78 protein-coding genes, 1 tRNA gene and 1 pseudogene (1 of these 80 cut by a window edge) are annotated in these 84,952 nt (G+C 64.7%); 31 read left to right on the forward strand and 49 right to left on the reverse strand.

What is annotated here, in order from left to right:
- Positions 1-47, reverse strand: partial view of an ABC transporter ATP-binding protein gene (locus tag A9K71_RS28125; protein ID WP_067003579.1) — the 5' end (the start) only. Its footprint begins 1,708 nt before the window's first position; the window shows 47 of its 1,755 coding nt (coding positions 1-47); the start codon lies at positions 45-47; its stop codon lies off the left edge, out of view.
- A 166-nt stretch (positions 48-213) separates the two neighbouring features.
- On the opposite strand from A9K71_RS28125, the gene A9K71_RS28130 reads away from it, so the two are divergent.
- Positions 214-1,494, forward strand: a complete 1,281-nt coding sequence (locus A9K71_RS28130) for an amidohydrolase family protein (RefSeq protein ID WP_067003581.1) — start codon at positions 214-216, stop codon at positions 1,492-1,494.
- Between the two features lie 83 nt (positions 1,495-1,577).
- The gene (locus tag A9K71_RS28135; RefSeq protein WP_067003583.1) at positions 1,578-2,501 is read left to right on the forward strand and encodes a DMT family transporter; all 924 of its coding nucleotides are present in this window, start codon (positions 1,578-1,580) and stop codon (positions 2,499-2,501) included.
- 15 nt (positions 2,502-2,516) lie between these two features.
- On the opposite strand, the gene A9K71_RS28140 is transcribed toward A9K71_RS28135, so the two are convergent.
- The gene (locus A9K71_RS28140) at positions 2,517-3,419 is read right to left on the reverse strand and encodes a phosphotransferase family protein (protein ID WP_156752776.1); all 903 of its coding nucleotides are present in this window, start codon (positions 3,417-3,419) and stop codon (positions 2,517-2,519) included.
- Positions 3,420-3,514: 95 nt separating this feature from the next.
- Here A9K71_RS28140 and A9K71_RS28145 point away from each other — a divergent pair, with 95 nt between their 5' ends.
- Positions 3,515-4,147, forward strand: a complete 633-nt coding sequence (locus A9K71_RS28145) for a class I SAM-dependent methyltransferase (RefSeq protein ID WP_067003587.1) — start codon at positions 3,515-3,517, stop codon at positions 4,145-4,147.
- Positions 4,148-4,159: 12 nt separating this feature from the next.
- On the opposite strand, the gene A9K71_RS28150 is transcribed toward A9K71_RS28145, so the two are convergent.
- From A9K71_RS28150 to A9K71_RS31825, 3 genes are all read right to left on the reverse strand, one after another.
- Positions 4,160-6,613, reverse strand: coding sequence for an FAD-dependent oxidoreductase (locus A9K71_RS28150; RefSeq protein ID WP_067003589.1), 2,454 nt, complete (start codon positions 6,611-6,613; stop codon positions 4,160-4,162).
- Complete coding sequence (locus A9K71_RS28155; protein WP_067003745.1) at positions 6,610-7,506, reverse strand: phosphotransferase family protein; 897 nt, start codon at positions 7,504-7,506, stop codon at positions 6,610-6,612. The genes A9K71_RS28150 and A9K71_RS28155 overlap by 4 nt, the downstream gene beginning before the upstream one ends.
- A 207-nt stretch (positions 7,507-7,713) precedes the next feature.
- Positions 7,714-7,902 (reverse strand): hypothetical protein, encoded by a 189-nt coding sequence (locus tag A9K71_RS31825; protein ID WP_127214944.1) that lies wholly within the window; start codon positions 7,900-7,902, stop codon positions 7,714-7,716.
- A gap of 4 nt (positions 7,903-7,906) precedes the next feature.
- Here A9K71_RS31825 and A9K71_RS28160 point away from each other — a divergent pair, with 4 nt between their 5' ends.
- The 7 genes from A9K71_RS28160 (at position 7,907) to A9K71_RS28195 (ending at position 15,802) form a co-directional block, all read left to right on the forward strand.
- Positions 7,907-8,671: a DeoR/GlpR family DNA-binding transcription regulator gene (locus A9K71_RS28160; protein ID WP_067003591.1), complete on the forward strand. Its 765-nt coding sequence runs from the start codon at positions 7,907-7,909 to the stop codon at positions 8,669-8,671.
- A 53-nt stretch (positions 8,672-8,724) separates the two neighbouring features.
- Positions 8,725-9,636: a LysR substrate-binding domain-containing protein gene (locus tag A9K71_RS28165; RefSeq protein WP_067003593.1), complete on the forward strand. Its 912-nt coding sequence runs from the start codon at positions 8,725-8,727 to the stop codon at positions 9,634-9,636.
- Between the two features lie 281 nt (positions 9,637-9,917).
- Positions 9,918-11,072, forward strand: coding sequence for an ABC transporter substrate-binding protein (locus A9K71_RS28170; protein WP_067003747.1), 1,155 nt, complete (start codon positions 9,918-9,920; stop codon positions 11,070-11,072).
- A 190-nt stretch (positions 11,073-11,262) separates the two neighbouring features.
- Positions 11,263-12,261 (forward strand): ABC transporter ATP-binding protein, encoded by a 999-nt coding sequence (locus A9K71_RS28175; protein ID WP_067003595.1) that lies wholly within the window; start codon positions 11,263-11,265, stop codon positions 12,259-12,261.
- A 283-nt stretch (positions 12,262-12,544) separates the two neighbouring features.
- Positions 12,545-13,450: an ABC transporter permease gene (locus A9K71_RS28185; protein WP_197504285.1), complete on the forward strand. Its 906-nt coding sequence runs from the start codon at positions 12,545-12,547 to the stop codon at positions 13,448-13,450.
- Positions 13,440-14,255: an ABC transporter permease gene (locus tag A9K71_RS28190; protein WP_067003601.1), complete on the forward strand. Its 816-nt coding sequence runs from the start codon at positions 13,440-13,442 to the stop codon at positions 14,253-14,255. Before A9K71_RS28185 ends, A9K71_RS28190 begins: the two co-directional genes overlap by 11 nt.
- Before the next feature lie 119 nt (positions 14,256-14,374).
- Entirely contained in the window at positions 14,375-15,802 is a 1,428-nt protein-coding gene (locus A9K71_RS28195) for a gamma-aminobutyraldehyde dehydrogenase (protein ID WP_067003603.1), read from the forward strand.
- 45 nt (positions 15,803-15,847) lie between these two features.
- Here the strand turns inward: A9K71_RS28195 and A9K71_RS28200 are convergent, their stop codons facing one another.
- From A9K71_RS28200 to A9K71_RS28240, 9 genes are all read right to left on the reverse strand, one after another.
- The gene (locus A9K71_RS28200) at positions 15,848-16,162 is read right to left on the reverse strand and encodes a hypothetical protein (RefSeq protein ID WP_067003605.1); all 315 of its coding nucleotides are present in this window, start codon (positions 16,160-16,162) and stop codon (positions 15,848-15,850) included.
- 42 nt (positions 16,163-16,204) lie between these two features.
- A complete protein-coding gene (locus tag A9K71_RS28205) occupies positions 16,205-16,561 on the reverse strand; it encodes a nuclear transport factor 2 family protein (protein WP_067003749.1) in 357 nt (118 codons plus the stop codon).
- A 218-nt stretch (positions 16,562-16,779) separates the two neighbouring features.
- Positions 16,780-18,333 carry an alpha/beta fold hydrolase gene (locus A9K71_RS28210; RefSeq protein ID WP_067003607.1) on the reverse strand — a complete coding sequence of 518 codons (1,554 nt, stop codon included), beginning with the start codon at positions 18,331-18,333 and terminating at the stop codon, positions 16,780-16,782.
- Between the two features lie 123 nt (positions 18,334-18,456).
- Positions 18,457-18,771 carry a formate dehydrogenase subunit delta gene (locus A9K71_RS28215; RefSeq protein WP_067003609.1) on the reverse strand — a complete coding sequence of 105 codons (315 nt, stop codon included), beginning with the start codon at positions 18,769-18,771 and terminating at the stop codon, positions 18,457-18,459.
- Positions 18,761-19,591 (reverse strand): formate dehydrogenase accessory sulfurtransferase FdhD, encoded by an 831-nt coding sequence (gene fdhD / locus A9K71_RS28220; RefSeq protein ID WP_067003611.1) that lies wholly within the window; start codon positions 19,589-19,591, stop codon positions 18,761-18,763. The genes A9K71_RS28215 and fdhD overlap by 11 nt, the downstream gene beginning before the upstream one ends.
- A gap of 2 nt (positions 19,592-19,593) precedes the next feature.
- Positions 19,594-22,506, reverse strand: a complete 2,913-nt coding sequence (gene fdhF / locus A9K71_RS28225) for a formate dehydrogenase subunit alpha (protein ID WP_067003612.1) — start codon at positions 22,504-22,506, stop codon at positions 19,594-19,596.
- Positions 22,507-22,516: 10 nt separating this feature from the next.
- Positions 22,517-24,073 carry an NADH-quinone oxidoreductase subunit NuoF gene (locus A9K71_RS28230; protein WP_067003614.1) on the reverse strand — a complete coding sequence of 519 codons (1,557 nt, stop codon included), beginning with the start codon at positions 24,071-24,073 and terminating at the stop codon, positions 22,517-22,519.
- A complete protein-coding gene (locus A9K71_RS28235; protein WP_067003616.1) occupies positions 24,070-24,549 on the reverse strand; it encodes a formate dehydrogenase subunit gamma in 480 nt (159 codons plus the stop codon). The genes A9K71_RS28230 and A9K71_RS28235 overlap by 4 nt, the downstream gene beginning before the upstream one ends.
- Before the next feature lie 194 nt (positions 24,550-24,743).
- Positions 24,744-25,643, reverse strand: coding sequence for a LysR family transcriptional regulator (locus A9K71_RS28240; protein ID WP_067003618.1), 900 nt, complete (start codon positions 25,641-25,643; stop codon positions 24,744-24,746).
- A gap of 156 nt (positions 25,644-25,799) precedes the next feature.
- Here A9K71_RS28240 and A9K71_RS28245 point away from each other — a divergent pair, with 156 nt between their 5' ends.
- Positions 25,800-26,441: a DUF47 domain-containing protein gene (locus A9K71_RS28245; RefSeq protein WP_067003620.1), complete on the forward strand. Its 642-nt coding sequence runs from the start codon at positions 25,800-25,802 to the stop codon at positions 26,439-26,441.
- 3 nt (positions 26,442-26,444) lie between these two features.
- Positions 26,445-27,449: an inorganic phosphate transporter gene (locus A9K71_RS28250; RefSeq protein WP_067003622.1), complete on the forward strand. Its 1,005-nt coding sequence runs from the start codon at positions 26,445-26,447 to the stop codon at positions 27,447-27,449.
- Between the two features lie 9 nt (positions 27,450-27,458).
- Here the strand turns inward: A9K71_RS28250 and A9K71_RS28255 are convergent, their stop codons facing one another.
- A complete protein-coding gene (locus A9K71_RS28255) occupies positions 27,459-27,836 on the reverse strand; it encodes a VOC family protein (RefSeq protein WP_067003624.1) in 378 nt (125 codons plus the stop codon).
- Between the two features lie 199 nt (positions 27,837-28,035).
- On the opposite strand from A9K71_RS28255, the gene A9K71_RS28260 reads away from it, so the two are divergent.
- Entirely contained in the window at positions 28,036-29,214 is a 1,179-nt protein-coding gene (locus A9K71_RS28260; protein ID WP_067003626.1) for an Mrp/NBP35 family ATP-binding protein, read from the forward strand.
- Between the two features lie 15 nt (positions 29,215-29,229).
- Here the strand turns inward: A9K71_RS28260 and A9K71_RS32750 are convergent.
- Positions 29,230-29,362, reverse strand: a pseudogene (locus tag A9K71_RS32750) (SRPBCC domain-containing protein); the annotation flags it as partial.
- A gap of 150 nt (positions 29,363-29,512) precedes the next feature.
- Here A9K71_RS32750 and A9K71_RS28265 point away from each other — a divergent pair.
- Both A9K71_RS28265 and A9K71_RS28270 read left to right on the forward strand, forming a co-directional pair.
- A complete protein-coding gene (locus A9K71_RS28265) occupies positions 29,513-31,318 on the forward strand; it encodes an IlvD/Edd family dehydratase (protein ID WP_067003627.1) in 1,806 nt (601 codons plus the stop codon).
- Positions 31,319-31,449: 131 nt separating this feature from the next.
- Positions 31,450-31,848 (forward strand): hypothetical protein, encoded by a 399-nt coding sequence (locus A9K71_RS28270; RefSeq protein WP_082980750.1) that lies wholly within the window; start codon positions 31,450-31,452, stop codon positions 31,846-31,848.
- Between the two features lie 8 nt (positions 31,849-31,856).
- Here A9K71_RS28270 and A9K71_RS28275 read toward each other — a convergent pair whose 3' ends face one another.
- Positions 31,857-33,446, reverse strand: a complete 1,590-nt coding sequence (locus A9K71_RS28275) for a trimethylamine methyltransferase family protein (protein WP_067003629.1) — start codon at positions 33,444-33,446, stop codon at positions 31,857-31,859.
- 221 nt (positions 33,447-33,667) lie between these two features.
- Positions 33,668-35,161, reverse strand: coding sequence for a PLP-dependent aminotransferase family protein (locus tag A9K71_RS28280; protein WP_067003631.1), 1,494 nt, complete (start codon positions 35,159-35,161; stop codon positions 33,668-33,670).
- A 304-nt stretch (positions 35,162-35,465) separates the two neighbouring features.
- On the opposite strand from A9K71_RS28280, the gene pgi reads away from it, so the two are divergent.
- Together pgi and A9K71_RS28290 are read left to right on the forward strand one after the other, a co-directional pair.
- Positions 35,466-37,109 carry a glucose-6-phosphate isomerase gene (pgi, locus tag A9K71_RS28285; protein WP_067003632.1) on the forward strand — a complete coding sequence of 548 codons (1,644 nt, stop codon included), beginning with the start codon at positions 35,466-35,468 and terminating at the stop codon, positions 37,107-37,109.
- 5 nt (positions 37,110-37,114) lie between these two features.
- Positions 37,115-37,840, forward strand: coding sequence for an HAD family hydrolase (locus A9K71_RS28290; RefSeq protein ID WP_067003634.1), 726 nt, complete (start codon positions 37,115-37,117; stop codon positions 37,838-37,840).
- On the opposite strand, the gene A9K71_RS28295 is transcribed toward A9K71_RS28290, so the two are convergent.
- Positions 37,841-38,551: a 50S ribosomal protein L11 methyltransferase gene (locus A9K71_RS28295; RefSeq protein ID WP_067003636.1), complete on the reverse strand. Its 711-nt coding sequence runs from the start codon at positions 38,549-38,551 to the stop codon at positions 37,841-37,843.
- On the reverse strand, positions 38,548-40,257 hold the full coding sequence (locus tag A9K71_RS28300; protein ID WP_280940583.1) for a long-chain fatty acid--CoA ligase: 1,710 nt from the start codon (positions 40,255-40,257) through the stop codon (positions 38,548-38,550). The genes A9K71_RS28295 and A9K71_RS28300 overlap by 4 nt, the downstream gene beginning before the upstream one ends.
- Between A9K71_RS28300 and A9K71_RS32755 the strand changes: the two genes are divergently transcribed.
- The 6 genes from A9K71_RS32755 to A9K71_RS28325 all read left to right on the forward strand — a co-directional run bounded on the left by A9K71_RS32755 (position 40,241) and on the right by A9K71_RS28325 (position 46,258).
- A complete protein-coding gene (locus A9K71_RS32755; RefSeq protein ID WP_245299812.1) occupies positions 40,241-40,633 on the forward strand; it encodes a hypothetical protein in 393 nt (130 codons plus the stop codon). The genes A9K71_RS28300 and A9K71_RS32755 overlap by 17 nt on opposite strands.
- 368 nt (positions 40,634-41,001) lie before the next feature.
- Complete coding sequence (locus A9K71_RS28305) at positions 41,002-42,600, forward strand: ABC transporter substrate-binding protein (protein WP_067003638.1); 1,599 nt, start codon at positions 41,002-41,004, stop codon at positions 42,598-42,600.
- A 50-nt stretch (positions 42,601-42,650) separates the two neighbouring features.
- Entirely contained in the window at positions 42,651-43,658 is a 1,008-nt protein-coding gene (locus A9K71_RS28310) for an ABC transporter permease subunit (RefSeq protein ID WP_067003640.1), read from the forward strand.
- A gap of 26 nt (positions 43,659-43,684) precedes the next feature.
- On the forward strand, positions 43,685-44,569 hold the full coding sequence (locus tag A9K71_RS28315) for an ABC transporter permease subunit (protein ID WP_067003755.1): 885 nt from the start codon (positions 43,685-43,687) through the stop codon (positions 44,567-44,569).
- Complete coding sequence (locus A9K71_RS28320) at positions 44,569-45,420, forward strand: ABC transporter ATP-binding protein (protein WP_082953860.1); 852 nt, start codon at positions 44,569-44,571, stop codon at positions 45,418-45,420. Before A9K71_RS28315 ends, A9K71_RS28320 begins: the two co-directional genes overlap by 1 nt.
- 13 nt (positions 45,421-45,433) lie before the next feature.
- Positions 45,434-46,258 carry a dipeptide ABC transporter ATP-binding protein gene (locus A9K71_RS28325; RefSeq protein ID WP_067003757.1) on the forward strand — a complete coding sequence of 275 codons (825 nt, stop codon included), beginning with the start codon at positions 45,434-45,436 and terminating at the stop codon, positions 46,256-46,258.
- Between the two features lie 22 nt (positions 46,259-46,280).
- On the opposite strand, the gene A9K71_RS28330 is transcribed toward A9K71_RS28325, so the two are convergent.
- From A9K71_RS28330 to A9K71_RS28415, 18 genes are all read right to left on the reverse strand, one after another.
- Positions 46,281-47,561 carry a cysteine desulfurase-like protein gene (locus A9K71_RS28330; RefSeq protein ID WP_067003643.1) on the reverse strand — a complete coding sequence of 427 codons (1,281 nt, stop codon included), beginning with the start codon at positions 47,559-47,561 and terminating at the stop codon, positions 46,281-46,283.
- Between the two features lie 38 nt (positions 47,562-47,599).
- Positions 47,600-48,274, reverse strand: a complete 675-nt coding sequence (locus A9K71_RS28335; protein ID WP_067003645.1) for an amino acid ABC transporter permease — start codon at positions 48,272-48,274, stop codon at positions 47,600-47,602.
- 108 nt (positions 48,275-48,382) lie between these two features.
- A complete protein-coding gene (locus A9K71_RS28340) occupies positions 48,383-49,168 on the reverse strand; it encodes an ABC transporter substrate-binding protein (RefSeq protein ID WP_067003647.1) in 786 nt (261 codons plus the stop codon).
- An 83-nt stretch (positions 49,169-49,251) separates the two neighbouring features.
- On the reverse strand, positions 49,252-50,391 hold the full coding sequence (locus A9K71_RS28345; RefSeq protein ID WP_067003649.1) for an aminotransferase class V-fold PLP-dependent enzyme: 1,140 nt from the start codon (positions 50,389-50,391) through the stop codon (positions 49,252-49,254).
- A 159-nt stretch (positions 50,392-50,550) separates the two neighbouring features.
- Positions 50,551-51,279: a GntR family transcriptional regulator gene (locus tag A9K71_RS28350; protein ID WP_067003759.1), complete on the reverse strand. Its 729-nt coding sequence runs from the start codon at positions 51,277-51,279 to the stop codon at positions 50,551-50,553.
- 231 nt (positions 51,280-51,510) lie between these two features.
- Positions 51,511-51,906 (reverse strand): RidA family protein, encoded by a 396-nt coding sequence (locus A9K71_RS28355; RefSeq protein WP_067003651.1) that lies wholly within the window; start codon positions 51,904-51,906, stop codon positions 51,511-51,513.
- 42 nt (positions 51,907-51,948) lie between these two features.
- Positions 51,949-53,097 carry an acyl-CoA dehydrogenase family protein gene (locus A9K71_RS28360; RefSeq protein WP_067003653.1) on the reverse strand — a complete coding sequence of 383 codons (1,149 nt, stop codon included), beginning with the start codon at positions 53,095-53,097 and terminating at the stop codon, positions 51,949-51,951.
- A gap of 227 nt (positions 53,098-53,324) precedes the next feature.
- Positions 53,325-54,137 (reverse strand): enoyl-CoA hydratase family protein, encoded by an 813-nt coding sequence (locus A9K71_RS28365; protein ID WP_067003655.1) that lies wholly within the window; start codon positions 54,135-54,137, stop codon positions 53,325-53,327.
- The gene (locus A9K71_RS28370; RefSeq protein ID WP_067003657.1) at positions 54,134-54,598 is read right to left on the reverse strand and encodes a MarR family transcriptional regulator; all 465 of its coding nucleotides are present in this window, start codon (positions 54,596-54,598) and stop codon (positions 54,134-54,136) included. Before A9K71_RS28370 ends, A9K71_RS28365 begins: the two co-directional genes overlap by 4 nt.
- A complete protein-coding gene (locus A9K71_RS28375; RefSeq protein ID WP_067003659.1) occupies positions 54,592-55,350 on the reverse strand; it encodes an SDR family NAD(P)-dependent oxidoreductase in 759 nt (252 codons plus the stop codon). Before A9K71_RS28375 ends, A9K71_RS28370 begins: the two co-directional genes overlap by 7 nt.
- A gap of 169 nt (positions 55,351-55,519) precedes the next feature.
- Positions 55,520-57,814 carry a bifunctional salicylyl-CoA 5-hydroxylase/oxidoreductase gene (locus A9K71_RS28380; protein ID WP_067003662.1) on the reverse strand — a complete coding sequence of 765 codons (2,295 nt, stop codon included), beginning with the start codon at positions 57,812-57,814 and terminating at the stop codon, positions 55,520-55,522.
- A 187-nt stretch (positions 57,815-58,001) separates the two neighbouring features.
- The gene (locus tag A9K71_RS28385; RefSeq protein WP_067003761.1) at positions 58,002-58,601 is read right to left on the reverse strand and encodes a VOC family protein; all 600 of its coding nucleotides are present in this window, start codon (positions 58,599-58,601) and stop codon (positions 58,002-58,004) included.
- Between the two features lie 82 nt (positions 58,602-58,683).
- Positions 58,684-59,514 (reverse strand): ATP-binding cassette domain-containing protein, encoded by an 831-nt coding sequence (locus A9K71_RS28390; protein WP_067003663.1) that lies wholly within the window; start codon positions 59,512-59,514, stop codon positions 58,684-58,686.
- Entirely contained in the window at positions 59,507-60,385 is an 879-nt protein-coding gene (locus A9K71_RS28395) for an ABC transporter ATP-binding protein (RefSeq protein ID WP_067003762.1), read from the reverse strand. The genes A9K71_RS28390 and A9K71_RS28395 overlap by 8 nt, the downstream gene beginning before the upstream one ends.
- Positions 60,386-60,393: 8 nt before the next feature.
- On the reverse strand, positions 60,394-61,242 hold the full coding sequence (locus tag A9K71_RS28400) for an ABC transporter permease (RefSeq protein ID WP_067003665.1): 849 nt from the start codon (positions 61,240-61,242) through the stop codon (positions 60,394-60,396).
- Entirely contained in the window at positions 61,235-62,242 is a 1,008-nt protein-coding gene (locus A9K71_RS28405) for an ABC transporter permease (RefSeq protein ID WP_067003667.1), read from the reverse strand. The genes A9K71_RS28400 and A9K71_RS28405 overlap by 8 nt, the downstream gene beginning before the upstream one ends.
- Before the next feature lie 101 nt (positions 62,243-62,343).
- Complete coding sequence (locus A9K71_RS28410) at positions 62,344-63,870, reverse strand: ABC transporter substrate-binding protein (protein ID WP_067003669.1); 1,527 nt, start codon at positions 63,868-63,870, stop codon at positions 62,344-62,346.
- Between the two features lie 108 nt (positions 63,871-63,978).
- The gene (locus A9K71_RS28415) at positions 63,979-65,553 is read right to left on the reverse strand and encodes an NAD(P)/FAD-dependent oxidoreductase (protein ID WP_067003671.1); all 1,575 of its coding nucleotides are present in this window, start codon (positions 65,551-65,553) and stop codon (positions 63,979-63,981) included.
- 118 nt (positions 65,554-65,671) lie between these two features.
- Between A9K71_RS28415 and A9K71_RS28420 the strand changes: the two genes are divergently transcribed.
- From A9K71_RS28420 to A9K71_RS28445, 6 genes are all read left to right on the forward strand, one after another.
- Entirely contained in the window at positions 65,672-66,463 is a 792-nt protein-coding gene (locus tag A9K71_RS28420; RefSeq protein ID WP_067003674.1) for a cyclase family protein, read from the forward strand.
- Between the two features lie 306 nt (positions 66,464-66,769).
- On the forward strand, positions 66,770-68,341 hold the full coding sequence (locus A9K71_RS28425; protein WP_067003676.1) for an NAD(P)/FAD-dependent oxidoreductase: 1,572 nt from the start codon (positions 66,770-66,772) through the stop codon (positions 68,339-68,341).
- Complete coding sequence (locus A9K71_RS28430; protein ID WP_067003678.1) at positions 68,341-68,823, forward strand: MarR family transcriptional regulator; 483 nt, start codon at positions 68,341-68,343, stop codon at positions 68,821-68,823. Before A9K71_RS28425 ends, A9K71_RS28430 begins: the two co-directional genes overlap by 1 nt.
- 50 nt (positions 68,824-68,873) lie before the next feature.
- A complete protein-coding gene (locus A9K71_RS28435; protein ID WP_067003681.1) occupies positions 68,874-71,027 on the forward strand; it encodes an indolepyruvate ferredoxin oxidoreductase subunit alpha in 2,154 nt (717 codons plus the stop codon).
- The gene (locus A9K71_RS28440; protein WP_067003683.1) at positions 71,020-72,603 is read left to right on the forward strand and encodes an indolepyruvate oxidoreductase subunit beta family protein; all 1,584 of its coding nucleotides are present in this window, start codon (positions 71,020-71,022) and stop codon (positions 72,601-72,603) included. Before A9K71_RS28435 ends, A9K71_RS28440 begins: the two co-directional genes overlap by 8 nt.
- A gap of 86 nt (positions 72,604-72,689) precedes the next feature.
- On the forward strand, positions 72,690-72,953 hold the full coding sequence (locus A9K71_RS28445) for a hypothetical protein (RefSeq protein ID WP_067003684.1): 264 nt from the start codon (positions 72,690-72,692) through the stop codon (positions 72,951-72,953).
- A gap of 343 nt (positions 72,954-73,296) precedes the next feature.
- Here A9K71_RS28445 and A9K71_RS28450 read toward each other — a convergent pair whose 3' ends face one another.
- The 10 genes from A9K71_RS28450 to A9K71_RS28495 form a co-directional block, all read right to left on the reverse strand.
- Positions 73,297-74,535, reverse strand: coding sequence for a DUF1501 domain-containing protein (locus A9K71_RS28450; protein WP_067003686.1), 1,239 nt, complete (start codon positions 74,533-74,535; stop codon positions 73,297-73,299).
- Between the two features lie 16 nt (positions 74,536-74,551).
- Positions 74,552-76,003, reverse strand: coding sequence for a DUF1800 family protein (locus A9K71_RS28455; protein ID WP_067003689.1), 1,452 nt, complete (start codon positions 76,001-76,003; stop codon positions 74,552-74,554).
- A 101-nt stretch (positions 76,004-76,104) separates the two neighbouring features.
- Positions 76,105-76,389: a hypothetical protein gene (locus A9K71_RS28460; protein WP_067003691.1), complete on the reverse strand. Its 285-nt coding sequence runs from the start codon at positions 76,387-76,389 to the stop codon at positions 76,105-76,107.
- A 109-nt stretch (positions 76,390-76,498) separates the two neighbouring features.
- Positions 76,499-76,945 (reverse strand): periplasmic heavy metal sensor, encoded by a 447-nt coding sequence (locus A9K71_RS28465; RefSeq protein ID WP_067003693.1) that lies wholly within the window; start codon positions 76,943-76,945, stop codon positions 76,499-76,501.
- Positions 76,942-77,391 (reverse strand): hypothetical protein, encoded by a 450-nt coding sequence (locus tag A9K71_RS28470; protein ID WP_067003695.1) that lies wholly within the window; start codon positions 77,389-77,391, stop codon positions 76,942-76,944. Before A9K71_RS28470 ends, A9K71_RS28465 begins: the two co-directional genes overlap by 4 nt.
- Before the next feature lie 59 nt (positions 77,392-77,450).
- Complete coding sequence (locus A9K71_RS28475) at positions 77,451-77,984, reverse strand: RNA polymerase sigma factor (RefSeq protein WP_067003697.1); 534 nt, start codon at positions 77,982-77,984, stop codon at positions 77,451-77,453.
- Between the two features lie 45 nt (positions 77,985-78,029).
- Positions 78,030-78,455, reverse strand: coding sequence for an acid-shock protein (locus A9K71_RS28480; protein WP_067003699.1), 426 nt, complete (start codon positions 78,453-78,455; stop codon positions 78,030-78,032).
- A gap of 156 nt (positions 78,456-78,611) precedes the next feature.
- Positions 78,612-78,800 (reverse strand): DUF2158 domain-containing protein, encoded by a 189-nt coding sequence (locus tag A9K71_RS28485; protein ID WP_067003764.1) that lies wholly within the window; start codon positions 78,798-78,800, stop codon positions 78,612-78,614.
- A 128-nt stretch (positions 78,801-78,928) separates the two neighbouring features.
- On the reverse strand, positions 78,929-80,761 hold the full coding sequence (locus A9K71_RS28490) for an adenylate/guanylate cyclase domain-containing protein (RefSeq protein ID WP_245299814.1): 1,833 nt from the start codon (positions 80,759-80,761) through the stop codon (positions 78,929-78,931).
- 389 nt (positions 80,762-81,150) lie between these two features.
- Positions 81,151-81,226, reverse strand: a tRNA-Thr gene (locus A9K71_RS28495).
- A gap of 347 nt (positions 81,227-81,573) precedes the next feature.
- Here A9K71_RS28495 and A9K71_RS28500 point away from each other — a divergent pair.
- Positions 81,574-82,776, forward strand: coding sequence for a hypothetical protein (locus A9K71_RS28500; protein WP_067003701.1), 1,203 nt, complete (start codon positions 81,574-81,576; stop codon positions 82,774-82,776).
- A gap of 238 nt (positions 82,777-83,014) precedes the next feature.
- On the opposite strand, the gene A9K71_RS28505 is transcribed toward A9K71_RS28500, so the two are convergent.
- Complete coding sequence (locus tag A9K71_RS28505) at positions 83,015-84,616, reverse strand: cisplatin damage response ATP-dependent DNA ligase (protein ID WP_067003703.1); 1,602 nt, start codon at positions 84,614-84,616, stop codon at positions 83,015-83,017.
- An 83-nt stretch (positions 84,617-84,699) separates the two neighbouring features.
- On the opposite strand from A9K71_RS28505, the gene A9K71_RS31830 reads away from it, so the two are divergent.
- A partial coding sequence (locus A9K71_RS31830; protein WP_156752775.1) for a hypothetical protein occupies positions 84,700-84,952 on the forward strand: 253 nt, incomplete at its 3' end.

An 84,952-nucleotide genomic window follows, 5' to 3' on the forward strand; every position in this document is an offset into this window, starting at 1 on the left:
CTTGCGACAAGGCGCTGGTTCTCCGTCGAGCGGAAGAAGCGAAACAAACGGCCGATCCTGTGTCTGGCTTAGCAAATTTCGGATTCGCCACGGGGGCGAGAGGCGGCTTATAGAGCGAGTTGGCGCCGGAGGAAACGCCGGCAGGGAAGAAACGGCTGCGGCGGGCCGCCTTTCCGATCACGATAACGCTGATTCTACCAAAGGGATGATGACATGGATTTCGACCTCATCGTGCGCGGCGGCACGCTGCCGGACGGCAGGATCGCCGATATCGGCATCGCTGGCGAAACCATCGCCGCGATCGAGCCTCAGTTGCAAGGCGCAGCTCGGAGCGAGGTCGACGCGCGCGGCAATCTTGTCACGGCGCCCTTCGTCGATCCGCATTTCCATATGGACGCCACGCTCTCCTATGGCATTCCGCGCATCAACGCTTCGGGCACGTTGCTCGAAGGCATTGCGCTCTGGGGCGAGTTGAAGCCGCTCCTGACGCATGAGGCCGTGCGCGACCGCGCGCTCGCCTATTGCGACTGGGCGGTGTCGATGGGCCTGCTTGCCATCCGCACCCATGTCGATGTCTGCGACGACCGGCTGCTTGCCGTGGAAGCTCTGCTGGACGTGAAGAAAACGGTCGCGCCCTATCTCGACCTGCAGCTGGTCGCCTTTCCGCAGGACGGGTTTTATCGCTCGCCGACGGCCCGCGAAAACACAATCCGGGCGCTGGATATGGGCGTCGACATCGTCGGCGGCATCCCGCATTTCGAGCGCAGCACGGGCGACGGCACCCGCTCGGTGACGGAGCTCTGCGAGATCGCGGCGAAGCGCGGCCTGATGGTCGACATGCATTGCGACGAGACCGACGACCCGCTTTCGCGCCACATCGAGCAGCTTGCCTATGAAACGCAGCGCCTCGGCTTGCAGGGCAGGGTGGCGGGCTCGCACCTCACCTCGATACATTCCATGGACAATTACTACGTCTCGAAGCTGTTGCCGCTGATCGCCGAGGCCGGCGTCTCTGCGATCCCCAATCCGCTGATCAACATCATGCTGCAGGGGCGCCACGATACCTTCCCCAAGCGGCGCGGCCTGACCCGGGTGAAGGAGATGCAGGCGCTCGGCATCCGCGTCGGCTGGGGCCAGGACTGCGTGCTCGACCCATGGTATTCGCTGGGCACGGCGGACATGCTCGACGTGGCCTTCATGGGCCTGCATGTCGCGCAGATGTCGAGCCCGGCCGACATGGCGCGCTGCTTCGACATGGTCACCAACGTCAACGCCGCCATCATGGGGCTTGATCATCTGGGTCTGACCGTCGGCAAGCGGGCGAGCCTTGTCGTGCTCGACGCCGGCAATCCGATCGAGGCCGTCCGCCTGCGCCCTGAGCGCCTCTGTGTCATCGCCAGGGGCAAGGTGGTGGCCGAACGGACCAGGCAGGAGACGCGGCTGTCGATCGCCGGTCGGCCGGAGAACGTCAACCGCAGGTACAAATCCGCGTAGCGCCAGCCGATTTCCGCCGCTGGTCTTACGGATCGTCCGAATTTCCCTCCTCAAAGCGACAGATTGCGAGTAGGGAGCCGGGCATGGCCCAGTTCCTCGCCCGCAATCTTACGATCAAGAATGTCCTGCTCGCCGGCATTCTCTTGATGCTGGCCGGCGACTTCATGTTCGCGCTGAACGACGCGATGGGCAAATGGCTGGTCGCTTCCTTCTCGGTCGGTCAGGTGGTGTTGGTTCGCTCCATCGGCGCCTTCTTGGTGCTTGGGCCGATGATCGCCAACCAGGGCGCAGGCAAGCTTTTTCAGGTGGAAAGGCCGGTGCTGCAGGTCTTGCGCGTCGCGGCGACCACGCTCGATACCGGGCTGTTCTATGCCGCGGTCGTCTATCTGCCGCTCGCCGACGTGATGAGCTTCTACATGGCCGGACCGATCTATGTCGCCGCGCTCTCGCATCTCCTGCTCGGCGAGAAGGTCGGCTGGCGGCGCTGGCTGGCGATCCTGGTCGGCTTCTGCGGTGTGCTGATCATCCTGAAGCCATCGTCGGCCGCGTTTTCGCTGTCATCGGCCTATGCGCTGATCGGCAGCATTGCCTTCGGCTTCGCCATCATTCTCGGCCGGCGTTTGCGCGGAACGAGTGACACGACGCTGGTCACCTGGCAGACCATCGGCACGTTGATTGTCGGCGGCGTCCTGACCATCGGCGCCTGGCGTACGCCGTCGGCGCTCGATTTCGGCGCCATGCTTTTGCTCGGCATTGTCTCCTGCGCCGCCCATCTGATGATCACCCGGGCGCTGAAGCTGGCGCCGGCGTCAACGCTGGCGCCGCTGCATTACAGCCTGCTCCTGTGGGCCATTGTCTTCGGCCTGGTCTTCTTCGGCGATGTGCCGAGCCCGCGGATACTCGCCGGCTCGGCCATCGTTGTGCTCGCCGGCATCTTCATCTTCCATCGCCAGAAGGTGGTGGAAACCGTCGTGCCGCCCGAGAACGTGCCGAAAGGCGTCAACTAGGATCCAGGCCTGCGCTCACCCCTCTCGCACAGCAGCGAGGTGGCGTGAAAACTCGGGCGTCTCCATCAGCGCCTTGCAGCGGGCGAAGCGTCCGTCCGCATAGGCGCGGAAATCGTCGACCGGGTTGTTGTTGGCGAGCTGGATCAGCCCCCACAGCGTCCAGAGCAGGTCGCACATGGCCTTGTAGATGACGACGCGGCCGCGCTCGGCCGGCCTTGCTTCGCCGCCGAAATAGGCGCGCATCAGCTCTTCGTCCTGGCCGGCGTCGAACTTGCCTTCGACCGAGAGGTCGCCGAGATCCCACAACGGATCGTTCATGCCGGAGTACTCCCAGTCGACGATCCACATCCGCTCCCCGGTATCGAGAAAGTTTTCGCAGAGCGGATCGCAGTGGCAGGCAGCAAGCTGGATCGGGTGCGTGACCAAAGCTTCGCGCACGCTGCCCGCCTCGCGCACCACGTCGTGATAGCCGGGCGGCAGGGCCACATCCTTGGTCGACAGCACGTTCAGATAGTCGTCGATCATCGCAAACAGCTCGAAGCGGAAGGGGAAGACCGCGCCGGACGCATGCAGCTCGCGGAAGGCTGCGCCAGCACGCGCCGGACTGCCCTGTCTGGCCTTGAACTTCTCCGGCGACATGGTCTCGGCGTCGGCGACGAAGCGCGTTGCCATCAAGCCGGATGCGGGATCGGCAAAAAGCACCTCCGGGCTGACGCCGGCCTTGGCCGCCTCGCGCGCCGCCACTGCCTCGTTGGCGCGGTTGATATATTCCTCCGTGCCCTTGCCGGGAATGCGCAGGCAGACCTCGCCGGCCTTGTAGACACGGTTGGTAAGGCCGCCCAGCCGCTCCAGCGGCCCCTCGTATCCGGCAAGCGCCGGAATGGCGGCTAGCGCCGCGCGCGCCTCTTCCATCGTCACCCCCTTAACCATCACGCCATGTTTATGGCGGAACGGTTCCACAGTTTTTGCCGCTTGGCTACCATGGCGGACACGAATCGGCGGCGGGAGCGGCAATGGTGGACGGCAAGCACAGCAGCGCGCTAAGCGCGGCCTATGCCGCAACACGGCCGGACGAAGTGGCCGCAATCTACGATAGCTGGGCCGAAACTTACGACGCCGATATGTCGGCGGCCGGCTATCGCCATCCGACCATCTGCCTGGCCCTGCTGGCCCGCCATCTGCCGCGCGGCGCGGAACCTGTGCTCGACGCCGGCGCCGGCACCGGGCTGATCGGCGAATGGCTCGCCATCACCGGCTATCCACGTGTCGAGGCGCTCGACATCTCGCAAGGCATGCTGGACAAGGCCGGCGCCAAGGGCGTCTACACGGCGCTGCATCGTCTGGCGCTGGGCGGCGCCTTGCCTTTCGCGGACGGCGCCTATGCCGGCATCGTCTCGGCCGGCGTCTTCACCTCCGGCCATGCCGGCGTCGAGGGGCTGGACGAACTGATCCGCATCTGCCGTCCAGGCGGCATCATCGTGCTGACGATCAAGAACACGCTCTGGCAGGCCGGCTTTGCCGATCGCATCGCCGCGCTCGAAGCGGAGGGCGTCATAACCCGGCTTGAAGAGACACGGCCTTACGCCTCGATGCCCGGCGAGGCCGATGCGGTGCCAAGCAGGGGTCTCGTGCTGCGCGTCGGTTGACCGCTTTCCTGCTTAAGCCTTTATCTTCTCTCCGGCCGGATCGTACATCGGCTCGAGATGGATCTTTGCCGGCATGCGCTCCATCGCCACCACCAGTTCATAGGCGCCGGAGGCGAGGAAGTCGTCGCTGACGCCATCGGCGTTGCGCACATAACCATAGCCGATGTTCTTCTCCACCGCATAGCCATAGCCTCCGCTGGTAAGATAGCCGACCGGTTGGCCGTTGCGCAGGATCGTCTCGCGTCCGGCCAGGACGACGTCCGGATCATCGACCGTGAAGCCGGCAAAACGTTTTGTCAGCGGCTGGCCGGCCGCCTTCTCCAGCGCCCGCCGCCCGATGAAGTCGTTGTTCTTCCTGAGCTTCACCGCCCAGCCGAGGCCCGCTTCCTGCGGCGTGTCGTTCGGCGTGATGTCCGACCCCCAGGCGCGATAGCCCTTTTCCAGCCGCAGCGATTCCAGCGCCCGGTAGCCGACCGGGCGGATGCCATGCTGTTTCCCGGCTGCCATGAGGGCATCAAAAATCTCGCCCGTCGCGGCGATCGGCACATGCAACTCCCAGCCGAGCTCGCCGACATAGGTCACCCGCAGCGCCCGCACGGTGTGGCCGGCGATGTCAATCTCGCGCGCGTGGCCGAAGGCGAAGGCGGCGTTGGAGACATCCGCACCCGTTACCGCCGACAGCACGTCGCGGGCACGTGGCCCCATCAGCGACAGCGTGCCGAAATCCTCGGTCACGTCTTTGAGCGCCGCGTCGAGTTCCTGGCCGAGATGGTCGCCGATCCACGAAAAATCATGCGTGCGGAAACCGGTGCCGGTGACGATGTAGAACCTGTCCTCGCCGAGCCGTGCCACCGTGAGGTCTGCTTCGATGCCGCCGCGCGTGTTGAGAAGCTGCGTATAGGTCAGCCGGCCGACCGGCTTGTTGATGTCGTTGGCGCAGATCCAGTCGAGCGCCTTCAGCGCATCGGCACCGGTCATCTCATATTTGGCAAAGGAGGATTGGTCGAAGATGCCGACTTTGTCGCGCACATGGCGGTGCTCGTCGCCGACCGGGGTAAACCAGTTCTGCCGCCCCATCGAATAGACGTCTTCCGGCTTGATGCCATCGGGCGCGAACCAGTTCGGCCGCTCCCAGCCGAGCTTGGAGCCGAACACGGCACGGTGGGTTTTCAACCGCTCGTAAAGCGGCGAAACGATGCGCGGCCGGCCGGACAGATACTCTTCGTGCGGAAAACCGATCGTGTAGTGCTTGCCATAGGCTTCCAGCGTGCGGTCGCGGACCCAGCCGCGGTCGTGGTGCAGACCGGAGAACCGCCTGATGTCGACCACCCAAAGGTCGAGCGGCGCCTCGCCGTCGACCACCCATTGCGCCAGCACCCAGCCGGCGCCGCCGCCGGACGCGATGCCGAAGGCGTTGAAGCCGGCGCCGACGAACATGTTGGCGCATTCGGGCGCGACACCAAGGATGAAATTGCCGTCCGGGGTAAAGCTCTCCGGCCCGTTGATCATTTGCTTGACGCCGACATTGGCCAGCGCCGGCACCCGCTCGATCGCCTGGGCCATATGCTGCTCGAAGTGGTCGTAATCGTCATCGAACAGGCGGAACGCCCAGTCGTTGGGCACGTCGCCCCCTGGGAGCTCAGTCGTCCAGGCCTGCGGGTTCGGCTCATAGCCGCCCATCACTAGCCCGCCGACCTCTTCCTTGAAATAGGTGCGGCGGTCGGGGTCGCGGATTGTCGGCGCGTCGTTGGCCAGCCCCTCGATCTTCTCGGTGATGATGTACTGGTGCTTGACCGGCTGCAGCGGCACGTTGATGCCGGCCATCGCGCCGACCTGCCTCGCCCATTGCCCGGCGCAGTTCACCACCTTGTCGCAGGCAATATCGCCCTTTTCGGTCTTCACCGCGGTGATGCGTCCGTCCGTCATCTCTAATCCGGTGACGCGCGCGTCCTCGAACAGTTTGGCGCCATGCATGCGCGCGCCCTTGGCGAGCGATTGGGTGATGTCGGAGGGGTTGGCCTGGCCGTCGGTCGGCAGCCAGGAGGCGCCGACGAGGTCGCCGGTTTCCATCAGCGGCCACGTGCGCTTCACCTCGGCGGGCGACAGCAGCTGCATGTCCATGCCGAAGCTTCTTGCCGTCGTCGCCAATCGCTTGAACTCGGTCCAGCGGTCGGCGTTGGTGGCGAGCCTGAGGCACCCGGTCATTTTCCAGCCGGTCGCCAGTCCCGTCTCGGCCTCGAGCCCCTTATAGAGCTCGACGGAATATTTGAGCACGCGGGTTATCGAGGCCGACGAGCGCAGCTGCCCGACCAGTCCGGCCGCGTGCCAGGTCGAGCCCGAGGTCAGCTTGCCTTGCTCCAGCAGCACCACGTCGGCCTTGTGGTCGCGCGCCAAATGATACGCGGTCGAGCAGCCGATGATGCCGCCGCCGATGACCACGATGTCGGCATGGCTGGGCAAAGTCATGATCTTGTCCCGTATCTCGTCCGGTAGTTTTCCAGTGCAGCGTCGAGCCGCACCAGGTTTTCTTCGGTATAGGCGACGTAGTCGATGCCGGGCGCGTCGAGATAGAGCTCGGAAACCATGCTCCACATTGCTTCGCGCAGCAGCGAGGCGCATTGCATGGCCGCGTGCGAGCGGCGGATCTCGCTGTCCGGCTCCTTCATGAAATAGGCGGTCAGGAAGGCGAAGGATTCCTCGTCGCTCATGCCCGCATTCGAGGCGGCGCCGGCCAGATCGAACATGGCCGTGTTGAAGCCGGCATATTCGAAATCGATCAGCCACAGCCGCTTGCCGTCGTCGAGGATGTTGGCCGGCAAAAGATCATTGTGGCCGAAGACGATCGGCAAAAGCTTCTGCGCCCGTTCGAGCTCGTCGGCTAAAGCGCGATAGCGCGGCAGCTCGTCCTTCTTGCGGCTGCCACCTTCCTCGAGCGTGCGCGCATAGTCGCGGATGACATGAAAGACCCAGAACATGAAACCGGCGCCGGAGACGTGGTTCGGCATCTCGCGGTGAAAGCGCCGCAGCAGCGCCGCCACGCGGCCGAGATCGGCGCGTACATCCTCGGCGAGGAAGGTCCTGGCGCCGAGAAACTGGGTCACCAGAATTCCGGGCTCGGCGTAGTGGACGGCTGGCGCGAAACCGGCCGCATGCGCCGCCCGCGCCGTCATCACCTCGCGCTCGCGAAAGACATGGTGGAACGGGAAGTCCTGGCCGAAGCGCACCACGTGCCGGCCGGCGGCGTCGGTAACGACATAGTTGGCGTTGCTGAGGCCGCCGGGCAGCGGCTCGATCTCGATGCCGCCGCTCCAGCAGGGCAGGGCGCGGATGCGGTCTTCGGTGGTTGCGGCGGCGCTCACGGGTTCGGTCCTGCTTCGGCCGGCTTTCGACAAAGCGCCGGTCTCTCACAAAGCGATGAGAGAAAAAAGAAAGGCCTCGTCGGTGCGGGATGCCGGGATTGATATCCCTCACCACACCGACGAGCCCCTTGGCCAGGCTTAGGATCCCGGCATCCGCCCCCGCGGATTCGAAAAAAGCTCGCGCCAGGCACGTTCCAGAAAATCTGGTCAGTCGATTGCGGCTCTGCCATCACCCTCCTGTGGCAGTTCCGAGCCTGTCACGACAACAATCTCACGCCAGCGTGATGTTGCTGTCAATAAAAAGCTGTGACCTTTTTTGGGTGTTTTGCCCGAAAATATGAGCAATTCCTTTAAAAGCGTTAGGAATGCCGTAGAATCGGTCAAAATCCCGGACATCCACATGATCCACTCGAAACGGCACGGCGAGATCCTGCGGCTCCTCGGTGAGGAGGGCACGATCACCATCGCCAGCCTGGCCGAGCGCCTGGGCGTGTCGCTGGAGACGGTCAGGCGCGACGTGAAACCGCTGACCGATGACGGGGCATTGCTCAAGATGCATGGCGCCGTCAGCCTGCGCTCGATGACAGGCGAGGCGCCGTTCGAGCGCCGCATGCGCGAGAATGCCGAGGCAAAGCGTCTGATTGCCCGCATGGTCGCGGCCACCATCCGCGACGGCGAGTCGATCATGCTCGACACCGGCACCACCACGTCCTTCCTGGCGCGCGAACTGCTCGGCCATCGCCGCCTGACGGTGGTCACCAATTCGTCCGACATCGCCCGTACGCTGGCGACGGTGAACGGCAACAAGGTCTATATGGCCGGCGGCGAGCTGCGCAGCGATTCAGGCGCTGCCCTCGGCGTCGCGGCGATCGAATTCGTAAGCCGCTTCTCGGTCAGCCACGCGGTGATCTCCATCGGCGCGGTCGACGCCGTCGCCGGCCTGACCGACTACGAGCTGGAGGAGGCGGAATTCGCCCGCATGGTGTTGTCGCGCGGGCAACGCTCGCTGGTCGTCACCGACCATACCAAGTTCGGCCGGCAGGGCCTGGTTCAGGTCTGCGGCTTCGACGGTTTCTCCGAGCTTGCCACCGACCAGCCGCCGCCGCGCGACATCGCCGCCGCTCTCAGCCAGGCCGGCGCGCGTCTCAGCATTGCGATGGCCTAGCGCCGGATGCGCCAACGGCTTTCCTTCCCGGCCGCGCCGGTGTTTAGTCGGGCATGGCCTTCACCATCCGCCAGCTCCAGTTCTTCGTCGCCGTCGCCGAGCAGGGCACGGTCTCGGGCGCCGCGCAGAACCTCTCCATCTCGCAATCCTCGGTCACCGAGGCGATCAAGGAGCTGGAGAGCGATCTCGGAGTCGAGTTGTTCGACCGCCACCCGCGCGGCCTCAACATCACCCATAAGGGGCACCAGTTCCTGCGCCACGCGACGAAAATCCTGGCCGACGTTTCCGATGCGCGCCGCGCTTTCCTCGGCGATCAACTCACCGCGGGCGGGCGGCTGCAGCTCGGGGTCACCTCGCTTGTTGCCGGCTACGTGCTCTCCGATCTGCTGGCTCGCTACCGCCGCGCGTATCCAAGCGTCGAAGTCTCGGCGATCGAGGACAATGGCGACTATCTCGAGCATCTGCTGGTCGGCGGCAAGCTCGACATCGCCGTCATGGTCACGTCGAATTTGCGCGATCGCACCGCGCTGCAGTCGGAAATCCTCGAAGTCTCGGCCTATCGGCTCTGGCTGCCGCTCAGCCACAAGCTCGCCAGCGCCGACATTATCTCGATCGGCGACATCGCTTCCGAACCGCTGATCATGCTGACCGTCGACGAGATCGAGGAGAACACCGGCAAGCTGCTGTCGGCGCTCGGTGCGAGACCGCATGTCGCCTTCCGCACCCGCTCCGTCGAGGCCGTGCGCAGCCTCGTCGCCACCGGCGCCGGCGTGGCGCTGCTGCCCGATCTCGTCTATCGTCCCTGGTCGCTGGAAGGCGACCGCATCGAATCCCGCGATATCTCCGGCTCGCTTCCGGTCGTCCAGGTCGGCATGGTTTGGCGCCGCGGTTCCAGCCTGCCGCAGGCCGCCCGCGACTTTATCGGACTTGCCCAGTCGCAGCGCATGGTCCGGCAGCGGCTCTGATCAGAGCGATTCCAGCAAAGTGTGAACGGTTGGGCTCGGCGACTTCGTCGCAACCTTCCGTCCGGAATGGCGTCGGAAAGAGTATCGGAAAATCCGATATCGGGTTTCTGATAAATGGATTTGCGAAACCGGAATTTTCACAGCACTTTTCGCTCAGGCAACAAAGCCGCTCGTGAGCGCGGCTGCCGGGGTGATGGGAACTCTGGCGTTCAGGTTTGCGCGTGATCCTTGTTGAAAACCGGATCGGTTTCGGGGTCATGGGCCAAAATGGGAGATCGATGATGAATGCATTCCTGAAGTCATGCACGGCGTTGACGGTTGCGCTGACCTTCTCGGGTCAGGCGATCGCCCACGTCAAGGAAGTCGGCAAGGGCGAGGGCGAGCTGAATATCGTCGCCTGGCCGGGCTATATCGAGCGGGGCGAGACCGACAAGAACTACGACTGGGTGACCGCCTTCGAGAAGGAGACCGGCTGCAAGGTCAACGTCAAGACCGCCAATACGTCGGACGAGATGGTCTCGCTGATGAACGAGGGCGGCTTCGACCTGGTGACGGCTTCTGGTGATGCTTCTCTGCGCCTCGTCGCCGGCAAGCGCGTGCAGCCGATCAACACCGACCTCATCAAGAGCTGGAAGACGGTCGACGACCGTCTCAAGGACGCGCCCTGGTTCACCGTCGACAAGGTGCATTACGGCGTGCCCTACCAGTGGGGCCCGAACATCTTGATGTACAACACCACCGTGTTCAAGGAGGCGCCCAAGAGCTGGAACGTCGTTTTCGAGGAGATGAAGCTGCCCGATGGCAAGTCGAACAAGGGTCGTGTCCAGGCCTATGACGGCCCGATCCATATTGCCGATGCCGCCAACTACCTGATGTTCCACAAGCCGGAACTGGGCATCAAGGATCCGTACGAGCTCAGCGAAGACCAGTACAAGGCGGCGCTCGATCTGCTGCGCACCCAGCGCACCCTGGTCGGCCGCTACTGGCATGACGCCGCGATTCAGGTCGACGATTTCCAGAACGAAGGCGTCGTCGCCTCCGGCTCGTGGCCGTATCAGGTGAACACGCTGGTCGCCGCCAAGAAGCCGGTCGCCTCGACCGTGCCGGAGGAGGGCGTCACCGGCTGGGCCGACACCACCATGATGGAAGCCGACGCCGCCCATCCGAACTGCGCCTATATGTGGCTCGAGCACTCGCTCTCGCCCAAGGTCCAGGGCGATGTGTCGTCCTGGTTCGGCTCGCTGCCGGTCGTGCCCGCCGCCTGTAAGGGCAATGAACTGCTTGGCGACGAGGGCTGCAAGACCAACGGTTACGACAATTTCGAGAAGATCAAGTTCTGGAAGACGCCGATATCGAAATGCGCCAGCCAGAATGACAAATGCGTGCCCTATTACCGCTGGGTGTCGGACTATATCGGCGTCATCGGCGGGCGGTGAGTTCGCCTGGCTTTTAGAAGTTGGCGCTGCCCCTCACCCTTACCCTCTCCCCGTGAAGAACGGGGAGAGGGGTCGCCAGCGCTGGAGTTTGTCCCTTGTCCCCCGTCTTTCACGCGGAGAAGGTGCCGGCAGGCGGACGAGGGGCAGCACAGACGCCCGAATTTGAGAGCCTGAACCTTCAGGACAGATCATGACCTCCGCCGTTTCCTTCAAACAAGTCTCGCGCCATTTCGGCAGCGTGCGCGCCGTCGATGCGGTCGATCTCGACATCGCGCCGGGCGAGTTCTTCGCCATGCTCGGGCCGTCCGGTTCCGGCAAGACGACCTGCCTCAGGCTGATCGCCGGCTTCGAGCAGCCGACGGCCGGCTCGATCTCCATCTTCGGCGAGCGGGCCGAAGGCGTTCCGCCCTATCGCCGCAACGTCAACACCGTTTTCCAGGACTACGCGCTGTTCCCGCATCTGAACGTGCTCGACAACGTCGCTTACGGGCTGATGGTCAAGGGCGTCGGCAGGGTCGAACGGCTGAAGGCGGCGGAAGAGGCGCTCTCGCTGGTGCGCCTGCCGGGCTATGGGGCCCGGCGCCCCGGCCAGCTCTCCGGCGGCCAACGCCAGCGCGTCGCGCTTGCCCGGGCCCTCGTCAACCAGCCCAAGGTGCTGCTGCTCGACGAGCCGCTCGGCGCGCTCGACCTCAAGCTGCGCGAGAACATGCAGGAGGAACTGAAGTCGCTGCAGAAGGTGCTCGGCATCACCTTCGTCTTCGTCACTCACGACCAGGGCGAAGCGCTTTCCATGGCCGACCGTGTTGCCGTCTTCAACGACGGCAGAATCATGCAAGTCGGCACGCCTGAGGACATTTACCAGCGGCCGAGGACACGCTTCGTCGCCGATTTCGTCGGCTCGTCCAACGTGCTGCCGCCGGATTTCGTGCAGCGCTATTCCGGCCAGCATCGCTGGGGCAGCCTCAGGCCTGAATCCATCCGCGTATCGGGCGCGACGAGCGGCGATGGCGTTGCCGCGCGTCTGGTCGGGACCAACTATCTCGGCGCCACCACAAGGCTGGCGCTGGATGCCGATGGGCTGAGGCTGCATGCCATGGTGCCGGCGGGGACCGCGCTCCCTGCCGAAGGCGAGGCGGTGATGCTCACCTTCAACCGCGAGCACCTGCATCTGATGGACGAGTCGGCATGATTGCGGTTTGTGCAAAGCACCGCCCTCTGTCCTGCCGGATATCTCCCGCGCAAGCGGGGAGATTGGCTGTCGCCGCTCGCTTCGCCAATTTTCGACGTTGCAGAACTGGCGGGGCAGACGAGCTGCTGATCTCCCTCCTTGCGGGGGAGATGGCCGGCAGGCCAGAGGGGGGTGTGAAGGATCTCGGCCTTGCCGCCGTTGATCTGATCGTCGGTGCGGCGCGATGACAATCGCCGCTGTTCAATCCAAGCCCGTGCCCGCCATCCTGCCCGGCAACGGCGGCATGCGCGGGGCGCTCTCCGACCTCTTCTGGCGCCGGCCGATACTTCTCTTGCTGCTCATGCTGCTGCCGCCGCTTCTGTGGCTGGGCATCGTCTATATAGGCTCGCTTTTCGCGCTGCTTTTGCAGAGCTTTTTCTCGATCGACGAGTTCTCCGGCCTGATCAACCGCGAGTTCACGCTGAAGACCTATGGCGACCTGTTCCAGGCCGCCAATCTCGACATCATCCTGCGCACGGTGACGATGGCGGCGCTCGTGACGCTCGCCTCCGCGGTCATCGCCTTCCCCATCGCCTATTACGCGGCGCGCTATGCGCGCGGCCGCTGGAAGGCGCTGTTCTATCTCGGCGTCATGCTGCCGCTCTGGTCGAGCTATCTGGTCAAGATCTACGCCTGGAAACTGATCCTCGCCAAGGAAGGCATTCTCACTTGGCTGTTAGGCAAGCTCGGCCTGCTGTGGCTGCTCGAGGCCTGGCTGTCGTTGCCGATCGTCGGCGGCAACTCGCTGTCGGTCTCCTTCACCGGCACCTTCATCGTCTTCGTCTATGTCTGGCTGCCGTTCATGATCCTGCCTGTGCAGGCGGCGCTGGAACGCGTCCCCGGCAACCTCGTCGAGGCCTCGTCCGATCTCGGCGCCTCGCCCGGCCAGACCTTCCGCAACGTGCTCTTCCCGCTGGCGCTGCCGGGCATCGTCGCCGGCTCGATCTTCACCTTCTCGCTGACATTGGGCGACTACATCATCCCGCAGATCATCGGCACCTCGCGCCTGTTCATCGGCCAGGCCGTCTATTCGCAGCAAGGCACCGCCGGCAACATTCCTTTAGCCGCCGCCTTCACCGTGGTGCCCATCGTCATCATGGGCTTCTATCTGTGGGGCGCCAAGCGCCTGGGAGCTTTCGATGCGCTCTGATCGCGGCCAATCCGCTCCGCTCGGGCTGAAGATCGCCGCCGCCTGCGGCCTGCTCTTCCTGCACCTGCCGATCCTCTTGATCTTCGTCTATGCATTCACCACTGAAGAGAAGAGTTTTGTATGGCCGCCACCGGGTTTGACCACGCAATGGTTCGCCGTCACCTGGAACAGGCCGGATGTCTGGGAGGCGCTGTCGCTGTCGATCCGCGTCGCTGCCATTTCGACAGCGATCGCGCTGGTTCTTGGCACGCTCTGCGCCGCTGCGGTTTCGCGGACGCGCTTCTTCGGCCGCGAGGCGATTTCATTGCTCGTCATCCTGCCGATCGCGCTGCCCGGCATCATCACCGGCATCGCGCTGCGCTCGGCCTTTGCGCTCGCCGACATCCCGTTCTCGTTCTGGACGATCGTGCTCGGCCACGCCACCTTCTGCGTGGTCGTCGTCTACAACAATGCCGTCGCCCGTTTTCGCCGCACCTCAGGCTCGATGATCGAGGCCTCGATGGATCTCGGCGCCGACGGTTTTCAGACGTTTAGGCATGTCGTGCTGCCCAACATTGCAACCGCGCTGCTTGCCGGCGGCATGTTGGCCTTTGCGCTGTCCTTCGACGAGGTCATCGTCACCACCTTCACCGCCGGCCAGCAGCAGACCGTGCCGATCTGGATGCTGGAGGAGCTGATCAGACCGCGGCAGCGTCCGGTCACCAATGTCGTCGCCATGGTCGTCGTGCTGGTGACGCTGCTGCCGATCCTCTTTGCCTATTACCTGACCCGCGACGGCGACCAGATCGCCGGCTCGGGCAAATGAAAACAGCGAATAGGGATTAGCCAATAGCGAATAGGGAAAATCGATCGCGAACCCTGCCCGCCATTCGCAACTCGCTGCACGCAACTCGCTACTCGCTACTGCGAAGGGAGAAACCCCCCATGGACACCCAGATGCTGATCGGCTCGAAATTCGACAAGGGCACCGAAATCGAGGAGCCGATCCTCAATCCGAAGACCGGCGCGACCATCCTCAACCTGCCGGAAGCAAATCCGGCGCAGATCGAGGCGGCGGTCGCGGCAGCCGAACAAGCGTTCGTCGGTTGGTCGCGCACCACGCCGGCGCAGCGCTCGGGCTATCTGCTGAAGATCGCCGATCGCATCGAGGCCGAAGCGAATGAGTTCGCCGCGCTCGAGGCGCTGAATTGCGGCAAGCCGATCAACGCCGTGCTCAATGACGAGATCCCGGCGATCGTCGATTGCTACCGCTTCTTCGCCGGCGCGGTGCGCTCGATGCCAGGCCAGGTCGCGGGCGAGTATCTGCCCGGCCACACCTCGATGGTGCGGCGCGATCCGATCGGCATCGTCGCCTCCATCGCGCCCTGGAACTATCCGCTGATGATGATGGCCTGGAAGCTGGCGCCGGCGATCGGCGGCGGCAACACCGTCGTCTTCAAGCCATCGGAGCAGACGCCGCTGACGGCGCTGAAGCTGGCGAGGATCCTGTCGGAGATCCTGCCCGAGGGCGTCGTCAATGTCGTCCTCGGCCGCGGCGACAGCGTCGGCAACACGCTGATCAATCATCCCAAGGTCAACATGATCTCGATCACCGGCGACGTCGCCACCGGTAAGAAAGTGCTGCAGGCGGCCGCCAAGTCGGTCAAGCGCACGCATCTCGAGCTCGGCGGCAAGGCGCCGGTCGTCGTTTTCGACGACGCCGATCTCGGCGCGGTGGTCAACGGTCTGCGCGCCTTCGGCTACTACAATGCCGGCCAGGACTGCACCGCCGCCTGCCGCATCTATGCCGGCAAGAAGATCTACGACAAGCTGGTCGCCGATCTCTCCTCGGCGGCGTCGACCATCAAATACAATCTGCCTGACGACACCGAGAACGAGATCGGGCCGCTGATCTCGCGCCGCCAGCGCGACCGCGTGTCAAGCTTCGTCGAGCGCGCCTCGGAATTGAAGCACATCGAGATCACCACCGGCGGCAAGCCGGGCGAGGGCTCCGGCTTCTATTACCAGCCGACGGTCGTCGCCGGAGCGTTGCAGGAAGACGAGATCGTGCGCCGCGAGGTGTTCGGCCCGGTCGTCTCGGTCACCCGCTTCTCGGAGGTCGACGAGGCGGTGAACTGGGCGAATGACAGTGACTACGGCCTCGCATCGTCGGTGTGGACCAGGGACGTCTCGCGCGCCATGACGACCGCGGCCCGGCTGCAATATGGCTGCACCTGGATCAACACCCACTTCATGCTCACCAACGAGATGCCGCATGGCGGCCTGAAGCAGTCCGGTTACGGCAAGGACATGTCGCTCTACGCGCTGGAGGACTACACCGCCGTCCGCCATGTGATGGTGGCGCACGGGTAAGCCCTCTATCTCTCCCACAACGGGCGAGGTCGGCCACGCAGGCCGCTACTCGACGATGCGGTAGATGTTCCACAGGCTGGTGCCCGACACCACATAGGGCTCCAGCTCCTTGCCCCATTTGGCGTGCGCCTCGATCTTGGCGATCTTGGCGAAGAACTCCTCCAACTGGGCCAGGCTCTCGACCTGGTGGTGGGTCTCGATCGTCGCTTCGCGTGCGCCGACTGAACCGGTCATGAGCTGGAATTTCAGGTCGGCGAGCCCAACCTGCGAGCCGATCTCGCGCTCCCATTTCCGCATCAGCTCGAGCGCGGTCTGCTTGTGACCGAACTTGGCGTCGATCTGCCATCTAGCGCTGAACATCTTGGTTCTCCTCCCTGTCTTGCAGATGAATCCGTTCTTGAGCTACTCGTCCCAGGCCTGCACGACAGTCTGCCGCGCGATGCGGCCGTTCTTCAATTCGAGCATCGCGGCGCAGAACACCTTGGTGCCGTCGGGATAGGCGCAGGCCTGGGTGAAGGCGAGATTGTCGCCCTCGGCGATCGTGGCGTCGACCTTGTGGGTCATCGCCCGGCTGCAGATGTCGTCCCAGAAGGTGCTGATCGCCGCGCGGCCGCGGATTTCGCGCGGCTTGCTCGGCGGGTTGTTGCGGTCGATCACCCGCACCAGCGCATCGTCATTGTAGAAGCTCGCCAGCGTCTTGCCGTCACGGCTCTCGATCGCTTTCTTGATCGCCGCGCCGTCCACTGTCTTGGTCAGCATTTCATCCTCCATGTCCCCATCGTCTTGGGTGGTAGATGTCCGAAGCGCTGCCCGACGATTGCTGCCGGGCAGGGACTTCTCACTGCGAACTGGCCATGGCGGCTGCGAACAGGTCGTCGGTCTGCTTCTTGACGAGTCCACCTGACGCTTGGCCTGCATGGGACGAATTCATAGTCCTAGAGACACCCCTTTCGCTTCGCCCGAAAGCGCCATGGCACTCATGGCCCGTCCGGGCCAGTGTGCCTTGCCGAGAAGGCGGCCGCAGCAGCGCGCGACGGCAGGTCCAGCTTGAGCAATATGTTGGCGACGTGCCGCTTGACCGTATGCTCGCTGAGCCTCAGCTCGGCGGCGATCGCCGCATTGCTCATGCCGTCGGCAATCAGGTTCACCACCTCGCTTTCCCGCGCCGTCAGTGTAGCTGGCTGCAGGGCCCTGGGCCTGGGGCGGCAGGCCGGTTCCAGATGTTGTTCAGACGTGGCCTGGACCACCGGCAGCGGCTCGCTCAGCTCGTCGAGACTGACACGTCCGGCGTCGATGAAACGCAGGCCGGAGCCTATCGCCAGTTCGGCGACCAGCCGCGAAGCGAGGATGTCGCCGGGTCCGGCATGGGTGGCGAGCTGCATGGTCACCCGCGCCGTGAGGCCGACCGGCTGGCCGCGCATTTCGATCTCGCCGACATGCACGCCTTGCCCACTTGCCACGCCAATCTGCTGCGCCGCATCGCGCAGCGCCGCTGCGCAGCGTATGGCGCGCGCCGGCCCGTCGAAACGAGAGATCATCAATTCGCCATGCGTGCCGGCAATCCGCCCACCATGGCGGCCCACCAGCAGCCGCCATGCTTCCTGGAAGCGCTGGCTGCGCTCGCTCCACATGCGGTCGCCGAGCTTGGCGGTGTCGAAGATGCGCGTCACCAGCAGCGCGGCAAGCACCCGCTCGGTGTCGGCCACCGCCGGCTGGCCGGTCAGGCACTCCTCGATCAGGTCGGCCACCCGGTCGACGTCCCCGGTCCAGATCGGATGGTCGCGGCCGGGTATCTCAACAAGCCGGGCGCCGCGAATCTTCTTGGCAAGGAAGCGGCTGGCCTCCGGATCGACGCGCGCGTCATTGCGGCGATGGATCAGCAGCGTCGGCGCGCTGATCGCGGACAGAATGCCGCGCACGTCGATGTCTGCATTCATGCGGGCAAGGGCTGCCGCGGCCGTCGGGCCGGCCGACAGCCGTTCGAACCGTGCCCACCACCGGGCAAAATGCGTGTCATCCACGCGGCCTGGCGCGAAATTGGGCAAGGTCGCGCCGGTGCCCCAGCAAGTCTCGGCAACCTCGATGAAGGCTTCCAGGCGCTCCGGCGGCATTACCCATTTGTGGAAATGCGCATAACCGCCATAGAGCACGAGTGCCCGCGTCCGCTCCGGATAGGTCGCGGCAAACAGCATCGCCATCGGTGCGCCTTCCGAAGCGCCGAGGATCGCCGCGCGGCCGCTGCCGGTGGCGTCCATCACCGCGCGCACGTCATCCATGCGGGTTTCCAGGCCGGGCAGATGATGGTTGTCCACTCGGTCCGAAAGCCCGGTGCCGCGTTTGTCGAACAGAATCAGCCGTGAGAAAGTCGAAAGCCGCTTCAGCAGGCGGCTGTAGCCCTCATCTTCCCATTGTAGGTCGAGATTGGAGATGAAGCCGGGGACGAAGACGAGATCGAACGAGCCTTGGCCGACCACCTGATAGGCGATCCGCACATCCCCGCTACGGGCATATCTGGTCTCGATCGGCCTCACGCAACTACCCCGCCCGGCCAGACGATCTCCTGTCGTCAACCATAGCAGAGGCAGCCGGCTTGCGGCAGCGAAACTTTAGAGAGCGGAAATATAAGACCTTTGCGCCGATGCGGCCCCGAGGCCCTACTTGTGCGGAATGGCGCCCTCAGCCTCCGCAGGCTTGCTGTAACCGAGGCTCTTGTCGGCTTGCTCCGCCGTCAGCGGACGCTTGATCTTGGCGGAGGCGGCGATCACCAACTCGTCGAAATCTTCCGGGTCGCCGTCCAGCAGCTCGAAGAACTGCCGCCGCATCCTGGGCTCCCAGAATTTGTTGATGTGCTCGGCAACGCCGGCGATGCCTTCCTCGCGCGGCTTCGAATGGAAGAAGGTGGCGATCTGATTGGCCATGCGCACCAGCTTTTCCTTGGTGCTGGCGATGTGGTCTTCGTCATGCGACATGCTTGGCAACTCCGCAAGCCACCCGGTCGGGGTGGGTGAAAATATCGAAATCGTCGCCGCGCACCAGCGCCACCAGCGTCATCCCGGCGGACTCGGCGGTGCGGATGGCAAGCGCGGTCGGCGCCGAAACCGCCATGATGATCGGGGCACCGATGGCGGCGGTTTTCTGCACCATCTCCACCGACACGCGCGAGGTGACCACGACGGCGCCGCTCGCGCCGTCGATGCCGGCTTTGGCCAGCGCGCCGGCGAGCTTGTCCAACGCATTGTGGCGGCCGACATCCTCGCGCGCCATCACGATACCTTTGCCGGGAACGTAGAAGCCGGCAGCATGCACCGCCCCGGTCTCGGTGTGCAGCGGCTGCTGCTTCGACAGCAGCTTGACCGAACGCGTGACGTCTTCGGCGTCGAGCGTAAGCTTCGACGAACCGACCGCGTCGACCGACCGCATCGCTTCCTCAATGGATTCGATGCCGCACAGGCCGCAGCCGACCGGCCCGGCAAGCCGGCGCCGTCGCGCCTGGAAGCGCGTGTTGGCCCGGTCCTTCAGCTTGATCTGGATGTCGATGCCGGCGCCGAGATCCTCGACTTCGATCGCCTCGATCTCTGCCGGGTCGGCAACGATGCCTTCGGTGAGCGAGAAGCCGAGCGCGAAATCCTCGAAATCGGCCGGGCTCGCCATCATCACCGCATGGGTGGTGCCGGCATAGGAGAACGCGACCGGCGTCTCCTCCGGCACCATGCGGTTCGCAGCCGCCGTGCCGCCGGCACGACGCGCCAGCCGCGAGATTTGCGTCGTGGCTTTGCGGCGCGCGGCCAAGACTACTCCGCCGCTTCCAGCGGGGCGATGCGGCGGCTCTGCTTGGCCTGCTCGTTATAGTCCCTCTGCCACTCGGTCGGGCCGTTGGATGGCGCCACCTGCACGGCGGTGACCTTGTATTCCGGACAATTGGTCGCCCAGTCCGAGAAGTCGGTCGTGATCACATTGGCTTGCGTGTCCGGGTGGTGGAAGGTCGTGTAGACGACGCCGGGCGACACGCGGTCGGTGATCAGCGCGCGCAGCGTGGTCTCGCCCGAACGGCTCGCCAGCCGCACCCAGTCGCCCTCGCGGATGCCGCGGTTCTCGGCGTCGTGCGGATGGATCTCCAGCCGATCTTCGGCATGCCAGGCGACGTTTTCGGTACGCCTGGTCTGCGCACCGACATTGTACTGCGACAGGATACGCCCGGTGGTGAGCAGCAGCGGGTAGCGCGGGCCGGTCCGTTCGTCCGTCGCGACATATTCGGTGCGGATGAACTTGCCCTTGCCGCGCACGAAGCCGTCGACATGCATGATCGGCGTGCCGAGCGGTGCCTTCTCGTTGCAGGGCCACTGCACCGATCCGACACGGTCGAGTAGCTCGAAGGAGACGCCGGCGAAGCTCGGCGTCGTCTTGGCGATCTCGTCCATGATCTCAGACGGGTGCGTGTAGTTCCAGTCCAGCCCAATGGCGCGGGCGAGCTCCTGCGTCGCCTCCCAGTCGGCGTAGCGCGCCTTCGGCTCCAGCACCTTGCGCACCATGTTGATGCGGCGCTCGGCATTGGTGAAGGTGCCGTCCTTCTCCAGGAAGGTCGAGCCCGGCAGGAAGACATGGGCGTAGTTCGCCGTCTCGTTGAGGAAGAGGTCGTGCACGACGACGCACTCCATCGCGGCCAGCCCTGCGGCGACATGCTTGGTGTCGGGGTCGGACTGCAAGATGTCCTCGCCCTGGATGTAGATGCCCTTGAATGAGCCGTCGACGGCGGCATCCAGCATGTTGGGGATGCGCAGGCCGGGCTCCTCGTCCAGCTTCACGCCCCACAGGCTCTCATAGATGTCGCGCACGGCTTCGCCGGAGATATGGCGATAGCCCGGCAGCTCATGCGGGAAGGAACCCATGTCGCAGGAGCCCTGGACATTGTTCTGGCCGCGCAGCGGGTTCACGCCGACGCCCGGACGGCCGATATTGCCGGTGGCCATGGCGAGGTTGGCGATCGCCATCACCGTAGTCGAGCCTTGGCTGTGCTCGGTGACGCCGAGGCCGTAATAGATCGCGCCGTTGCCGCCCTTGGCGTAAAGGCGCGCGGCACCCCGGATCGCTTCAGGATCGACGCCGGACAGCTTGCCGACCGTCTCGGGGCTGTTTTCCGGCAGGGCGACGAAGGACGCCCAGTCCTGGAACTCGGCCCAGTCGCAGCGCTCGCGGATAAAGGCTTCGTCGAACAGGCCCTCGGTGACGATGACATGGGCAAGCGCCGTCAGCACCGCGACGTTGGTGCCGGGCTTCAGCGGCAGATGGTAGTCGGCCTCGACATGCGCCGACTTCACCATCTCGGTGCGGCGCGGGTCGAGCACGATCAGCTTGGCGCCCTCACGCAGCCGCTTCTTCAGCCGCGAGGCGAACACCGGATGCGCCGTAGCGGGATTGGCACCGATGATGACGGCAACGTCGGTGTATTCGACCGAGTCGAAGTCCTGCGTGCCGGCCGAGGTGCCGTAGGTCTGGCCGAGGCCGTAGCCGGTCGGCGAATGGCAGACGCGCGCGCAGGTGTCGACATTGTTGTTGCGGAAGCCCTGCCGCACCAGCTTCTGGACGAGATAGGTCTCCTCGTTCGTGCAGCGCGAGGAGGTGATGCCGCCGATCGAGCCGCGTCCGTACTGGTACTGGATGCGGCGGAATTCCTTTGCCGTATGGGCGATCGCCTCTTCCCAGCTCACCTCGCGCCACGGATGGGTGATCTTCTCCCGGATCATCGGCGACAGGATCCGATCCTTGTGGGTGGCATAGCCATAGGCAAAACGGCCTTTGACGCAGGAATGGCCGTGGTTCGCCTTGCCGTCCTTGTAGGGCATCATGCGGATGACTTCGTCACCCTTCACTTCCGCCTTGAACGAGCAGCCGACGCCGCAATAGGCGCAGGTCGTGACGGCCGAGCGCTCCGGCATGCCCTTCTCGAGCACCGTCTTCTCGCGCAATGCGTCGGTCGGGCAGGCCTGCACGCAGGCGCCGCAGGACACGCATTCGGAAGCGATGAAATCCTCATGCATGCCGGCAACCATGCGGGACTCGAAGCCGCGGCCCTCGATGGTCAGCGCGAAGGTGCCCTGCACCTCTTCGCAGGCGCGCACGCAGCGCGAGCAGACGATGCACTGCGCCGGATCATAGGTGAAGTAGGGGTTGGACTCATCGCGGGCGATGTAGTCGACCGCCAGCGAGCCATGGCCGGGCGCCACGCCGCCTTCTTCCTTGACGTGGTTGCGGCCTTCGACGCCGTAGCGGTTCTCGGTCAGACCGACCGACTCCGCAACCGCGTCGAACTCGCTGGCGCCGGTTCCGGCCTTCTCGTTCCAGCCGGTCGGATGGTCGGAGACGTAGAGTTCCATGACGCCACGGCGGATGGCATCGAGCCGCTCGGACTGCGTGCGCACCACCATGCCCTCGCCGACCGGCGTCGTGCAGGATGCGGGCGTGCCGCCGCGGCCGTCGATCTCGACCAGGCAGACGCGGCACGAGCCGAAAGAGTCCAGCATGTCGGTGGCGCAGAGCTTCGGGATCTCGACCCCGCCTTCCATCGCCGCGCGCATGATCGAGGTGCCTTCCGGCACGGTGATGCTTTGCCCGTCAACGGTCAGCGTCACCTGCTTCGCCGCTCTCGACTCCGGCGTTCCGTAGTCGATCTCTTCGATGAGTGTCGGGAAGTCGGCTTTGATGTTCATCTGCCAGCTCCTATTCGGCAGCCACGCGCGTCGGCGCCGGCTTGAAATCCTCGGGGAAATGCGTGATCGAGCTCATCACCGGGTAGGGCGTGAAGCCGCCCAGGGCGCAGAGCGATCCGAACTTCATCGTGTTGCAGAGGTCGGTGACCAGAGCGAGGTTCTTCTCCGCCTCGATGCCCGCGGCGACCTTGTCCAGAACCTCCATGCCGCGCGTCGAGCCGATGCGGCAGGGCGTGCACTTGCCGCAGCTTTCGATGGCGCAGAACTCCATGGCAAAGCGCGCCTGCTTCATCATGTCGGCGCTGTCGTCGAACACGGTTATGCCGGCATGGCCGATCAGCCCGTCCTTGGCAGCAAAAACCTCGTAGTCGAACGGCGTGTCGAAAAGCGCGCGCGGGAAATAGGCGCCGAGCGGGCCGCCGACCTGCACCGCCTTCACCGGCCGCCCCGAGGCCGTGCCGCCGCCGATCTCGTCGACGATTTCGCCCAGCGTCAGGCCGAAGGCCGTCTCGAACAGGCCGCCATGCTTGACGTTGCCGGCGATCTGGATCGGGATCGTGCCGCGCGAGCGGCCCATGCCGAAATCCTTGTAGTAGGCGGCGCCCTTGTCCATGATGATCGGCACGGAGGCCAGGCTGATCACGTTGTTGATCACCGTCGGCTTGCCGAACAATCCCTGGATCGCCGGCAGCGGCGGCTTGGCGCGAACCACGCCGCGCTTGCCTTCCAAGCTGTTGAGCAACGAGGTTTCCTCGCCGCAGACATAGGCGCCGGCGCCGACGCGGATTTCCATGTCGAAGGCGTTGGGCGAGCCCAGCACATTGACGCCGAGCACGCCCGCCTTGCGGGCGATCGCGACCGCCTTGTTCATTGTTGCCACCGCATGCGGATATTCCGAGCGGATATAGACGAAGCCCTTGGTCGCGCCGGTGGCGATGCCGGCGATCGCCATCCCTTCGATCAGCAGGAAGGGATCGCCCTCCATGATCATGCGGTCGGCGAAGGTGGCGCTGTCGCCCTCGTCGGCGTTGCAGACGATATACTTGCGTTCGGAATTCGTATCGAGAACCGTCTTCCACTTGATGCCGGTCGGGAAGCCGGCGCCGCCGCGGCCGCGCAGGCCGGACTCGGTCACCTGGTTCACGATCTCGGCCGGCGCCATGGCGACCGCGTTCTGCAGGCCTCTCAGACCGCCATGCGACTTATAGCTGTCGAGCGACAGCGGGTCGATGACGCCACAGCGCGCGAAGGTCAGCCGCGTCTGCTTGGCGAGGAAGGGGATCTTGTCTGGCGCGCCCAGCCAGCGCTTGTGATGGCCACCCTTGAGGAAACCGCTGTCGAACAGGCTTTTCACGTCAGACGGCTTGACCGGCCCGTAGGCGACGCGGCCCTCGGCGGTCGCAACCTCGACCATCGGCTCCAGGAAATAGGCGCCGCGCGAGCCGTTGCGCACGATCTTGGCCTCGACCCCGCGCTCCTTGAGCTCCTTCTCGATCGCCCTGGCGACCTTTTCGGCGCCGAGCGCCAGAGCACCGGAATCGGCAGGGATGTAGATGCGCGGGATCATGAACGCACCTCCGCGACGATCTCTTCGATCTTCTCGTCGTCGAGCCGGCCGATCACTTCGCCGTCGAGCATCGCCGACGGCGAGCAGGCGCAAAGCCCGAGGCAATAGACCGGCTCCAGTGTAACCGATCCGTCGCGTGCGGTCTCGTGAAAATCGATGCCGAGCAGTTGCTTGACCTTGGTGGCGACGGCTTCCGAACCCATCGACTGGCAGGCTTCCGCCTGGCAGAGCTTCAGCACATGCCGGCCGGCCGGCTTGGCGCGGAAATCGTGATAGAAGGTGACGACGCCATGCACCTCCGCTCTCGAGAGGTTCAGCCCGTCGGCGATGACCGGAAGCGCCGCCTGCGGCACATGTCCGAATTCTTCCTGGATGCCGTGGAGAATCGGCAGCAACGGACCTTCGAGGTCCTTCAATTCCTCGATGATCGCCGCTATGCGCGACGCGATCTCGGTACTTGCAGGCTGCATCGGCATGCAGCGCCCTCCCTGGCCGTGGCGCCAACACATATGTCACCCCAAAATATAGAGCGGTTTTGGGGCAACGACATGCACAGGGCGCAATATCGCTAAGTCCTTATGAAATCAGAGGAAACCTCCGAGATCAATAAAGCAGTCTCGTCGCTTGATAGAAATTTTCTATCAGAAACGCTGAGCCCGCATTGTCTAGCCTAGCGGTGGGAACGGAAATCGTCTGCCAGCGCCATTGCCTCGTCTAGCAGCGCCTGCACCAGCGGCGTGTGCGGCTCGCGCGGCGCCGCCACCAGCCCGACCGTGTGGCTGGCATCCGGATCGACTATCGGAATGGCCCGGATCGGTTCGGAAAAGCCGAATGTTTCCGCAAGGTTGAGCGGCATGATCGACGACCACTTGCCGGTCCGGATATGCGAGAACAGCACGATCATCGAGTTGGATTCCAGTGTCGGCCGCACCTGCACGCCGGCTTCCGCCAGATGCTGGTCGATGATGCGGCGGTTCTGCATGTCCGGCGTCAGCAGGCAGAGCGGCAACTGGCTGATCTCTGCCCACGTCACTTTGTCGCGGTCGGAATAGGGGTTGCCGACTGCCGTGATCAGCTGGTAGCGCTCGTCATAGAGCGGCACGCTGGTTACCCGCCCCAGCGGCTCGTTGTCGAGATAGGTGATGCCGGCATCGACATCGAGATTGCCGAGCAGCGTCAGCACCTCGATCGACGTCCGTGACAGCACCGAAAAGGTGACGCCGGGATGCTTGTCGCGGAATGGCGTCGTCAGCCGCGCCACCATGGCGAGCGCCGTCGGAACGGCGGCGATGCGGATGCGGCCGGACAGGCCGTGGCGCGCCGCCCGCATCTCCTCGCGCATGGTCCTTGAATCGCCGACGATGCGGCGCGCCCAAACCAGCACCTGCTTGCCTTCCGGCGTCAGACCCTGGAAACGCGAGCCGCGCAGCACCAGCATGACGCCGAGCTGCTCCTCGAGCTGCTTGATGCCGGCCGACAGCGTCGGCTGGGTGACGCCGCACACCTCGGCGGCGCGGCCGAAATGCTCTTCCCTGGCTAAAGCGATGAAGAATTCCAGCTTGTCGATCATGTCATCCGATCCACGGTCTGCCCAAGGTCGGGGAAATCGCTTTGCTTCGCAAGGCGGATGAACGATAGGATCTCATCCACATTTTTGAGCCGGCTTATCTGTTTTCCCGCGCCGCGCATGGCGCTATGTGGGGTAGGCGGAAGCAGGGAGGAGCAGATGCTGGGTTGGTTTCGCAGACTGTTGCCGCGCGAGGATCGCTTCTTCGAACTGTTCGAACGGCATTCGCGCACGGTGGTCGGCGGCGCCGAGGCGCTTGAGCAGCTTCTCCAGGGCCGGGACATCGACCGCTGGTGCCAGACGATCGTCGATCTGGAGGACGAAGCGGACGGGATCACCGCGGAGGTGCTGCTTGCCGTCAGGCGCTCCTTCATCACGCCCTTCGACCGCGGCGACATCAAGGATCTGATCCAGTCGATGGATGATGCCATCGATACGATGCACAAGGCCGTCAAGACGGTGAAATTGTTCGAGATGAGGGAATTCGATCCGCTGATGCGGGAAATGGGCAGCGTCATCGTCGAGGCCGCCCGGCTGGTAGCAGAGGCCATCCCACTGCTCGGCAAGGTTGGCGCCAACGCCGCGCGGCTGAACGCCATCGCCGAAGAAGTCATGCGCGTTGAGGGCCGCGCCGACGACCTGCACGAGCAGGGCCTGAAGGACCTGTTCAAGCGGCACGGTCGCAGCGACCCTATGGCCTACCTGATTGGCTCGGAGATTTACGGCCAGCTGGAAAAGGTGGTCGACCGTTTCGAGGACGTCGCTAACGAGATCAGCGGCATCGCCATCGAGAACGTCTAACAGATGGACGCTGCGATCGCCTTTCCCCTGCTGGTCGGCCTCGTCGCCGTGGCGCTGTTCTTCGATTTCCTCAACGGCCTGCACGATGCCGCCAACTCGATCGCGACTATCGTCTCCACCCGCGTGCTGAGGCCGCACTATGCCGTGTTCTGGGCGGCTTTCTTCAATTTCATCGCCTTCCTGTTCTTCGGTCTGCATGTCGCCGAGACGGTGGGAAAGGGCATCGTCGACGCCGAGGTCGTGACCCCCGCAGTGATCTTCGCCGCGCTCATCGGAGCCATCGTCTGGAACATCGTCACTTGGATCGCCGGCATTCCGTCGAGCAGCTCGCATGCGCTGATCGGCGGGTTGGTCGGCGCCGGCGTCGCCAAGGCCGGCCCGGGGGCCATCGTCTGGTCCGGGCTCGGCAAGACGGCTGCGGCGATCGTGCTCTCGCCGGCGACCGGATTCGTGCTGGCGCTTGTCCTTATCCTCATCGTCTCATGGCTGTTCGTTCGGCAGACGCCGTTCGCGGTCGATAACAGCTTTCGCGTCCTGCAGTTCTTCTCGGCTTCGCTCTATTCGCTGGGGCACGGTGGCAATGACGCGCAGAAGACCATGGGCATCATCGCCGTGCTGCTCTATTCGCAAGGCATGCTCGGCCAGAGCTTCCACGTGCCGTTCTGGGTGGTCATCACCTGCCAGTCCGCACTGGCGCTGGGCACGCTCTTCGGCGGCTGGCGCATCGTGCACACGATGGGATCGAAGATCACTCGGCTGAACCCGATGCAGGGTTTTTGCGCCGAGACCGGCGGGGCGATAACGTTGTTCGCCGCCACCTGGCTCGGTGTCCCGGTCTCGACCACGCATACAATCACCGGCGCCATCATCGGCGTGGGTGCTGCCCGCCGCATCTCGGCTGTACGCTGGGGCATTGCCGGCAACATTGTCGTGGCGTGGGTGATCACCCTGCCGGCGACGGCGGCGATTTCGGCGTTGACCTATTTTGTCACGCGCCTGGCGGTCTGAGGCTGAAATCTACTCGCCCGCAAGACAAAGTATGTTGCCGTCCGGGTCCTTGAACCAGGCGACCTTCATGCCGTAGCCGACATGGACATCGCCCTCAAGCGTCAGCCCGGGCATCTCATAGCGCTCGAAGGTGACGCCCTTCGACTTCAGCGCCTGGACAATGGCGCCGATCTGGTCGCCGACCGTCCAGGTCAACGCCGTCGCCTTGTTGGTACCGGCGAATTCTGAACGATAGACGTTGATGACCGTGTCGCCGCTTTTGTAGACGATCAGTTCTCCGGCCATGTCGTCGACAGGCTTGAGGCCCAGCGTTCCTTCGTAAAAGCCCTGCGCTCTCGAAAGGTCTTTCACCGCCACATTGGCGGCTGCGTTGCTGTTTGCGAGCATGACAGTCTCCTTTTCCGGTTGCCGTCGCTCATGGCAACCGAGATAGGGCCCCTGGATCGATTGGCCATGGCAATCGGCGGATCGGGACGCGCTAGGCAAATCCGACACCACCGGTCGTTTTGCGGACGAGCCATTGCGCCACGGCTTGGTTCTGCCGGGAAACTGCACTATCTGGAACGCCAAACTCCGAGGAAAGATCATGGCTGTAACCAAGGAAACCGTCATCGAGCGCCTGAGGACGGTCAATGGACCGGACTTCACCGGCAACATCGTCGACCTCGGCCTGGTATCTGAGATTTTCATCGCCGATTCCAAGGTGTTTTTCTCGATTACCGTCCCCGCCGCCCGCGCCCAGGAGATGGAGCCGCTGCGCGCCGCCGCCGAGCGTGTCGTCAAGGCGATCCCCGGCGTCGCCAACGCCGTCGTCGCGCTGACGGCGGAGAAGAAAGGCGGCGGCATGGAGGCGCCGGTTCGGCCGGCTTCGCAAGCAGCGTCGCCACGACCTGCTCCCCAGGCAGCGCCGCAGCGTCCTGGCCCGCAGGCGCCGGCTTCTCACAGTCACGGCAAACGCGGCGTGCCCGGCATCGATGCGATCATCGCGGTGGCGTCCGGCAAGGGCGGCGTCGGCAAATCGACCACCGCCGTCAACCTGGCGCTCGGCCTTGCCGCCAATGGGCTGAGCGTCGGCGTGCTCGATGCCGATATCTACGGGCCGTCGATGCCGAGGCTGCTCAACATTCACGGCCGGCCGCAGACGGTCGACGGCAAGATCCTGAAGCCGATGCAGAATTACGGCCTCAAGGTGATGTCGATGGGCTTCCTGGTCGACGAGGAGACGCCGATGATCTGGCGCGGCCCGATGGTCATGTCGGCGCTCACCCAGATGCTGCGCGAGGTCGAATGGGGACCGCTCGACGTGCTGGTCGTCGATATGCCGCCCGGCACCGGCGATGCCCAGCTCACCATGGCCCAGCAGGTGCCGCTGGCCGGTGCCGTCATCGTCTCGACGCCGCAGGACCTGGCGCTCATCGATGCGCGCAAGGGCCTCAACATGTTCAAGAAGGTCGACGTGCCGCTGCTCGGCATCGTCGAGAACATGAGCTATTTCCTCGCGCCCGACACCGGCAAACGCTACGACATCTTCGGCCATGGCGGCGCGCGGCGCGAGGCCGAACGGCTCGGCGTCACCTTCCTTGGCGAGGTGCCGCTGGAGATGGGCATCCGCGAAAGCTCGGACGCCGGCGCCCCGGTGGTCGCATCCAAGCCGGACGGCGCCGAGGCGAAGATCTATCGCGATATCGCCGCGAGGGTATGGGACAGGGTCCAAGAGGAACGCGGCGCCGCCGAGGCGGCAGTGCCCAGCATCGTGTTCGAGTAATTCGCCGGGCCGCCGGGTGTCCGATTTCCTTTCCAGGCTCCGGCAGCCGGGAATTGCCTCCTTCAGGATTTCCCCTGTCGTTGAGGGCTTCCCACACTTTCTCGACAGGTGCGGCGATCCGCTCCTCGCCCTCGATCACCAAAGCCATCAAGACCTCCCGGAATGCTGATGTCGATTGGTCCTGGCGCGCGGCCCTTTCTATGTCTATCGCACCAAAGTGCGGGTCTGCGGCGTGTCTGCCTCTTGCCTGCATGAGCGCGTTGTCATATCGATTTGTCATACAAATACGGAGACCACGATGGCAGGCGCCCCCACCAAGAAGAAGAAATTTCGCTCGCAGGAGTGGTTCGACAATCCCGACAACCCGGGCATGACGGCGCTCTATCTCGAGCGCTACCTCAATTACGGGCTGACCCGCGCCGAGCTGATGTCGGGCAAGCCGCTGATCGGCATCGCGCAGACGGGTTCCGATCTCTCGCCCTGCAACCGGCACCATCTCGAGCTCGCCAAGCGCGTGCGCGAAGGCATCGTCTCGATGGGCGGCATCCCCTTCGAGTTCCCGTGCCACCCGATCCAGGAGACCGGCAAGCGGCCGACGGCGGCGCTCGACCGCAACCTCGCCTATCTCAGCCTCGTCGAGGTGCTCTACGGCTATCCGCTCGACGGCGTCGTGCTGACCATCGGCTGCGACAAGACTACGCCCGCGCTCTTGATGGCGGCGGCGACCGTCAACATTCCGGCGATCGCGCTTTCGGTCGGCCCGATGCTCAATGGCTGGCATAAGGGCAAGCGCACCGGCTCCGGCACCATTGTCTGGGAATCGCGCCAGCGGCTGTCGGCCGGCGAGATCAATTATGACGAGTTCATGGACATCGTCGCCTCCTCGGCGCCGTCGACCGGCTATTGCAACACCATGGGTACCGCCACCACCATGAACTCGCTGGCCGAGGCGCTCGGCATGCAGCTGCCGGGCTCGGCCGCGATCCCCGCGCCCTATCGCGAGCGCGGCCAGATCGCCTACGAGACCGGCAAGCGCATCGTCGATATGGTGCATGAGGACCTGAAGCCGTCGGACATCATGACCCGCCAGGCGTTCGAGAATGCCATCGTCGTCAATTCGGCCATCGGCGGCTCGACCAACGCGCCGATCCACCTCAATGCCATCGCCCGCCATCTCGGCGTGCCGCTCGACAATGACGACTGGCAGAACATCGGCCTTAACGTGCCGCTGATCGTCAACCTGCAGCCGACGGGCGAGTATCTCGGCGAGGACTATCACCATGCCGGCGGCGTGCCGGCCGTCGTGGCGGAGTTGCTGAAAGGCGGACTATTGCCGCACCCCGACGCGATCACCGTCAACGGCAAATCGATCGGCGACAATTGCCGCGGCGCGGTAAACGAGAATCATGATGTCATCCGCGGCGTCCACAAGCCGCTCAAGAGCAATGCCGGCTTCATCAACCTCAAGGGCAATCTGTTCGATTCCGCCATCATGAAGACCAGCGGCATCTCGCCCGAATTCCGCGAACGCTATCTCTCGAACCCGAACGATCCGGAGGCTTTCGAAGGCAACGCCATGGTCTTCGACGGCCCGGAGGATTACCACGCCCGCATCGACGATCCGGCGCAGGGCATCGACGAGCACACGATCCTGTTCATGCGCGGCGCAGGTCCGGTCGGCTATCCGGGCGGCGCCGAGGTGGTCAACATGCAGCCGCCGGCCCATCTCATCAAGAAGGGCATCCATTCGCTGGCCTGCATCGGCGATGGCCGCCAGTCCGGCACGTCGGGTTCGCCATCGATCCTCAACGCATCGCCGGAGGCAGCGGTCGGTGGCGGGCTGGCGCTGCTCAAGACTGGCGACCGCGTCCGCATCGACCTGAGGAAGGGCACCGCCAATATCCTTGTCGGCGACGAGGAGATCGCCAGGCGGCGGGCAGCGCTGCAGGGCAATGGCGGCTATGACTATCCCGAGCACCAGACGCCCTGGCAGGAGATCCAGCGCGGCATGGTCGACCAGTTCTCCGCCGGCATGGTGCTGAAGCCGGCGGTGAAGTATCAGGATGTCGCGCACACCAGGGGCGTCCCGCGCGACAACCACTGAATTCAGAGCACGGCGACAATCGAAGGGGCGGTCCGCTTTCCGGCGGACCGCCCTTTCTCATGGCCCTTGTTTCGGCCGCGGGGCATCTACAGATTAGCCCGATCTCGACGGTGCTACGAAGGGAGGCATATATGGCGAAACGGCCCTCTTCTCTCGGCTTCCTTGGCATGTTCGGCCGTTCGGGCGACTTGCGCCAGCTCGACGACGCCTTGCGCAAGGCCGACTTGCATCCGGCACTGGTGCCTGAGGGCGTCAAGCTCACCATCGTCAACCTGATGAAGGATCATTGGCCCGAGGAGCCGCCGCCCCAGGCTTATCAATCGGTGGCGCAACTCTGCGGCTATTGCGTCGCCGGACCGGAAACCTTCGAGCGGGCCAATGGCAGGGAGCACACTTTGGAAGCCGAGCGCCGCATCGAGGCCGCTCTCGAAGCCGGCGACAGCCTCGATGCGCAGATCGTGCTGTTGACGCTGCATGCGAAGCTGATCAACGCCGAAGTCGTCGAGCGCTTCGGGCTGCGTGCGGAGTGATCTGCAGATCAGCCGCCCATCTTGTTGCGCGGCAGCTTGATCATCTCGCCGAAGCGCGCGCGCAGCTTGTCGTCGACGAGCCGCGACACATGGCGCGGAAAGCGCTCGGCCAGCACGCGCTTCTTCTCGGCGATCGCCCGCTGCAAAATGTCGGGCCGGCCCTTCTCGTTCCATTCCTTGGGCGAGAAGCGATCGCCGACTGCCGGATAAAAATATTCGGTCTGCATCAGCTTCAAAGTCTGTTCGTTGCCGAGATAGTGACCGGGGCCCTTGAGGCAGACGTCGGCGATCGTGTCGATCGACAGCGCCTCGTCCGTCACCTCGATGCCGCGCACGCATCGCAGGCAGTGGCCGAGCATGTCGTTGTCGATGATCAGGCTTTCGAGACAGAAGCCGAGCAGCGAGGCATGCATGCCGGCCGATTCATAGACGAGGTTGAGGCCGGCAAGACCGGCCATCACATCGGTGATGCCTTTTTCATAGCCGGATTGGATGTCGGGCAGCTTCGAATCCGTCATGCCTGCGGCCGAGCCACCCGGCAGGTCGTAATATTGCGCCATCTGCGCGCAGGCCGCGGTCAACACGGCCTGCTCGGCCGAACCGCCGGACATGGCGCCGGTCCGGAGATCGGAGACGAACGGCCAGGTGCCGAAGATCGCCGGATGGCCGGGCTTGATGGCGTTGACATAGACCAGGCCCATCAGCACTTCGGCCACCGCCTGCACGACGGCGCCGGCAATCGCGGCGGGAGCCGTGGCGCCGGCCTGGCCGGCCGACAAGAGCAGGATCGGAATGCCGCCCTCGACGCAGGCTTCGAGCACGCCGCAGGCGTCCTCGGCGAATTTCATCGGCGGCACCACGAAGCAGTTCGAGTTCGACACGAAAGGCCGCGCCCGGAAATTCTCCTCGCCGCCGGCGATCGCATAGAGCATTTCCAGCGCCGGCTTGACGTTCTCTCGCACGGTGAACGAGGTGCCGACATGCTTGGATGTCCCCAGTACGCAGGCATAGAGCGTGTTGAAGTCCATCTCGAGCGGATCGGGAATATCGCGCGGCACCATGGTGCGCTGGAAGAAATGGATGTTGTCGAGCCCGTCGACGAGACGGGCGGCGTCATAGATGTCCTGCAGCTGCGATTCTCGATATTCGCGCTTCTCGACATCGACCAGATGCACCGCCGCGCCCGCCGTGCCGTAATGCACGCGTTTGCCCTGGATCACCATGTCGTGCTTGGGATCCTGGCCGTGAAGCGTGAAGTGGCGCGCCGCCTTCTTGATCGTGTCGAGCACCAGCGCGCGCGGCAGGCGGATGCGGCCGTCGTCGCCATAGCTCGCCCCGACCCGGGTCAGCGCCTCGATGCAGGAGGGGATGGCGTTGGCGAAGCCCACCGTCTCCAGAAGCGTCAGCACCGCTTCATGGATGCGTTCCTTGTCGTTCTGGCTCAATGGCCCGTAGCTGCCGCCTTCGAGGCCGGCTCGCACCGGACGGATGTCATCTGCGAGCGGTGCTGCCCGCATCGCGCGGCGCGCTTCGCGCCCGCCGGACCGCCGCGAACGCTGGTCCGACGTCGTTTCCTGCTTCTCAAGAGCCACTGACATGGAAAGCACTCCACCTTTGCTTTTTCAGGGGCAGGATGCGCGGCGGTTGGTCCACCATCGGCCTGCCTCGTCCCCTTTGTGCCTCGACTATGCCGTCGGCATTGGCACAGCCTATGAGCCAGTCAATCCCGTCGAATATGCCAGGATGCTAAAGCGTTGAGGCGCGCCAAAATAAAAGAGCCGGCAAAAACGCCGGCTCTTGATGTGGCAGTCCGTGGTGATCAGGCGGCAGCGGGCCTGCGGCCGGCGGCTGTGGCGAGCTCCCGAATCCCGGGCTCGATGTGCTGCAGCGAGATCGAGGAGATGCCCAAACGCATGAAACGCGAGGGCTTTTCGCTGCGGTCGAAGAACCGGTCGCCGGGTTCGATGATGACGCTGCGGGAAGCGGCCGCTTCGGCGAGCCCTCGTGAATCGGTACCGCGCGGGCCCTCCAGCCACAACGATGTGCCTCCCGCCGAGTCGGTCGAGCGCCATTCTGGCAGGAAAGCGGAAATCGCATGGACCAGACGCTTGCGCCGCTCGTCGAAGGCGGCGGAGAGCCTGCGCACCAGCGCCTCGTGATGGCCGAGCGACAAAAACAGCGCAACGGCGCGCTGGTTATTTGCCGGCGGATGCCTGAGCATGAAGCGGCGCAACGCGCGAAGCTCGGCAATCAGTCCTGCCGAAGCGACGATGTAGCCGAGCCTCAGACCCGGAGCCAGCGTCTTCGACATCGAGCCGACATAGATGACGCGGCCCGAGCGATCGAGGCTCTTCAGCGCCTGCTGCGGCGCCTCGTCGAGAAGCTGGCTGTCATAGCCGTCCTCAATGATGATCTGGTTGTTGCGGTTGGCCCGCGACAGCAAATCCTGCCGCCGCTCGGCGGACAACGGCACCATCGTTGGGCAATGGTGGCTAGGGGTGACGAAGACGAACCCGGAATCGCTGGGAATCGCCGAGGTCACGATGCCCGACTGGTCGACAGGGACCGGCTGGATATCTGCACCGGCGAGCCGGAAGATCGAGCGGGCATCCGGATAGCCGGGATCTTCCATTGCTACCTTCGAGCCCTTGGTCATCAACAGCGAGGCGAGCATATAGAGCGCGTTCTGCGCGCCCAGGGTCACGATGATCTCGTCCGGATTGGCGAAGATGCCGCGGCGCGGCAAAAGCCGGGCCTGGATCTGCTCGATGAGCAGCGGATCGTCCCGGTCGACCATGTCCGATGCCCAGTTGCGGATCTCCAGCACCGCGAGCGCCATGCGGTTGCACTCGCGCCATTCCGCGGTCGGAAACAGCGCCGGATCGAACTGGCCGTAGACGAACGGATAGGAGGACTTGATCCAGTTGTCGTGCTTGGCCGGCGGCGGCATATCGCTGGCGGCGATCTGCCGACGCGCCTTCCAGTCGATCTCATTCTGCTGGTCGGGCGCCTTCTGGTGCGGCTTGGCGGGGGTGGCCAGCACTTCAGGGTTGACGAAGTGGCCGCGCCTCTCGCGCGCCACAAGAAAACCTTGGTCGACCAGCTGCTGGAAGGCAAGCACCACCGTGCCGCGGGCAACGCCCAGTTTTTCCGCCAGAATCCGGCAGGATGGCAGCGGCATCGAAGCGGCGATCTGCCGGTCGAGGATGGCTGCGACGATCGCCTGGCGGATCTGTGCCTGGAGAGTTTGTCCGGATTCGGCCGAAATCCGGAACAGGCCGGACCATATGGCCGTGTCATTGCGCTGTGGCATGGGAGATCATCCTCGGATGGCCAGCTGTTTTCACTTGGCTGGACCAGTCGAGTGTAGGGGTGGCACAAGGGGTTGCGCCAATCAATTTTTCTGATCGCTGGGATTTATGCCAGTGATCCATTGGTCACGAAAGGGGCGCGTCCGCCAGGGAAGCGGATGTTGCGGGGCATCATAAAAGCGTGATGCAGTGCGTCACTGCCGCGCTTGAACGAAACGGAAATCCGGCTCAATACAATGTCGCGACGACACGCGCCGGAAACATCGGGCCTGTTAAAATGGTCTAAAAACCCGCCAGGAGCCACCATTGGATCAGTCAGCCTTCGACAAGCAGGTCACCGCCCTGCGTGAGCAGCGCGCGGCAGCCAAGGGCACGATGCGCGAAGCCTTCGCCGCCGATCCCAGGCGCTTCGAGAAATTCTCCGCCACAGATGGCGATCTTCTGCTCGACTGGTCGAAATGCGCGGTCGACGCCGACACGATGGCAATGCTGGAGACGCTCTCCGGCGCCGCCGACCTCGAAGGCCGACGCGCCGCGATGTTCGAAGGCAAGAAGATCAACATCACCGAAAACCGCGCCGTGCTGCACACGGCGCTGCGCAATCTGACCGGCAAGAGTGTCGTGGTCGATGGCCAGGACACCAAGGCCGATGTGATCGCCGTGCTCGACGCGATGGGCGCCTTCGCTGATGCGATTCGCTCCGGCGAGGCGGCCGGCGCCACCGGCAAGAAGATCACCGACATCGTCAATATCGGCATTGGCGGCTCTGATCTTGGCCCGGCGATGGTGACGCTGGCGCTCGCGCCCTACCATGACGGCCCGCGTGCGCATTATGTCTCCAACGTCGACGGCGCCCACATCCACGACACGCTGAAAGGCCTGTCTCCCGAGACGACTTTGTTCATCATCGCCTCCAAGACTTTCACCACTGTCGAGACGATGACCAATGCCGAGACGGCGCGCAGATGGGTGGAAAAGGCGCTGGGCAAGCAAGCGATCGGCAAGCATTTCGCCGCCGTCTCGACCGCGCTCGACCTGGTGGCCAAGTTCGGCATCGCCTCCGACCGCGTCTTCGGTTTCTGGGACTGGGTCGGCGGCCGCTACTCGGTCTGGAGCGCCATTGGCCTGCCGGTGATGATCGCCATCGGCCCGCGCAATTTCCGCGCCTTCCTCGACGGCGCGCATGAGATGGACGAGCATTTCCGCTCGGCCCCCCTGCAAAAGAACCTGCCTGTTTTGCTGGGGCTGATCGGCTGGTGGCACCGCGTCGTCTGCAAATACCCGGCCCGTGCCGTCATTCCATACGATCAGCGCCTGTCGCGCCTGCCGGCCTATCTGCAGCAGCTCGATATGGAATCGAACGGCAAGAGCGTGACACTGGACGGCGGCCCGGTGACTACGCCGACCGGCCCGCTGGTCTGGGGCGAGCCCGGTACCAACGGCCAGCACGCCTTTTTCCAGCTTTTGCACCAGGGCAGCGATTTCATCCCGGTCGAGTTTCTTGCCGCAGCCGTCAGCCACGAGCCCGAGCTGAGGACCCACCACGATCTCTTGCTTGCCAATTGCCTGGCGCAGTCGGAAGCCTTCATGAAGGGCCGCACGCTGGAAGAGGCGCGCGCGCAGATGCTGGCCAAGGGCATGAAGCCCGCCGATGTCGATCGCATCGCGCCGCATCGCGTCTTTTCGGGCAACCGTCCGTCGCTCACCATCCTCTACCGGAAGCTTGATCCGCGCACGCTCGGTCGCCTGATCGCGCTCTATGAGCATCGCGTCTTCGTCGAGGGCACGCTGTTCAACATCAATTCGTTCGACCAGTGGGGTGTCGAACTCGGCAAGGAACTGGCGACAGGCCTGCTGCCTGTCGTGGAAGGCAAGGAGACTGCCGCAAAACGCGACGCCTCGACTGCCGGATTGGTGGCTCATGTCCACCAATTGCGTGGCGCGGAGTAAACGGATTGGCGGATATCAAGGGAATTCTGTTCGACAAGGACGGGACGCTTGTCGACTTCAACGCTACCTGGCTCGGCATTGCCGATTTCATGGCCATGGACGCCGCCGAAGGCGATCGCTGGAAAGCCGACAGGTTGCTCGCCGCCGCCGGCTTCGATTTCGTCAGCAAGCGCTTCAAGCCGGATTCGATCTTTGCCTCGGGCTCGAACATGGACGTCGTCGAGCTCTGGTTCCCGCGCCTGTCGGAGGAGGACCAGATGCTGGCCGTCGCCCGCTTCAACGAGATCACCTCGGTTCAGGGCTCGTCGATGGCTGTCGCTCTGCCCGGTATCGTCGAATCGCTGCGGGCGCTGCACAAGCGATCCTTCCGGCTGGGCGTCGCCACCAACGATTCCACCAGCGGCGCCGAGAAGACGCTCGCCACGCTCGGTGTCGCGCAGCTCTTCGACGCCGCCTTCGGCTATGATGCGGTCGCGAATCCGAAGCCCGCGCCCGACACGGTCATCGCGTTCTGCGATCTGACGGGACTGAAGCCCGGCGAGATCGCCATGGTCGGCGACAATCGCCACGATCTCGAAATGGCGCGCGCCGGCGGCTGCGGCCTGGCGATCGGCGTGCTTTCCGGCACGGGCACGCGTGACTCGCTGTCGCCGATGGCCGACGTCATCCTGGATTCGGTCGCCGACCTGCCGGATTTTCTCGCCGCGCGGATGAGTGTGCCGGCGGGCTGATCAGGGCTCGCTGGGAAGGAAGGCAAATACCCCGCTCGGTTTCGGCGCGCTACCGCCGTTTCCGCCGACATCAGGCACCTGATACTCGCCAAGCAGGCGAAGCCGCCGCCTGGGTAGCCAGGCGCGGCCCGGGTCGCCGACCAGCACCTCGATGCCCGCGGCAAGGCAGCGGTCGAGGAAGGGGACGATCCGCCGCGCGACCGCTTGCCCGTAGAAAACGTCGCCGGCGAGCACAACGTCGACCGACGGCGGCGGACCGGCGCTGATGTCCTCGCCGATTATGATGATGGCGACGCCGTTGGCCTCCGCGTTGAGGCGGAGCGCGACGATGCCGTTGCGGTCGATCTCCGCCGCGGTCACTTCCCTAGCCCCGGCTCGCGCCGCGGCGATACCGACAAGGCCGGAACCCGCGCCGAGGTCGAGCACGCGCCGGCCCGCAACGGTTGACGGCCGGTCGAGAACATAGCGCGCCAGCACTGCGCCGCCCGCCCAGGCATAGGCCCAGTAGGGCGGCTGCGGCTCGGCCGCGTGCTCATGCGAGCCGTCCTCCGGTTCCAGCAGCCGCCTCAGCCCGCTGCCGGGATGGGCCGTATAGAGCCGGATTTCAGGCAGCGACGGCACCGGCTGAAGCCGCATGTTCGCCTTGATGAATTCGGCGGGATCGAGGTCGGCGCGATGTATTGGCGTCAGGCCGGCAACATTTTCGTTCAAATCTGCTCCCGCAACGCGCGCCGCAGGATCTTGCCGACCGGCGTCTTCGGCAGTTCGGCGCGGAATTCGATGTATCTCGGCCGCTTGTAGCCGGTCAGGTTCTCGCGGCAATAGACAGTCAGCGTCTCGATGGTGAGCGCTGGATCCTTCCTGACCACGAACAGCTTCGGCACCTCGCCGGAGTGCTCGTCCGGCACGCCGATCGCCGCCACTTCGAGCACGCCCGGGTGCTGCGCCACGACTTCTTCCAACTCGTTCGGATAGACGTTGAAACCGGAGACCAGGATCATGTCCTTCTTGCGGTCGACGATCTTGGTGTAGCCGCGCTCATCCATGAAGCCCATGTCGCCCGACTTGAAGAACCCGTCCTTGGTCATCACCTTGGCGGTCTCGTCCGGCCGGTTCCAGTAGCCGGCCATAACCTGCGGACCCCGGATGCAGATCTCTCCGACTTCGCCGAGCGGCACGTTGTTGCCGTCGTCGTCGCGGATGGCGATCTCGGTCGATGGCAGCGGCAGGCCGATCGTGCCGGTAAAGTCGCTGGAGCTGAACTTGTTGGCGGTCGCCACCGGCGAGGTTTCGGAAAGTCCGTAGCCTTCGCTCACCGGACAGCCCGTCAGCGCCTTCCAGCGCTCGGCCACGCCTTTCTGCACCGCCATGCCGCCGCCGAGAGTGAGGATCAGCGGCTTGAAGTCGAGCTTGCGGAAATCCTCATTGTTGAGCAGCGCGTTGAACAGCGTGTTGAGGCCGGGAAAGATGTGGACCGGGTATTTCTGCAGTTCTTTCACGAAGCCGGGAATGTCGCGCGGGTTCGGAATGAGCACGTTCTGCGCGCCTTGCTGCATGCCCATCAGCGCGTTCACCGTCAGCGCGAAGATGTGGTAGAGCGGCAGCGCGCAAACAAAGTTGAGATGCGCCGGCTTCGGCTTGACCGTATAGGCGTCCTCCACCCAGAGCGAATTCTGCGCCACGTTGGACAAGACGTTGCGGTGCAGCAGCGTCGCGCCTTTCGACACGCCGGTCGTGCCGCCCGTATATTGCAGGAAGGCGATATCGTCGCCCGATACCGCCGCCGGCTTGAAGGCGCTTGCCGAGCCCGCCTTGAGCGCGGCGTTGAATTTGACGTGGCCGGGCAGCGACCAGGCGGGAACCATCTTCTTCACCCGCCGCACGACGAGGTTGACGATCGCGCCTTTCAGCCCGCCCAGCATGTCGCCCATCGCCGCCACCACGACATGCTTGACCGGCGTCCTGGCGATCACCGCCTGCAGCGTGTTGGCGAAGTTCTCCAGAATGACGATGGCCTGCGCGCCGGAATCCTTGAGCTGATGCTCCAGCTCGCGCGGCGTGTAGAGCGGGTTGACGTTCACCACCGTGAAGCCGGCGCGAAGCACGGCCATCATCGCTACCGGGTATTGCAAAACGTTCGGCATCATCAGCGCCACGCGCGCGCCCTTCTCCAGACCCTTCGATTGCAGATGGGCGCCGAAGGCCGCTGAAAGCCGCTCGAGCTCGGCATAGGAGATCGACTTGCCCATGCACACGAACGCCGGCCGGCTGGCGAACTGCTTGCAGGCGCCGACGAGGAAGTCGCCGATGGAATCGTAAGGCAGCGGACCGATCTCGGCCGGCATGTTCTTCGGATAGTGTTTCAGCCAAGGCTTTTCCGGCAATCCTGCCGCGAGTTCCGTGATCGCCTTGGGCAGCCGCCTGGCCGATCCCGAGGCCGTCTTTGCGGCCGCAGGCCTGGCGGTCCTTGCGGTTGCAGCCTTGGCGGCGGATTTGGGGTTCGTCTTTTTTGCAGCGGCAGCCGGTTTCACAGTGGTCTTCGGCTTGGAGCCGGCCTTTGCAGGTGACGGCGTTTTGGCTGGCGAAGCGGTCTTGGAAGATGAAGCCTTGGGCACGCCCGCATCGACGGGCGCGGCCTTGGCTCTTGCCTTCGCCGGGGGCGTTGTCTTTGCTGCTTTTGCCACCAAATCCCTCCCTGGTGTCCTGGTCTTGCTGCTGCGCCGCATCTCTTTCCGATTTCGGAAGCGTTCCTCCCGCTGCGGCCGATTGCGGATTCCACGAAATCCGGCCTGACGTCTATGTATTGCCTCTATCGGCGGCCGTGCAAGTCTTGCCCCAGCGGCAGCGGCGGAAAGATTTGCCGCCGAAATCCCATCCCTCGACGCCTCCTTCAGGCGCGACCCGACGAGTATCTGGGATGGCAGGCAGTAGCTCCTCGTTCCATTTCGGCAGAGGCTCAATCAATAAAAAAATGCGGTTGTTAACATTAGCGTGAGCGAAAAATTCTGCTCATTTTTTCTGCTACTTGAGGAAAATGCGGATTCTTTTCCTGCTTACCGTGGGGTACGCAAACGGGGTGTTCCAAAGCCCCAAAAACGGTGCTTATATGCGCGCTTCGCGAGCCTGATAGAGGGGCTTGGAAGAACATCAGGGAGTGCTCAATGAAAAAGACAATGACTTTTGCAGCCGCGTTGCTGGCTGCAAGCGTCCTCGGCGGGATGGCCAATGCAAAGACGCTTGTTTATTGCTCGGAAGCGTCGCCGGCCAATTTCGATCCGGGTACGACGACGGGCGGCAACGACTTCGACGCTTCGTCGCGCACGGTCTATTCGCGCCTGGTCGAGTTCAAGCATGGCGGCACCGAGATCGAGCCCGGCCTCGCCGACAAATGGGAAATCTCCGACGACGGCCTGGTGTATACTTTCCACCTGCACCCTGGCGTGAAGTTCCAGACCACCGACTATTTCAAGCCGACCCGCGACCTCAATGCCGATGACGTCGTCTTCTCGTTCGACCGTCAGTTCAACAAGCAGAATCCGTGGAACGGCGAGAAGTATCTGCCGAACCTGACCTGGGACTACTACACCGGCATGGACATGCCGAAATACGTCGCCAAGTGGGAAAAGGTCGACGACCTCACCGTCAAGCTGACGCTGACCGAGCCGAACGCGCCGATGCTGGCCAATCTCGGCATGGACTTCGCCTCGATCGTGTCGAAGGAATATGCCGACCAGCTCGAGAAGGAAGGCAAGATGGCCGACTTCTCGACCAAGCCGATCGGCACCGGGCCGTTCCAGTTCGTCGACTATCAGCTCGACTCGGTCATCCGCTATGCGGCGAACCCCGACTACTTCAAGGGCAAGGAGAAGATCGACGATCTGGTCTTCGCCATCACGCCTGACGCGACCGCCCGCATCCAGAAGGTGCTGGCCGGCGAATGCGATGTCGCTCCCTATCCCAACCCGGCGGACATCGCCACCATCAAGGCCAACAAGGACGTGACCCTGATGGATCAGGCCGGCCTTAACATCGGCTACATGAGCTACAACACGACGATCCCGCCGCTCGACAAGCCGGAGGTTCGTCACGCGCTCAACCAGGCGATCGACCGGGAAGCGCTGATCAAGTCGCTGTTCCAGGACGCTGGCGCGACGCCGGCGCAGAACCTGATCCCGCCGACCATGTGGTCGTGGAACAAGGATGTGAAGTTCGATTCCTATGACCCGGAAGCGGCCAAGAAGGTGCTGGCCGACGCCGGCCTGAAGGAAATCCAGCTCTGGGCTTCCGACCGCGTTCGTCCTTACAACCCGAACTTCCAGCGCGCGGCTGAGCTGATCCAGGCCGACTGGGCCAAGGTCGGCGTCAAGGCCGAGATCGTCAACTACGAGTGGACCAAGTATCGCGAGGAAGGCAAGAAGAAGGAGCGTCCCGGCGCCTTCCAGATCGGCTGGACCGGCGACAATGGCGATCCGGACAATTTCTTCGCCACCCTCTTCGCGTGCTCGGCCATCGGCGTCTCGAACTATTCCAGCTGGTGCGACAAGGACTTCGAGGACCTGATCCAGAAGGCCAAGAAGACCAGCGACCAGGGCGAGCGCACCAAGCTCTATGAGCAGGCCCAGGAAATCTTCGCCAAGCAGGCGCCGGCCTTCCTGCTGGCTCACAGCCAGGTCTATGCCGTTGTCCGCAACAACGTCAGCGGCTTCAAGATGGACCCGCTCGGCATTCATCGCTTCGACGGCGTTGACAAGGCCGAGTAATATTTGCGAACGGGGCGGCGCGAATTGTCGCCGCCCCATTCCATTTCACGATGCTCAGATATCTCCTCAACAAAATCGCACTTCTGATCCCGACGCTCGTCGGCATCACCATCTGCGCCTTCGCCTTTGTCCGGCTGCTGCCCGGCGATCCGATCCTGGCCATGGCCGGCGAGCACGGCGTCACCCCCGCCCGCTACGAAGAGCTCAAGGAACAGTTCGGCTACAATCTGCCGGTCTGGGAGCAGTATGCGCGCTATGTCGGCGAGGTCGCAACCGGCGATTTCGGCGTCTCGATTTCCTCCAAGCGCCCGGTGCTCCAAGAGTTCAAGACGCTCTTCCCGGCGACGCTGGAATTGTCCTTCTTCGCCATGATCTTCGCCATGGCGATCGGCATCCCGGCCGGCATATTCGCGGCCGTCAAACGCGGCTCATGGTTCGATCAGTCGTTGATGGGCACCGCGCTGGTCGGCTATTCCATGCCGATCTTCTGGTGGGGCCTGCTGCTCATCATCTTCTTTTCCGGCTATCTCGGCTGGACGCCGGTGTCGGGCCGCATGGGCCTGCAGTTCTTCCTGAAGCCGATCACCGGTTTCATGACCATCGACAGCATTCTCTACGGCAAATGGGACGCGCTGCGCTCGGCGCTCAGCCATCTCATCCTGCCGGCGATCGTGCTCGGCACGATTCCGCTGGCGGTGATCGCGCGCCAGACCCGTTCGGCCATGCTCGAGGTGCTCGGTGAAGACTATGTCCGCACCGCCCGCGCCAAGGGCCTTTCCGCCGCCCGCGTCATCGGTGCGCACGCACTTCGCAACGCCCTGATCCCGGTCGTCACCACGATCGGCCTGCAGGTCGGCACGCTGCTTGCCGGCGCCATCCTCACCGAAACCATCTTCGCCTGGCCGGGCATCGGCAAGTGGATGGTCGATTCCATCTTCAAGCGCGACTATGTCGTCGTGCAGTCAGGTCTGCTTTTGATCGCACTCATCGTCATGGCCGTTAACCTCATCGTCGACGTGCTTTATGCCGTCATCAACCCGCGCATCAGGGCGGCGTGATGAGCCAGTCGACCGAAATCGCCCCGATGGCCGCCGGCAGCCCGGACCGGCTGACCGGCTTCAAGACCTTCTGGCACTATTTCTCGGTGAACCGCGGCGCCGTCATCGGCCTGGTCGTCTTCATCCTGCTGGTGCTGGCGGCGCTCTTTGCGCCGTTGCTCGCGCCCTATGCGCCCGACGTGCAGGACAAGACCGCCTTCCTCAGGCCGCCGGCCTGGCAGGCGGGCGGCAGCTCGCAATATATCCTCGGGACCGATCCGGTCGGCCGCGACATCCTCTCGCGCCTGCTCTATGGCGCGCGTTTCTCGCTGCTCATCGGCGCCGTCGTCGTCACGCTGGCCCTCGTTGGCGGCATCACGCTCGGCTTGCTGGCAGGCTATTTCCGCGGCTGGGTCGACGTCGCGATCATGCGCGTCATGGACCTGATCCTGGCCTTCCCGTCGCTGCTTCTGGCGCTGGTGCTGGTCACCATTCTCGGGCCCGGCCTGTTCAATGCGATGCTGGCGATCTCGCTCGTCCTGCAGCCGCATTTCGCCCGCCTGGTGCGCGCTGCCGTGATGGCCGAGAAGAGCCGCGAATATGTCGTAGCTGCCAAGGTCGCCGGCGCCGGGCACCTGAGGCTGATGCTCAGGACCATCCTGCCGAACTGCCTGGCGCCTCTGATCGTCCAGGGCACGCTGTCCTTCTCGAACGCCATCCTCGAAGCCGCAGCGCTTGGCTTCCTTGGTCTCGGCGCGCAGCCGCCGACGCCTGAATGGGGCACCATGCTGGCCTCGGCGCGCGAATTCATCCTGCGCGCCTGGTGGGTGGTGACTTTCCCCGGCCTTGCCATACTTATCACGGTGCTCGCCATCAACCTGATCGGCGACGGCCTGCGCGACGCGCTCGATCCGAAGCTCAGGAGGTCGTGATGGCATTGCTCGACATCCAGAACCTCGTCGTCGAGTTCCAGACCGCCTCCGGCCCGTTCCGCGCCGTCGACGGCGTCTCGCTCCGTGTCGACGAGCGCGAGGTGCTCGCCATCGTCGGCGAATCCGGCTCCGGCAAGTCGGTGTCGATGCTGGCGGTTATGGGCTTGCTGCCCTGGACGGCCACTGTCACCGCCGACCGCATGACGTTTGGCGGCCGCGATCTCCTCAAGATGGGTCCGGCCGAGCGCCGCAAGATCATCGGCAAGGACATTGCCATGATCTTCCAGGAGCCGATCGCCAGTCTCAACCCTTGCTTCACCGTCGGCTTTCAGATCGAGGAAGTGCTGCGCTTCCATCTTGGCATGGATCGCGCACAGCGCCGGGCGCGCGCCATCGAGTTGTTGAAGCAGGTCGGCATTCCGGAGCCGGCCGAGCGGCTCAACTCCTTCCCGCATCAGATGTCGGGCGGTCAATGCCAGCGCGTCATGATCGCGATGGCCATTGCCTGCAATCCGAAGCTGCTGATCGCCGACGAGCCGACCACCGCGCTCGACGTCACCATCCAGAAGCAAATTCTCGACCTGCTTGTGTCGCTGCAGGCCAAATACGGCATGGGCCTGATCATGATCACCCACAACATGGGCGTGGTCGCCGAGACCGCCGACCGCGTCATCGTCCAGTACAAGGGCCGCAAGATGGAAGAGGCCGACGTGCTGTCGCTGTTTGAGAACCCCAAGAGCAACTACACGCGCGCGCTGCTGTCTGCGCTGCCGGAGAACGCCGTCGGCGACCGGTTGCCGACCGTCTCCGACATGCTGTTCGAGCCGGCGCCCCCAGAAGCCAGTGCATGACCGGAGCCGGCGCATGACCAAGGTTGTCGAAGGCAAGAACATCAAGCGCGACTACCATGTCGGCGGCGGCCTGTTCCGCCCCGCGCGCACGGTGCATGCGGTGAAGGGCGTCTCCTTCAGCGTCGATAAGGGCAAGACGCTCGCCATCGTCGGCGAAAGCGGCTGCGGCAAGTCCACGCTCGCCCGCATCATCACGCTGATCGATCCTGCGACCGCCGGCGATTTGTTCATCGACGGCAACAAGGTCGACATCGCCAAGGACGGATTGACCAAGGAAATGCGTCGCAAGGTGCAGATCGTCTTCCAGAATCCCTACGGGTCGCTCAACCCGCGTCAAAAGATCGGCGACGTGCTCGGCGAGCCGCTGCTGATCAATACCGATAAGCCGGCCGAGGAACGCCGCGACCTGGCGATGAAGATGCTGAAGAAGGTCGGTCTCGGCCCCGAGCACTACAACCGCTATCCGCATATGTTCTCCGGCGGTCAGCGCCAGCGTATCGCCATTGCCCGCGCACTGATGCTGAACCCGAGCCTGCTGGTGCTGGACGAGCCGGTCTCGGCGCTCGATCTTTCGGTGCAGGCGCAGGTGCTCAACCTGCTCGCCGACCTGCAGGACGAGTTCAAGCTGACCTATGTCTTCATCAGTCACGATCTGTCGGTGGTGCGTTATATCGCCGACGACGTGATGGTGATGTATTTCGGCGAGGCGGTCGAATACGGCTCGCGCGACGAGGTCTTCTCGGACCCCAAGCACAGCTACACCAAGACGCTTTTCGCCGCGACGCCGCGCGCCGACGTGGCAAGCATCAAGGCGAGGCTGGCGAAGAAGGCGGCGTAGGCTCGAACCAGACGTCCGGGCGTCACGACAGCTTCGCAATGATTGCCCGCAGCGCTTCGCCGAAACGGTGCACTTCCTCGACCGTGTTGTAGTGCACCAGCGAGGCGCGGATCGCGCCGCTGTCCATCGACAGGTGGAGCCGCTTCATCAGCCGCGGCGCGTACATATGACCGTCGCGGATGCCGATCTGCAAGGCCGCCATCTCCTCGACGATCCTCTGCGGCGACAGTGTGCCGATGTTGAAGCAGAAGGTCGGCACGCGCTCATGGATGCGCGCCTCGTCGGCGACGCCGTAAATTGTCGCGCCGCAGGCCTTCAGCACCTTCATCATCTCGCGCGCCAGCGTCAGCTCGTAGTCGCGAATGGCGTTCATGCCGGCGACGATGTTGTCGCGGCGCGAGCGGTTGTTCTCGGCCAAGAAATTGCGGCCGATCGACTCCAGGTAGCGCACCGCTGCGTCCATGCCGGAGACATTCTCGTAGATGAAGGTGCCGGCCTCGACCTTGTAGGGCGGCTCATCCGGGATGAAGTCCTCGCGAAAGGTCGGCAGCCGCTTCAGCGTTTCGAAGCGGCCCCAGAGAAAACCCATATGCGGCGAGAAATTCTTGTAGCCTGAGCAGACGAGATAGTCGCAGTCCCAGGCCTGCACGTCGATCAGCCCGTGCGGCCCGTAATGCACGCAGTCGAGGAACACTTCCGCGCCTGCCGCATGCGCGATCTTGGCGACCGAAGCGACATCGACAATCGAGCCGATCGAGTGCGCGGTTACCGTGCAGGCGACGAGCCGGGTGCGGTCCGACATTAGCGGCTTGAGGTCGTCGACATGCAGATTGCCGTCCTCGCGCATGCGCCACCATTTGAACCTGGCGCCGGCCTGCTCCAGCGCCAGCCATGTCGCGATGTTGGCGTCATGATCCATGTCGGTGACGACGATCTCGTCGCGTTCCGCAAGCATCTGGCCGATGCCGAGGCTGACCAGGCGGATGAACGAGGTGGCGTTCATGCCGAAGCAGATTTCGGACGGGCTGTAGGCGTTGATCAAAACCGCCACGCTTTCACGCGCTTCGGCGACGGACTGGTCGACGGTGACGCTGCGGCCGTAGCGGCCGCCGCGCTGCACGTTGTGCTCCACCAGATGGCTGGTCACCGCGTCGAGCACGCTTTGCGGGATCTGCGCACCGGCGGCGTTGTCCATGAAGATGAAGTCGCCGGCCTGCCGGAGCGCAGGGAACATGGCGCGGATCTTCTCGACCGGGAACGAAGCGGCGCTCTCCTGCGCTTTCGAAACGTGGTGCTGGTTCACGGGAGTCTCCTTCAGCTAATCGAGGTCATTCCAAGGGATCAGCGCGCGGACCGGGCTTTACCACGCTCTTCGAGGTAGCCGACCAACCGCACCAGCGGCCACAGGAAGGCGAGATAGATGATCGCCGCGCCGATCAGCGGCGTCGGATTGGCCATCAGCGCCTGCGCGTCGGTCGCCTGCTTCAAGAGGTCCGGCATCGCCACCACCGAGGCGAGCGCGGTGTCCTTGAACACCGAGACGCAGTTGCTGGTGAGCGGCGGAATGACGACACGGATCGCTTGCGGCAGGATCACCTTGCGCATGGCGACCCAAAAGGGCAGGCCGAGCGCCGAGGCCGCCTCGAACTGGCCCTTCGGAATGTTCTCGATGCCGGCGCGGCAGACTTCCGCCGTGAAGGCCGCCAACACCAGCGACAGCGCAAGTGCTGCCGAGACGAAGGACGACAGGCGGATGCCGATGAAGGGCAGGGCGTAGTAGATCAGGATCAGCACCACCAGGATCGGAAGCGCGCGGAACATGTCGATATAGAGCGTCGCCAGCCGCCTGAGCGGCTTCGGCGCGTAGAGCCGCACCAGGCAGATCGCCAGCCCGCCGATCGTGCCGAAGATGATCGCCGCGCAGCCGAGCAGAATGGTGTTGCCAAGACCGCGGATCAGGATCGGAAACGATCGGACCAGGATGCCCCAGTTGAAGAAGGTGTCGATCAGTTCCATCGGCGCTCACCGTGAGACAAGGTTCGCCGTGTTTGGCGAGACCCAAATGGTCGAAGCGAGAGCGCCAACTCTTGCTGCCGCTCCCGTCTAAATTTCTGATCAGCCGGCTTATTGCGGGATCGGGCCAGGCGTCACCGTGCTGGTGCCGGCTTCCGGATCGACGCCGAACCACTTTTTGTGGATCGCGGCCATGGTGCCATCCTTCTTCATTTCGCTGATGGCGTCGTTGACCTTTTCAAGCAGCGGATGGCCCTTCTTGGTCATCATGGCGAAGCGCTCGCCGGTCGGGATGCGCACCAGGATCTTTAGCGCTGGCATCTGCTTGATGGCGAACAGGAAGCCGGCGAGCTCGCCCGCGCCGCCGTCGATGCGGCCGTTCTGCACGTCGAGCAGAAGGTCCTGCTGGGCGTTGTAGCTCTTGGTTTCTGCAACGCCGAGCTTGGCGGCGTTCTCCTTCATGTAGGCTTCGCCTGTCGAGCCGGCGATGACCCCGATGGTCTTGCCCTTCAGATCGTCGAGCGATTTGATGGCGGAATCCGCCTTGCCGACGATGGTACCGTCGCTGTCGTAATAGGCTTGCGTGAAGCCCTGGTTCTGCAGCCGCTCCTTGGTGACCGAGATCGAGGACACGGCAAAGTCGATGCGGCCCGAAGCGGTCGCTGCGAACAGCGCCTGGAAGCCGAGATCCTGGAACTCGACCTCTGCGCCGATGCGCTTGGCGACATCATTGGCGACGTCGATCTCAAACCCCTCGAAGGCGCCCGAATCGGTCTTGTATTCCCATGGCGGGTTGGCCGGATAGGCGCCCACCATGATCTTGTCGGCGAAGGCGGGCGCCGCAAAGGCGAGGCCGGCAGCGACGGCCATCCCAATCAGTCCTAGACGTTTCAACATCTTGCTTCCCTCTGGTTCGGTTCCTGATCCGCCCCTTTCCGGCGCCAAACTCCCGGGCGCCGCAGGCGAGGCGGTACCTGAATTCACGACGCGCGGCGTCGCCGCGACCCGATATGCTCCGTGAGCTGCGCGATCAGCGCATCGACCGCCGTCTCTGTGGTGACCATGCCGGGAGACAGCCGCAGCGTCGTGCCGCGCGCATCGCAGTAAAGCCGCTCGTCGCGAAGCGCAGCTATGATCTTCGCCGGCTCGGTACCTTGCGGCAGGCCGAGCATCACGCTGCCGCCACGTTCACTGGCATCGATCGGCGAGCGGACCTCCCAGCCATTTTCCAATGCGGCACCGATGATACGCTCGACGAGCCCGGCATTCTGCGCGCGAATGACGTCGATTCCGGTCTGTTCCACCCACTCCAGCCCGGGCAGCGAGGCGACGCTTGCCAGGATAGCCGGCGTGCCATGATCGAAGCGGCGCGCATCGTCGGCGTAAGTGAAAGCGTCGAGGTCCCAGGAGAACGGGTTCGGCTGGCTGAACCAGCCCCGCAACTCCGGCCGGCAGGACGCCAAAAGGTCAGGCGCGACCTGCAAGATGCCGGCGCCGGAGGATCCGCACAGCCATTTTAGCGAGGTCGAGACGACGAAATCGACCGGCGTTGCCGCAACCGAAAACGGCGCCACGCCGATGCCCTGTGTGACGTCGACGCCGACTATGCTGCCCATGGCGCGGCCATGCGCGGCGAGGCGGCCGATATCGCAGCGGTGCGAGGCCGTCGAGGTGACGAAGGTGATGAGCGCGAGCCCGACATCCGCCTGCCAGCGGTCGATGAAATCCTGGTCGCGAACCCAGGTCTCGCCAGGCCGCAATGGGACGGTGTCGAGGGTGAAGCCGAAACGCTCTCCCAACCCCGCGAGCAGGAAATGCAGGCTAGGAAAACAGTCGGCGGCGACCAGCAGCCGCTTTCCCGGCAGCCGCCCCGTCGGCAAGCCACCGATCAGGCTATAGAGCGCTGCGGTGACATTCTCGGCCGTGGTCAGCGTGCCTTGCGGCGCCTCGATCAGCCGCCTCCAGGCATCGATGAAGCGTTGCCGCGCCGCAAGCGCGGCAGGCCACTGACCGTCGTCTTCCGCCGACCAGATGTTGGAGAAATTCGTCAGCGAGACGGCCATTCGCTCGGCCTTGCCGGGGAAGGTGCCGATCGAATGACAGAGAAAATAGCCGGACATTCGCTGTCTCGCTCCCTGTGATCATGTGATCACAAATACGGACAGGGATCAATGCGCCGCGGCTGAAGAAATGCGGGTCAGCGCCTCAAAATCCGGCTGTTCTCTTGGTCCAGGAGCTTGGCCCAGGCGGCTTCGAAGCCACTCTGCGGCGGCCGCCTATCAAGGCGCCCTTCCGAAAGCGCCAAAATCGACCGGTCTGGGCTCCGGCACGTCAGGACAGATCGCCCGCAAAGTCGCTTGTGTCGCCGTGATATCGGCCACCACCTCGTCGCGCGCGCGGGTGAAATCCTTGTCCTTGATGGCCGCTATGATCGCGGCGTGCCGGCCCGAAGGCTCCATGGTGCCGGCGCGCATCAGCGGCGCGACATAGTTGGACAACAGCCGCATGTACGGACCGAAGCGCAGCCACAGCGTCTCGATCAGCTGAAACAGCACGTCGGAACCGGAGGCGCGGTAGATGGTGAAGTGGAACTGCTGGTTCTTGGCGATCAGCTCGTAGATGCTGCCGTCGCGGCCGATCGCCTGCTGGTCGTCAGTAACCCTTTGCAGCAAGCCGATCTCGGCTGCGGTCAGGCGCGGCGCGCCAAGCTCGGCGGCCAGCCCCTCGACGGCGAGCCGGGCCCGGCAGAGGTCGTCGAGCCGCGCCCGCGTCACCACCGGCACGCAGGCTGAGCCGTTCTGCGAGATTTCCAGCGCGTTCTCTGCCGCCAGCCGCCGCAACGCCTCGCGCACCGGCATGTTTGAGGTGCCGAAAGCCTCCGCCAGCGAGGCGATGGTCAGCACCTGCCCGGGATCGAAGCTGCCGACCATCAGGGCATGGCGAAGCTGCTGGTAGACGCCATCCTGGACGGTGATGCGTCCCGATACTGGTTCGAAGCCCAGAGCCACGCTTTTGCTTTCCTTGGGTGCCGGCAAAGTTCATCGTGCGAATATCCGCCGACGCAGGTATGATCATCTGATCACAGATTGTGGCGGCAGCCAAGCGGCCGTTGCCGTACTGTCACGGCAATGCTGACGGACGGAAGGCAGATACGATCCCTCGAGCGTCAGCGCCGAGTTGGCGTAGCCGCCGTCGCGGCTTCAGGCCATTGCGAAATAGAAGCCAGTAGCGCCTCCGGCTCACTCCGGAATAATTGCGATTGCCTGTATCTCCACCTTCGCCCGGTCCTCGACCAGCGCCACCACCTGCATGGCGGCCATCGCCGGAAAATGCCGGCCGATGACGGCGCGGTAGGCTTCGCCGATCCCTTTGAGGTTGGCGAGGTATTCGGCCTTGTCGGTAAAATACCAGGTCATCGAGGTGATGTGTTGCGGCTCCCCGCCGGCCTCGGCGAGAACGGCGACGACATTGGTGAGGGTCTGGCGCACCTGATCGACGAAATCGTCGGTCTCGAACCGGCACTCGGCATTCCAGCCGACCTGGCCGCCGATGAAGACCAGCCGGCCACGCGCGGCAACGCCGTTGGCATAGCCGATCGGTTTGGCCCAGCCTTCCGGCTGCAGGATCGTGTGCATGTCTAGCCTCCCTTAAGTGAAATGCGGTCCGCAAGCATGATCTCACGCCGCTCCCATCACTTGCCTGGCGATCACCACTTTCTGCACGTCGGAAGCGCCCTCATAGATGCGCAGCGCGCGTATCTCGCGATAGAGGCTCTCGACGATGTGGCCCTTGCGCACGCCGTCGCCGCCATGCAGTTGCACCGCCTTGTCGATCACTTCCTGCGCCTTGTCCGTGGCGAACAGCTTGGCCATTGCCGCCTCGCGAGTGACGCGGGCGGCGCCCATATCCTTGCTCCAGGCGGCGCGATAGACGAGCAGGGCGGCGGCGTCGACATCCAGCGCCATGTCGGCGATGTGGCCCTGCACCATCTGCAGTTCGGCCATCGGCGCGCCGAACAGTTTTCGCTCGGACACCCTTTTGATGCTTTCGTCCAACGCTCTTCGAGCAAAGCCGAGCGCCGCGGCGCCCACCGTCGAGCGGAAGACGTCGAGCACCGACATGGCGATCCGAAAACCGTCGCCGGGCTTGCCGATCAGGGCGGAAGCCGGAACGCGCACATTGTCGAATGAGAGCCGCGCGAGTGGATGCGGGGCGATAACTTCCAATCGTTCGGCGATGCCAAGGCCTTTGGTGTCCGCAGGCACGATCAAAGCGGAAATTCCCTTGGCGCCGGGCGCCTCGCCGGTGCGGGCGAAGACGACATAGACGTCGGCAATGCCGCCATTGGAGATCCAGGTCTTCTCGCCCGAAAGCACATAGAAGTCGCCGTCGCGGGCAGCCGCCATCTCCATGTTGGCGACATCCGATCCCGACCGCGGCTCCGACAGCGCAAAGGCTGCGATCGCCTGGCCCGCCCGCGTCTTTTCCAGCCAGCGCTGCTGCTCCGGTGTGCCGAACAGCGAGATCGCGCCGGTGCCAAGGCCCTGCATGGCGAAGGCGAAGTCGGCGAGCCCGTCATGGCGGGCGAGTGTCTCGCGGGTGATGCAGAGCGTGCGCACGTCGAGCGGCTCCGGCTTGTCGGGATCGAGCGCCGTCGGCTTCAGCCAGCCGTCGCGGCCGAGCATGGAGACGAGGTTGCGGCAGGCCGCGTCAACATCGTGGTGATCAACGGGCAGTTTCTTGGCGGACCAGGCGTCGAGTTGCTCGGCGAGCTGGCGGTGGCGGTCTTCGAAGAAGGGCCAATGGAGGAAGGAGCGGTCAAGCATTTGTGCCTCCGCACTTCTGCGAGGTTTGCACTTTACGGCGCGCCCCTCTGTCCTGCCGGACATCTCCCCCACAAGGGGGGAGATTGGCAGTTTTGGCGCTCCGCTCATTCTTGCGACCTTGGCGATTGGCGAAGGCAGAGACGACAGCTGATCTCCCCCCTAGTGGGGGAGATGTCCGGCACAGAGGGGGGCGCTGTCCTGCCAACGTATCCAGCATCGCGCTCATCTCAATTCCCCTCGAACACCGGCTTTTCCTTGGCCACGAACGCCTTGTAGGCTCGCTCGAAATCGCCGGTCTGCATGCAGATCGCCTGTGCCTGCGCTTCCGCCTCGATCGCCTGGTCGAGACCCATCGACCATTCCTGGTTCAACTGCGTCTTGGTGATGCCGTGCCCGAAGGTCGGGCCGGAGACGATGCGAGCTGCCATCTCGAGCGCGTCGGCCTCGAGCCCCGCCGCATCGACCAGCCGATTGTAGAACCCCCAACGCTCGCCTTCGGCCGCGCTCATGGTGCGGCCGGTGTAAAGCAGTTCGGCGGCGCGGCCCTGGCCGATGATGCGGGGCAAGATCGCGCAGGCGCCCATGTCGCACCCGGCAAGGCCGACGCGGGTGAACAGGAACGCGGTCTTTGCTTCCGGCGTCGCGATGCGGATGTCGGAGGCCATGGCGATGATCGCGCCGGCGCCGACGGCGACGCCATCGACCGCCGCGATGATCGGCTTGCCGCAATTCAGCATCGCCTTGACGAAGTCGCCGGTCATTCGCGTGAAGGAGAGCAGCGCCTTCATGTCCATCTTGACCAAGGGTCCGATGATGTCGTGGACATCGCCGCCCGAGCAGAAATTGCCGCCATTGGGCAGGAACGCCACGGCATCGACATCATCGGCGTAGGCGAGATCGCGAAAAGTGTCGCGCAGCTCCGCATAACTGTCGAAGGTCAGCGGGTTCTTGCGCTCCGGCCGGTCGAGCCGGAGCTTCGCGACCCTGCCTTCCACCTCCCAGAGGAAGTGCTTCGGCTTGAGCTTGGCCATGGCGCTCATTCGCGTCCCTCCCAATTGCTGCGGAACGATTTCAGCATGCCGGTCAGCCGGCGCGCTTCGTCCTCGCTGACAGTGCCGAGCAGCTCGCCGACCCAGTTCTCATGCGCCGCGGCGATTGCCGCGAAAGACTTCGAACCTTCTTCGGTCAGCCGCACCATCGAGGTGCGGCGGTCGCCGTTGCGGCGCGCGCGCGTCACCAGCCCTTCGGAGACCAGCCTGTCGACGATGCCGGTGATATTGCCGTTCGACACCAGCAGGAATCGCGACAGGTCGCTCATCAGCATGCCCTCCGGCGAGCGGTAGAGCGCCGCCATCACGTCGAAGCGCGGCAGCGTGGTGTCGAACTCCTTCTTCAGCCGCTCGCGCAGCTCGGCCTCGATCGTGCGCGAAGCACGCAGCAGGCGGATCCACAGCCGCAACCTGTCCTTGCCCGGCCCGGTAGACGTCGGTCCCGCTACCATGTCTCGCCTCCCGAGACCGAGATCGCCTGTCCGGTGATCGACCGCGCCGCATCGCTGCAGAGCCAGAGCACCGTCGCGGCGACCTCTTCCGGCTGGATGAAACGTGCCTGCGGGTTCGCAGCCGAAAGGCTCGCGCGTGCCTCATCGGCGGAACGGCCGGTCTTCTCGATGATGCGCTGAATGGAGGCCTCCAGCATGTCGGTTTCGACGAAGCCCGGGCAGATGGCGTTGACGGTGATGCCGGACTTGGCGGTCTCGGCTGCGAGCGCCCGCATCAGCCCGACGACGCCATGCTTGGCCGCTACGTAGGGCGCGACATACGCGTAGCCCTTCAGTCCGGCGGTCGAGGCAATGAAAACGATACGGCCTGTGTTTCGCGCCAGCATGCCGCCAAGCGCTGGCTTCACGGTCAGGAAAGCGCCGGTGAGGTTGACGTCAAGCGTGCGCCGCCAGTCGGCGAGCGAGGTCTTGTAAGCCGGCGCACTGGCAGCCATCCCGGCATTGGCGACGACGATCTCGAAGGGACCGCGCGCCGCTTCGGCCTTCTCGTACAGCGCCGTCATGTCGGCTTCGTCGGTGACATCGGCGCCGATGCCGAAGATGCGGTCGTTTGCCTTCGCGACTTCATTCAGCGCGGCCTTGCGGCGGCCGCAGATGGTGACGGCGACGCCGGCTTCCGCCAGCGACAGTGCGATTGCACGGCCGACGCCGGAGCCGCCGCCGGTGACCAGGGCATGCTTGCCGGCGATCATGCGCCAGTCCTCCAGGCAAGGCGCTGCCACTCACCCTTACCCTCTCCCCGTGAAGGACGGGGAGAGGGGGCCGCCAGCGTTTGAGCTTGTGCCTTCTCCCCGTCCTTCACGGGGAGAAGGTGCCGGCAGGCGGATGAGGGGCAGCGCCGACGTGAAAACATAAATGCGCTCATACCTTCAGCCCTGCCGCCGCTTCGCGTTCGGCCAGCCGGTAGATCTGGTCGCGTCCGCGCAGATAAGGATCCGGCCATTTGACGCCGCGATCGCCGAGGGCGACCGCCGCATGCAGCGTCCAATAGGGATCGCTGAGATGCGGCCTAGCCAGCGCCACCAGATCGGCGCGTCCGGCCATCAGGATCGAGTTGGCGTGGTCCGGCTCGTAGATGTTGCCGACCGCCATCGTCGCCATGCCGACCTCGTTGCGGATGCGGTCGGAGAACGGCGTCTGGAACATGCGGCCATAGACCGGCTTGGCGGCGATCGTGGTCTGACCGGCCGAGACGTCGCAGAGATCGACGCCGGTTTGATGCAGAAGCTTGGCGATCTCGACCGCATCGGCCGGCGTGACGCCTTCGATGCCCACCCAGTCATTGGCCGAGATGCGCACCGAGATAGGCTTTTCGGCCGGCCACACGGCGCGCACCGCGTGGAAGATCTCCAGCGGATAGCGCATGCGGTTCTCCAGCGAGCCGCCATAGTCGTCGGTGCGCCTGTTGGTCAGCGGCGTGATGAAGGCGGAGAGCAGATAGCCATGCGCGGCGTGGATCTCCAGCATGTCGAAGCCGCAGCGCTCGGCCATCTCCGCCGAGGCGACGAACTGGTCGCGCACAACGTCCATGTCGGCGCGGTTCATCGCCTTCGGCACCTGATTCTGTGGCGACCACGGCACGGCTGAAGGCGCCATCACCGGCCAGTTGCCGGAGGGCAGCGGCTCGTCCGTTCCTTCCCAGCCGAGGCGGGTCGAGCCCTTCGGGCCTGAATGGCCGATCTGGGCGCAGATCTTGGCTTCGGTCTCGATGTGGACGAAATCGACCAGCCGCTTCCAGGCGACCTCATGCTCGGGCTTGTAGAAGCCGGTGCAGCCAGGGGTGATGCGTCCCTCCGGGCTGACGCAGGTCATCTCGATATAGACGAGCCCGGCCCCGCCCTTGGCGCGCTCGGCATAGTGGGCGAAATGCCAGTCGGTCGGGCAGCCGTCGACCGCCTTGTACTGGGCCATCGGCGAGACGACGATGCGGTTCGTGAGCGCCATCTCGCGCAGTCTGAATGGCGCGAACATCGGCGCGCGGCGCAGCATGTTGCCGCCGGCGCCGGCCTTGCGCTGGAACCATTCCTCCGCGCCCGCCAGCCATTCGGCATCGCGCAGACGAAGGTTCTCGTGGCTGATGCGCTGCGAGCGGGTGAGCAGCGAATAGTTGAATTGAACTGGATCCAACCCGAGATAACGTTCGACTTCCTCGAACCATTCGAGCGAGTTGCGCGCCGCCGATTGCAGTTTCAGCACCTCGGTGCGGCGAGCATCTTCGTATTTGCGGAAGGCCGCTTCGAGGTCGGACTCGGACTCGACATAGTCGGCGAGCGCGACGGCGCTCTCCAGGGCCAGCTTCGTGCCGGATCCGATCGAGAAATGCGCCGATGCCGCCGCGTCGCCCATCAGCGCCAGATTCTTGTAAGACCAGCGCTCGCAAAGCACGCGCGGGAAGTTGATCCAGGCCGAACCTCTGATGTGATTGGCATTGGTCATCAGCGAATGGCCGCCGAGATGCTTTTCGAAAATGCGCTCGCAGACAGCGATCGATTCCTGCTGCGTCATCGCGCCGAAACCGAAGGAAGCCCAGGTCTGTTCGCTGCATTCGACGATGAAGGTCGCGGTCTCGCTGTCGAACTGGTAGGCATGCGCCCACACCCAGCCATGCTGCGTCCTTTCGAAGATGAAGGTGAACGCGTCGTCGAATTTCTGCGTGGTGCCGAGCCACACGAACTTGCATTTGCGCGTGTCGATGTCGGGCTTGAAAACGTTGGCGAAGGTGGCGCGCGACTTCGAGTTCAATCCGTCGGCCGCAACGACAAGGTCGTGCGTTTCCATGAACGGCCTGGGATCGGAAATCTCGGTCTCGAACATCATCTTGATGCCGAGCTCGCGCGCTCTGCGCTGGAGCAGAATTAAAAGCCGCTTGCGGCCGATGCCGCAGAAGCCGTGGCCGGTCGACACCGTGCGCACGCCGTCATGAATGACGGCGATGTCGTCCCAGTAGGCAAAATGCTTCCTGATCCAGACCGCGCTGACAGGGTCGTTCCTGGTCAGGTTCTCCAGCGTTTCGGCCGACAGCACCACACCCCAGCCGAACGTATCGTCGGGGCGGTTGCGCTCGTAGACCGTCACGTCATGCGCGGCGTCGCGCAGCTTCAGCGAGATGGCAAAATAGAGGCCGGCCGGTCCGCCGCCGAGAACCGCAACCTTCATGTCTTGCGATCTCCTCTAGAGCAATTCCAGGGAAAGTGCGTAGCGGTTTCCCGTCCGGAATTGCGTCAAACGCTCAATGGGCATCAGGGACCGCCGAGGGGCCGGCGGTTCCAACATCAGTATCGCGCCTGCCGGCAATTATTTCAATCTTAAAGTTTCATAATTGAACAATTGCGGCGCGATCAGCTCACTTGGCTGGATCTTTGGGACTCCACAGCACCGTCTCGGCGCCTTTCTCGTAAGCCATGCCGTCGGGATAGCTGATCGCTTCCAGCTGCAGTCCCCAGGGCGCCTGGAAATAGAGGATGGTTTGACCGGCGGCCGGTCCTTCTTTGACCGGCAGAGGGCCCATCCTGGTCTTCACGCCCTTGGCGTCGAGATAGGCCTTCGCGGCGGCGACATCGTCGACATAGAAGGCAATATGGAAGCCGCCGATGTCGCTGTTCTTCGGCGTCAGGTCCTTCTGGTCGGGCGCGGTGTATTTGAACAATTCGATGTTCGATCCATAGCCGCAGCGCACCAGGGTGATTTCCTCGATTACCGCTTTTGGATCGACGCCGAGCAGGTCCTGCATGAAGGTGCCCTTGTCGTCGGCGAACGGCCCGAAGGACATCGCCTTCTTGCAACCGACCACATTGGTGAAGAAGTCGACGGCCTGCTTCATGTCGGGCACGGTGACGCCGGTATGGTCGTGGCCGCGCATGCCGGGGATCGAGTCGGCCGAAGCCGTTCCCATTGAGCCGAACAGGATTGCGCCGAGCATTGCGCCGCTTGTTGCGTATTTCATGTCAACCTCCATTGGCGGGCTGACTTTGCTCCCATGCACATCCGAGGCCCGCTGTTCGGTGTGCGGACAAGGTTTGCCTTTCTCATGCCGGTGCCTTTGCAGGCGGCTGCAGCCAGTCCGCATCGATCTCAGGCAGCGGGATGGCAGCGAGCAGGTCGCGCGTGTAAGTCTCCTTCGGATTGTCGAAGAGCGCGTCGGTTGCGCTGGCTTCGACGATCCCTCCCTCGCGCATGACGATGACTTGCCGGCAGAGCCGCCGGATCACCGACAGATCATGGCTGATGAAGGCGACCGTCAGCCCCATCTCGGCCGCGAGCTTTTCCAGCAGCGTCAGGATCTGTGCCTGCGTCGAGACGTCGAGGCCGGAGACGATCTCGTCGGCCAAAACGAATTTCGGCGACAGCGCCAGCGCCCGTGCGATGCCGACGCGCTGGCGTTGCCCGCCGGACAGCTCGTGGCGGTAGCGGCCGGCAAAACTCTGCGGCAGGCCCACACGCTGCAGGGCTTCCGCCACGCGCTCCTTCAGCCGGTCGCCAAGCCCGTTCTGCCTCAAGGGTGCCGCGATGATGCTGAAGATGGTGTGCCGCGGGTTGAGCGACGACATCGGGTCCTGGAAGATCATCTGCAGGTCGCGACGCAGCGGTCTGAGCTCCGCTTCCGAAAGATGGCCGATGTCTCGCCCTTCGAAGCTGATCGAGCCGGCGCTCGGCTCGATCAGCCGCACCAGCGCGCGGCCGAGCGTCGACTTGCCGGAACCGGATTCGCCGACGATGCCGGTCACCGATCCCTTGGGCAGGTCGAAGTCCAGTCCTTTGAGGATCTCGGCCAGTGGCGCCCGGCCGATCAGCGGCTTGCGCGTCATGTCGGGCAGCGCCACCTTCAGTCCGCGGACGGAAAACAGCGGCTCAGCCATGGCTTGGCCTCCACGCCCTGTCGGCGCCCGCGACCTCGTCCGCGAGCCCAGCCAGCACGGTTTCGTTCACCGGCATCAGCGATGCGTAGGGATCGGTATAGCGCGGCGTCGCCGCGATCAGCGCCCGCGTGTAGGGGTGCTGCGGCGATGCGAACAGGTCGGGGGTCGCGGCTTCTTCGACCACCTTGCCGGCATAGAGCACCGACACTTTCTGGCTGATCTTGGCGACGACACCGAGATCGTGCGTGACGAACAGGAGCGCCGTGCCGTGGTTGCGCTGCAATTGCGCGATGAGGCGCAGGATCTGCTTCTGCACGGTCACGTCCAGCGCCGTCGTCGGCTCGTCGGCGACGATCAGCCTGGGCTCGGCGGCGAAGGCGGCCGCGATCAGCACGCGCTGGCGCATGCCGCCCGAGAGCTCGTGCGGATAGCATTTCAGAACACGTTCGGGCTCGCGGATCTGCACCTCTTGGAGCAACTGCCGGATACGCTCGTCTGCCTTCTCACCGCTCCAGCCGAGGATGCGCACCAGCCGGTCGGTCGTCTGCGGGCCGATGCGGCGCGACGGGTTGAGTGCGGTGAGCGGGTCCTGTGGGATCAGCGCGGTACGCGCGCCGATCAGCGTCCGCCGCGCCTTCGCATCGAGGCGGCCGAGACTCTCGCCCTCGATCAGCATCTCGCCTTCGACGATGCGCACGCTTTTCGGCAGCACGCCGAGCACCGCCTTGCCGATCATCGTCTTGCCGGCGCCGCTCTCGCCGACCAGCGCGCGGACTTCGCCCGGCTGCACGGTGAGCGATACCGAGCGCAGCACGCGCTGGCCGTTGGGCAGCACTGCGCTCAAGGAGCGGATTTCGAGGCATGGTTCCATATTGGCGCTCATCGCAGCACCGGATCGAAACGCGCCTTCAATCCTTCGCCGAACTGGCTGAAGGACAGCACGGTGAAGATCAATGTGATCAGCGGGAACACCAGCACCCACCAGGCCTGGTGGATCGACAGCCGGCCCTCGGCAATGATGCCGCCCCAGGTCGGATCGTCGGTCGAGATCGACAGATTGACGAAGGAGAGGATCGCCTCGACGATGACGGCGATGCCCATCTCAAGCGACAAGAGCGCCACCACCGACGGCAGCACATTGGGCAGGACTTCGCGCAGCATGATGCCGATGCGGCCATAGCCGGCGATGCGCGCGCTCTCGACATAGTCCATGCGCGCCTGACTCATCGCCTCGGCCCGGATCACGCGGCAGAAGCGCGTCCAGTCGATGACGGCGATGGCGATGATGACGGAGCTCAAGCCTGTGCCCAACACCGCGACTAAAAGGATCGCGAACAGCACCGGCGGGAAGGCCATCCAGACATCGACGATGCGCGAGATGACGCGGTCGGCCCAACCGCCGAAATAGCCGGCAATGAGCCCGAGCGCCGAGCCGATGAGGCAGGCGGACGCCGCCGCGGCGAAGGCGACGATGAAGGCGATGCGGCCGCCGAAGATCAGCCGTGACAGGAGATCCCGGCCCAGGCTGTCGGTGCCCAGCCAATAGCCGGGCTCGGCGCCGTCAAGCCAGAAGGGCGGCAGACGCTCGAGCATCAGGTCCTGTGCCAGCGGATCCTGCGGTGCGATCAGCGGCGCGAAGATGGCCGCAAGCAGCGCCAGCAGAAGCCAGCCGCCGGCCAGCCATAGCCGCGGGCTGAGGCCCCGATGCAAAATGCGCGCCTCATCCATGACGCAGCCTCGGATTGAGCAGCGCATACATCATGTCGACGCCAAGGTTGATCAGCACGAAGAGCAGCGCGAAGACCAGCACGATGCCCTGGATCAGCGGCAGGTCGCGGTTGATGACGGCATCGATCGCCATATTGCCGAGACCCTCATAGGAGAACAGCCGCTCGACGATAACCGTGCCGCCGATCAGGAAGGTGAACTGCACGCCCACCAGCGTCAGCGTCGGCAGCGCCGCGTTCTTCAACGCCTCGCGCAGGATAACCTGCGTTTCGGAAAAGCCTTTGACCCGCGCGAGCACGACATAGTCGAGGTCGAGCACTTCCTTCAGCGACTGTTTCAGGAGTTGCGCGATGATCGCCGCCAGCGGCAACGCCAGCGCGATCGCCGGCATCAGCATGTGCTTGAGCAGATCCCAGGTGAGATCGAAGCGGAGCCTGAGAATGCTCTCGGCGAGATAGAACTGGGTGACGAAGGGCAGGTCGAGTTGCGGTGACACTCGACCGGAAATGTCGAACACCGGGATGAGCACGCCGAACAGCAGGATCAGCACCAGGCCCCACAGGAAATCGGGGATGGAGAGCGTCGCGCCGCCGGCGATGTCGATGCCGGCTTCGACGGCCGTGCCACGCGAACGCGCACCGAGGATCGCAGCGGAGACGCCGATCGCCACCGCCATCAACAGCGCGACGATGGCCAATTCCAACGTCGCCGGCAGCCGGTTGAAGACGAGGCCGAGCACATCCTGGCGCAGCGAGATCGAAGTGCCGAAATCGCCATGCAGCACGCCGGCGAGCCAGATGAAGAACTGCTGCGCAATACTCTTGTCCAGCCCATAGAGCGCGCGCAGACGCGCTATGTCGTCATTGCTGGCGCCGGGTGGCAGCATCATCGCGATCGGGTCGCCGGGCGCCACGCGGATGACGACGAAGACGACGACGGCGACGCCGAACAGTGTGACCAGCATCGTCATCAGACGAACAAGAAATCTCTGCAGCAGCATGCTCGCTGAGCCTAATGCATTCGGCCCCTCACCGGCCGAATGAGGGGGCCTGCGCGTCGTTGGAGAAGGTGCGCTGCGCCAGCGCAGCTTCCCAGATGTCATCAGGCCGGGGTCATCAGCGCCGGCAGCAGCGCGCCCGATACATGCTGCACGACATTGACCTTCTTCGAGTGCACGATCGGCTGAGCATACTGCATCAGCGGCAGCACATAGGCCTGCTCGGCGATGTATTTGTCGACGGCCTTCCAGCCGGCGATGCGCTTGGCCTCGTCCTTCTCGCCCCACAGCGGATTGATCATGTCGATCAGGTCCTGGCTGTCCCACACCGAATGCGGGCTAGGTCCATACATGGCAAAGCCGGTCGAGGTGGTCGGATCGCCGATCGCATTGCCCCAGTTGTAGAAGGCGGCCGGCGCCAGCTTGTCGGCGGCTCGCAGCTCGTAATGCTTGGCGATCTCGTAGACTTCGATACTGGCCTCGATGCCGACCTTGCGCCACATGCCGACGATCGCCTGGATCATCTCATAATCCTTGGGCTTGAAGCCCTTGGTCGTTTGGATGGTGAACTTGACCGGCTTCTTGGGCGAATAGCCTGAAGCGGCGAGCAGTTCCTTGGCCTTTTCCGGATTGTGCTCGACTTTGATCGACGCGTCGAAGGCCGTGTATTCCGGCGTCTCCAGCGTGGCGATCGGCTGGCCGTAGCCGCGCAGCAGCCGCTTGACCAAGAGCTCCTTGTCCACTGCCATCACAGCCGCCTGGCGGACGTTCTTGTCGAGCATCGCCTCGATGTCGTTGAAGAAGATCATGCCGATGTCGGAGACATTCTTGATCGAGCCGGCGAGTCCGTCCTTGGCGATCAGCCGGTCATATTCTTCATAGGGGATTTCGAGCGTCACCTGCGAGGAGCCGGACTCGACCTCGGCGACGCGGCTTGCCGCGTCGGTGACGAACTTGATCGTCACATTCTCGAAGGCTGGCTTGGCACCCCAGTAATTCAGATTGGCCTTCAGCCGCAGGAAGGCGTTGCGCTCGAATTTGTCGACCATATAGGGCCCGGTGCCGATCGGCGCCTTCTCGAAGCCTTCCGCGCCCACCTTCTCGTAATAGGCCTTCGGCATGATGTAGCCGGTCAGGAACGACATCCATTTGAAATAGACCGGATCGAACTGCACGACGTCGCCGGTGATCTTGTTTCCGTCGATCTTGAAGTTGTTGACGTTCTTCCAGACGAACTGGATCGGGTTGCCGGCCTTCTCGTCGCCCGCCCGCTGCAGCGACCAGACAACGTCCTCGGCGGTGAAGGGCGAGCCGTCATGCCATTTCACGCCGTCGCGGACCGTCATCGTCACCTTGCTGCGATCGTCGTTCCAACCCCATTCGGTGAGCAGGCCGGGTGTGAAGGAGAGGTCCGGCTTCTGCGGGATGAACTGGTCGAACACGGACTGGTAGAGGCCTTGGATGGTCGGGTTCACCGCCGAAGGCCCGGTCGTCGGGTCCCAGGATGGCAGGTTGACGTTGTAGGCAATGGTGAGCTCGTCCGCCGCCTTGGCTGCCTTCGGCAGTCCGAGTGTCGCCGCGCCAAGCGCTGCCGCGCCAAATCCAAGCAAATCGCGTCTGTTGATGGTCATGGTCGTTCCCCTTGTTGGTTGTCGGTTTTTGACTCATTGTTCGCGCGGCGTTGTTCATTCGGAAGGTCTGGTGGGCAACCGCGCCTTGTCCATCCTGGAATTCTGCTGCTAGTGCCCTCCCAGTTGCTGCGCCAACATGAAGCCGGATCCGGCACCGGTGCCGGCGCCGGGCCATGTCGCGGCGCCGGTGAGGTAGAGGTTTGACACCGGCGTGTTCCAGCGCGCGAAGCCGCGCGCCGGACGGAAGAGAAAATTCTGCGCCAAATGGTGGCTGCCGCAAATCTGGTCGCCGCCGACGAGGTTCGGATTCTCGCGCTCGAGGTCGAGCGGCGAGAAGATCGCGCGCCCGAGGATCTTCTGGCGCAAACCAGGCGCGTAGCTCTCGATGATGTCGAGCACGCGCTCGGCATAGGCGTCCTTGACCGCGTCCCAGGAACCGGGCGCGATCTTGCCGGCGGCATCGCCAAGGATTTCCGCCGGCAGCATGCGCACCTGGACCCAGAGCACGTGCTTGCCTTCTGGCGCCCGCGAGGGATCGACGGCGGTCGGCTGTCCGACGACGAGCACCGGCTGATCGGGCAGCACGCCGGCAATCGCCTGCTGATAGGTGCGCGACATGGCATCGAGCGACGGCGCCAGATGCACATAGGCGAAGTGGCGAAGCTCGGCGCCAGCGCTCCAGTCCGGCAGATCGTCCAGTGCCAGATGAATCATCATCGTGCCCGGCGCATGGCGGAACTTTTTCATCGCCGCGTCAAAGCCGGCATCGCCGGATCCGTTCGGCAACAGCTTGCCAGTCAGCGCCTTGGGCGCGACGCCGGCAATGACGGCCTTGCTGGCGACATGGAAATCGCCGGAGGCGAGCCGCACGCCGGTCGCGCGGCCGCCGGCGACGGTGATCTCCGCCACCTCCGCGCCGGCCATGATCTTGCCGCCGGCCGCTTTGACCATGCCGACAAGCGCGCGGATGATGGTGTCGGCGCCGCCCTTGCCGAGCACCATGCCAAAACTCTGGTTGGCCATTGATTCCAGATAAGGGAACACGGCGCCGCCGGCGATGTCGGGCGCGAAGTCGAGATGCATGCCCCAGGCGGCGAGCGTGGTTTGCACATGCGGCGTCTCGAAATTGTCCTCGAGCCACGCGCGGGGGGAAGACAGCAACAAGTGGCCGGTATCGAGCGCGCCGCCAATGCCTTTCTTGCGCCAAAGATACCAGGCCGTGCCGGCGAGCGCGCGCGGGTTCATCGGCGATCCGAGCAGCGGGAACAGATGCTCCGCCTCGCCTGGAAAGGCCTCGACCAGCCGGCGCCATGTAGCGGCATCGGCCGCGGAGAAGGTGGCGAGCCGCGATGTCGTCTTCTCGAGATCGTTGCTGACGCCAAACCATCTTCCATCCGGGAAAGCGCTGGCGAAACAATCGGCGACGGGCGCGAATTCCAGCCCATGGCTTTTCAATTCATTTGCATATTTCCGATGGAAGGGAGAGCCAGCGAACAGGCTCAGGTTCATCGCGCCGAAGTCGTGCCTGAAACCGGGAAGCGTGTATTCCGCGGTCCGGACCGCGCCGCCGATAGTTGCGTTGCGCTCGAAAACCGCGGTTTTCCAGCCTTTGAGCGACAGATGCGCGGCGCAGGCCAGACTGTTGTGGCCCGCACCGACAAAGATGGCGTCGAACTCGCTCACGCCCTGCCCCAAAATGCTTTATGCTTAAAGATAATTGCAGATGCATATGTTTTCGTCTAGTAGGATATTAAGGGCCGCAACGAGCCTTGATGAGCACGAACAAGAGGGAACGAAGACAATGGACACGCAGAAACTCCTCGGCGAGGTCGCCGGCCAGCTGCTTTCGGGCGCCATCAAGGTGGTCGACCTGTCGGCGCCGCTCGGGCCCAACACGCCGCTGATCAAGCTGCCGCCGGAGCTTGCCGTCGACACCCCGAAGGTCGAGATCCACCCCATTTCAAAGTATGACAAGAACGGTCCGTGGTGGGCCTGGAACTGGCTGAAGCTCGGCGAGCATTCGGGCACGCATTTCGACGCGCCGCAGCACTGGATCACCGGCAAGGACTATCCGGACGGCGCCACCGACACCATTCCGGCGCAGAATTTCGTCGGTCCGGTCAATGTCATCGACTGCTCAGTGGAAGCCGCCGCCGATCACGATTTCCTTCTCACCGTCGAGCATATCAAGGCTTGGGAGGCCAAGCACGGCGCCATCAATGCCGGCGAATGGGTGGTGATGCGCACCGACTGGTACAAGCGCAACGGTTCGGAAGCCGAGTTCCTCAATGCCAACGAGACCGGCCCGCATACGCCCGGACCAACGGCGGAAGCCATTCAGTTCCTGATCAGCAAGGACATCAAGGGCTGGGGCTCGGAGACGATCGGCACCGATGCCGGCAAGGCCGGCGGCATGGAGCCGCCTTTCCCGGCGCACACGCTGATGCACAAAGCCAACCGCTATGGGCTGGCCAGCCTCTGCAACCTCGACCAACTGCCGCCGAAAGGCGCGATCCTGATCGCCGCCCCGCTCAAGATCGAGCACGGCACCGGCAGCCCGATCCGCGCCCTGGCGCTGGTGCCGGGCCAATAGGCGAGGTGGCGGTCTTCGGGAGAAGATCATGCTCGCGGGCAACAGTGTAGTGGAGAGGTGGGATCGGAGCGACGCTGGCGCTCTACGGCGCCCCCCTCTGTCCTGCCGGACATCTCCCCGACAAGGGGGGAGATTGGCAGTTTCGGCGCTCCACACTGTTCTGCGACGTCGGAGATTGGCGAAAGCAAGGGTGACGTCCGATCTCCCCCCTCGTGGGGGAGATGTCCGGCAGGGCAGAGGGGGGCGTGAAGGAACCCTGACCCGCGCAATTGAAACCGATCTCCCGAAAGCAGGGAGCTCCCCTCAATGACCGCTGCCGATCACATCATCGTCGGCAGCGGCATCAACGCCCTGGTCTGCGCGGCGATGCTTGGCGCCAAGGGCGCCAAGGTGCTCGTGCTCGAACGCAACGACCGCATCGGCGGCTGCATGCGCACCGACGAGATCACGGCGCCCGGCTTCGTCCATGACGTGATGGCGACGACCTTCGTCCTCTTCATCACCTCGCCGGCCTATGCCGCGCTCGGCAAGGATCTTGCGCGGCACGGCCTGGAATTATGTCACACGACCACACCCACCGGCGTGCTTCGGCCCGATGGCAGCCATGCCGTGCTCACCACCGACCGCGCCGCCAACATCGCGGCGCTGAACGCAATTGCCTCCGGCGACGGTGATGGCCATGGCGGCGATGTCGGCGACATCGAACGCAATGCCGGACTGCTGTTCGGTCTGCTCGGCGGCGCGCTCTGGTCCTATCCGACAACGAAGCTCATGGCCGGCGAGGCGTGGCGGCGCGGTCCGCGCCAGCTTGCCGCCGTCCTGGGCGAGGCGCTGGTGCCGGCGCGGGGCTGGCTGGAGACCGCGTACAAGTCCGATACCGTCCGCGCGCTCTGGGCGCCCTGGGTGCTGCATGCCGGGCTTGGGCCGGAAGACGCCTTCTCCGGCCAGATCGCCAAGGTCATCGCCTTCGCGCTGGAGGCGGCCGGCGCACCGATCGTCAAGGGCGGGGCGAAGAACCTGCTCGCCGCCTTCGAAGCGCTGATCAAGGAGCGCGGCGGCGAAATCCGCGTCAACGCCGACGTCGCCTCGATCGTCCAGACCGGCGGCCGTGCCACCGGCCTCCGGCTCGCCTCCGGCGAGACGCTGACGGCAGGGAAGAGCGTCATCTGCTCGGTCACGCCGACGCAGCTCTATGGCCGCCTGCTCGGCAACGATGCGCCGGAAAACGCCGCGAAAGCCATGCGTGACTACCGCTACGGCAAGGGCAACTTCCAGATCCACTACGCGCTGAACAAGCCGCCGGCCTGGCGCGGCGAGGGCCTCGACAAGGTGGCGCTGCTGCATCTGACGCCGGGACTCGATGGTGTGTCGAAAGCCTGCAACGAAGCGGTGCGCGGCCTGTTGCCGGAAGTGCCGACGATCTGCGTCGGCCAGCCCCACGCGCTCGATCCGTCGCGCTGTCCGCAGGGCAAGGCAATCCTGTGGCTGCAGCTTCCGGAAGCGCCGCGCCACATCAAGGGCGATGCCGCCGGCAAGCTCGAGGCCCCAGCCGATGGCCGCTGGAGCGAGGCGCTGCGCGACGCCTACGCCGACCGCGTCGAGGCGATCCTCGCTCATCACATCGATGGTTTTCGCGACAGCATCATCGCGCGCCGCGCCTATTCGCCTGCCGATCTGGAAGCGATGAACATCAATCTGGTCGGCGGCGATCCCTATGGCGGCTCGTCCACCATCGACCAGTCCTTCCTGTGGCGGCCGTTCAAGGCCAGCCGCAATCACGAGACAGGCATTAAGGGCCTCTACCATATCGGCGCCTCGACGCATCCGGGCGCGGGGCTCGGCGGCGGCTCCGGCTTTCTGCTGGCGGAGAGGCTCTGATGGAACAGAAGCTTCCGGAAAAGCGCGAGCGCATCTCGACCCTCGGCCAGATCGGCCTGCAGCAATTCGCGCCCTATTTGATGAACCGCATCATGGGCCGCTACAACGCCACCCTGCGAGAAGACTTTCGCAAGCAGGGCCTGACCATTCCGCAGGTGCGCACGCTGGCCGTGCTCTCGGTCACCGACGGCATCACCGTCAACGACCTCTCGGTCTATACGGTGATCGAGCAATCGACCTTGAGTCGCACGCTCGACGCGCTGGAAGGCCAGGGCCTCGTGCGGCGCGAGCAGGGCGTCGCCGACAGCCGCTTCCGCCATGTGTTCCTGACCGATGACGGCCGGGCGCTTTTCACCCGCGCCTGGCCGGCCATGCATGATGCCTTCGAAGCGATGTTCGACGGCGTTGACGATGCCGAATATGTCGCGCTGATCGCGATTCTGCAGAAGATGCTGAAGAACATCCGCAAGCACGACATTTGAGTTTGACGTACGCGCCGCCGTCCAAACGGCGGTAACGGAAGGAGGCAGAGATGGCCGAACGGTCTTTTGCCAAGGAAGTTGAAAAGCTGAGGCTTGGCGCCGGCCAGGAATTCGCGGGCGAGGGCATCCTCGCCATCACCAAGGCGCTGCTGCAATGCGGCGTCGGCTATGTCGGCGGCTATCAGGGTGCGCCGATCAGCCATCTGATGGATGTGCTCGCCGACGCGCAGGACATTCTGGGCGAGCTCGGCGTGCACTTCGAGGCGAGCGCCTCGGAAGCAACCGCCACCGCTATGCTTGCCGCATCCGTGCACTACCCGATCCGCGGTGCCGCCACCTTCAAGTCGACGGTGGGTACCAATGTCGCCTCGGACGCTTTGGCGAACCTCGCCTCGGGCGGCGTCACCGGCGGCGCGCTGATCATCGTCGGCGAGGACTATGGCGAGGGCTCCTCCATCATGCAGGAGCGCAGCCATGCCTTCGCCATGAAGAGCCAGGTCTGGCTGCTCGATCCGCGCCCGAACCTGCCCTCGATCGTCAAGGCGGTCGAGGATGGCTTCGAGCTGTCGGAGGCCTCCAACACGCCGGTCATGCTGCAGGTGCGCATCCGCTGCTGCCACGTCCATGGCCACTTCATCGCCAAGGACAACAAGCGGCCGCCTATGTCGGTTGCCGATGCGCTGTCGGCCCCGCGCCGCGACACCGGCCGCATCGTGCTGCCGCCTGCCTCCTTCCTGCACGAGAAGGAGAAGGTGACGAAGCGCTGGCCGGCGGCGGTCGATTTCATCAAGAGCCGCAAGATCAACGAGGTCTTTGGGCCGGACAATGGCTCGATCGGCATCGTCATGCAGGGCGGCATGTACAATTCGGTCGTCCGCGCGCTGCAGCGGCTCGGCCTTGCCGACACCTATGGCGACACCGACGTGCCGCTTTATGTGCTGAACGCCGTCTATCCGCTCGTCGATGACGAGTTCCTTTCCTTCTGCGAGGGCAAACAGGCGGTGCTGGTCGTCGAAGAAGGCCAGCCCAACTATATCGAGCAGGCCTTTGCCGCGATGCTGCACAAGGCAGGGCGCGGCACCAAGCTGGTCGGCAAGGAGCATCTGCCGATGGCCGGCGAATATACCGGGCAGGTGATGCTGGACGGCATTGGCTCCTTCCTGCGCGCCTACGCTGCGCATCTGCTGCCCGGCGAGGTTCGCGCGCCGAACAAGTTGGGCGAGGGCGTCGACACGGCCGATCTCATCAATGTCGTTCCCGGCCGCCCGCCGGGCTTCTGCGTCGGCTGTCCGGAGCGGCCGATCTTCGCAGCCACCAAGCTGGTCGAGCAGGAGCTTGGCAAGCACCACATCGCTTCCGACATCGGCTGCCACCTGTTCTCGATCATGCCGCCCTTCGAGCTCGGTGCCACCACCATGGGCTACGGCCTCGGGCCGGCCTCGGCTTCCGCCTTCAATTCGCCGGAAGCGAAACGCCGGTCGATCTCCTTCGTCGGCGACGGCGGCTTCTGGCACAACGGTCTTACCTCCTCGATCGGCAACGCCGTCTTCAACAAGAATGACGGTGTCATCGTCATCGTCGACAATTTTTACTCGGCCGCCACCGGCGGCCAGGACATCCTGTCCTCGCGCGCCTCGAACCGCACCAAGTCCACAAAACATCCGATCACCGAAGCGGTGAAAGGCATGGGCGTCAAATGGCTGCGCCACATCGACCGCACCTATGACGTCGGCCAGATGCGCGACACGCTGCGCGAGGCGCTAACCACCGAGGAGAAGGGGCCGAAGGTCATCGTCGCCTCGTCCGAATGCATGCTGAACCGCCAGCGCCGCGAGAGGCCGCTGGTCGACAAGGCGGTCAAGGGCGGCGAGCGGGTCGTCAAGCCGAAATTCGGCGTCGACGAGGACGTCTGCACCGGCGACCACGCCTGCATGCGGCTCTCCGGCTGCCCGTCGCTCTCGGTGAAGTCGCTCGACGATCCGCTGCGCGACGATCCGGTCGCTTCGATCGACCAGAACTGTGTCGGCTGCGGCAATTGCGGCGAGGTGGCGGATGCGGCCGTGCTCTGCCCCTCCTTCTACCGCGCCGATGTCGTGCACAATCCGAGCCGCTGGGACCGCTTCCTGGAAAGCGCGCGCCGCGCCGTGATCGGCCGTTTGCAGCGCCGCCGCGAGAGCCGCCGTTTGATGTTCGCCGATGCTTGAGCAGGCTTCACCGCTGCGCCCGAAGCCGGGCGCCTCTGATGACGAGCGGGTGATAAAACTCGCCGTGCTTGCCGTCGGCGGCCAGGGCGGCGGCGTGCTCGCCGATTGGATCACCGACGTAGCCGAGCGCAGCGGCTACATTGCGCAATCGACGTCGGTGGCGGGCGTCGCCCAGCGCACCGGGGCGACGATCTATTACATCGAGATGGCGCGCGACACCGGCCGGCTGCCGGTCTTCGCGCTGTCGCCATCGCAGGGCGACGTCGACATCTTGATCGCCGCCGAGCTGATGGAGGCTGGCCGCGCCATCATTCGCGGTTTCGTCACGCCCGAGCGCACGACGCTGATCGCTTCCTCGCACCGCATCGCCGCCGTCTCGGAAAAGATCGAGCCGGGCGACGGCCGCGCCTCGTCGGAAAAGGTGCATGCGACGGCCGAGGTGGCCGCCAAGCGCTTCATCGCCTTCGATATGGAAAAGATCGCCGCCGAGCATGGCACGATGATCTCGGCCAGCCTGCTCGGCGCACTGGCCGGTTCAGACTCGCTGAGCTTCGCGCGCGAAAACTACGAGCAGGCGATCGGCGCCGGTGGCCGTGGCGTGAGGGCCAGTCTTGCCGCCTTCGGCGCCGCCTATGACCGGGCGCGCGGCATCGCGGTCGCGACAGCCGGGGATAACGCAAGCGGGAAGCCTGCCGCTCCCGACACCTCATCAACGGCCAAGGTCAGTGGTCCCGAAACCCTGCTGAAGGGCTGGCAGGAACTCGCCACCCGTATCGCGGCACTACCGAAACCGGTGCGCGACATGGCTGAGCGCGGCCTGAAGAAGGTCGTCGATTACCAGGACATCGCCTATGGCGGCGAATATCTCGACCGGCTGGACAAGGCGATCGCGCTGGACAGAGCGGAGCGTGGCCATGCGCTGTCGGTCGCGGCCGCGAAACATCTGGCCAACGCCATGTGCTATGACGACATGATCCGCGTCGCCGACCTCAAGACGCGTTCGACCCGCGACAGGCGCGTGCGCAAGGAAGTCGGTGTCAGGGAAGGCTTGGTCCTGCAGGTCACCGAATATTTCCATCCGCGCATCGAGGAATTTTGCGGCACGTTGCCGGTAGCAATCGGCAGTTACATCGAGAACCGCCCGAAGCTCGCCGCCTTCCTTGACCGCCGCATCAATCGCGGCCGCCATATCCGCACCGACAGTTTCACCGGCTTCGCCATGCTCTGGTTCATCGGCGGCCTGCGCCGCTGGCGCCGCCGCCTGCTGCGCCACAAGGTCGAGGTCGAGCATCTGGAGCGCTGGTACGGCTTGGCGCTTGCCCGTGCGCGCGAAAACTATGCGCTTGGGCTGGAGATCCTGAATTGCCGCCGCTTGATCAAGGGCTACAGCGACACCCACGCCCGTGCCCAGTCGAAATTCGACCGCGTGCTCTCAGCGCTTGCCATGCTCGAGGGCCGCGAAGACGCCGCCGACTGGATCCGCCGCCTGCGCGAAGCGGCGCTGAAGGACGAAAAGGGCGACATGCTCGATGGCGCGCTGAAGACCGTGGCGACGCTCAACGACGCCGCCCGATAACGAGGATGTGATCAATCCTCCTCCGACGGATTTCGACCCTGTCGTCCGTTTCACGGCGGTAGGGATGAATCACGGAGACGAACTTTATGCTCACCAAATATTTGCTGCCGTTCGCATTGGCCGCCGGCACTTTGATGCTCTCCGCCGGCGCGCAGGCCATGCCGATGGCAAAGCCCAGCGCTGCGCCGCTGCCGGTCGAGACGGTCGGCTGGCGCTGCGGTCCGGGCTGGCACGTGAACCACTGGGGCAGATGCGTGCCGAACGGTCGCCGGTTCATCCGGCCCGTGCGCCACTGGCATCCGGGCTTCCGGTATCACCACCGCTGGCATCCCGGCTATTGGAGCTGGTGATCGGTTTGAGGGGCGCCCGTGCCGGAAACGGCGCGGGCGGCTTGCTAAGTTCCTCGAGCGAGGATTCAGACAGCCCTCAGAGACGGCGTCTGGACAGCGCCCCCTCTGTCTTGCCGGACATCTTCGCCGCAAGGGGGGAGATCAGACATCGCGCCGGCCTTCGCCAATCGTCAGTGTCGTACTCTGTTCGACAGCGCAGAGTGGTCGCGGCGCCGAAGCTGCCAATCTCCCCCCAAGTGGGGGATATGTCCGGCAGGACAGAGGGGGGCGCGAAGGATCTCGACCGATCTCACCTTGTGCCGCCGCGTTCCTGCCTCGCGGTTGATGGACAAAGTCGAAGCTCTCACACAATCAAATCCCGCATCGGCTTCACCCCTCCCGACTCGGGAAACACCTTGTCGCCGAGCACCGCGGCGGAGAGCCCGAACTGCTCGGCAAGCAACCCCTTCAGCACCGCGCGCACATCGCTGGTCGGCGCGAGGTCGCGGCCTTGGTAGAGCTGAGCCGGCTTCAGCCCCGGCCAGTCGGCGATGACGCGGCCACCTTTGATCGCGCCGCCGGCGAGCAGCACCACCGTGCCGGTGCCGTGGTCCGTGCCGACGGTGCCGTTGACGCGGGCGGTGCGGCCGAATTCGGTGATGGCGACGATCGCCGTGTCCTTCCAGCGCTCGCCGAGCCCTTTCTCGAATTCCTCGAAGGCGCCATCGAGGCCGCCGAGCAGGTTGGCGAGCCGCCCGGTGGCACCGCCCTCGTTGACATGCGTGTCCCAGCCGTCGAAGGCCAGCGCCGCAATGCGCGGCCCGTCGTCGGCCGCCATCAGTTTCGCCGCGCCTTGCGCGGACTGGCGCATGCCGGCGGCGTTGGCGAGGCCGCCGCGGGGTTTCATCGTGCTGCCATCGAGCTGGTCGCTCATCGCCATGCGGTCGGCGTCGAGGCCCTTCTGCAGCGCCGCTGCCAGCACCGGGTCGCGATGGTTGTAGAGGTCGAGCACACGCTCCGCCAGCGCATCGCTGGGCGTCGGCAGCGCCTGCGGCGCCCAGCCGAGCACGGGTGCTGCGCCGCGGATCACCAGCGGCGTCGATGGCCCGACCGCCAGCCCGCCGAGCTTGGCCACCCTTTCACCTGCCGGCAGGCTGGCAAGCGCCCGGTTCAGCCAACCGGTTGCGGCGTTGCCAGGGCCCGGCAGGCCGCTCTCCAGCACATCCTGGCCATCGAAATGCGAGCGCTCGCGGTAGCCGGTCGCGGCCGCGTGCACCGCGGCCGCCTGACCTGCCTTGAACAACCGCGCGAACACCGGCATCGCGGGATTGATCGCGAAGAAGCTGTCGAGCGGCAGCGCCGCATTGACGCCCGAGAGCGACAGCGCGATGTCGCCATGCAGGCCGGCATAGTCGGGGTCACCGAGCGGGCCGATCGTCGACAGCCCATCCAGCGCGCCGCGCAATATGATGACGATCAGGCGCGGATCGCGATGGTCGGCGGCGCGGGCGAAGCGTGGCAGATAGGCCCAGGCAAACAGCGCGCCGCCTGTCATCAGCAAGGCGCGCCGAGATGGATTCGGCGTTTCACAAAGAAGACTCATGCCGCTTCTCCATTGTTCACCGGCGTTGAAATTCCGGCGCCATCAGCAGCAGCGCCAGGCCTTGCTGTTTGGACTCGGCGCGCGCGATCGCTTGGCGCGTCTCGGCCGAGGCGGAGGCGCCGATCACGGTGGAAAGCATGTCATCGGGATCGCCGATGTCGCTCGCCTGACGAGCCGCTTGCCAGGCGATGTCGAGGCGCGTCTTGAGGCCTTCGGCGGACGCCCAGCTATCCGTCCGGTCGGAAAAGCCGTTCGGCCCGGGCGGTTGCCAGAGCGGCTCGCCCAGCGCCCTTAGCCAGCGCAGCGTTCGTTGCGGCTCTTTCCCGGTGGTGGAGCCGATCGCCCGCCGGACCGCTACGGCATAGTCCAACGGCGAGCGCAATTTTGTCAGCGGCAGCGACCAGGCTTCAGGCAGATCGACCAGTGCAAGGGCGAGCGCGCGCAGGTCGCCGTCCGTCTTGGTGAAGATCTCGGCAAGGCGGTCGACTACAGCCGCCGGCGGATCGTCGGCAATGAAATGGCGGGCGAGCTTGGTAGCGATGTGGCGCGCGGTCGCCGGCTGGCGGGCGATGTCGTTGAGCGCGGCCTTGGCCTGGCCCATGCCGCCGGCCGGGTAGGTCTTGCCGAGCAGCACCGCCTCGCCAGGCTGATGCGCATCGGGGTCGAACACAAATGTGCCGGGCTCTCCGAGGCGGCCCTTCCGTCCGGCCATCGTCCAGCCGGTGAGCGCTCCCGCGAAACTCGTGACATCCGCCTGGCTATAGCCGCCGTCGACGCCCAGTGTGTGCAATTCCAGGATCTCGCGGGCGAGGTTCTCGTTGAGGCCGCGGCCGCGCCTTTTTCCGGCGCGCGAATCCGGTCCGGTCGATTGTCGGTTGTCGAGGTAGAACAGCATCGCCGGGTGATGCTCGACGGCCAGCAGCATGTCGGCGAAGCGGCCGAGCACGAAGGGGCGGACAGCCTCGCGCTCGAAAGCGCCGGCGCAGGCCCGCACGAGCTGGCCCTTGGCGGTCGAGACGCAGAAATGGTTCGACCAGAAACCGACCAGTCTTTCGACAAAGCCGGGTGCGGCACCGAGCGCCTTGTCGAAACGGGCTTGCGCTTCATCCCGATAGATGTCGGCCCCGACCGGCGGCACGCCTGACTTGCGTTTTGCCTCGGCTGAGCCGTCCGAAGTGTCTGCCGCAGGCTGCATGGCGGGCGCTGGCTTCTCCCGCGCTGCCTTGCGCTCCGCGGCGGCGGCCATGCTGGCCTGGATCGCGGCGGTGCTGTCCAACAAGCCGGCATTTTTTGAATCGTCGGCCGAGACAAGCGCGACATCCAACAGCTCGAGCTCGGCCTTCAGATAACCGCGCGCATCGGCCGCAATCTTGCCGAGATCGTCACCAGGTTTCGCGCCAAGCCCGAAGCGGTTGAGCGCGACCAAGGCTGGATCGGGCGGAACGGCATTTGGAACGGATAGAGCCAACAGAGCCTCCGTCGCGGACCGACGCAGGTCGCGTCGGCGGCAATATCCACGGTCGAAAGGCCTTATGACGCCGGAGTCGGCATGATGAGGCCGGCAGGGGCTTACCAGCGGCGCCAGTAACGATCGCCGTGCCACGGACGCCAGGCCGGGCCGATATAGACGCTTGGGCCACCCCAGTAGTAATAGCCCGGATAGATCACGCGGCGGTTGGGCACGCAGCGACCCCACCGGTTGGGGTGCCAGCCGGGGCCGCAGCCCCAGGCCACATGCTCGACAATCGCAGGCGCCGCAGGCGCCGCAAGCGGCATTGCCGAGGCTGCACTTGCCGCGGCAGTCCCGCCGATGGCAAGCGCAGCCGCAACAGAATATTTCGTCAGACCATTCATGGGATACTCCGAAGTTTCTCGAGGTTGAACCGGCCACGTCGCGTTCGCGTGGCGGCAGGCGTGTCCCTCTTTTTCTTTGAACGGAGACGGCCGGCGCTTTCCGTCGCTCTTATGGCGTATTTTTTGCCGGGATGGGCCGCTGCCTGCCGACATGGCGCAGCAGGGCGTCGGCCAGCAGCTTACGGTCATCTAGCGGGCTCGACGCGGCGAATTCGACGATGCGCTGTTCCAGCCGGCTGCGGATGGTGGCGTCGGCATTGCGCGCCCGCTCCAGGGCCGCGGCCAGAGCGTTGGCGTCGAGCGTCGGCTGCTGCAAGAGGTTGGCCGCCTCACGCCGCGCCTGCTGTCCGTCGAGGATGACTGCGCGCGACTCGCGCCGAACCTCGCGCAACGCCTGGCGGAATACCTTGCGGTCGCTGGCGGGAAGCTGACCGCCGGCCGATTCCAGCGAATAGCCGCCTCCGGAACGGCCGATCAGCCAGCCTGCACCGCCGGCGACGGCACCGATCAGGAAGACGTTCAGCACCAGCGATGCCGCGAAAAGACGAGCGCTCATAGGTCCTCCGTGTCGGCGTCGGGACCGGCATCGCCGAACGACGTTGCGTTGGCATCCATCACATAATGGTCGGACGTGGCATCTGGCGTGACGACGGTGACCAGCGCCAGCCCGACCACGGCGCCGGCAAGGCCGACGCCGGCAAGCCCAAAGCCCAGCCACCAAAACCGGCGGCGGCGCCCCTGGCTGAGCTGCGTGGTGGCCCTTGCGACAATCTCGCCATGCAGCGTCCGGCTTGGGGCTTCGACGTGATGGCGGTCGAGGATGACATCGAGCCTGCCGGCGGTCGCCAAGATGGCGCGACCCTCTTCACTCTCCGCAAGCAGCGTGGCGGCAGCCTGCTCGGCCCGAGGCCAGCGATGCAGGGCGCTGCCATAGGCCTCCGCAAGTGCGGCGAAGCGTTGGGCACTCATCGCCCCGTCAGCGGCCTTTCTTTCGTCAGCCATCTGGTTTCCCCTTCCACGGGTTTGACGTGGCCACCCAAGTCCCAACCGCCGCCAGCTGCTCAGTCATCGCCATCTCCGATGAGCATGGCCTGCAACGAGCGCCGGCCCCGCGCGAGCAGGCTTTCCAGCGCATCGACGCTGACCTGCATGGCGCCGGCGGCCTCGATGTTGGACATCTCCTGATAATAGACGAGCACGATCGCCTCGCGCTGGCGCGGCGCGATGCGCAGCAGCGCCTGCTGGACGCGCCGGCCTTCGTCTCCGGCGTCGGGAAGCGGTACCTCATCCGCCGCCTCCGGCAGTTCGTCCGTCACCCATTCGCGGCGCCGCCGCAGCCGGTCGTAGCAGAGGTTGAGCGCCACCCGGTGGATCCAGGTGTCGAAACGCGCGTGACCCTGGCGCCAGCCCGAGGCATGACGCCAGATGCGCACGAAGGTCTCCTGGGCGACGTCCTCGGCCTCGGCGGCATCGCCGAGCATGCGGGTGGCGAGCGAAAGCAGGCGCGGCAGCTTGCGCGCCACCATCGCCTGCACGGCGGCTTGATCGCCGGCACCGATGCGCCGTACCAGTTCCTCGTCCGGATCGGCGCCCATCAAGCGGGGCGCTCCCAATGATCATCGTGCTGCATGACCTCTCGGTCATTGCTCCTGATTGGGAGCGGTTTTGTGGCCCGGCCGTTCCTCGGAGCTCACCACGCCGTCGCCGTTCTTGTCGAGCCTGGCGAAGCGCTTGGCCAAGAAGGCGTCGAGCTCGGATTTGTCGACGAAGCCGTCCTTGTTGGCGTCCATGCGCGCGAAGGATTTGGCAGGATCGCCCTTGGCCTTGCGCTGGGTCTGGAACGCCGTCCACTCGGCGAGGCTGACCTTGCCGTCGCCGTCGGTGTCGGCCCGCATGAAAGCCTTTTCCCGGCGCGCCTCAAACTTTTCCAGCGTGATGCCGGGCCTGGCGGAGGCGGACATGCTTGGCGCTGGTTGCGCCGGCGCGGTGGCAGGCGTCGCTGTCTGGGCGGCCGCGGCGGCGGCCTGCAGGCCAAGGGCAACGACAAATATCGAACGGCGGATCATGCTCTCGTCTCCGGTTGCGCATGGCCATTGGCGGCCACGCTTCAGCCGTTAAACGCGGCAACGGGGAAAATCCGTCGGTCGTTTCTGACGAGACAATCAGCAAGAGTCCGGCAAAAAGCCGGGCCCGGAGCCGATCGGGAACGAGGCTAAGCGAAACTATTTCCGTTCGTCGACCACCATCAGCTGATCCGGCTTGAAGCCGGCATGTTGCGGGGTCCACACGTCGCCGTCACGATTGAACCAGTGGCACAGATACGTGCCTGAGGCAGCGCCATCACTCACCGTCATCTCCGGGCCTCCGGATTTTAGCCTGACGACGTCACCGGTCTTGAAAGTGTTGGGCATTTTGGCCTCCTTGCTAGAGACCGGGAGTTTCCCACCAACAGCGATTCTCGACAATGCCCGAGATGCGCGGCAAAAGCCGCCTGGCCGCACGCGGCGCGCAGGAGAGAGCATCGTTGCAGCCGCGACGATCACTCCGGCACGCCGGCGATGCCCAGCGCCTCGACGTAGCGCTCGGCGAACACCTTGTCCAGCCACGGGTTGATCTGTCTCTGCAGGGTGAGCGTGAAGGTCGGGAACGCCTCCATCAGGCGGCGCGCCGCGGCCTGCGCCTCGTCCAGCCGGTTGAGCTTGACCAGCGCCATGATCACCACGCGGTGCGAGGAGCCGTAGTTCGGCATCTCGTGCAGCGCGCGTTCTCCCCATGCCAGCGCTTCCTCGTAGCGCTCGAGCATCAGATAGCTCATCCCGATGCCGGAGAGCGCGATACCTTTCTCGGGGTCGACCGGACTCAGCCGCATCGCCCTGTGAAAGTGCTCGATCGCCACGAGCGGGCGGCTGCAATGCGCGTTCACCCAGCCGCTGCCGGTATGGCCCTGCGCCGAATTGGGGTTGAGCAGCAGGGACCGTTCGATCGTGCCCAGCGCCATCTCGTATTCCTTCGCGCTGTAGGCGATCACCTGCGCCGCGAAGCGCAGGCTCGTGGGGTCGTCGCGCGCTTCCGCCAGCACCTCGCGCGCCATACGCGCGGCGACTCGCACATCGTCGGGCTCGTGCCAGCACTGGCTCACGGATAAGCTGCGGATATATGCGCCGAGTGCCTTCGCCAAGGTGAAGCCCGGGTCGATGCTGAGCGCCTCGTTGGTGAGTCGGCGTACATCGGCAAAGCCTTCGCGCGTCATGCTGTAGAAGCGCGGCAGTGCGCGAAGATAGAGGTCGTAGGCGCTGATGTAGTCGGTCGGCTTCATGCGCGCCTGCTTGATCTCCTCCAGCCGGATGCTCGGCTCGACAGCACCGACGACGCTCTCGGTCACCTTGTCCTGCAGGTCGAAGATGTCGCTCACGTCGCCTTCGAAGCGGCCGGTCCAGACATGGTGACCGCTGATCGCGTCTACCAACTGCCCGCTGATGCGCACGCGAGATCCGGCTCTGCGGATGCTGCCTTCGAGCACGTAGCGGACGCCCAGCTCGCGCCCGACCTGGCGCAGGTCGACCGCCCGGCCCTTGTAGGTGAAGGACGAGTTGCGGGCGATCACGAAGAAGGAGTTCACCCGGCTCAATCCCGTGATGATGTCCTCGACCAGCCCGTCGGCGAAGTATTCCTGGTCAGGGTCGCCGCTCATGTTGGTGAAAGGCAGAACCGCGATCGAGGGCTTCTCGGGCAGGGGAGGCGGTGCAGCCACCGAGGCGCTGGCGTCGGTCTCGACGCGGTAGGCGCGCACGGGCCGCTCGATGTTTTTGAGGCGCAGGTTGCCGAGCGGCGTGAAGCCGCAGTCGAGCTTGCCCTGGAGGTGGTCGTAGGCGGTGCCCGAGACGACCACGGTCCCGGGATCGGCGGCGCTTTCGAGGCGGGCGGCGATGTTGACCCCGTCGCCGTAGAGGTCGCCGTCCTCCTCGCAGACCACGTCGCCGAGATTGACGCCGATGCGCAAGCGAATCCGCTCTTCCTCCGGCGTTTCCGCCTCGTGTTCCGCCACAGCCTGCTGGATCGCCACCGCCGATGTCACCGCATTGACGACGCTCGCGAATTCGCAGAGCATGCCGTCGCCGGTGAGCTTGACGATGCGCCCCTGGTTCTCGGAAACCAGCGGTTCGAGGAGGTCCTTGCGGTAGGCCTTCAGCCGCTCGAGCGTGCCGCGTTCGTCGCGCTCCGTCAGGCGCGAATAGCCAACCACGTCGCAAGCCAGGATCGCTGCGAGGTGGCGCTGCGTGCTCATGGCACGGCTCAGCCAGGCGCCTGCACGCGCGCCGTCCCCCGTCCATGTCCTGCCGGCTTCCATGCGCCTCACCTGCACGCTATCCATCTTTCCCAATCTCCGCCCGTCGCTGGAACGGAGAGCAACCTGACCTTGCCCTCACGAGATTCCGCTATCCAGCTTGCGAAACGTGGAGCGTTCAGTCGCGCTACAGTCAACCAACGACCCGCCCACGCAGCCTCTGGGGACGCTGACGCCACTTCCAGAAGGCCGGGGATGTTGCCTGGCTTGTGTAACCGGTTGACGCCACCGTGGCGGCGCTTTTGTATCGGCATCACACCGAACACTCACGCTTGGAGGTGCTGAGGTCGGCAAGCGGCGAAATGCTGCCGTACGACGCCGCAGCGTTTCGGCTTAGGGCGATCTTGGGTGGGTTTATGGGCGAACCCAAATCCACCCGACAGGTATGGTATTGGAATTACACGCTTTTAGGAAACTGGTGCCGCTTGCGTGACTCGAACACGCGACCCCATCATTACGAATGATGTGCTCTACCAACTGAGCTAAAGCGGCCCGGGAAGCCGCTGGGCTTCCAAGATGCGCCGGTTGATAGACTCAACCGCCAGCTAATTCAAGATGGCTGGCGGCGAAATCCTGCGCTCATGCGCGGCAATTCCGTCGCTTGCCGCTGCGCGACAGCCTTAAGCGCCGCGCCAGCACGGCTTGCGGGCCGGCGCCGGCAGGCGTCCGATTCCGTTGCAGGCCGATCCGGCGGCGGCGACAAAAAATGTTGATTCTTCAACAAAAAACGCCGAAATGGGCATTGGATGCGTCGGCAAGGCAGCCGCCCGCCCGTTGATTGACTGGTCGCCTGCGGCTAACGATCGATAACTGTGAGCGAACGCGCAGAGGGAGCTCGCTTGGACGCCATCGAGAAAGCGATCCGCAACGCCTTCGAGAAAGGCAATCCCGAGGACCGGGCGTTTCGCGAGAAGGTCTATCGCTCGGCCTTTGCCGCGCTCGATCGCGTGCTGCAGGCCAACCCGAACGTGACGGTGGAAGCCGCCATCAACCGCCGCAAGGCGGTGCAGGCCAAGATCACCGAGATCGAATCCGAATTCCTGCCGGCTGTCCAGGCCGTTCCTGACGTGACGCTTCCGCTGGACAGCGGTCCGTTCGTCGGCAACGCCGCGCCGGGGCCGGCGGTCGACACGCCGAGCCAGTCTCCCGCGCCGCCGGTGGATGCACCGCGGGGCCCCGACCAGGCGGCACCGTCGCCGTCGATCACCGTCGACGGTCCGGTGCAGCCCGACACATCGGATGCGCCGCGCTCGCGCGTGCTGCCCCGCGTGCCCGACATCATGCCGGACGAGGCGCTTCCGAACGCGCCGACGCTTGATGACTCTCCTGGAGCGTCCATCGGCAACGGCGCCGAAGTGGCGCCGGATCGCGATGAACGGCGTATCCGTGGCCGGCGCCTGCCGCTCACCGCCATCTTTGTCGCGGCGACGCTGCTGGCGGCTGCCGGCATCGGCCTCTATTTCGCCAAGCAGACCGGCGTCTTCAAGACGGCGGCTGAACTCAACACCGGTCCGCCCGAGCCGACCCCGACGCTGGAAGACGAAGACTCCTCGCAGCCAGCCGACACCGGTTCGCCGCAGAAGCCCGGCGAGGCGGATCAGTCGAAGAACTGGATCAACGTCTTCTCGCCCAGCGATCCGACCCATGTCAGCACACCGTCCGACGCCGCCGCCGATGTGATGAAGGACGACACCGGCCAGTTCCTGCGCGTCCGCTCGGGCGCATCCGGATCGGCCATCGTCTTCGATGTCGGCCAGGGCGTGCTGGAAAAGCTCGCCGGCAAGCATGCCATGTTTGACATCATCGCCCGCTCGGAAGAAGGCAAGGAGACGCAGATCTCGGTCGACTGCAATTTCGGCGAGCTCGGCGATTGCGGCCGCAAGCGCTATGCCGTCGGCCATGAGCGCAACGAATACCTGTTCGACGTGCAGTTCCCGAACAAGCACCCGGGTGCGGCCGGCACCATCGCCGTCAACTCCGACTTCGACAAGCAGGGCAAGTCCGTCGACATCTACGAGATCCGCGTATCGATCGCGGAGTGACCTCGCTCCTCTACCCTCGACGCAGGCGCTGCACCCCACCCGCGCCTACGGCGCGACCTCCCCATCAAGGGGAGGTAGGGCGCGGCGCTTGCCGTCCTTAGCGGGATCGGATGACTGCTTCCTGTGTCGTTGCGCATCGGCAGCGAGTGGCTATCTGGACGGGTGCGACCTTCTACCTCCCCTTGATGGGGAGGTCGGCGCGAAGCGCCGGGTGGGGTGAAGCGCCGGCGTTGACTTCCTAACCGTCCAGCAGCGCCTGCAGCGTCTCGATCCGGTCGGCCTCGGCGGCCGGCTTGTCCCAGCGCAGCCGTGAGATGCGCGGAAAGCGCATCGCGACGCCAGATTTATGGCGCGTCGAGCGGTTGAGCCCTTCGAAGGCCACTTCCAGCACCAGCCCATTCTTGCGATCGGCGCGCACCGAGCGCACCGGCCCGAACCGCTCGATCGTATGGTCGCGCACATATTTGTCGATTTGCCGCAGCTCCTCGTCGGTGAAGCCGAAATAGGCCTTGCCGACCGGCACCAGCTCTTCCGATCCCTCCGGGCCTGACCAGACCCCGAAAGTGTAGTCGGAATAGAAGCTCGATCGCTTGCCGTGGCCGCGCTGCGCATACATCAGCACCGCGTCGATCGTGTGCGGATCGCGCTTCCACTTGAACCAAGGGCCTTTCGGCCGGCCGGCAAGATAGGGCGAATCCCAGCGCTTCAGCATCACCCCTTCGATGATCGGATGCGGCGGCGCCTGGCGCAGCCGCTCCAGCGTCTCCCAATCCGAAAATTCGACAAGCGGCGAAAGGTCGAAGCGGCTGGGATCGAGCGTCTGGACGAAGGCTCCGAGCCGGGTGCGGCGCTCGGCGAAGGGGAGGCTGCGCAAATCCTCGCCGTTGATTTGCAGCGCGTCGTAGCAGCGCATGAAGGCCGGATATTGCTGCTGGATTTTTGGCGAGACGCTCTTGCGGTTCAGCCGCTGCTGCAGGTCGGAGAAGGTTCCGGTCGCCTCGCGCGGGTCGCCGACCAGCAATTCGCCGTCGAGCGCCGCCTCAAAATCCATCGTCGCGGCGAGGTCCGGGAAAGCGCCGGAAACATCGTCGCCGGTGCGCGAATAGAGCCGGCGGATGCCGCCCTCGCACACCGCCTGGACGCGGATGCCGTCCCACTTCCACTCCGCCGCATAATCGGCCGGATCGAGCTTCTCCAAGTCGCCGTCGTCGACCGCATTGGACAGCATCACCGGCCGGAACAATGCGAGCGCGGCGCTCCTCGGTTTTTCCGCCCGGCCTTCCAGCCACGCAAAGAGCGCCGTGTAGGGTGGCGTCAGCCCGTGCCAGAGCTCCTCGATCTCGACGACATCGACTTGGCCGAGATCGGCCAACGCCTGCTTGGCAAGCCGCGCCGACACACCGATGCGCAACCCGCCGGTAACCAGCTTGATGATGGCGAAGCGCGCAGAGATGCTGGCGCTGTCGAGAAGCCTGGCGAGCACCTGCGGCCCGTCGGAGCGGCTCGCCGCCTGGAGCTTGCCGACCACTTCGGCGAGCGTCGGCGCGTGGTTCGGTATGTGGCCGGCCGGCTGCGGCCAGACCAGCGACACCGTCTCGGCGAGATCGCCGACATAATCGTAGGAATAGCCGAACAGCACGGGGTCCATCCGCTCGACCACCAGCGCGCGCAGCATCGCCGGCTTCACCGCCGCGATCGACAGATCGCCGGTGATCGCCGCCAGCGCCAGCCCGCGGTCGGGATCCTCGACGCTGCGGAAATAGTCGGTGAGCAGCGTCAGCTTGCCGTTGCGCGAAGGCGTCAGCACCAGCCGGTCGAGGAGCTCGGCGAAGCGGTTCATGCGCGACACGCCAATGACGAAAGCCGGCGCGAGGCACCCCCCTCTGTCCTGCCGGCCATCTCCCCCTCAAGGGGGGAGATCAGATGCCGCGCCGGCTTTCGCCAATCTCTCGCGTCGCGGGAGATGCGTCGGCGCTGAAACTGCCAATCTCCCCCTTTGAGGGCAGGGGAATCGCAGATAAGTTGATTGGCTATTGCCAAGCCGCAAAAGAAGGATTCTTGAGAGGCTTTCTCGTAGCAGAGGAGGCCCGAGTGCGGCTTGTTTTGTCGATCCTGCAAGCAGTTCGCGATCCGCGCGACATCAACGCGCGGCATGATCTTGCTGAACTTCTGTTTC

The sequence above is a fragment of the Mesorhizobium sp. WSM3873 genome, assembly GCF_001672445.1.
In the GTDB taxonomy this organism is placed as follows: Bacteria; Pseudomonadota; Alphaproteobacteria; order Rhizobiales; family Rhizobiaceae; genus Mesorhizobium.

Excerpts from the sequence above, each read along its gene's own strand:
- A9K71_RS28130 (WP_067003581.1), top strand. The coding sequence starts at position 214 with ATGGATTTCGACCTCATCGTGCGCGGCGGCACGCTGCCGGACGGCAGG.
- A9K71_RS28135 (WP_067003583.1), top strand. The coding sequence starts at position 1,578 with ATGGCCCAGTTCCTCGCCCGCAATCTTACGATCAAGAATGTCCTGCTC.
- A9K71_RS28145 (WP_067003587.1), top strand. The coding sequence starts at position 3,515 with ATGGTGGACGGCAAGCACAGCAGCGCGCTAAGCGCGGCCTATGCCGCA.
- A9K71_RS28150 (WP_067003589.1), bottom strand. The coding sequence starts at position 6,613 with ATGACTTTGCCCAGCCATGCCGACATCGTGGTCATCGGCGGCGGCATC.
- A9K71_RS31825 (WP_127214944.1), bottom strand. The coding sequence starts at position 7,902 with ATGTCCGGGATTTTGACCGATTCTACGGCATTCCTAACGCTTTTAAAG.
- A9K71_RS28160 (WP_067003591.1), top strand. The coding sequence starts at position 7,907 with ATGATCCACTCGAAACGGCACGGCGAGATCCTGCGGCTCCTCGGTGAG.
- A9K71_RS28165 (WP_067003593.1), top strand. The coding sequence starts at position 8,725 with ATGGCCTTCACCATCCGCCAGCTCCAGTTCTTCGTCGCCGTCGCCGAG.
- A9K71_RS28170 (WP_067003747.1), top strand. The coding sequence starts at position 9,918 with ATGAATGCATTCCTGAAGTCATGCACGGCGTTGACGGTTGCGCTGACC.
- A9K71_RS28175 (WP_067003595.1), top strand. The coding sequence starts at position 11,263 with ATGACCTCCGCCGTTTCCTTCAAACAAGTCTCGCGCCATTTCGGCAGC.
- A9K71_RS28185 (WP_197504285.1), top strand. The coding sequence starts at position 12,545 with ATGCGCGGGGCGCTCTCCGACCTCTTCTGGCGCCGGCCGATACTTCTC.
- A9K71_RS28190 (WP_067003601.1), top strand. The coding sequence starts at position 13,440 with ATGCGCTCTGATCGCGGCCAATCCGCTCCGCTCGGGCTGAAGATCGCC.
- A9K71_RS28195 (WP_067003603.1), top strand. The coding sequence starts at position 14,375 with ATGGACACCCAGATGCTGATCGGCTCGAAATTCGACAAGGGCACCGAA.
- A9K71_RS28200 (WP_067003605.1), bottom strand. The coding sequence starts at position 16,162 with ATGTTCAGCGCTAGATGGCAGATCGACGCCAAGTTCGGTCACAAGCAG.
- A9K71_RS28205 (WP_067003749.1), bottom strand. The coding sequence starts at position 16,561 with ATGCTGACCAAGACAGTGGACGGCGCGGCGATCAAGAAAGCGATCGAG.
- A9K71_RS28215 (WP_067003609.1), bottom strand. The coding sequence starts at position 18,771 with ATGTCGCATGACGAAGACCACATCGCCAGCACCAAGGAAAAGCTGGTG.
- fdhF (WP_067003612.1), bottom strand. The coding sequence starts at position 22,506 with ATGAACATCAAAGCCGACTTCCCGACACTCATCGAAGAGATCGACTAC.
- A9K71_RS28230 (WP_067003614.1), bottom strand. The coding sequence starts at position 24,073 with ATGATCCCGCGCATCTACATCCCTGCCGATTCCGGTGCTCTGGCGCTC.
- A9K71_RS28235 (WP_067003616.1), bottom strand. The coding sequence starts at position 24,549 with ATGCCGATGCAGCCTGCAAGTACCGAGATCGCGTCGCGCATAGCGGCG.
- A9K71_RS28240 (WP_067003618.1), bottom strand. The coding sequence starts at position 25,643 with ATGATCGACAAGCTGGAATTCTTCATCGCTTTAGCCAGGGAAGAGCAT.
- A9K71_RS28245 (WP_067003620.1), top strand. The coding sequence starts at position 25,800 with ATGCTGGGTTGGTTTCGCAGACTGTTGCCGCGCGAGGATCGCTTCTTC.
- A9K71_RS28250 (WP_067003622.1), top strand. The coding sequence starts at position 26,445 with ATGGACGCTGCGATCGCCTTTCCCCTGCTGGTCGGCCTCGTCGCCGTG.
- A9K71_RS28255 (WP_067003624.1), bottom strand. The coding sequence starts at position 27,836 with ATGCTCGCAAACAGCAACGCAGCCGCCAATGTGGCGGTGAAAGACCTT.
- A9K71_RS28260 (WP_067003626.1), top strand. The coding sequence starts at position 28,036 with ATGGCTGTAACCAAGGAAACCGTCATCGAGCGCCTGAGGACGGTCAAT.
- A9K71_RS28265 (WP_067003627.1), top strand. The coding sequence starts at position 29,513 with ATGGCAGGCGCCCCCACCAAGAAGAAGAAATTTCGCTCGCAGGAGTGG.
- A9K71_RS28270 (WP_082980750.1), top strand. The coding sequence starts at position 31,450 with ATGGCGAAACGGCCCTCTTCTCTCGGCTTCCTTGGCATGTTCGGCCGT.
- A9K71_RS28275 (WP_067003629.1), bottom strand. The coding sequence starts at position 33,446 with ATGTCAGTGGCTCTTGAGAAGCAGGAAACGACGTCGGACCAGCGTTCG.
- A9K71_RS28280 (WP_067003631.1), bottom strand. The coding sequence starts at position 35,161 with ATGCCACAGCGCAATGACACGGCCATATGGTCCGGCCTGTTCCGGATT.
- A9K71_RS28305 (WP_067003638.1), top strand. The coding sequence starts at position 41,002 with ATGAAAAAGACAATGACTTTTGCAGCCGCGTTGCTGGCTGCAAGCGTC.
- A9K71_RS28310 (WP_067003640.1), top strand. The coding sequence starts at position 42,651 with ATGCTCAGATATCTCCTCAACAAAATCGCACTTCTGATCCCGACGCTC.
- A9K71_RS28315 (WP_067003755.1), top strand. The coding sequence starts at position 43,685 with ATGGCCGCCGGCAGCCCGGACCGGCTGACCGGCTTCAAGACCTTCTGG.
- A9K71_RS28320 (WP_082953860.1), top strand. The coding sequence starts at position 44,569 with ATGGCATTGCTCGACATCCAGAACCTCGTCGTCGAGTTCCAGACCGCC.
- A9K71_RS28325 (WP_067003757.1), top strand. The coding sequence starts at position 45,434 with ATGACCAAGGTTGTCGAAGGCAAGAACATCAAGCGCGACTACCATGTC.
- A9K71_RS28335 (WP_067003645.1), bottom strand. The coding sequence starts at position 48,274 with ATGGAACTGATCGACACCTTCTTCAACTGGGGCATCCTGGTCCGATCG.
- A9K71_RS28340 (WP_067003647.1), bottom strand. The coding sequence starts at position 49,168 with ATGTTGAAACGTCTAGGACTGATTGGGATGGCCGTCGCTGCCGGCCTC.
- A9K71_RS28345 (WP_067003649.1), bottom strand. The coding sequence starts at position 50,391 with ATGTCCGGCTATTTTCTCTGTCATTCGATCGGCACCTTCCCCGGCAAG.
- A9K71_RS28355 (WP_067003651.1), bottom strand. The coding sequence starts at position 51,906 with ATGCACACGATCCTGCAGCCGGAAGGCTGGGCCAAACCGATCGGCTAT.
- A9K71_RS28360 (WP_067003653.1), bottom strand. The coding sequence starts at position 53,097 with ATGCTTGACCGCTCCTTCCTCCATTGGCCCTTCTTCGAAGACCGCCAC.
- A9K71_RS28365 (WP_067003655.1), bottom strand. The coding sequence starts at position 54,137 with ATGAGCGCCATGGCCAAGCTCAAGCCGAAGCACTTCCTCTGGGAGGTG.
- A9K71_RS28370 (WP_067003657.1), bottom strand. The coding sequence starts at position 54,598 with ATGGTAGCGGGACCGACGTCTACCGGGCCGGGCAAGGACAGGTTGCGG.
- A9K71_RS28375 (WP_067003659.1), bottom strand. The coding sequence starts at position 55,350 with ATGATCGCCGGCAAGCATGCCCTGGTCACCGGCGGCGGCTCCGGCGTC.
- A9K71_RS28380 (WP_067003662.1), bottom strand. The coding sequence starts at position 57,814 with ATGAAGGTTGCGGTTCTCGGCGGCGGACCGGCCGGCCTCTATTTTGCC.
- A9K71_RS28385 (WP_067003761.1), bottom strand. The coding sequence starts at position 58,601 with ATGAAATACGCAACAAGCGGCGCAATGCTCGGCGCAATCCTGTTCGGC.
- A9K71_RS28390 (WP_067003663.1), bottom strand. The coding sequence starts at position 59,514 with ATGGCTGAGCCGCTGTTTTCCGTCCGCGGACTGAAGGTGGCGCTGCCC.
- A9K71_RS28395 (WP_067003762.1), bottom strand. The coding sequence starts at position 60,385 with ATGGAACCATGCCTCGAAATCCGCTCCTTGAGCGCAGTGCTGCCCAAC.
- A9K71_RS28400 (WP_067003665.1), bottom strand. The coding sequence starts at position 61,242 with ATGGATGAGGCGCGCATTTTGCATCGGGGCCTCAGCCCGCGGCTATGG.
- A9K71_RS28405 (WP_067003667.1), bottom strand. The coding sequence starts at position 62,242 with ATGCTGCTGCAGAGATTTCTTGTTCGTCTGATGACGATGCTGGTCACA.
- A9K71_RS28410 (WP_067003669.1), bottom strand. The coding sequence starts at position 63,870 with ATGACCATCAACAGACGCGATTTGCTTGGATTTGGCGCGGCAGCGCTT.
- A9K71_RS28420 (WP_067003674.1), top strand. The coding sequence starts at position 65,672 with ATGGACACGCAGAAACTCCTCGGCGAGGTCGCCGGCCAGCTGCTTTCG.
- A9K71_RS28425 (WP_067003676.1), top strand. The coding sequence starts at position 66,770 with ATGACCGCTGCCGATCACATCATCGTCGGCAGCGGCATCAACGCCCTG.
- A9K71_RS28430 (WP_067003678.1), top strand. The coding sequence starts at position 68,341 with ATGGAACAGAAGCTTCCGGAAAAGCGCGAGCGCATCTCGACCCTCGGC.
- A9K71_RS28435 (WP_067003681.1), top strand. The coding sequence starts at position 68,874 with ATGGCCGAACGGTCTTTTGCCAAGGAAGTTGAAAAGCTGAGGCTTGGC.
- A9K71_RS28440 (WP_067003683.1), top strand. The coding sequence starts at position 71,020 with ATGCTTGAGCAGGCTTCACCGCTGCGCCCGAAGCCGGGCGCCTCTGAT.
- A9K71_RS28445 (WP_067003684.1), top strand. The coding sequence starts at position 72,690 with ATGCTCACCAAATATTTGCTGCCGTTCGCATTGGCCGCCGGCACTTTG.
- A9K71_RS28450 (WP_067003686.1), bottom strand. The coding sequence starts at position 74,535 with ATGAGTCTTCTTTGTGAAACGCCGAATCCATCTCGGCGCGCCTTGCTG.
- A9K71_RS28460 (WP_067003691.1), bottom strand. The coding sequence starts at position 76,389 with ATGAATGGTCTGACGAAATATTCTGTTGCGGCTGCGCTTGCCATCGGC.
- A9K71_RS28465 (WP_067003693.1), bottom strand. The coding sequence starts at position 76,945 with ATGAGCGCTCGTCTTTTCGCGGCATCGCTGGTGCTGAACGTCTTCCTG.
- A9K71_RS28470 (WP_067003695.1), bottom strand. The coding sequence starts at position 77,391 with ATGGCTGACGAAAGAAAGGCCGCTGACGGGGCGATGAGTGCCCAACGC.
- A9K71_RS28475 (WP_067003697.1), bottom strand. The coding sequence starts at position 77,984 with ATGGGCGCCGATCCGGACGAGGAACTGGTACGGCGCATCGGTGCCGGC.
- A9K71_RS28480 (WP_067003699.1), bottom strand. The coding sequence starts at position 78,455 with ATGATCCGCCGTTCGATATTTGTCGTTGCCCTTGGCCTGCAGGCCGCC.
- A9K71_RS28485 (WP_067003764.1), bottom strand. The coding sequence starts at position 78,800 with ATGCCCAACACTTTCAAGACCGGTGACGTCGTCAGGCTAAAATCCGGA.
- A9K71_RS28490 (WP_245299814.1), bottom strand. The coding sequence starts at position 80,761 with ATGGATAGCGTGCAGGTGAGGCGCATGGAAGCCGGCAGGACATGGACG.
- A9K71_RS28505 (WP_067003703.1), bottom strand. The coding sequence starts at position 84,616 with ATGAACCGCTTCGCCGAGCTCCTCGACCGGCTGGTGCTGACGCCTTCG.